Origin of the sequence: Pseudomonas sp. BF-R-24, assembly GCF_019947335.1 — a bacterium.
In the GTDB taxonomy this organism is placed as follows: Bacteria; Pseudomonadota; Gammaproteobacteria; order Pseudomonadales; family Pseudomonadaceae; genus Aquipseudomonas; species Aquipseudomonas jessenii.
In genome coordinates this window covers 1-85,096 of the sequence record NZ_JAGYGG010000025.1, presented here as the reverse complement: position 1 = coordinate 85,096, position 85,096 = coordinate 1, and the positions used below count along the sequence as shown (strand labels likewise).

At 59.7% G+C, this 85,096-nt stretch carries 68 protein-coding genes; 36 read left to right on the top strand and 32 right to left on the bottom strand.

Features of this window, described 5'->3' with window-relative positions:
* Positions 1-143: 143 nt before the first annotated feature.
* Together KGA98_RS19675 and KGA98_RS19670 are read right to left on the bottom strand one after the other, a co-directional pair.
* Entirely contained in the window at positions 144-2,555 is a 2,412-nt protein-coding gene (locus KGA98_RS19675; RefSeq protein ID WP_223503273.1) for a glucose/quinate/shikimate family membrane-bound PQQ-dependent dehydrogenase, read from the bottom strand.
* Positions 2,556-2,778: 223 nt separating this feature from the next.
* Entirely contained in the window at positions 2,779-4,161 is a 1,383-nt protein-coding gene (locus tag KGA98_RS19670; protein WP_057716254.1) for a carbohydrate porin, read from the bottom strand.
* Positions 4,162-4,518: 357 nt separating this feature from the next.
* Between KGA98_RS19670 and KGA98_RS19665 the strand changes: the two genes are divergently transcribed.
* Positions 4,519-4,749, top strand: coding sequence for a VF530 family DNA-binding protein (locus KGA98_RS19665; RefSeq protein WP_007985772.1), 231 nt, complete (start codon positions 4,519-4,521; stop codon positions 4,747-4,749).
* Positions 4,750-4,751: 2 nt separating this feature from the next.
* Entirely contained in the window at positions 4,752-5,411 is a 660-nt protein-coding gene (locus tag KGA98_RS19660; RefSeq protein ID WP_223503271.1) for a Pr6Pr family membrane protein, read from the top strand.
* Positions 5,412-5,515: 104 nt separating this feature from the next.
* Here KGA98_RS19660 and KGA98_RS19655 read toward each other — a convergent pair whose 3' ends face one another.
* A complete protein-coding gene (locus KGA98_RS19655; RefSeq protein WP_223503269.1) occupies positions 5,516-6,301 on the bottom strand; it encodes a siderophore-interacting protein in 786 nt (261 codons plus the stop codon).
* Positions 6,298-6,873 (bottom strand): PadR family transcriptional regulator, encoded by a 576-nt coding sequence (locus KGA98_RS19650; protein WP_223503267.1) that lies wholly within the window; start codon positions 6,871-6,873, stop codon positions 6,298-6,300. Before KGA98_RS19650 ends, KGA98_RS19655 begins: the two co-directional genes overlap by 4 nt.
* Before the next feature lie 501 nt (positions 6,874-7,374).
* Between KGA98_RS19650 and KGA98_RS19645 the strand changes: the two genes are divergently transcribed.
* The 6 genes from KGA98_RS19645 to KGA98_RS19620 all read left to right on the top strand — a co-directional run bounded on the left by KGA98_RS19645 (position 7,375) and on the right by KGA98_RS19620 (position 14,501).
* Positions 7,375-7,863, top strand: coding sequence for a CS1 type fimbrial major subunit (locus KGA98_RS19645; RefSeq protein ID WP_223503265.1), 489 nt, complete (start codon positions 7,375-7,377; stop codon positions 7,861-7,863).
* A gap of 108 nt (positions 7,864-7,971) precedes the next feature.
* A complete protein-coding gene (locus KGA98_RS19640) occupies positions 7,972-10,494 on the top strand; it encodes a TcfC E-set like domain-containing protein (protein WP_223503263.1) in 2,523 nt (840 codons plus the stop codon).
* Positions 10,495-10,535: 41 nt separating this feature from the next.
* The gene (locus tag KGA98_RS19635; protein WP_223503261.1) at positions 10,536-11,798 is read left to right on the top strand and encodes a hypothetical protein; all 1,263 of its coding nucleotides are present in this window, start codon (positions 10,536-10,538) and stop codon (positions 11,796-11,798) included.
* A gap of 59 nt (positions 11,799-11,857) precedes the next feature.
* Positions 11,858-12,601 (top strand): molecular chaperone, encoded by a 744-nt coding sequence (locus KGA98_RS19630; RefSeq protein ID WP_223503258.1) that lies wholly within the window; start codon positions 11,858-11,860, stop codon positions 12,599-12,601.
* A gap of 63 nt (positions 12,602-12,664) precedes the next feature.
* On the top strand, positions 12,665-13,153 hold the full coding sequence (locus KGA98_RS19625; protein ID WP_223503256.1) for a CS1 type fimbrial major subunit: 489 nt from the start codon (positions 12,665-12,667) through the stop codon (positions 13,151-13,153).
* A gap of 142 nt (positions 13,154-13,295) precedes the next feature.
* Complete coding sequence (locus tag KGA98_RS19620; protein ID WP_223503254.1) at positions 13,296-14,501, top strand: DUF2771 domain-containing protein; 1,206 nt, start codon at positions 13,296-13,298, stop codon at positions 14,499-14,501.
* Positions 14,502-14,561: 60 nt separating this feature from the next.
* On the opposite strand, the gene KGA98_RS19615 is transcribed toward KGA98_RS19620, so the two are convergent.
* Together KGA98_RS19615 and KGA98_RS19610 are read right to left on the bottom strand one after the other, a co-directional pair.
* On the bottom strand, positions 14,562-19,238 hold the full coding sequence (locus KGA98_RS19615; protein ID WP_223503252.1) for an NEL-type E3 ubiquitin ligase domain-containing protein: 4,677 nt from the start codon (positions 19,236-19,238) through the stop codon (positions 14,562-14,564).
* Between the two features lie 171 nt (positions 19,239-19,409).
* Positions 19,410-22,523: a transglycosylase domain-containing protein gene (locus KGA98_RS19610; RefSeq protein WP_223503250.1), complete on the bottom strand. Its 3,114-nt coding sequence runs from the start codon at positions 22,521-22,523 to the stop codon at positions 19,410-19,412.
* Between the two features lie 525 nt (positions 22,524-23,048).
* Here KGA98_RS19610 and KGA98_RS19605 point away from each other — a divergent pair.
* Positions 23,049-24,488: an amino acid permease gene (locus KGA98_RS19605; RefSeq protein ID WP_223503247.1), complete on the top strand. Its 1,440-nt coding sequence runs from the start codon at positions 23,049-23,051 to the stop codon at positions 24,486-24,488.
* A gap of 220 nt (positions 24,489-24,708) precedes the next feature.
* On the opposite strand, the gene KGA98_RS19600 is transcribed toward KGA98_RS19605, so the two are convergent.
* Positions 24,709-25,833: an OpgC family protein gene (locus KGA98_RS19600; RefSeq protein WP_223503245.1), complete on the bottom strand. Its 1,125-nt coding sequence runs from the start codon at positions 25,831-25,833 to the stop codon at positions 24,709-24,711.
* Between the two features lie 243 nt (positions 25,834-26,076).
* On the opposite strand from KGA98_RS19600, the gene KGA98_RS19595 reads away from it, so the two are divergent.
* From KGA98_RS19595 to KGA98_RS19585, 3 genes are read left to right on the top strand one after another with little or no spacing between them, the layout of a single operon-like run.
* Positions 26,077-26,451: a GtrA family protein gene (locus KGA98_RS19595; protein WP_057716240.1), complete on the top strand. Its 375-nt coding sequence runs from the start codon at positions 26,077-26,079 to the stop codon at positions 26,449-26,451.
* Positions 26,448-27,389, top strand: a complete 942-nt coding sequence (locus KGA98_RS19590) for a glycosyltransferase family 2 protein (protein ID WP_223503242.1) — start codon at positions 26,448-26,450, stop codon at positions 27,387-27,389. Before KGA98_RS19595 ends, KGA98_RS19590 begins: the two co-directional genes overlap by 4 nt.
* Before the next feature lies 1 nt (position 27,390).
* Positions 27,391-28,899 carry a glucosyltransferase domain-containing protein gene (locus tag KGA98_RS19585; RefSeq protein ID WP_223503240.1) on the top strand — a complete coding sequence of 503 codons (1,509 nt, stop codon included), beginning with the start codon at positions 27,391-27,393 and terminating at the stop codon, positions 28,897-28,899.
* Between the two features lie 27 nt (positions 28,900-28,926).
* Here KGA98_RS19585 and KGA98_RS19580 read toward each other — a convergent pair whose 3' ends face one another.
* Positions 28,927-30,546 carry an FMN-binding glutamate synthase family protein gene (locus KGA98_RS19580; RefSeq protein WP_223503238.1) on the bottom strand — a complete coding sequence of 540 codons (1,620 nt, stop codon included), beginning with the start codon at positions 30,544-30,546 and terminating at the stop codon, positions 28,927-28,929.
* 165 nt (positions 30,547-30,711) lie between these two features.
* A complete protein-coding gene (locus KGA98_RS19575; protein ID WP_223503236.1) occupies positions 30,712-31,512 on the bottom strand; it encodes a helix-turn-helix transcriptional regulator in 801 nt (266 codons plus the stop codon).
* 124 nt (positions 31,513-31,636) lie between these two features.
* Between KGA98_RS19575 and KGA98_RS19570 the strand changes: the two genes are divergently transcribed.
* The 5 genes from KGA98_RS19570 to KGA98_RS19550 all read left to right on the top strand — a co-directional run bounded on the left by KGA98_RS19570 (position 31,637) and on the right by KGA98_RS19550 (position 35,762).
* Positions 31,637-32,458 (top strand): carbon-nitrogen hydrolase family protein, encoded by an 822-nt coding sequence (locus KGA98_RS19570; RefSeq protein ID WP_223503234.1) that lies wholly within the window; start codon positions 31,637-31,639, stop codon positions 32,456-32,458.
* Positions 32,459-32,684: 226 nt separating this feature from the next.
* Positions 32,685-34,010: an APC family permease gene (locus KGA98_RS19565; protein ID WP_223503232.1), complete on the top strand. Its 1,326-nt coding sequence runs from the start codon at positions 32,685-32,687 to the stop codon at positions 34,008-34,010.
* A 155-nt stretch (positions 34,011-34,165) separates the two neighbouring features.
* On the top strand, positions 34,166-34,600 hold the full coding sequence (locus tag KGA98_RS19560; protein ID WP_223503230.1) for an NUDIX hydrolase: 435 nt from the start codon (positions 34,166-34,168) through the stop codon (positions 34,598-34,600).
* Positions 34,601-34,623: 23 nt separating this feature from the next.
* Positions 34,624-35,262 (top strand): LysE family translocator, encoded by a 639-nt coding sequence (locus KGA98_RS19555; RefSeq protein ID WP_057716232.1) that lies wholly within the window; start codon positions 34,624-34,626, stop codon positions 35,260-35,262.
* Positions 35,263-35,264: 2 nt separating this feature from the next.
* Positions 35,265-35,762: a GNAT family N-acetyltransferase gene (locus KGA98_RS19550; protein WP_223503228.1), complete on the top strand. Its 498-nt coding sequence runs from the start codon at positions 35,265-35,267 to the stop codon at positions 35,760-35,762.
* Positions 35,763-35,892: 130 nt separating this feature from the next.
* On the opposite strand, the gene metR is transcribed toward KGA98_RS19550, so the two are convergent.
* On the bottom strand, positions 35,893-36,810 hold the full coding sequence (gene metR, locus KGA98_RS19545) for a transcriptional regulator MetR (RefSeq protein ID WP_223458257.1): 918 nt from the start codon (positions 36,808-36,810) through the stop codon (positions 35,893-35,895).
* Between the two features lie 117 nt (positions 36,811-36,927).
* Positions 36,928-42,144 (bottom strand): dermonecrotic toxin domain-containing protein, encoded by a 5,217-nt coding sequence (locus KGA98_RS19540; RefSeq protein ID WP_223503226.1) that lies wholly within the window; start codon positions 42,142-42,144, stop codon positions 36,928-36,930.
* Positions 42,145-42,351: 207 nt separating this feature from the next.
* On the opposite strand from KGA98_RS19540, the gene KGA98_RS19535 reads away from it, so the two are divergent.
* On the top strand, positions 42,352-43,383 hold the full coding sequence (locus tag KGA98_RS19535; protein WP_223503224.1) for an alpha/beta fold hydrolase: 1,032 nt from the start codon (positions 42,352-42,354) through the stop codon (positions 43,381-43,383).
* A gap of 177 nt (positions 43,384-43,560) precedes the next feature.
* Here the strand turns inward: KGA98_RS19535 and KGA98_RS19530 are convergent, their stop codons facing one another.
* The 7 genes from KGA98_RS19530 to KGA98_RS19500 all read right to left on the bottom strand — a co-directional run bounded on the left by KGA98_RS19530 (position 43,561) and on the right by KGA98_RS19500 (position 52,109).
* Positions 43,561-44,889 carry a sigma-54-dependent transcriptional regulator gene (locus KGA98_RS19530; RefSeq protein WP_150815089.1) on the bottom strand — a complete coding sequence of 443 codons (1,329 nt, stop codon included), beginning with the start codon at positions 44,887-44,889 and terminating at the stop codon, positions 43,561-43,563.
* A complete protein-coding gene (locus tag KGA98_RS19525) occupies positions 44,886-46,787 on the bottom strand; it encodes a sensor histidine kinase (protein WP_223503222.1) in 1,902 nt (633 codons plus the stop codon). Before KGA98_RS19525 ends, KGA98_RS19530 begins: the two co-directional genes overlap by 4 nt.
* Positions 46,788-46,945: 158 nt before the next feature.
* On the bottom strand, positions 46,946-47,680 hold the full coding sequence (locus tag KGA98_RS19520) for an amino acid ABC transporter ATP-binding protein (protein ID WP_057716227.1): 735 nt from the start codon (positions 47,678-47,680) through the stop codon (positions 46,946-46,948).
* Positions 47,677-48,348 carry an amino acid ABC transporter permease gene (locus KGA98_RS19515; RefSeq protein WP_057716226.1) on the bottom strand — a complete coding sequence of 224 codons (672 nt, stop codon included), beginning with the start codon at positions 48,346-48,348 and terminating at the stop codon, positions 47,677-47,679. The genes KGA98_RS19520 and KGA98_RS19515 overlap by 4 nt, the downstream gene beginning before the upstream one ends.
* The gene (locus KGA98_RS19510; RefSeq protein WP_223503220.1) at positions 48,348-49,094 is read right to left on the bottom strand and encodes an amino acid ABC transporter permease; all 747 of its coding nucleotides are present in this window, start codon (positions 49,092-49,094) and stop codon (positions 48,348-48,350) included. The genes KGA98_RS19515 and KGA98_RS19510 overlap by 1 nt, the downstream gene beginning before the upstream one ends.
* Before the next feature lie 194 nt (positions 49,095-49,288).
* Entirely contained in the window at positions 49,289-50,203 is a 915-nt protein-coding gene (locus KGA98_RS19505; protein WP_154909574.1) for a glutamate/aspartate ABC transporter substrate-binding protein, read from the bottom strand.
* 277 nt (positions 50,204-50,480) lie between these two features.
* On the bottom strand, positions 50,481-52,109 hold the full coding sequence (locus KGA98_RS19500) for a glucan biosynthesis protein D (RefSeq protein ID WP_223503218.1): 1,629 nt from the start codon (positions 52,107-52,109) through the stop codon (positions 50,481-50,483).
* A 415-nt stretch (positions 52,110-52,524) separates the two neighbouring features.
* Here KGA98_RS19500 and KGA98_RS19495 point away from each other — a divergent pair, with 415 nt between their 5' ends.
* On the top strand, positions 52,525-52,710 hold the full coding sequence (locus KGA98_RS19495) for a hypothetical protein (RefSeq protein ID WP_090453315.1): 186 nt from the start codon (positions 52,525-52,527) through the stop codon (positions 52,708-52,710).
* 150 nt (positions 52,711-52,860) lie between these two features.
* On the opposite strand, the gene KGA98_RS19490 is transcribed toward KGA98_RS19495, so the two are convergent.
* From KGA98_RS19490 to KGA98_RS19450, 9 genes are all read right to left on the bottom strand, one after another.
* Positions 52,861-53,367 (bottom strand): Bro-N domain-containing protein, encoded by a 507-nt coding sequence (locus tag KGA98_RS19490; protein WP_223503216.1) that lies wholly within the window; start codon positions 53,365-53,367, stop codon positions 52,861-52,863.
* A gap of 406 nt (positions 53,368-53,773) precedes the next feature.
* Positions 53,774-55,258, bottom strand: coding sequence for an APC family permease (locus KGA98_RS19485; RefSeq protein WP_223503214.1), 1,485 nt, complete (start codon positions 55,256-55,258; stop codon positions 53,774-53,776).
* Positions 55,259-55,546: 288 nt separating this feature from the next.
* The gene (locus KGA98_RS19480) at positions 55,547-56,971 is read right to left on the bottom strand and encodes a gamma-aminobutyraldehyde dehydrogenase (RefSeq protein WP_223503212.1); all 1,425 of its coding nucleotides are present in this window, start codon (positions 56,969-56,971) and stop codon (positions 55,547-55,549) included.
* Positions 56,972-57,150: 179 nt separating this feature from the next.
* Positions 57,151-57,960, bottom strand: coding sequence for an ABC transporter permease (locus KGA98_RS19475; protein ID WP_223503210.1), 810 nt, complete (start codon positions 57,958-57,960; stop codon positions 57,151-57,153).
* The gene (locus KGA98_RS19470; protein WP_154909578.1) at positions 57,950-58,897 is read right to left on the bottom strand and encodes an ABC transporter permease; all 948 of its coding nucleotides are present in this window, start codon (positions 58,895-58,897) and stop codon (positions 57,950-57,952) included. The genes KGA98_RS19475 and KGA98_RS19470 overlap by 11 nt, the downstream gene beginning before the upstream one ends.
* Position 58,898: 1 nt before the next feature.
* Entirely contained in the window at positions 58,899-59,936 is a 1,038-nt protein-coding gene (locus tag KGA98_RS19465; RefSeq protein ID WP_057716219.1) for an ABC transporter ATP-binding protein, read from the bottom strand.
* Between the two features lie 256 nt (positions 59,937-60,192).
* A complete protein-coding gene (gene ydcS / locus KGA98_RS19460) occupies positions 60,193-61,344 on the bottom strand; it encodes a putative ABC transporter substrate-binding protein YdcS (protein ID WP_057716218.1) in 1,152 nt (383 codons plus the stop codon).
* Between the two features lie 83 nt (positions 61,345-61,427).
* Positions 61,428-62,885, bottom strand: a complete 1,458-nt coding sequence (locus KGA98_RS19455) for a gamma-aminobutyraldehyde dehydrogenase (RefSeq protein WP_223503208.1) — start codon at positions 62,883-62,885, stop codon at positions 61,428-61,430.
* A gap of 147 nt (positions 62,886-63,032) precedes the next feature.
* Complete coding sequence (locus KGA98_RS19450; RefSeq protein WP_223503206.1) at positions 63,033-63,947, bottom strand: LysR family transcriptional regulator; 915 nt, start codon at positions 63,945-63,947, stop codon at positions 63,033-63,035.
* A 194-nt stretch (positions 63,948-64,141) separates the two neighbouring features.
* Between KGA98_RS19450 and KGA98_RS19445 the strand changes: the two genes are divergently transcribed.
* From KGA98_RS19445 to KGA98_RS19410, 8 genes are all read left to right on the top strand, one after another.
* On the top strand, positions 64,142-64,834 hold the full coding sequence (locus KGA98_RS19445) for a tellurite resistance TerB family protein (RefSeq protein WP_223503204.1): 693 nt from the start codon (positions 64,142-64,144) through the stop codon (positions 64,832-64,834).
* Between the two features lie 286 nt (positions 64,835-65,120).
* Complete coding sequence (locus KGA98_RS19440) at positions 65,121-66,743, top strand: methyl-accepting chemotaxis protein (protein WP_150812974.1); 1,623 nt, start codon at positions 65,121-65,123, stop codon at positions 66,741-66,743.
* Complete coding sequence (locus tag KGA98_RS19435; RefSeq protein WP_223503202.1) at positions 66,743-67,279, top strand: chemotaxis protein CheW; 537 nt, start codon at positions 66,743-66,745, stop codon at positions 67,277-67,279. Before KGA98_RS19440 ends, KGA98_RS19435 begins: the two co-directional genes overlap by 1 nt.
* Complete coding sequence (locus KGA98_RS19430; protein ID WP_223503200.1) at positions 67,276-68,547, top strand: CheR family methyltransferase; 1,272 nt, start codon at positions 67,276-67,278, stop codon at positions 68,545-68,547. The genes KGA98_RS19435 and KGA98_RS19430 overlap by 4 nt, the downstream gene beginning before the upstream one ends.
* Positions 68,544-69,224, top strand: coding sequence for a chemotaxis protein CheW (locus KGA98_RS19425; protein WP_223503198.1), 681 nt, complete (start codon positions 68,544-68,546; stop codon positions 69,222-69,224). The genes KGA98_RS19430 and KGA98_RS19425 overlap by 4 nt, the downstream gene beginning before the upstream one ends.
* Positions 69,221-71,500, top strand: coding sequence for a hybrid sensor histidine kinase/response regulator (locus KGA98_RS19420; protein WP_223503196.1), 2,280 nt, complete (start codon positions 69,221-69,223; stop codon positions 71,498-71,500). The genes KGA98_RS19425 and KGA98_RS19420 overlap by 4 nt, the downstream gene beginning before the upstream one ends.
* Positions 71,497-72,507, top strand: coding sequence for a chemotaxis response regulator protein-glutamate methylesterase (locus KGA98_RS19415; RefSeq protein WP_223503194.1), 1,011 nt, complete (start codon positions 71,497-71,499; stop codon positions 72,505-72,507). Before KGA98_RS19420 ends, KGA98_RS19415 begins: the two co-directional genes overlap by 4 nt.
* A 48-nt stretch (positions 72,508-72,555) precedes the next feature.
* Positions 72,556-73,557 (top strand): PleD family two-component system response regulator, encoded by a 1,002-nt coding sequence (locus tag KGA98_RS19410; protein ID WP_218495022.1) that lies wholly within the window; start codon positions 72,556-72,558, stop codon positions 73,555-73,557.
* Positions 73,558-73,848: 291 nt separating this feature from the next.
* Here KGA98_RS19410 and KGA98_RS19405 read toward each other — a convergent pair whose 3' ends face one another.
* The 5 genes from KGA98_RS19405 to KGA98_RS19385 are packed head-to-tail and all read right to left on the bottom strand — an operon-like array spanning position 73,849 to position 77,222.
* Positions 73,849-74,013, bottom strand: coding sequence for a rubredoxin (locus tag KGA98_RS19405; RefSeq protein WP_223503192.1), 165 nt, complete (start codon positions 74,011-74,013; stop codon positions 73,849-73,851).
* Between the two features lie 19 nt (positions 74,014-74,032).
* Positions 74,033-74,389, bottom strand: a complete 357-nt coding sequence (locus KGA98_RS19400) for a hypothetical protein (protein ID WP_411736672.1) — start codon at positions 74,387-74,389, stop codon at positions 74,033-74,035.
* A 2-nt stretch (positions 74,390-74,391) separates the two neighbouring features.
* Positions 74,392-75,099, bottom strand: a complete 708-nt coding sequence (locus tag KGA98_RS19395) for a hypothetical protein (RefSeq protein WP_223503190.1) — start codon at positions 75,097-75,099, stop codon at positions 74,392-74,394.
* A gap of 21 nt (positions 75,100-75,120) precedes the next feature.
* Positions 75,121-75,855 (bottom strand): ferritin-like domain-containing protein, encoded by a 735-nt coding sequence (locus KGA98_RS19390; RefSeq protein WP_223503188.1) that lies wholly within the window; start codon positions 75,853-75,855, stop codon positions 75,121-75,123.
* A 23-nt stretch (positions 75,856-75,878) separates the two neighbouring features.
* On the bottom strand, positions 75,879-77,222 hold the full coding sequence (locus tag KGA98_RS19385; RefSeq protein WP_223503186.1) for a saccharopine dehydrogenase C-terminal domain-containing protein: 1,344 nt from the start codon (positions 77,220-77,222) through the stop codon (positions 75,879-75,881).
* 237 nt (positions 77,223-77,459) lie between these two features.
* Between KGA98_RS19385 and KGA98_RS19380 the strand changes: the two genes are divergently transcribed.
* The 9 genes from KGA98_RS19380 (at position 77,460) to KGA98_RS19340 (ending at position 84,993) form a co-directional block, all read left to right on the top strand.
* Complete coding sequence (locus KGA98_RS19380) at positions 77,460-77,741, top strand: hypothetical protein (protein WP_223503277.1); 282 nt, start codon at positions 77,460-77,462, stop codon at positions 77,739-77,741.
* Positions 77,638-77,988 (top strand): SDR family oxidoreductase, encoded by a 351-nt coding sequence (locus KGA98_RS19375; protein WP_317848961.1) that lies wholly within the window; start codon positions 77,638-77,640, stop codon positions 77,986-77,988. Before KGA98_RS19380 ends, KGA98_RS19375 begins: the two co-directional genes overlap by 104 nt.
* An 82-nt stretch (positions 77,989-78,070) precedes the next feature.
* A protein-coding gene (gene prfB / locus KGA98_RS19370; RefSeq protein WP_109790603.1) for a peptide chain release factor 2 occupies positions 78,071-79,166 on the top strand; the annotation gives its coding sequence in 2 pieces (ribosomal slippage) (positions 78,071-78,142 and positions 78,144-79,166; 1,095 coding nt in all).
* A gap of 114 nt (positions 79,167-79,280) precedes the next feature.
* Positions 79,281-80,783, top strand: coding sequence for a lysine--tRNA ligase (lysS, locus tag KGA98_RS19365; protein WP_057716207.1), 1,503 nt, complete (start codon positions 79,281-79,283; stop codon positions 80,781-80,783).
* Between the two features lie 98 nt (positions 80,784-80,881).
* The gene (locus KGA98_RS19360) at positions 80,882-81,598 is read left to right on the top strand and encodes a TetR/AcrR family transcriptional regulator (RefSeq protein ID WP_007992006.1); all 717 of its coding nucleotides are present in this window, start codon (positions 80,882-80,884) and stop codon (positions 81,596-81,598) included.
* Positions 81,599-81,740: 142 nt separating this feature from the next.
* Positions 81,741-82,295: a hypothetical protein gene (locus tag KGA98_RS19355; RefSeq protein WP_090453338.1), complete on the top strand. Its 555-nt coding sequence runs from the start codon at positions 81,741-81,743 to the stop codon at positions 82,293-82,295.
* Between the two features lie 32 nt (positions 82,296-82,327).
* A complete protein-coding gene (locus KGA98_RS19350; RefSeq protein WP_057716204.1) occupies positions 82,328-83,605 on the top strand; it encodes a flavohemoglobin expression-modulating QEGLA motif protein in 1,278 nt (425 codons plus the stop codon).
* Between the two features lie 147 nt (positions 83,606-83,752).
* Positions 83,753-84,667 (top strand): alpha/beta hydrolase, encoded by a 915-nt coding sequence (locus tag KGA98_RS19345; protein WP_223503182.1) that lies wholly within the window; start codon positions 83,753-83,755, stop codon positions 84,665-84,667.
* A complete protein-coding gene (locus KGA98_RS19340; RefSeq protein WP_102669805.1) occupies positions 84,664-84,993 on the top strand; it encodes a hypothetical protein in 330 nt (109 codons plus the stop codon). The genes KGA98_RS19345 and KGA98_RS19340 overlap by 4 nt, the downstream gene beginning before the upstream one ends.
* Positions 84,994-85,096: the final 103 nt, after the last annotated feature.

The window sequence follows — 85,096 nt, the reverse complement described above, 5'->3', positions numbered from 1 at the left end:
CGCGAAAGCGGTGTGCCAGACAACATTTGCATTGCCTGACACACCGCATTCGCGAGCAAGCCCGCTCCCACAGGGGGGGCGATGTGGCACAAAAAAGGCGACGTCCTCACGGGCGTCGCCTTTGTTTTGACTGCCGCTAAAACTTACTCGGACAGTTTGTAAGCAATCACATAGTCACCCATTTTGGTGCCCAGTGAGCCGTGACCACCGACGACCAACAGCACGTACTGCTTGCCGTCCTTGCCGGTGTAGGTCATCGGCGTAGCCTGACCGCCAGCCGGCAGGCGCGATTTCCACAGCTCATTGCCGGTGTTGACGTCATAGGCGCGCAGGTATTGATCCAGCGTGCCACTGAGGAAGCCGACGCCGCCAGCGGTGACCATCGAGCCGCCCATGCTTGGCACGCCGAGTGGCAGGCCGATAGGCAATGGCGAGCTGTCGCGGCTGGTGCCGTTCTTGCGTTTCCACACGACTTTGCTTGTGGTCAGGTCGATGCCGGCCACGTAGCCCCAGGCCGGCGCCTGGCACGGTACGCCTAACGGCGACATGAACGGGTGCATGATCACCGCGTAAGGTGCGCCCGTGTTCGGTTGCACACCCGCGGTTTCGCTCTCGCGCTTGCTGTCGGCCGCGACTTCGGCGCGAGGCACCATCTTCGAAACGAAGGCCATGTAGTTCGGGCTGGTGAAGAGCATCTGGCGAACCGGGTCGACCGAAACGCCGCCCCAGTTGAAGACGCCGACGTTACCCGGATAGATCAGGCTGCCCTGTTCCGACGGCGGGGTGTACTGGCCTTCGTAGCGCAGTTCCTTGAACTGGATGCGGCACAGCATCTGATCGAACGGGCTGGCGCCCCACATGGCTGTTTCGGTCAGTTCCGGGGCCAGCAGGTTCAGGTCCGAACGGGCCTGGGTCGCAGCAGTGTGGTCACCTTTCACCGCGCCTTGCGGCACAGGAATTTCGTGGATCGGGATGATCGGCGTGCCGTCACGACGGTCGAGGACGTACAGGCTGCCCTGTTTGGTCGGGGCGATCAGCGCAGGTTTCACGCCGTCGGCGGTTTTCATGTCCAGCAGGGTTGGCTGGCTGCCGACGTCCATGTCCCACAAATCGTGGTGAGTGAACTGGTAGTTCCAGCGCACCTTGCCGGTGGCCAGATCCAGCGCGACCAGGCCGGCGCTGAATTTCTCGGCGCCCGGGGTGCGGTCTGCGCCCCACTGGTCAGGGGTCTGGTTGCCCAGTGGCAGGTAGACCATGCCGAGTTTTTCGTCGACGCTGGCCAGCGACCACATGTTGGCCGAGTTGCGGCTGTAGTGTTCGCCCTCTGGCAGAGGTTCGGTCGCGTCGGGATTGTTGCTGTCCCAGTTCCACACCAGATGACCGTCGTGAACGTCAAAGGCACGGATCACGCCGGATGGCTCGTTGGTCGACTCGTTGTCGGTGACGTGGCCGCCCATGATCACCAGATCACGAGTGATTGCTGCTGGCGAGGTGGAGTAGTAGCCGCCGGCGGTGAACGGGCCGATGCCTTGAGTCAGGTCAACCACACCGTTTTTACCGAAACCTTCGCAGACCTTGCCGGTGTCGGCGTTGAGAGCGATCAGGCGTGCATCCGCGGTTGGCAGGTACAGACGACGCGGGCAAGCCTGGGCAACGGCTTTGCCGGCCTCGGAAATCACTGCAGAGGCAGCGCTTTCAGATTTGGCGTAGGCCGCTTCGTCGTAGTACGACACGCCACGGCAGGTCATGTGGGCGAAGCCCTTGAAGCCCACCGGGCTCTTGATCTGCGGGTCGAAACGCCACAGTTCCTTGCCGGTGTCCGGGTCCAGCGCCAGCACTTTGCTATGGGCGGTGCAGGCATAGAGCATGCCGTTGGCCTTGAGCGGGGTGTTTTCGTTGGTCAGTTCCACCGGGTCATCGGCGGTTGGCAGATCGCCGGTCTGGATACGCCAGGCTTCTTGCAGCTTGCCGACGTTGGCCGGGGTGATCTGCTTGAGCGGCGAGTAGCGGTCACCGAATTCGCTGCGGCCATAGGCCTGCCAGTCGCCTTCGGGCATCTGCGGCGCGGTGCTGGTCATGTCCGCGTTGTCGCGGCCCAGTTCGCCGAAGGTTTCGCCCGGATGGGTGAACTGGCTGGCCACGGCGGTGGCGCCGGCCAGGACCACGGCCACGCTCAAGGCGCCAGTACCCATAGGGGCAGGGCCGTTGATCAGCAATGGACGACGGAACCACGGCAGCAGCATCACCACACCGAGGGCGAACCACAGCGCCAGGCGCGGCACCAGTTGCCACCAGTCGAGACCAACTTCCCACAGTGCCCAAACGGTGCTGGCGAACAGCACCAGCGCGTACAGGCCCAGCGCCGCGCGGCGGGCGGCGATCAGCAGGACGCCGCTCAGCGCGATGCCGATACCGGCCAGCAGGTAATACAGCGAGCCGCCAAGCATGCTCAGCTTGATCCCCCCGGCCAGCATGGCCAGGCCCATCAGCAGAAGCAATATGCCGAGCAGGGTCGGCAATAGACGGCTTCGGCTCAAGGCACCATCAGTGCTCATAGTGTGATTCTCCGTGACGTTTCAAGTAGTCCCGCGCAAGTTCACTGTAGATGACGATCTTGTGCGGGCAGGGTTCATATAAAACGGGTTTGGCTGACGCAGTCCCTGTAGGAGCGAGCTTGCTCGCGAGAAGCCTGAGAACACCGCGGGGTGTCAGGCTCCAGGCGTTATCGTTCACGTCCATCGCGAGCAAGCTCGCTCCTACAGGGGGGGGTGGTGTTTTTTAGAACGACGACTGGACCTTGATCCCGCCGATCAGCGCGTCATCGACCTCGTCCACGCCACCGGGATGGCGGATGTATTGCAGGTTCGGGCGCACGGTCAGCCAGTTGGTCACGTGCACGCCGTAATAGAGTTCAGCGCTGTATTCGGTGTCCTGGGGCGGCAGGTAGGACGGATTGTCGTAGTCGAAAACGACATTGGCCTGGTTGGTCGCCTCGGCGTTCTTGCGATAGGCCGGGTTGACGTGGACGCGGGCCATGGCAAAGCCGATGTCGTCCCTGGCGCGCGCGTCGAGCAAGCCTTTGTAGACAAGGCCGGCCTGGACATAGTTGTCGATGGCGTTGGTCTTCTTGTCGTGCATCGTGCCGTTGGCGAACAGGCTCAAGCCGCGAGAGTGGTCGCTGGCGAGGCTGGTGACTTGCTGCTGAAGGCCCAGCCACACACCGTGTTTGCTCGACGCGCTGCGATAGGCTTCGCCACTCAGGGCGGCAGGCTGGCCATTGCTGTCCTTGTAGACGTCGGTGGCGTTGGCGCTGCTGTAGTAGTAACCGGCGCGGTATTCACCCGGCAGGCCGTTGAGTTTCGGCGTCCACACCAGCTCCACCGGCAGGACTGCGCCCTGGGTGCCGCTGCCGCTGAGCTTGAAACCGTTGTCGCGGTCAAGGTTCGACGGGTTCTGCTCATACGCGCCGATCTGCGCGTACAACTCAGGCGTCAGGTGATATTTGACCCGCAGCGCCCACTGGCTGACCGGCCAGTTGTACCAGATGTCGCCCGCCCAGTTGCCGACCTGGGAGCCGCAGAACGCCAGGTTCTGGAAGTCGCAGGGGAAGCTGTTGAAGTCTTCGCCTTCGCCGAAGCGGCCGACCTTGATGTCGAGCTTTTCATCGAAGAACTTCTGCTGATACCACATCTGCGTCAGGCGCCAGGTCTGGCCACGTCCCCAGACTTCCTGGGCCGAGGTGAAGCCACCGACGCGCGGATCATTGATGCGGTCGTTGCTGATGTTGTTGCCGCTGCGTTCGGTGATGGTCAGCTGAAATTCGGCATCGTCCCAACCGAGGATCTTCTGCAAGTCCAGGTGGGTGCCCAGGCCGAACTGGTCGCTGTAGCGCGCGGTGCGGTCGTGGTCGTAGCCGCCGTGAAGGTTGCTGCCCATTTCGCCGGTGTAATCCAGTTTGAAGTCATAGCCTTTTTCCGCCAGCTCCGTACGTGTGCCGTTCCAGTCGCCGAGCATCCACGGTGAGTCGCTATCGAATGCCGGAGCAGCCTGGACACAGGTGGCGAGGCCGAACGCGGTGAACCCGCCGATCAGTTTGAGGGCGTTGTGGCAAGAGACAGTCTTAAAGACAGCGCTGTCTTTCGAAAATCGCAAATCAGGCATAGGGAAGAAATTCTTGATCTTTTTCTGGGGGATGAGCGGAAGAAGTGACTGGCAGAAGCGTTTCAGCTAAAGCGTGCGCAAGGATAATGTTCTGTTACAGATAGAGAAAGGGCTTTTGCTGACATGCATCCTTTCAATTTTGGTAACAGTGTTCTCCTGTAGGAGCGAGCTCGCTCGCGATGGTCGTGAACGATAACGCGTCAAACCAGATACCCAGCGGCGTCGTTGCGTTTTTCGCGAGCAAGCTCGCTCCTACAGGATCCCAAGATCACCTACATTTGATAGATCGCTTCCACCTGAAGAAGCCCTCGGCTAAGGTGCGCGGCTTTCCCACTCCAACATCGCTGAAGGCCCGGCATGACCGAACACAACACTGATCCGCTGCATGGCGTGACGCTGGAACAGATCCTCAACGCGCTGGTTGAACACTACGAGTGGTCGGGGCTGGCCGAGCGCATCGATATCCGCTGCTTCAAGAGCGACCCGAGCATCAAGTCGAGCCTGACATTCCTGCGCAAAACCCCGTGGGCGCGGGAGAAGGTCGAGCGCCTGTATGTGAAGTTGATGCGCACCAAACGACCGCTTTGAACATGGTCAACCCGTCTGTGTTACGCCGTCGTTTTGTGGTCGTGGCTGCCATGCTCGGCTGGGCGGGGTTGAGCATCCAGATGTACCTGATTTTCCATTCGCGCTGGACGCTGGGCGCCAGCCTGATCGGCGGGCTGGTGAGTTTTTTCAGCTATTTCACCGTGCTGAGCAACACCCTGGTGGCGACCGTGCTGACCTGTGCAGTGACATCCCGCGAGTCGGCGGCGTGTCGCTGGTTCTTGCAGCCGTGGGTCAGTAGTGGCATTGCCGTGAGCATCGCCGTGGTGAGCCTCGCCTACAACCTGCTGCTGCGTCACTTGTGGCACCCCGAGGGCTGGCAATGGCTGGCCGACGAACTGTTGCACGACGTCATGCCGCTGCTGTTTCTGGTGTATTGGTGGAGTTGCGTGCCCAAGGGCAGGCTGCGGGTGGGACACATCGGGTTGTGGGTGATCTATCCGCTGGTCTACTTCGCCTATTCGCTGCTGCGCGGGCATTTGCTGGCGGTTTATCCCTACCCGTTCATTGATGTCGAGAAACTGGGTTATCCACAGGTGTTCATTAATGCCGGGGGATTGTTGGCGGGTTTTGTGGTGATTGCCTTGCTGGTGATTGGGCTGGATCGGTGGCGCGCTCCACGTGTCAAAGGTCAGGATTTGTAGTGTCTGAGGCGTCGTCATCGCGAGCAGGCTCGCTCCCACAAAGGACTGGTAAGCGCAGATCCAATGTGGGAGCGAGCTTGCTCGCGATGGGGCTCTGAAGGCGATCACTCCTCGTCACTGTCCCCCAGTTTCCAGTAACCCACCGCCTTGACGAACTGCTCGTCCAGCCCGTGCTCATCCAGCAGCACCCGACGAATCTGCCGCGACACTTTGCTCTCGGTCGCCACCCATGCGTACAGGCTGCCGGTTGGCACCTGGATCTGGCGCACGGTGCTCAACAAATGATCTTTGCCGCCTTCGCGCAGCACCCAGATCACATTGACCTCGGCAGCGCTCTCCAGCACTTGCTGCTCCTTGCCGTTTTCCACTTCGACAATCACCAACGCGCGGCGATTGGCTGCCAAGCCTTCGAGGCGTCGGGCAATGGCGGGCAGGGCGGTTTCGTCGCCGATCAGCAGATAGCTGTCGAACATGTCCGGCACGATCATCGAGCCCCGTGGCCCGCCGATGTGCAGGAACTGCCCCGGTTTGGCCTGTTCGGCCCAGGTCGAGGCAGGGCCGTCGCCGTGCAGTACGAAGTCGATGTCCAGTTCCAGGGCGTCCAGATCGTAGCGACGCGGGGTGTAGTCGCGCATCTCAGGCAGCGGACCATTGTCCTTGCCGGCGCCCAGCACCAGGGTTTCCAGCGCCGCGGCCTGTTCGGCATTTTGCGGGAACAACAGTTTGACGTGATCGTCCGTGCCGAGGCTGACAAAACCTGCCAATTCAGGGCCACCCAAGGTAATCCGGCGCATGCGCGGAGTCAGGTCGACCACCCGCAACACTTCCAGGCGACGGCGTTTGATTTCGTGCATGACACGGTGAATGGTTGAGGCGATGACTTCAGTCATTCGGCGTTCTCCTGAACGGGTTGAACGGCGGGGCCGTCGACGATGGCTTTGGCGGTGTCGTTGAGCAGGACAGCGACGCGGTGGATTTCTTCCTTGCTCCAGCGGCCGTGGTGCAGTTGCAGCGCGTGGCGCAGGTTATGCACGGCTTCGTGAATTTCGGGCGGGCGATCATGGCCGCGCAGCGAGCGTTTGCTGACATCGATGCGCACCCGCACACCTTCAAGGGCGATGGCTTGCTCTTTCAAGGACAGACGTCCGGCGTCGGTCACGCTGTAGCGTTTTTTTCCGCCTTCGGCGTCGCCCTGGATCATTTCGCTCTCTTCCAGAAAGGTCAGGGTCGGGTAGATCACACCGGGGCTGGGGCTGTAGGCGCCGTCGAACATGCCTTCAATCTGGCGGATCAGGTCGTAGCCGTGGCAAGGCTGTTCGGCGATCAGCGCCAGCAACAGCAATTTCAGGTCACCGGGGGCGAAGACCCGGGGGCCGCGACCACCGCGCTCACGTCCGGGGCGTTTCTCGAAGCCGTCGCGGCCGTCGCCGTGTTCACGGTGGGGGGAATGATGGTCTCTCATTTCTGCTTTCTCTCGTCGTATTTAGATACAACTTAAGATATATCTTAACGAGAAAGCAAGCCCCCCTGACCGGTGGCCGTCCCGAGCGTCGAGCCAATGACCCCGCCAAAACCGCAAAAATAGTGGTCATCAGTGCGGGTGAAAAACCTGAAATTAGTGTTAACTCTCTAATGTTGGGTTTTGGCCTATTAAATGCGGGGCTTGTGGTATTGGTCTTACAGAAGTAACTTCGTTAGTTTCTGCCTGTCATTGCCGTTAGTGTGCAGTTTGTAGTATTTCTCTTACAGTCAGACATTGGTTTTTAAATTATTTCAGGTTTTTTCTTTCCTGGGTGATAGCACTATGGCTACGCACTTGCAGGAACGTTCCTGCTTACTTTCCAGATAAATTGATCGATCATCTTTCGGCGTTGAAAGTTCAGCTGAGCAAATAGCTGCTCGTGACGGTTTTGCTCAACTTGAACTTTCTGCGCTTATCCTTTTAAAAGACAGGTACTGAAAGATGTTCAAGAAAATCGCGTTTGCTGCTCCTCTGGCTGTTCTGGCTCTGAGTTCTTCCGCCGTATTTGCCGCGGGTGAAGCCCGTCACTCCATCAACCTTGTCGCGCATGTACCGACCAACGGTTTCTACGTGGTACCGGTCGATCCGGATCTGGTCAACAAGGATCAGAGAATGGACTACCAGCCAAGCAAGGGCACCATGGATGAGGTCAACGGTTTCTTCGACGTACGCAACAACAACGGCTCTGTGCATGCCAGCCTTGAAAGCGTGCCGGAGTTGATCGGTGGTGCTTCCAAGATCGGCCTTGAAGTGCGCCTCAACAATGTCGTCCTCACCACCACACCGCAAATGGTCGTCGGCGAAACCGAGTCTAACGTCAACTACCGTGCCCCGCTCAATATCAAGGCACTGGGCACTACCTTTACGCCAGGTGATTACACCGGTGCGGTCACCATGATGTTTGATGCTGTTCCTCCTGTTGCTCTTTGAACTTGATCAAGAGTCATAAGCGCTTACTTGTATAAGTAACGTGACCGGCCGGCAATATTAAAAATTGCCGGTCGGGTTTCAACTTCTTTGATATTAGAGTATTCGTTCATGTTCCCGATGACGCCCATCGCGGCAGCGCTTGCGTTGTTGTTATGTAGCAGCGCATTTGCGGCGCCCGCTTCCGTTGATAATACGCCGCGAAGTTTGCTGGCCCAGGCCAAAGGCTTGCCGGCAGAGTTCGAGGAGCATTTTTTCGACGTTCCGTTGGCGGTTCGGGTCGAACTCGATCAGCAACCGTTGGGCGAGGCGATGATTGTATTGTCCCGCGATGACCGGGTGACGTTGCTCGATTTCACCGACACCAGTGAAAGCCGCTTCGGCGCCAGCGAACGCGAGACGTGGGCGGACATCCTCAAACCCGGCGTGGCGCTGGGCGCCTGCAGCGGTCAATGCCCGGAGCAGATGCTGGCGGTGCACTACAACCTGGAAAATTCATTGCTGTCGATCGTCACCGAAAATGCCGAACGCGACAGCGAAGCCAAGCGTTTCTACGATCAGCCCGAAGGCGGCAGCAGCGGCCTGATGGTGCGCAATCAACTCAATCTCAACGGCGGCCAGGATCAAGACCTGGGCGGTCGTTTCGGTCTGGAGGCCAGCGGCAGCCTGGGCAACTGGAGCCAGACCTTCAACATGCAACTGGCGCGTCTGGGTGGACCGGACGACAAGACCTATCACGCCGTGCATGAGCTCTTCACCCAGCGCGAACTGGAGGGCAGTTTTTTCCGGCTGGGCTACTTCACCCCGAACTCCGAAGGCCTGACACGTCAGCCACGCTCATTCGGCAGCAGCCCGGATACCGCCGTGGGCGTGATGTATGGCAGCTCCGACAGTCTGGCGATCGACAGCCCGAAACCCAGTGTGTACCCGGTTTACGTCACGGCCAACCGTCAGGGTTCCGTGGAAATCTATCGCGATGGCCTGCTGATCAACACGCAGTCAGTGCCAGCCGGGTTGCAGACCCTCGACACCCGTCCATTGCCGGGCGGTATTTACGAGGTGGAAGTGCGGTTGATCGAGGATGGTCAAATCACCTCGACCACGCAGGAGCTGATCTACAAGCCGAGCAACTGGCGCAACCACGATGAGCGCTGGCGCTACAACCTGTTCGCCGGGCAGGAAAGCAAACTGTTCAGCAACTGGGATCAACAAAGCAGTGGCGATGCCACGGCGGGCGCCTCGATCAACTATCTGCTGCACCCGCGGGTGATTCTCGGTCTGTCGGCACGCCAGGAGCGGGAAAAACTCCAGTACGGCAGTTCCATCGACTGGACCCTGGGCAACAGCACCAGTTTCTACGCCAACCTCTATCAGACCGAAGACCACGGCACCGGCGCTGACTTTCAGGGCCTCTACAACTATGGCAACGGCAGTCTGGTGATCAGCCATAACCGCAGCTGGCTCGACACCACCAACATCTACGAAACACTGCCCGACGGCACCCGCGTGCGCCAACGCAATGTGTTTACCGGCGAGACCAGCAACTCGTCGCTGGCGCTGAACCATCGCATCAGCCGCAAGAGTTCGATCAATGCCCGGGTTTCCCACAGTGAGGGCAACGTCGAGGGAATGGGTGTCGACCTCGGCTGGACCCAACGGACCCAGCTGTTTGGCAGCGATGCCAATTGGCGCTTGTCGCTGTTCGACCGTCCGGGCAGCTACAGCAGCGGCGATGCGCGCAATCGCGGGGTCGACCTGAGCATCAACATGGCCTTGGGCAGCCCCGGCCAGCAGATTTCCGGGAGCATCGGCAGCCGCACCGCCCGTGACGGCGCCCGTGACAACAACGCCTCGCTCGGTTACCGCAAAGACCTGCAAGACCACGTGTTGCAGAGCGTCTCGGTGACGGCATTGACCGACACTTATGGCGTCGGTTTGTCGAGCCTGGCGAACTTTCGCACCGACGCCATCAATGGCGACGGTTTCATTCAACGCTCTTCGTTCAACGACAACTTCACCGGTGGCGTGAACCTCGACAGCACGCTGGTGGTCGGCGCGCAACGCATGGCGTTGACCAGCCAGCATCAAGGGCGCGGCGCCGGGATGATTGTCGACGTCGAGTCCGACATCGACGATATCGCCTTGCGCGCAGACGACCTCAGTGGTGGCAGCGCAGCGCTGCGGCCGGGACGCAATTTCATTCCGCTGACGGCCTACAAAAACAGTTCGGTGAGCTTCGACTTCGAGGGCAATCACGTGCCAGCGGCCAGCATCGAGCCGGCGCGCACTCGCTATCACCTGAACAAGGGCGGTGTGGAGTACCGCAAGGTGCGGGTGATGAAAACCCTGACTGTACTCGGGCGTCTGCTCGACCCGCAGGGGCGGCCGCTCAAGGGGCACCACGTGATCAACCACGCCAGCCGTGGGGTCAGTGAGGTGGATGGCTTCTTCTCTATGGAAATGAACGCTGGTTCACCGACCCTGGAAGTGCGTTATGCCGACCAGTTGTTGTGCCAGTTCCGCCTCGATACCGACAAACACCGCAGTGAAAACAACGTGCTGATGATCGGTGATTTGCGCTGTTCGCCGGACACCCTGGCGGACGCCACCCACAACGCCGAAACGGCTGGCTGAGCAGCCCGCCGTTGCATCTGGTTATCGGAGGTTAGGCCTACATGAACGTCTCGCGTTCTTTCATTTCACGTACTGGCCATTGGTGGGTAGGGGCCTTGCTTGCGTGTGCAGTCGCCAGCCCGGTCGAGGCCCATGTGGCTACGATCACGGCGTTGTTCAAACCGGATTCGGCGCAGCCGCACCTCAACAAGTTCAAGAACACCACGCCACCCAGCGGCTACTGCCAAAGTCATGCACAGCAGTGCGAAGGCGAGGATTTATTCAGTTTGCAGGTGCCGATTCAACTCAACTCACGGGCGCCGATCCTGGCCAATCATGCCTCCCAGCGACAAGGGGCGATGTTGAGGGTACCAGCGCAATGGCGTGACCTGACGGTAATACACGAAGCAACCGGCGATCCTCAAAGGGTGCGGATACGCATTGCCGGCATCGGCACTCGCGTCGTGTCCGATGACGTGAAGGAGTTGGTGGGGGGGGCCGATAACTACCAGATTGCCCACAATCGGCTGTGGGGCTCGAGTTGGGTGTATGCACCATCGCCGTGCGAGTACACGGGCAGTGGTTTTTACAGTACCAATTTCTACGAGTTTTTCTGGAAAACGCCCTGGGCGGGCGCCTGTGCAAAACAGGCGAAGTACAACGTCCCGTGGTTGCGTTTCGATTACCTGGATTTCGCCTACGAACTCGAAACTCCCAATCCTTTGAAGATGTCTTCGGGGCACTACACCGGCTCGCTGAATTACAGCGTCGGCCCCATGGGTGATTTCGATTTCGGCGACCTGATGATTCCCAACGACTCGGTATTGACCCTGAACTTCAACCTCGACGTTCAGCACACCCTCAAGGTCGACATTCCTCCCGGTGGCGAGAAAGTCCGGTTGACGCCGGCCGGTGGCTGGCAAAGCTGGCTGCAGGCGGGGCGTAAACCGGTGCGGCTGTTCCGTGACCAGACCTTCAATATCTCGGCGTCGTCGCGTTTCAAGATGTATTACGAATGTCAGCGCTGGGCCACTTTCGATTGCACGATCAAGGACGCGCTTGGCAGGCGACAGGTGGAATTGCAGGTCTTTGTGAGCCTGCCCAATGGCTTGACCGACCCGTCCGGCCAGCCGGTCAGGCATCAGCGACTCAGGGCCGGACCTGAAAAAGCGCAAATTTTTCAGCCCGGTTTCTACGTGGACAGGGCGCCTGGTGTTCTGCACTTCGAGGTGCCGAAGGAAGAAGTGGAGTGGATGCTTCAGCAACCCAACGTGGCGAGCCCGTACACCGGCAGTGTCACCGTGATCTGGGATTCGGAAATCTGATGGGCCGTCTATCGATGGACCGCGCCTGTGTTGTGTTCACTGTCATGAGGTTCAAGAGTATGAAACGTCTGTGGTTGCTGTTGGGTTTGAGCGGGTTTTCTCTGGCGGTTCAGGCCGGTCCGCAGATCAACGTCGGAACGGTGTACGACTATCTGGACGGCGACAAGAGCACTTACCTCAAACGCGTGTTCAACAGCGGCGACAGCACCGCGTTCGTCAAGGTCAACATCCTGGAAATCATCTACGACGCCGATGGCACACACCGCGAGATACCCGTCGCAACGCAAGCGGATGGCAGCGGTCGGGATGGCTTGATGGCCAGCCCCGCACGGCTGATCGTGCCGGCCAATGGCATGCAGGGTACGCGTTTGCTGCACATGGGCGCCCGTGACACCGAGCGTTATTTCCGCGTGCGCTTCGTGCCGGTGGTACCGGAAAAGGAAGATGACTTCGCGGTGTCCAGCGAAGAGCGTGACACCTACAAAGAGAACCTGTCGGCGGGGGTCAACGTGATGACCGGGTTTGGCACGGTGTTTTTTGTCCGTCCCAGGAACAGCCGTTTCGACAGCGTGATCGATGACAGCGCCGGTGTTTATCGATTGCGCAATAACGGCAACACCGTGGTGGTGATCGATGAGTTTCGCAATTGCTCGCTGAAGAATGAAACCGAGTGCGAGCCGACCACCAAGCATCACGTTCTGGCGGGCAAGTCGTTCGAGTTCGAGAAGAAACCCGGTCGGGAATACCGCTTCAACCTGATCGAAGGCGCCGACAAAAAAGCGTTGCGCGTTGCCAGCCAGTAACACCGCCAAAGGCGGGTCGTCCTGGAGGACTCGCCGCTTTTTTTTACGCAACAGGTAACTGACATGATCAAGCAATCGGCCTTCGCCCTCTGTGTGGGCGTGATGGCGTGTGCCCAGGCTTTCGCGGCACGGGAAGAGCGCACGTTCGAAGTGTGGGCGGATATTCCGACCTTGGGCTTTTACGTGCTACCGGCCGAGACGAACTGGATTCATCTGGAACAGACCCTGCCGTGGAATCGCAACACGTCGAAGCTCGATGGGTTGCGCAAGAATTTCGACGTCAAGCACGACACCAGTGCGATCGAAGCGCGGCTGGACGCCGAGCCCTATCTGTTCAACGGGCGGGAGGACCAGAACATCTACTTGCGGGTCACCTTCAATGGCCAGGAGTTGAGCCACGAGGCGACGCCGCGCGAAGTGGTGTCGGCGGCGCAGGCCATGGCAGGCGGGCGCTTTGCTTTGGAAATCCAGCCGAAAGAGCCGGCCGGTGGTTATAAACCGGGCACTTACTACGGAACGGTTCAGTTGATTTTCAGTGCCGCTGCACCCTGATCTGTGTTTGGCAGGGCTCAAAAGTGTGGGAGCGAGTGGATATCGCTCCCCAGGGAACAGGGCGGCTTTTCGGAGATGGATACAGATGAGTGTTACAGGTGTTTTGTTTTCAACGAGGCTTTTGTGGTTATGGAGTCTTTTAATGGTGTGGTGGCTGATGCCCCAGGCGTTGGCGCAAGACGTATCAATCACGGCGTTGTTCAAGCCTGATTCGGCTCATCCGCATCTCAACCAATTCAAGAACACCACTCCGCCCAGTGGCTACTGTCAGCTGTTTCCGGGGCAATGTGAGGAAAACAAGACGTTCAGCCTGCAAGTCCCGATTCGATTCGAGTCCAGTCGCGCGATCCCGGCCAACCATGCATCGCCGCGCCAAGGCGCAACGATCAAGGTGCCGGCGCAATGGCGGGAGCTGTCAGTGCGTCATGAATCCGGAGCGGTGGAACAGGTAAGAATGCGGATCACCGGAGTGGGCTCCAGGTATGTGACCGAGGATGTTCGGGAGTTGACGGGGGACACCAACGATGACTACCGGTTTGCGCATAACTTGTTGTGGGGGACGAGTTGGGTGAACGCGCCGCCACCGTGTGTCTACAGCGGTGTGGGGTACTACGGCACCGACTACTACGGTTTTTTCTGGAAAACACCGGTCCAGGCCGCGTGCAATAAACAGGCGAGATTCAATATTCCGTGGTTGCGCTACGACCATCTGGATTTTTCCTATGAGCTTGTCACGCCCAATCCATTGGGCATGTTGGCAGGCCATTACACAGGCTCGCTGGCCTACACCATCGGCCCCAACGGGGACTTCGATTTCGGCGATATCATGCTGCCGAGCAGTCCGGTGTTGACCATGAATTTCAGCCTCGACGTTCAGCACACTCTCAAGGTCGACATCCCGCCTGGTGGCGAGAAAGTCCAGCTGGTACCGGCCGGGGGCTGGCAGAGCTGGTTGCAGGCGGGGCGCAGACCGGTGCGATTGTTCCGCGACCAGACCTTCAATATCTCGGCCTCATCGCGTTTCAAAATGTACATGGAGTGTGAGCGGAACAGCTCTGTCTACGACTGCCAGCTCGCTGATCGCGTCTCCAGACGGGGGGTGGAGTTGCAGGTCTACGTCACTCTGCCCAATGGCCTGACCGACATGAGCGGGCAACCCGTCAGGCACATGCGTTTGTTAGCGGGGGCGGCCAGTGCGTTGTATTTCCAGCCGGGCTTCTACGTCGACAGGGCGCCGGGTGTCCTGCACTTCGAAGTACCGCAGAGGCAGATGCAATTCATGCTGTCGCCCGGTGTTGGTCCCTTCTACCAGGGCAAGGTCACCGTGATCTGGGATTCCGAAGTCTGAGGCCTTAGGCTGAACCTGACGGCGTAAACCGCCGTCAGGCTGTCCTCATTTTCTTCGGTTTTACTGGCCGGCGTGCCTCATGGCTTGACGGGTCAAGCGCCTCGACAGTTCTTTCTCGGCGTCACCCAGGTCGACCAGCAGGCGGTCGAACATTCCATCGCTCAATGGCTCATCGGCGAAGACCACCGTGTCCGGCACCGGCAGGTCGTTCATCAGTTCCCTGAGCCGGCTGCGCAATGCGGCGCGTTGAAGCTCCGAGCTCGACTCGACCCATTCGCGCTGTGTATCGCGCAAGGTGTCCAGTTGATCCGACAGGCCCAGATAGCGACGTTTATTGGCTTCCATGTCAGTCGCATAGCGCTCGTTCAAATGGTTTTGCCAAAAATCCTGTTCGAGCATTCGATCGACCAGACCATCGCCTTCGCCCAGGGCCAGCACCGTGTCATAGGCTTGATCGATCATCGCGTCAGTGACACCGGACACCGGCCGGAACAGCATGCCCTTCGATTGCCAGGGCAGGTCGAGGCGTTGTGCCAATCCGGTCTGATAGGCCAGGTAGACCTCGACTTCGTCCGGGTTGCCGCCACGACTGGCGACATCGGCACGGGCAATGTCGTTGACCTGTTCCAGCCGCGCCGCGCCCTTGGCCAGGGTCACCAGTTTTTGCTCCAGCTGCGCCGGGTCGGTGGAATAGGCGTGGGCCTCGTAGGCAAGCACATGGATGCCCATGTGATTGAACAACTGCGCACCGGCGTCGGCGCAATCCACCGGGGCGACGGCCATGGTGAACAGCTTCTCCCGCAGAGGCGTGTCGACGTAGACGGCATCGAGCATGCGCCAGACACGTTGCACCAGTTGATTACGGGTTGGGCCGGGGGTCTGGAAATCGCGGCTCAGGCGGGTATCGAGCAATACTTTCAGGAAACCCTGTGCCTGGGGCTCATCGACCAGCTCCGACCAGAGATTGGCGCGGTCGACTCCCCAGCCGGGTACATCGTTCCAGTGTTTCGCGCTGTAGTCCGAGTTGACCACCCACTCGGCCAGACTGTTGGAGGCCACGATGGGTTCAGGGGGCAGTTGCACCGAACGACGGATTGCCTGATAGCGACCTTGGTTGGATTCCGACAGATTGCCGACATCCAGCCGGGTACGCCCCACGACCCATGCCTGCGGTGAGCCTGGGACCACCTCGGGAATCAGGTTGATTGGGTTATCCCGAAGATCCAGCAGAAAGCCGCGAGGCCTGGTTTTGCTCAACGTACCTTCGGGCCAGGTGGTAGTGACCGTGTCCCGCAGCCCGACGACCTTCAGCCGGGGCATGCCTGAGATATCGACGACCCTTCCCAGGGGATTTTCATCCAGTCGCAGAATCTCCAGGTAGTCCAGTTGCTTCAGTTGCTCGACGGCAGCGGCGTCCAGCACGATTTCATTATCAATCAAACTCAGTCGTTCGAGCCGCTGCATGGCGCCGATGTTTTCCGGCAGGCTCGTCAGTTCGCATCCTCTGGCGCTGAGTTCGCGCAGGTTGGGAAAATCTCTCAGCAAGCCGTTTGCCTTGGAGGAAAAGCGTGTGTTGTCGAGTTTCAGATGGGTGATACGGTCCAGAAATCTCCTCAGATCGGGACGTTGCGACCACCAGTTTTCCAGATTGATGGGTAACATATCGCCGGAGAGGTCGAGTCCGTAGCTTGATGGATCAGTGCGGCTGCCAAGATTGGAGTTTGTTCTTTCGAAACATTGGATAAGGCCTTCAGCAATACGGTCGCCACCACCGTTCAGGAAGCCCTTTGAGTCGGGTCCCCAGCTTGGTGGTTGTTGGTTTCGCCAACGGTTCAGGATTATCCGTAGTTCGTTCAGCTCACCCTCATGCTGCTCAATGGCTCTCATCGGCTCGCCCCGTTCAGTCAGGGCACTGGCAAACGTATCGACCTCGGCATCGCTGAAGTGCGGATAAAGGTCATGGATACGTTGGGGCAATGTCTGGCCTTCCCGGCTCAACCCACCTCCACGCACCAGCAACATCGTTTCACGCTCGGCCACCGGGCGAACGGGTGGGTCGGCGAGTACGGTCCGGCGTTCACTCGGCGGGGCCGATTTGACCATGACCCATTGGCGGAACCCGTCGCCGTCACCCGGTTTGTAGCCCAGGCTGTTTTGTCCGTTCTCCTGCGTGGCGTGCAGGACAGCTTCGAAAAAGTCATCGGCTTCATGGATCGGCTGATTCTCGCCATCACGCACCTGATATCGCCCGGCCTCGTCGCGAATCAACACCCGCACCCGCGTGGCGTCGTCGGGGCCGACGCTGTAACGCAACTCGCCATCGAATGTTCCCTGACGAATCTCCAGGCGCAGGTCGCCGAAGGTATCGGTGTTAAAGCGCAAAGTGCCCAGCACCAGGCGCTCGGTCTCGGGCGTGATTGACGCGCTCGGGTACAGACCCTGGGCCGCTCGTACCGTTTGAGTTTCGAATTGCAGCTCTCGTGCCTGGGTCCTCAGACGTAGAGGCAGGCGGTTTTCTTGGGTAATCCGCTGACGTTCCCCGGCACTGGCTCCCGCATGGATTCGTTCTGCAACGGTCGCCGGCAGCTCCGGGAACTCGCTGAACAGCGGCGCGATTTCAGCGGGTACCGCAGCGGGCGTGATGGGCGGCGAAGCCAGGCGTTGCAGGGTATCGGTCAGCAGCGGTGGCGGCGGGGCGCTTTCAACGTGCATCCGGCGCAACTCGGCTTCATCGGTGCCGCTGATCTGGCGAATCTGCTCCAGTTGTTCATCGTTGAAACCATCGGTGCTGTGGCCGAGGCGGCGCATCAGGGTCGAGCCTTCCCACTCCCGCGGGTTTTCCGTTTCGCAGACCCAGGCCCCACGGCCATTGTGGCGCAGGGTCGGTGCGTAAGCGTCGAAACGCTGCGGATGGCGGATGCGTTGTTGCCCTGTGACCGGGTCTTCCAGCACTTCGAAGTGTTGATCGTCCAGGCGCAAGATGCGCCGGCCCTGATGCTGGTGAATGCCCTGGTCATCAGGCCGGGCGTCCGCGGGCAATTCCACGTCGATGCGTTGATAGGGGCTGAGGTCAGGGTTCCACAAACGCGTCTCACCGTTGGCCAATTGCACCGGTTTCAGGCCTTCGAAAAACGGCGAAAGCTTCGCCTGTGCAACATTGCCGACGGCGCCTGCCGCCGCGAACACGCCCAACTGGACGACGCTTTCCAGCACGCCGAGGGTCTGCTCACCGGCCTCGGCCAGGCGTCCCTCGGCCAGGTCGACAAGGCCCTCGACCACGCCATCGGTCAGTTGATAGGCCGTGTACGCCATCATCAGTGTGCCCAGGCCAGGCACCATTGGGGTCGCCACCAGCAAGGCGATGTTGAGGATGTCCGAGAGCATTTTTTCCAGGTTGTCCCACCAGGCCCAGCGGGCCATGCGGTCGGCGTATTCGGTGGAGATGGCGATCTCCCGGGCATCGTTGAAAATCTTGTTGAGGGTCTGCCGGTAGCGGTAGCCCCACAGGTCATTGTTGAAGGTCGTCGCGCGGTCGGTCTTGATGCTCGACACACTGAATTGCAGGTCGGGTTTATCCACAGGCGTGTCGCGCCAGCTCGGCAAGCTGGATCCGGCGGCAACCGGTTGCCATTTCACCGTGCTCAGGCGCGCATTCAACCCGGCAAAAAAATGCCCGCGTTGCTCATGGGGCACGAACTGGCTGAAGAACTGTTGATAGCTATTGGCGGATTCGCCATCGCGCAACTGGCGCGTCAGTTCAGCCATGAGTTCGAGTAAGGAGGTGTACTGCTTGAGCGGGTGCAGCGGATCATGGGGCACATAGGCAATCACCGGGGTCGGGGCGGTGGCGCTGTTGATATCGGTGGCGATCAGGATGATGCCGCTCAGGCTTGTGTCCATCATCGCCAGGTTGTAATAGTCGACGGGTTTGCCGTTCCATTGCAGCCGCGAACGATCGTTGAGCATGCCTAGCACTACGTCGAAGGCTTCCTGGTCGATGTCGTGCTTCATCAGGGCCATTTGCGCGGCGACATTCAGTGCGCTTTTCTGGCTGAGAATGACTTTGTGGCGCAGGACATTGCTCGCCGCTTTGTCGGTCGGCTTTAACGTGTCTTGCAGGTGCTGTTGATAGCGGGCGCCGATGTCCAGTTCGCGACACACGGATTTGAACTGCTCGATGCTCAGTTTGTGCTTGAGGTGTTTGACGTTGAAATGCCCGCGTGCGTCGGGGCGGGTGATGAATTCGGAGTCCTGGGTGAATGCCTCTTCCTGGGAAAAGTTGTGCAGCGCGGCATCCAGCATCGAGATGGTGCGACTGGTGGTGCCGCCAGAAAAGTCATGCACCCACCAGCCTGTCTTCACCGGGGCATACAGGCGCAGCCAGGTTTCCTCGACATCGTCTTCGACGCCGAAGCGGTCCCTCAGCTTTTGTTGCAGCAGGGGTTTGGCAAAGGCTGAAACATCCAGCAGATCGCGCAGGGCCTGATCTACGGTGTTCTGCGAGGTCCAGCTGAGCTGGATGGCTTTTTTCAACTTGCGGTGAGCGGTTGTCGACGAGGTCCTGTGCCAGTCGGGCAGCGTCAGCCTGACAGATTTCAGCGCATCGACACGGGATGGGGAGGTGTTCAACAGCCAGGAAGGAATCGCCTTTCTGACCTGATGGAAGTGAATGCTTTTATCGAATCGGGCGATGGCGATCGGGTCTGATCCTTGAATCGCCGAGGGGGTAATGGGCATTGTTTGATCGTCCTTTGATCAGTACCGGGGACGACCAGACTAGGTAAGCATGTTGCCTAAAAAAAGCGCAAAGATTGGTTGTTAAAGGTGCCGGGTGCGACTCAATTCTCCAAAAATCAAAGAGTGAAAAATACATATGTACCGCCATCGTTCCATTTCGTTGAGTCGGGCTTAGCGGCTCGCCGCCACCTCGGTTGGCTGGCACATCGTGTGGGTGCCCGGTTGCAGGTACGGCGTGAGTATCGGTGCCATGCCCTTGAGCACCTGCACCGGCAACGCCGAGGTGAAGGTAAAGCTTTCCGCCGAGCGGCCTGGCACGAACGCCGTCAGGGTGCCGAAATGGTGATCGCCTATGTAGAACACGAAGGTCGCCGTGCGGTTGAGCGATTTGGAACTCAAGATTCGCCCACCGGACCCGATGGCCTCGATGCGGTTGTCACCGGTACCGGTCTTGCCTCCCATCGCCAGCGGGCTGCCGTCGGGCAGTTTGAAACTGCCGGCCACGCGTTTGGCGGTACCGGCGTCGACCACTTGCGACAGGGCCTCGCGCATGGCGGTGGCTACTTCGGACGGCATCACCCGTTTGCCGACGTCCGGGTCATTGATCAGTTGGGTTTCAAAGGGGGTGTTCGCGGCAAAATGCAGGCTGTCAATGCGCAGGGTCGGCATGCGCACGCCATCATTGAGGATGGTGCCGATCAATTCGGCCAGGGCTGCTGGACGGTCGCCGGAGCTGCCGATGGCGGTGGCCAGCGACGGTACCAGGTGATCGAACGGATAGCCGACTTTCTGCCAGCGCTGGTGGATGTCGAGGAACGCTTCGATCTCCAGCATGGTGCGGATGCGACTGTCGCGGGCGCCCTTGTGCCGGCTTTTGAACAGCCAGCTATAGACCTCCTGGCGCTCGAACTGGCTGGCTTTGACGATGTCGCTCCACTTGGCGTCGGGGTGATTGAGCAGGTAGCCCATCAGCCACAGGTCCAGCGGGTGGACCTTGGCGATGAAACCCTGGTCCGGCAAGTCGTAGGAGCCTGGACCGTAGGCTTCGTAGAGCCGCACAAGACGTTCGTCGGTGAGCTTTTCCGTGAGCTTGGCGCCTTTGAGGTGCGAGCGCACAAAGGCGTTGAAGCTTTCCTGGCTGGCCTGCGGCAGCAGGTAGCGGTGCACGGCGGCCATGCGGATCGGGGTCGGGCGCATGCTGTCGAGGAAGGTGTCGAGGCGGTCCTGGGTGTCCTTGTTCTTGTACTTCTTCCAGAACTTGAGCAGGAACGAAGTGCCCTCGCGGTCGGCGAATTCGGCCAGGTACTCCTGACGCCGCGGGTTGCGGTCGTCCTTGAGCAGTTCGGCACTGCTGTTCGGGCCGGAGTAGGTGGTGTAGCGCACCAGGTCACGCATCAGGCGAATGAACGGCAGGTTGATCGATTCGCGCAGAGCGTCGCGCAGGGGCGGTATCCGGCCGTTGTCTTCCTTGCGGAAGTTGTGGAACGTGTGCAGGCCGCCCCCGGTGAAAAACGCCTCGCCGGGGCCGGCGGAGTATTTGCGGTCCAGGGCGGCGCCGAGCATTTTTTGCAGATCGCGGTCCTTGTTCTCGATCAGGTAGTCGACCGCCCAGCGGCTCAGGCGGTCCTGGTCCGGCACGTCGACTTTCTTCAGTTCCGCAACGGCCATGCCGGCGTATTTGTCGTGCAGCTCGGCGATGATTTGCAGGTAGGTGGTCAGCACGCGCATTTTCGCGGTGGAGCCCAGTTCCAGTTTGCTGCCTTCGTTGATGTCGAATGGCTGGTCGGTGCTGTCGGTCTGCACCCGCACCCGCGAGCCGTCCGGGGTCAGTTCGAACAAAGTGAAGCTGTAGCGTACCTGGGTGGTGCTGGTGGTGGTCAGGAGGCGTTCGCCGATCAGGCCGATTTGCGTGGCAAACTCAGGGTCGGCCAGTTTTTTCAGGTACTCGGTGGCCTCGCTTTGCAACTGGCCTTGCAGGGTGCTGGTGGCGGAGAGGTCAAGGCGGTCGAGGTCATACAGCGGGCGATTGAGCATGCCGGCCAGACGGCTGCGCGCGACACTGATGCCCTTGTTGGTTTCAATCGGTTGAATGGTCGGCTGGGTGGCCCAGTCGCGGTAGATCACTTTGCTGGCCAGGGCGGCGGCGGCGAACTCGGCGTCGATCACATGGTTTTGTGCCAGCAGACGTATATGGCTGTCGGTGAGGTCGGCCAGTTCATCGTGACCCTTGGTCAGGTAGTGCGACGGGCGGCGCTGGGCAATCATCAACGACAGCACTTCACGTAGGGCCAGGCCTTTTTCCGCCATGGTTTTTGGATCCGTAGCGGTGCTGGACAGCGCTTCGTTGGCCTGTTTGAAGTCGGAGCCGTACCACACGCGCAACCCTTCAGCCATGCCGTGCACTTCACCGTGGCCCGGTACCGCTGACAACGGCACGCTGTTGAGGTAGTCACGAACCACGTTCTGCCGGATTTCGAGGGTTTGTGGCCCGGCCTGATAGGCGCGTACGGTGGCGGAAACCATCTGGCGAATCTTTTCCGCGCCATTGACCGTCAAGCCATCGGGGGAATGCCGGTACTTCTCCAGCTGCGTGGCCAGGGTACTGCCACCGGCGGATTGGCCGGGCACGTGCAACATCTTCGCCAACTGGGACCACGCCGCCATGCCGAACCGCGGCCAGTCCACCGCCGGGTTGGCCAGCGGTTGCCTGGGGTCGAGCAGGAAGCGGTTTTCGATGAACAGCAGGCTGTTGACCACCACCGGCGGGATCGAGGCAAAGGTTGAATAAAGCTGCTGCGGATAGTGGTACTGGTACAGCGGCGATGCGCGGCAGTCGGTGATCGACAGCCCGGCCTGGATTTTCTCGGCATAAGGCACGAACAGGCCCTTGTCGCTGTACTTCAACAACGCCGGAGAAAAGCGGGTTTGCGCCTCAACGATGAAATTGCGCTTGATCAGGCGCGGCAGGAACTCACCCAATGAGCTGTAGCCCAGGCGCCGATCGAATGGACCTTCCCCCGGATAGCGAATCGCATCGCTGGGGCCGGGTTTGAGCTCATAGTTCAGTGACGCGGCGTATTTGCTGACTTCCTGGGCCTGGAACTTCGAGGTACGCATCTCCCTCATGGCGGCCAGCCCCACGACAATCGCGATAATCAACAGCAATAGCCAGAACGCCCCCCATCCGTGTCTGGAACGACGGGGTTTTTCAGGTAACGGCGCTTTATCCTCACTTTCATTCGGAACCACGGTTTTACTCGTATCGGTTTGCCACAAAGCGCCCATAGTCGACTGATCCATTCACGCAGATTGATCGGACTTGACTCAAGCTTAGACGGTGGTTGGCGAGGGTGAAGAAAATGTGAAGGGCAAAATGATGCACGGACGCACCGACAATCAGGCTGATTGAAGCACTTGTGGCGAGGGGGCTTGCCCCCGTTCGGCTGCAAAGCAGTCGTAAATCCGGTATTTGCGGTGTGTCTGATACAACAGTGGTTGCCTGATTGAGGGGCCTGCTTCGCAGTCCAACGGGGGCAAGCCCCCTCGCCACAGTTGTGATCGCACCTGGAGAAGGGGGCGGTCTGTAATGGCTGAAGTAGAGCCTTTTCGAGGGTAAGTACGACTTTGGCAGGGGCATGACGATGCACCATTGTTGTGCAATACTCGGCGCCGTTTTTCCCACTGATCTTGCGGGTTTTTCCTACAAGACGACTCTGCCCACGAAGCAGAACCGGTTCGGGAAGCGATGCTTATCGGTCAGCGCTTCGCCACTCGGTGGTCATATCCAATAACAAGACGAGGTTGTCCCCCATGTCCGTAGGCAATCACCTGCCCCAAGGCGAGACCGCTCAGGGCGGTCCGCTCAAACGTGAACTCGGCGAGCGGCATATTCGCCTGATGGCACTCGGTGCCTGTATCGGCGTCGGCCTGTTCCTGGGCTCGGCCAAGGCCATTGAAATGGCCGGTCCGGCCATCATGCTGTCTTACATCATTGGCGGTCTGGCGATCCTGGTGATCATGCGCGCTCTCGGTGAGATGGCCGTGCACAATCCGGTCGCCGGCTCGTTCAGCCGTTACGCCCAAGACTACCTCGGCCCGCTGGCGGGCTTCCTGACCGGCTGGAACTACTGGTTCCTGTGGCTGGTGACCTGCGTCGCGGAAATCACTGCCGTGGCGGTGTACATGGGTATCTGGTTCCCCGATGTTCCACGCTGGATCTGGGCGCTCGCTGCGTTGATCAGCATGGGCTCGATCAACCTGATCGCGGTCAAGGCCTTCGGTGAGTTCGAGTTCTGGTTTGCCTTGATCAAGATCGTCACCATCATTGCGATGGTGCTCGGCGGTATCGGCATCATCGCCTTCGGTTTCGGCAACGACGGCGTGGCCCTGGGTATTTCCAACCTGTGGACCCACGGCGGCTTCATGCCCAACGGTGTACAGGGGGTGTTGATGTCGCTGCAAATGGTGATGTTCGCCTACCTGGGCGTGGAGATGATCGGCCTGACCGCCGGTGAAGCGAAGAACCCGCAGAAGACCATTCCGAACGCGATCGGCTCGGTGTTCTGGCGCATCCTGCTGTTCTACGTCGGTGCGCTGTTCGTGATCCTGTCGATCTACCCTTGGAACGAAATCGGCACCCAGGGCAGCCCGTTCGTGATGACGTTCGAGCGGCTGGGCATCAAGACCGCGGCGGGTATCATCAACTTCGTGGTGATCACCGCTGCGTTGTCGTCCTGCAACGGTGGCATCTTCAGCACCGGGCGCATGCTCTACAGCCTGGCGCAGAACGGCCAGGCTCCGGCGGGCTTTGCCAAGACCTCGAACAACGGCGTGCCGCGTCGTGCATTGCTGCTGTCGATTGGCGCGTTGCTGTTGGGCGTACTGCTGAACTATCTGGTGCCGGAAAAGGTATTTGTCTGGGTGACGGCAATTGCAACCTTCGGCGCGATCTGGACCTGGGTGATGATCCTGCTGGCCCAGCTGAAGTTCCGCAAAGGCCTGAGCGCCAGCGAAGCGGCCGGCCTGAAATATCGCATGTGGCTGTACCCGGTCAGTTCGTACCTGGCGCTGGCGTTCCTGGTGCTGGTGGTCGGCCTGATGGCGTACTTCCCGGACACCCGCGTGGCGCTGTATGTGGGGCCTGCGTTCCTGGTGCTGCTGACGGTGCTGTTCTACGTGTTCAAGCTGCAACCGACCAATGTTTCGCAAGGTGCGACGCGTTCGGCTTCTGTAGGAGCTAGCTCGCGATAGTCGATAACGATAGCGCGTGTTTCCTGGCTGAACGCGGCGCTCTTGGGTCCATCGCGAGCGAGCTCGCTCCTACAAAAAAACGCTGACCCGTTGTAGGAGCGAGCTTGCTCGCGATGGTCAATAACGATAACGCGTGTTTCCTGGCTGAACGCGGCGTTCTTGGGTCCATCGCGAGCGAGCTCCTACATAAGACGGTCCAGTGACCGGTTTTTTTTTCATATCAGGCGGACGCAGGTTGCAGTGATCGATTCAAGCGCTTGTTGAACTCAAGCCAGGTTGCCAGCAACGCCATCAACCCGGCACCCACCAACGCCGTGAAGATCTGCATGGCAAAAGCATCGTCGGTCAGCGCATTGACCATGTCCGCCAATGGCGCCAACAGCACGCCCAGACAGAAAATCTCCAGCGAGAAACGGCCCATGCGGCAACTTTGCTGCGCGAGCCAGTTTTGTGTCCATCCGCTGTCGGGAATCAGTTTCGCCGTGACGTAGGCCAATGCCAGGAAGTGCAGCAGGCGCGCGGGGGAAAGGTCGGTCTTGCTGATGGGGTACAGGATGTTTTGCAGGCTCGCCGGCACCACGGCATCGTGCAGCTCCGGCCAACGCCACAGCAAGGTCAACACACCCGCGACCATGACATACAGCGCCGCACCGACAAACAACGGCTGGCGAACCAATGGGCGGGTCTGGGGCAGGCGCGGGCGCTGGCTGTGAATCGCAGCGGCACCGCCGAGTACGAACAGCAACTGCCAGGCGACCGGGTTGAAATACCACACGCCGTCCTTGATGGCCGCCAGGTTCCAGCCAGCCAGCGGCACCATCAGGTACAGCGCCAATGACATCGAGACCACCACCCAAGCCTTGCGCACCAGCAGCGGCAGCACCAGGGGCAAGCCCGCCAACAGCACGATGTACAGCGGCAACGGGTCCATCAGGTTCGGCTTGAAGCGCAACAGCAGTTCATCGATCAGGGCCTGCTGCGGGTTGCTGATGAAGTGATGCATACCCATTTCTTCCACCAGATCCCGTGTTTCCACGTGGCTGTTGGCGAAAAACACAATGCCCATCAGCATCGCCAGCAGGAAGATATGCACCACGTAGAGCACCCACGCCCGGCGCAGGATTTTTACGCAGGCGATCAGAAAGCCTTCGCGCGCCAGGACTTTGCCGTACGCCAATACGGATGCGAAACCTGCCAGAAACACGAAGACCTCGGCTGCATCGCTGAAACCGAAGTTACGCAGGGTGATTTGCCCCAAAGGGTTGTGGGGCACGTGATCCCAAAAGATGAAGATCAGTGCCAGACCACGAAAAAAGTCGATCCGGTGATCGCGCGCTAAGGTCATGACAGCAGGCTCGTAACTGCGGGTAAAAATGGGATTGGCCGCTGGCGCAAAGGCCACGCGCCCAATCGGCGGCGCGCAGGGTGGACTGATTCGCGGGCAATTGCAAAACCGGGATATTACCGGATGTCTCGGGCATTGCCCCAAGGCTCAACCGCTGGTCTGAAAGACCGCTTGAGCTGCGATTTATGACAGTAAACAGGCTCAAATATCAATAAGTGCAACGTTCTTGAACGGGAGCCTCACATGAGACTGTTGTGGAAAGGGCTGTCCAGTTACACGGTGATCGGGGTCGCCAACACCCTGATTCACTGGCAGATCTTTTTCCTGTTGAGCGTGGCAGCCGGCCTCAGTCAGGCGATCAGCAACCTGGCCGCCTTCTGCGTGGCTGCGTCATTTTCCTTCTACATGAACGCGCAATTTACCTTCGCCGCCAGTGCCACGGTCGCGGGTTATCTGCTGTTTCTTTTGGGCATGGGGGCACTGAGCCTGGGTATCGGCCATCTGGGTGACCTCTGGCGATTGCACGGCTTGCTCACGGTGGTCCTGTTTTCGGCGTTGAGCCTGGTGTTCGGTTTTCTATATTCCAAATACGTAGTGTTTCGCGGGCGTGATCAATGAAAATCTCGCTCATTGTCCCGGTGTTCAACGAAGAGCAGTCCATCAACCTGTTTTATCAGGCGGTGCGAAGGGAGTTGAGATTAGGCGACACCGAAGTCGAGATCGTTTTCGTCAACGACGGCAGCTCCGACAACACCGCCGAACAGGCTATGGCACTTGCCCAGGCGGATGATCAGGTCATGCTGATCAATTTCTCGCGTAACTTCGGCAAGGAACCGGCACTGTTTGCCGGCCTGGAGCATGCCAGCGGCGATGCCGTGATTCCCATGGATGTCGACCTGCAGGACCCGATCAACGTCATTCCGTTGTTGATCGAGCAATGGCAAAAGGGTGCCGACGTGGTACTCGCCAAGCGCCGCAGCCGGGCCGCCGACGGCTACCTCAGGCGCCACAGCGCGTCGATTTTCTACCGTGTGCTCAATCGCATCGCCTACACCCGCATCGAGGAAAACGTCGGGGACTTCCGGCTGATGGATCGCAAGGTGGTCGAAGTGATCCGTTCCTTGCCGGAGCACCAGCTATTCATGAAAGGCGTGCTGTCGTGGGCCGGGTTCAACACCGTGGTGGTGGAGTTCGAGCGGCCGGGAAGGGTGGTGGGGAGCAGCAAGTTCAATGTCTGGAAGCTGTGGAACCTGGCCCTGGAAGGCGTGACCTCGTTCAGTACCGTGCCGCTGCGCTTGTGGACTTACGTCGGTGGCGGCATTTCGATGTTCGCGGTGCTCTATGCGGTGTACATGGTGCTGGACAAGATTTTCTTCGGCAACAGCGTTCCCGGTTATCCGTCGCTGATGACTGCGATCCTGTTTCTCGGCGGCGTGCAACTGATCGGCATCGGCATCCTCGGCGAGTACATCGGTCGCATCTATATCGAGGCCAAGCACCGGCCGCGTTATGTGATCAAGGACATCGTCGGCGGTAAAGACCGGAGTGGGCGTTAGAATGGGGCGGTTCAGCGACGTCTTCGTTCGCGATCTCAGCCGGCATCAGGTCTGGCGGTTTTTTCTGGCCGCCACCCTAGTGTATGTCCTGCCGTTGATCCTCGCCGATTATCCCTACATCGATGACAACTGGCGCTCGCTGGCGGCGGGCATGGCCTGGGCCGAACAGGGCCGACTCTTCGCCCAGCTTTTCTACAACGCGCTGACCTTCAGCCATGCCGCGCCGAACATCTTTCCCTTGCCCTTGTTGATCGCCACGCTGGCCATGGCGTCGGCGCTGACAAGCCTGACGTTCCATTACTTCCGTCAGCCCACCGTTGCTTGCTGCCTGGTGCTGTTGCCGCTCTGGTACAACCCGTTCTTCCTGCAGAACCTGTCTTATCAATACGACGGTCCCGCCACGACCCTGAGCCTGGTGGCGGTGATCTATGCGATCACCTTTCGCCACCCTTGGCGCGGCGTGCAGTGGCTGGTGCCGTCGTTCCTGATTGCCTTGGCGCTGGGGCTGTATCAAGTCAGCCTGAATGTGTTCCTGGGTCTGTGTTGCCTGGAGTTGCTCAGGGCCGCCAACGATAAAACCACCCCGGTACCATGGCGCGACCTGCTGGGCTGGAAAGCCGCTCAGGTCATCCTCGGCGGGTTGATCTACAGCGTCAGTGCTTATCCGTTCATGGGCTCCAACCGCACATTGCTGCTCGATTGGACGGCGCATCCCTCATTGCAGATCCAGATCAACATTGGCCGGGTCCTGGAAAAAGTCGTGCTGTTGTTCCATGGCGGATGGCTCTGGGTGTCCGGCGGGTTGCTGTTGCTCGCGATAGCCGGGGCGGTGCGGTTGGGATTGAACGTAGCGGCGCGCCAGGACAGCGGGCCGAAGAAGCTGTTGATCGGCCTGATGTGTTTGCTGACTTTGCCCGTCGTGACGCTGCTGGTGTCCGGTGTCGCGTTGTTTTTCCGCGACTTCAACGAAGGTGCCCGCACCTTGATGGGCTTCGCCGTGCTGCTGGTATTGCTGTTCTACCTGGGGCATCTGGCGCTGGCGTCGATCCATGAGCGGTTGCCGCTGCTGTTGATGATTCCCGTGCTGGCCATGTTGTCGTTGTCGTTCGCTTATGGCCGGGTGCTGACGGTGCAGAAAACCTTTGCGTCCACGGCACTGGCCGGTCTTGCGTACGACATCGCCAGCCATCAGTCGCTGCGCGAGGCCAGGCGGATCTACCTCTCGGTGAGTTATTCCGACTATTGGTTGGTGGCGGCGGCAGGCTCATTCAAACAGCTGCCGGTGCTGCACTACTTGCTCAATACCGACTTTTACATGCTGGCCGAAAATCTGCCGAAAGCAGGCATCACCAACGTGGTGGCGGAGCAGGAGCGGCGTAATGCGACGCGGGTCGGCTATCAGGGCTATCCGGTGTTGGTCGAAAGCCGGTTCTACCGGATTTACCTGATCGGCGATTACGGTTTTATCGTGATGAAGGAACCGGCCCCGACCAAAACGCTGCGTTGGTGACGCGCGATTCTGATCGGGGTGGCGAGGTCATGCCGCCGCTATTTCACTGGGCTCGAAACTATCGGCCCGGGCCATCTGCCACATCCGCGAGTAGAACTCGCCGTTCACTTCGCCGGTCAGCAACTCACCCGGTTTGAGGAACACGTGCAACTGCGAGAACAGCTTGATCTCGGTTGCCGACATGCGTCGCACCAGATGCTTGGCGGACAACTGCGATGGATGTTCGAGGCCGGCGGCGGCGAGCATTTCCGCCAGGGCCTTGAGGGTGTTGCGGTGGAAGTTGAACACGCGTTGGGCTTTGTCCGGTACCACCAGCGCGCGCTGGCGCAGGGTGTCCTGGGTGGCGACGCCAGTCGGGCATTTGTTGGTGTGGCAGCTCTGCGACTGGATGCAGCCGATGGCGAACATGAAGCCGCGCGCCGAGTTGGCCCAGTCGGCGCCGATGGCCAGCACGCTGGCGATGTCGAAGGCGCTGACGATCTTGCCGCTGGCGCCGAGTTTGATCTTGTCCCGCAGGTTCAGGCCCACGAGGGTGTTGTGCACGAACAGCAGGCCCTCGCGCATCGGCACGCCGATGTGGTCGGTGAACTCCACGGGCGCGGCGCCAGTGCCGCCTTCCTTGCCGTCCACCACGATGAAATCCGGGAGGATGCCGGTTTCCAGCATGGCCTTGGCGATGCCCATGAACTCCCATGGATGGCCAAGGCAGAACTTGAAGCCCACCGGTTTACCGCCGGACAACTCACGCAGTTGCGCGATGAAATGCATCATTTCGATCGGCGTGGAAAACGCGGTGTGGCGCGACGGTGACACGCAGTCCTCGCCCATCAGGATACCGCGGGTTTCGGCGATTTCTTTGGTGACCTTGTGTTTGGGCAGGATGCCGCCGTGGCCGGGCTTGGCGCCCTGGCTCATCTTGATTTCGATCATCCGCACCTGTGGCGTCCGGGCTTGCGCCGCGAAGCGTTCCGGGTCGAAGCGGCCGTCGCTGGTGCGGCAACCGAAGTAGCCGCTGCCCAGTTCCCAGGTCAGGTCGCCGCCGTTTTCCCGGTGATAGGGGCTGATGCTGCCTTCGCCGGTGTCATGGGCGAAATTGCCGAGCTTGGCACCCTGGTTCAAGGCACGGATGGCGTTGGCGCTGAGGGAGCCGAAACTCATGGCCGAGATATTGAATACCGACGCCGAATACGGCTGGGTGCATTGCGGGCCGCCGACCGTCACCCGGAAACTGCTCGGGTCGCTCAAGGGGGCGGGGCGCATGGAGTGGCCGATGAATTCGAAACCCGACTGATACACGTCAATCAGCGTGCCGAAGGGTTTGTCGGCGGTTTCATTCTTGGCCCGGGAGTAGACCAGCGAGCGCTGGGCCCGGGAGAAGGGCAGGGCGTCGCTGTCGGATTCGAGCAGGTACTGGCGGATTTCCGGGCGGATGCCTTCGACCAGGTAGCGGATATTGCCCAGGATCGGGTAATTGCGGCGCACCGCGTGTGGGCTTTGCAGCAGATCGAACAGGCCGATCAGACTGAGGACGGCGGTGACGGCGGTAATCGGCCAGAGCCAGTCATCGTCAAGAAAAGGCAGGCTGGCGAGGGTGAAGATCACACAGACGGCAAAGAAGGCGTAGCGGCTCAGGAGTGACAGGCTCATACGGTTTCCTTGGGTTCGGACTCAATGAATTTGGCAATGCACCAACCACTGTGGGAGCGGGCTTGCTCGCGAAAGCGATTTTTCATTCAGCATTTATGTTGGCTGATACAACGCTTTCGCGAGCAAGCCCGCTCCCACAGAGAAGCAGAGCGTTCCACAGGGCATTCAGGCATTTTGTGCCTGGAGAAATATCGAAAACAGCTCGGACTGGGATTTGATCCCCAGCTTGCTGTACATGTGTTTCTTGTGGACTTTCACGGTTTCGACCGAGATTTCCAGCTTGCGGGCGATTTCTTTACTGGAGCAACCGCTGAGCATCAAACGCCCGACATCCAGCTCCCGGGCCGTCAACTGCGCGCCTTTGAGTTGCTGCACCGAGGCTTCCAGTTGTACCCGCCAATCAGCTTGCGGCGGTGCGGGGGCCAAGGCTACGACTTCGTTGATTTCATAGGGTAGACGCTGGCGCAACAGGCCGAGCACCCACGGCTGGATCAACGACAGCAAGGCGATCTGCTGGCCGCTGAAGCGCTGGGTGCTGCCCAGGGACAGGCACAGCGTGCGGTCACCTTCGAGCTGGCAATTGAACTGGATTTCGTCGGCCACCACATTCAGACGAAAGTAGCGCTGGTAATACTCAGTCAGCTCAAAGTGCTCCGGGGCCACTTCCGACAGGCGATACAGCCCGGTGCGCGACTGCTCGCGGCAGGCGATGTAGAAGGGGTCGAGCAGGTACAGACCGCGCAGGTAATCCTGGAACAACTGGTCAGGGATGCCGTCTTCGCCGGGGCATTCGGCGAACACCTGGGGGCGCTGATCGGCACTGAAAAGCAGCGCCACCCAGCTGTCGAAGGGCACGTACTGGTCCAGCAGGCGTACAAGCTGGGTCCAGAAATTGGGCTTGTCCAGGGCGTCGATCAGTTGCCCCACCGAGCGGTGCCAGGCGATGTCGTCCAACGAGAGTGTCATGCATCTACCCCTATCGTGTTACCCCGGCGGCGTAATTCCCCGCCCGGTTGCTTGCTGCGCATACTGGCGCACAGACACCGACCGGGCAATCTTTCTGCCGCCCGGCGCATAACAAGGAATACCCATGAAGGTCGAACTCGCCCAATTGGCAGGCCGTGACAACGACACGGCCTACAACCTCGAACGCACCCTGGCGGCAATGGCTGCATGCGCAGCCGATACGCAGCTGATCCTGTTCCCCGAAGGCCACTTGATGGGCTTCCCTTCGGCCGAGTCCGTGGCCGAGGTGGCCGAGCCGCTGGACGGCCCGTCCGTCAGCGCAGTGATCGCCGCCGCCCGCCAGCACAATATCTCCGTGGCCATCGGCATGGCCGAAAACGACAACGGCCGCTTCTACAACACCACGCTGCTGATCACCCCCGAAGGCATCGCCCTGAAATACCGCAAGACTCACTTGTGGGCCTCGGATCGCGGTGTCTACGAGGCGGGCGATCGCTACGCCACCAGCCTGTGGAACGGCGTGCGTGTGGGCCTGCTGATTTGCTACGACATCGAATTCCCCGAGAGCGCCCGCGCCCTGGCGCAACTGGGGGCTGAACTGTTGATCGTCACCAACGGCAACATGGACCCCTACGGTCCTACCCATCGCACCGCCATCATGGCCCGCGCCCAGGAAAACCAGGCGTTTGCGCTGATGGTCAACCGGGTGGAAGAGGGCGATGGCGGTTTGTTGTTTGCCGGCGGCAGCGCATTGGTCGATCCGCTGGGCACCTTGTTGTTCGAAGCCGGACGCGAGGAAGGGCAGTTTGCGGTCGAACTGGACCTGAACCAGCTGACGGCGGCGCGCCAGGATTATCGTTATCTGGACGATCAGCGGCTGAGGTTGCCGGGGGAGGTGGTTGAGCAGGCGGGTGGGTTGCGGGAGCTGCTGATTCCTGTGCGCTGATCCGGATTCTGTGTTGACCGGGCTGTCGCCTTCGCGAGCAAGCCCGCTCCCACATTGGTCTTGTGAACGCCCGAGATCCCCTGTGGGAGCGGGCTTGCTCGCGAAGAGGCCGGCACAAACAACACACATGCTCGATCCTTGACCCAAGAACAACAACGCAACACCCGAAAATCCTGCGCCGAACTCGGCTCTGCCATAAATCCAATAAAATCCGGAGTAGTCGCTCATGGCTCGTTTGCAACGCACCCTGTCACTGGGCTCGGTGGTGCTGTTTGGCATCGCCTACATGACGCCGATCATTGTGCTCGGCACCTTTGGCATCCTCGCTCAATCCACCGCCGGCATGGTGCCGGCCGCGTACCTCGCGGCGCTGGTGGCGATGTTCTTCACAGCCATGAGCTATGGGCGCATGGCTTCGGCGTTCCCGGTGGCCGGCTCGGCCTACAGCTATGTGCGCAAGGCCATCAGCCCGAAACTCGGGTTCATCGCCGGTTGGGCGGTGCTGCTCGATTACCTGTTCCTGCCCATGGCGATCTGGCTGATCGGCGCGGCCTACCTCAACTCTGCATTCCCGGCGGTGCCGCAGTGGGTTTGGGTACTGGCGTTCATCGGCATCACCAGCGCGATCAACGTCGTCGGCCTGAAACTGGCCAACGGTATCAACGCTCTGTTGATGCTGGTGCAGTTCCTGGTGCTGATCGCCTTCGTCGCGCTGTGCGTGCATTACGTCGGCGGTGATGCAAGCACGCCGTTGTGGTCGATCAAGCCGTTCTTCAATGGCGACATGCAGATGCCGTTGATCATGAGCGGCGCGGCCATCGCCTGTTACTCGTTCCTGGGCTTCGACGCGGTCAGCACCCTGACCGAAGAAACCCGCGATCCACGCCGCACCATTCCCCGGGCGATCATGCTGATCACCCTGATCGGCGGGCTGATTTTCGTCGGCGTGTCGTACTTCGTGCAGATCGCTCATCCGTCGTTCCAGTTCGACAGCGTCGACTCGGCGGCCTATGAAATTGCCCGCAACATCGGTGGCGACCTGTTCGTGTCGATCTTTCTGATCGGCCTGATCGTCGGCCAGTTCGCCTCGGGGCTGTCAGCCCAGGCCAGCGGTTCGCGGCTGCTGTACGCCATGGGCCGCGACGGTGTGTTGCCGAAGTCGTTTTTCGGGACCTTGCACGAACGCTTCGGTACGCCGATCAACAGCATTCTGCTGTGCGCGGTGGTGGCGTTGCTGGCACTGAAACTGGACGTCACCACCTCGACCTCGTTCATCAACTTCGGCGCGTTCCTGGCCTTCAGTCTGGTGAACCTGTCGGTGATCTTCCATTACTGGATCGGTGGCGAGAAAAAGGGCCCGCGCGAATTCGTGCTGTTCCTGCTGTTTCCGTTCATCGGCCTGTCAGCGGATTTGTGGTTGATGGTCAGCCTCGATCATCTGGCGGTTTATCTGGGGTTGAGCTGGCTGGCGATTGGCGTGGTGTACCTGGCGGTGTTGACCGGTGGTTTCCGTCGGCAGCCGCCGGAGATGGATTTCCAGGAAGCCGCATAAAGGAGCCTGTAGGAGCGTGCTTGCTCGTGCTAAACCTGAGGGCGCCGATGGGCACCCGGTTTTACGCGTTTTCGTTCACGACCATCGCGAGCAAGCTCGCTCCTACAGGGCGGACATGTGATCCTTACCGTTTTTGAGTCAAGGGCCTTCTATTTATGTCGACGTTTTCCATGCCAGCCTCCGGGATTATCCACATCGCCGCCGCCCTGTTGATCGGCCCTGACGGCCGTACGTTGCTGGTGCGCAAGCGCGGCACCACGGCGTTCATGCAGCCGGGTGGCAAGATCGAGCCCCATGAATTGCCGGTCCACGCCCTGGCCCGGGAGCTGGAAGAAGAGCTGGGTCTGGACATCGACCCGGCGCAGGCCGTTTACCTCGGTCACTTTTCGGCTCCGGCCGCCAACGAGCCGGGTTTTGTCGTACATGCCGAGCTCTTTCAGCTGAACATTGATTCGGATGTCACCCCGGCGGCGGAGATCGAAGAGGTGATCTGGATCGACCCGGCCACCGATGGCGATGTCAGCCTGGCGCCATTGACACGGGACCTGATTCTGCCGTTTTATCGAGCATCGCTGACCGCGATCGCCTGATCATCACGCAAAGGACCTCGCCCATGATCCCGCTTCAAGACCTGCTGATTTTTGCTGCTGCCGCGTTGCTGATGGTAGTGACACCGGGGCCGAACATGATCTACCTGATCTCCCGTTCGATCTGCCAGGGGCGCAAGGCCGGGGTGATCTCGCTGCTTGGGGTGGTCGCCGGATTCTTCGTGCACCTGTTTGCCGCCGCCGCCGGTTTGACTGCAGTGTTCCTGGCGGTGCCGATGGCCTATGAGGTGTTGAAGTGGGCCGGTGCGCTGTACCTGTTGTGGCTGGCCTGGCAGGCGGTCAAACCCGGTGCGCGCTCGCCGTTCGAGGCACAGCAGTTGCCCCCGGATTCGTCGCGCAAGCTGATCACCATGGGCTTTCTGACCAGCGCCCTGAACCCGAAAATCGCGGTGTTCTATCTGTCGGTGTTTCCGCAGTTCATCACGCCGGAGCACGGTTCGGTGTTCACCCAGAGCATCATCCTCGGCCTGACCCAGATCAGCGTCAGTTTCTGCGTCAACCTGCTGATCGCCATGTTTGCCGCGGGCATCGCCTCGTGGTTCGTCAACAATCCGACCTGGCTGGCGATGCAGCGTTACTTCATGGGCTTTGTATTGTCGGGGCTGGCGCTGCGGCTGATGCTTGAGCAAAAACGGATGGCCTGAGGATGTGGATCGAACGACTTGATGCCAGCCATGCCCTGGACTACCGGGCGCTGATGCTCGAAGCCTACGACCTGCACCCGCAGGCCTTTACCTCGAGTGTGCGTGAGCGGGCGGCGATGCCGCTGAGTTGGTGGGAGTCGCGCCTGACCGGCAAGCTGGACATGGTGCTCGGGGCGTTCGAAGAGGGCCGGTTGGCTGGCATTGTCGGCCTCGCGTTCGAGCCTCGGGAAAAGGCCCGGCACAAGGTGACACTGTTTGGCATGTACGTGACCGCCAAGGTCCGCCAGCGTGGGCTCGGCTATCAACTGGTTCAGGCGGCATTGGCCGAGGCGCAGAACCATGCGGGTTTGCGCCTGATCCAGTTGACCATCACCGCCGGCAACGATGCCGCGTTCAACCTCTACCAGCGCTGCGGCTTCATCCAGTTTGGCCTGGAACCGATGGCGGTGCGTGTGGGCGAGGATTACTTCGACAAGATCCACATGTGGCGCGAGATCTAACCATCACATAGATCCCCTGTAGGAGCGAGCTCGCTCGCGATAAACCTGAGAGCGACACGGGGTGCCCGGTTTCCAGCGTTATCGTTGACGACCATCGCGAGCGAGCTCGCTCCTACAGGGGGTTGGTGTTCTAGCGAACTGCGCTGACCCCATCCAGCGTCGAAAACGACGTGTCCTTGGCCGTCAGCAAGAAGTCGCGCATGTACGGCGCATCCAGCATGTCGGCCCGGATCGCCGCATACAGCGTGGCGAACAAACCCTTCTCACCCAGCCGCTTGGCTTTCACATAACCCCGTGAGCTGTACTCGTGCAGTGCCCAATGGGGCATGCCGCACACGCCGCGACCGCTGGCCACCAGTTGCATCATCATCACTGTCAGTTCCGAGGTGCGGACCTGGGCCGGTTCGATGTCGGCGGGTTCGAGGAAGCGGGTGAAGATGTCCAGCCGGTCCCGTTCCACCGGGTAGGTGATCAAGGTTTCCGGGAGCAGGTCTTCGGGGACGATATAAGCCTTGCTGGCCAGGCGGTGCTGGTTGGCCACCGCGAGCATCGCTTCATAAGTGAACAGGGGGACATAGGTGATCCCGGCCAGGTCCAGCGGATCGGAGGTCACCACCAGGTCCAGGTCGCCACGGGCCAGGGCTGGCAGCGGGGCGAAGGAAAACCCCGAGGCCAGGTCCAGTTCGACTTCCGGCCAGGCGTCGCGGAACTGGTCGATGGTCGGCATCAACCACTGGAAGCAACTGTGGCACTCGATCGCCATGTGCAGACGACCGGCGGTGCCACCGGCCAGGCGACTGATGTCGCGCTCGGCGGCGCGCAGCAGCGGCAGCGTAGCGTCGGCCAGTTGCAGCAGGCGCAAACCGGCGCTGGTGAAGCGCACCGGTTTGGTCTTGCGCACGAACAGCGGCATGCCCATGCGCTCCTCCAGCTCCTTGAACTGGTGGGACAGGGCTGACTGGGTCAGGTGCAGGCGATCGGCCGCATCCACCAGGCTGTCGGCTTCGCGCAAGGCGTGCAGGGTCTTGAGGTGACGGATTTCAAGCACCGGAGGCTCCATGAGGAAAACTTGTCGATAAATCGAAAAGGTTGAGTTTGTCTCATGTTGATGCCGCTGTCGACCATAAGCACGGCGGAGCACATGGCATGCTCCGCCGTTGTTGCTTTACAGCGAGGAAAAGTGTTTGTTGCCCAGCGTTTTGCCGATGTCTCCGCGCCAGATCGCCTCGACCGTACCGCCACTGGCGGCCACGTCCTTCTGCCATTGCAGGCCCAGGTTGCGTTGTTCCGGCAGTTTCAGATGGCCTTTGACGAAGTCGCTGAACTGGGGCTTGGCCGAGGTGTAGTGGAAGTGTGCATACCACAGGGGTTGCGCCGGTTCGCTTCGCAGGTCGCGCACCTCGTACTCCTGCAGAAAATCCCGTCGTCCGTCTGCGCGTTTGCCCAGATCGCGCAGGCCGCCCTCCTTGCGGATGTCCACCACGCGTTGTTCAAGCAGATAGTCCAGATAGCCCTCGGTGGGGGTTTTGCTGTTCAGGGTCTGCTCAATACGCAACGTGCGGCCGGCACGGGTCAATTCATTCGCGCGATTGCGCAATTGCAGCGCGACCGTCTCCGTGGGCGACAGGCGTTCGATGGCCCGGGCTCGCATGTTCAGTTCCGCAGCTTCACTGATCATCATGTGTTCCAGATCGACCGGCAACATGTCCTGACGGGCGTAGCCTTCGACTTTGCTTTTGTAAACGTCTACGGTGCCGAGCCTTTTTCTGGCCTCCACCAGCAATGGCGTGATATCGGTCACAAGTTCCGTTGGCGCTGCCGCCACGGGCTCACTGAGATGATATTTGCCGCTGGAGGAACGGGGTAGCCAGGTTTCCCTGTGACCGTTGGCACCCTCGACGGTGAAGCGCTGTTGGCGGGTCGCCGTATCAGTGCTGGCGATGCCGATGAGCAACTGATTGTCTTCCGTCTCAAACAGCTGCTTTGTCGCATTTCCCGCTTTTGCACTGTTGGATGGGCGTGTCTTGATGGCATGGCGAGCTGCCGCTTCGACTTCTGCCAGATTGTCGAGAAACGCCGCGACCTGCTCCAGATCCAGATGCTGCGGATAGCCCAAGGACCAGGCCCCGAGGTTGCGACGAAATTCGGCATAGGTCGCCAGGCAATCTTCGAGCACCTTGTTGCGCAGGGTAAACGTGGCCTGTACTTCAGGCAATTGATGTTGAGTCAGCAGCGCTCGCCCGACCTTGTCGCGGGCCTGTTTCAACTGTACGTGAAAGTAGACCCAGGACTGGTCGGTGACGGCGTTGTAGTGAGTGATGATCTCCAGCTCATTTGCCGTTTTCAGATAGTAGTAGTTGGCATCGCTGAATTTTTCGTTAACCGTGGCCATATCCAGGGCCATCTTTGATTTTTGCACGCGGTTGGTGATCCGTCCGTTCCATCGATTGGCTTCTGCGACCTGAGTGTGAAGCCGGTCGAAGTCCTTGAGAAACTCGATTCGGATTTCCTTGCGTTGCGCCATCAGTTGAATGTGTGCGGCGGTATTGCTGAACGGCGTGGCCTCCGAACGGGCAATCATTTGATCGATGCGGTTGAGTTGTTCCACCAGGCGCTCCTTGACCAAAGCGATCCGCCGTACCCATCGGTCGACGATGACCCAGGCGCAGCGGCTTTGAGCATCTTCGACCAGCATGCGTCTGCGGCCGTGGCTGATCAGCATCAGTTCTTCAAGGTTCAGGTACTGGGCCTGCGCCAGCTCGATGTCGTTCACGCAAAGAATGTCGGCATTGGCTCGAAGCGGTTGGCGCTGCTCCCGGTCAAGGCTGAAGTAATGTTCCAGCACGGTGTTGGAACTGCGGGTCTGGGTCCCGAGTCGCCGGGAGTAGGCATCGGCAGTGTTGGTCAGCGTCAACTGGCGTCGCAACGCCCGGTCCGTCCACCAGCGCGGCAGCCAGCGGCGAATGGCGGCGGGCCAGAGCGGGTCGAGGCCGTCAGCCAGATGACCGAGCACCGCGCCGCCACCGGCACCGCCGCCTGCCGTCACGGTGCCGTACACCGCGTAATGGGTGTTCCAGTGGCCGCTTTCATCCAGGGCGATGGGTTGTTTGTAGGTTCGACTGCTGGTTGCACTCAAGCGCCACTGCGGTGGGTTGTCGGTCAATTCGATGCGATAGATACGACCCTGGCGGACCATGAAGTCGCCATCGGCGTGGCGATAAACGTTGCGATAAATCCCTTCGGTGCCCGGTTGCAGGCCGGCGAAGGAAATCTCGTGTTCGTACTCATAGCCCCTGAAGCGTTCGAGGCTGCGTCGGGCCTGCTGCGGGGTCGAGACCTGCAAGGCGCCCGGTTGTCTGGTCAGGGCGCGCAATTGTCGCCCGCGAGTGGCGGCGCGCGCGGCACTGGAAGTGGCGCCAACAACGGGCAGTACATCCATGGCAGCGTCGATCAACGACAGCAACACGGCTTCCACCTCGGCCAGACCATGGCCGACATCACCGCGCAGGAAGGCCGCCGCTGCCTGGTTGGCGCTGTTCCAGGCGTCGTACAGGGCAATGGCGGTACCGATGAAAGGCACGACGCCCAGCGCCATTTTCAAGTAGTTGAACATGGCCCCGGAGCGCAGCGCGACGTGCTCCAGATACAAGGCATCGTTGGAGCGCGATGTCGTCCGATGCGCCTCCAGCAAACGGCCCATGTGCACATTGAGCAGATGCGCCGCCAGGGATGTGCTGGCCGGCCAGGCGGTGCCGACGCCGATCAGGGCATCGAAGTTTTTCACCCGGGCCTGGTTGATCCGGCTGACGTGCGAGGCAAATTCCCCGGTCAGGGCGCGACCGGCCAAATAGTTGACCATCGTGCTGTTCAGGCATTGGTTGAAGAGGAACGTCCGCGCCTGTTCGAGGCTGTCGAACTGACGCACAAACACCCCATCGGGGCAGTCAGGCCGATAGAGCAGGGTCAGGCCGCTGATCTGCTCGACGATAAAAGTCACCCCGGCCAGGGTGCTCGGCCCCTCGCCTGGCGTGTCCGTGCCGCCAACGCTCAGGTGCGCGGGCAACAACACGATGCGCTTGCCGTCGACCGCAAAGGCTTCACGACTGTTGGCGTCGATGGCGATCTGCAGCACGCGCTGGCCGGCGATGTCGATGTCCTTGGCCAGCACGGCGAATTCGCCTTGCAACTGGAGCATCAGCCGCCACGGTTCGCTCAGGCATTCACGACGAAATTCATTGCTGAAGGCCGAGGCGTTCGGGGCGCCGAGGAAGGTCTCGCGAATCAGCCTTTCGTATTTTCCGGCCAGATCCAGCTCGGTGACCATGTTGCGCAAATAGTCCTGGGTGATGCCGGTTTTCAGCTTCTGCCGTTGCCCCTCGTCGGCGCCGCTGATCTCGATCTGCATCAACGACACCCGATACCACATCGACTGATCGATGTTGCCTTGCGCCAGTTCGGCGAGGGACAACAGGCTGCGCTGCTGGCTGCCAGTCAGTACATTTTTTTGCGGTGTTCCCGGCGCTGCGCCCTCGATAAGCACCTTGCGCCACGTGGTGGTGTCGGGGATGTCCAGCAACACCTCAACGTTTTGCGTCAGGGCGAAGTCTTTGCGCAGGCGGGCGTCGATAGCCTTTTTGCTGAATGACTCGCGCAGTGGCAGTTCCCGTTCAAGCAGTTGATGGGAGCGCTTCATCGCCGCGATGTAGGCGGTGAACAACGCCTTGAGCCGATCGCGTTCGGCCGCGGACAGTGCGCTGAGGGACGACGGCAAGCGTGTTGCCAGCGTGGCGCTGCGGTTTTGCTCGACGATTTGTGCGAAGGCCAGCTCCCGCGCGGTGACAGTGGGGACGGTCAGGCGGGCGAGCGTCTGTTCACGCAGTTTTTCCAGTTCCGCCGCCCGCTGGTCGGCATGGGAGGGCACGGGGTTGGCGGTCATCAGCCGCGTCGCATGCTGTTCACAACTGTGAAGCTGGGTTTGCAGGGTGTACTCGATCGGGTTGCCGGCCAACGGCAAAAGCTGCAGCGCTTGCGTGTCGTCGTTGGCCGGCTGCCTGAACATCTTCTGCTCCAGTGCCTGGCGGGAGGCGAACCGTTGCAGGCCGCCGAAATATCCGGGCCAGTAGAGCAACACGCTGTCGCTGGCGGACGGCAGCAATGCCGATGGCCGGGCAAACAGCAGCACACCGTCGAGCTCCTGGGTCTGCGTACGGAGGGTGTCGTCTTCGCTGTCAGTCGCGGTCAACACCAGTCGGGCGACCACCACATCGGCCGGTCGAGGTTTTTCGGGCGCGTCGAGCACGGCCGTCAGCCACTGATATTCATCGCTGCTGATCTGATTCAGGCTCAATTGCAGGTCGGCTTCGGCACGCAGGCCACTCAGGCGCGCCTGGTACAGGGCCTTGTAATGTGTGCCCGACGAGTGGCGCAGTTCCAGCAGTTGCGGTGCATCGTCGGCGCTTAACAGGGCACTTGCGGCCTCGCTGCTGGCCTGTTCGGCGGCGCGCAGGGCGTCGAATTGCTGTTGCAGCCGCTGCATGCGCGGGTCGTCGGTGGTGCCTGCAAAGTCCGGCCCCAGAAAGTTTTGCAGTGCCGTTTGCTGTTGCACTAAAGCGCTGTGACGCAGACTGAAGGGAACGTCGGGGCTCAGTTGCCCGAACGGGGCGATGTCGTTGCTTGTATCCGGCAGGGGCAGGTCGGTGGGCGAGGCAAAAACACGGTCGTTGCGTTGCCGCTCGGCAGGGGCTGTGGCCAGTCCCGCCAAAAGGGACTCGGCACTTTTCGTCAGCTGCGGGGTGTCCAATACGGTGTAATCGACCGTGACGTGGCTGACCTCGGGTTCAGGTTGCTGCTGGAACAACCAGCGTTCCAGACTGTTGCGATTTTCAAAGGTCATCCAGGGCGCTGGTCGAGACGGCAGATACAGCAACTGGGTGACCGGTTGGTCGGTGTTGCGGGTAATGACCAGGGCGCCCGGCAGTTCGTCAGTCAGACCGCTGTTGCCCCTGAGCGACAGGGTCTCGACGTAAACCAGGATCTCGGGGGAGGTTGTCTGCGCTGCCGGGTTGACGAGATCCAGCAGTACGCTGAGCTGTTCTGCATTCAAGATGCCCTGGGCAAATGCCAATTGGCACGACGCTTCGAAATGCTGGCGATACAAGTGAATGGCCTGTGCCTTGCGTGAAACGTCGGTACCGCGTGCGCGTGCCTGCCACCAGTTCGTGGTCAAGGGAACTTGCGGGTTCTGCGCCATGAGGGCCAGCCATTGATCGCGGCAGTCGTTCCAGCGCGCCGAGGCGCTCAGGTACAGGTTTTCATCAGTGCCTTGGGCCAATGAGGAGACGTGGCCGAAGTCGGCCAGCGGTGCGGTAGGTGATTCGTGCATGAAGAAGGACTCCGATGGGTGAAAAAATCGGGGCCATTAAAGTTCGTTCGAGAAGAGGCATGGTGGTACATAGTTATCGCGTGCCGCTGCCTGGTCTGATGACCGTCCGGCACTCTTCATCAAACTGTCACGTAACTGTGGCAGCGCGCTTGAACAAACTTCATCAGACTCGCGCTCTACTGGGGTTCTGCGTTTCGGTGTTTCTTCATGCGTGTTTTCTTATCAAGATTTGTTTTTTTGGCCGCCTTTTTATTCGGCCTGCCGTCATTGGCGGCTTCGCGTTGTGATGTCAATGTTCCGACCGAACGGGTGGATCTGGCCCAGGTAAGCCTGGCGTACCAGAGCATTGGCCGTGCGTCGGATCCGGCATTGCTGTTGGTGATGGGGCTGGGCGGGCAATTGATTCACTGGCCGGACGAGGTGGTTGTCGCCCTGTGCCAGCAGGGGTTCCGGGTGATCCGCTATGACAATCGCGATGTCGGCCTGTCGACCTGGCGGCAAACACCGGCCGACGCCAACCTGACCTTCGAAGTGCTGCGCTACAAACTCGGATTGCCGGTGTCGTCACCGTACTCGCTGACCGACATGGCCGACGATGGCCTGGGCTTGATGGACGCCTTGCACATCGATCAATTCCACGTGTTGGGCGCCAGCATGGGCGGCATGATTGCCCAGCACATGGCTGCCATGGCACCGCAACGGGTCGAGAGTCTGACCCTGATCATGACCACCTCCGGCGCCGAAGGCTTGCCGGCCCCGAGTGCGGCGCTGGTGCAGTTGTTGGCGCGGCGCGGCGCACCGAACCGCGAAGTGGCCCTGGAGCAACAGGCCGACTTGCTGGCGGCGCTGGGCAGCCCGATAGTGACCGACGATCGCCAGGCGTTGCTGCATCAGGCGGCGCAGTCCTATGACCGGGCGTTCAATCCCGAGGGCGTGAAACGCCAGATCATGGCCATTCTCGCCGAGCCGAGCCGGGTGACCCTGCTCAATCAGTTGCGGGTGCCGGCGCTGGTGGTGCATGGCACCGCCGACCCGCTGTTGCCGGTGATGCACGGGGTGCATCTGGCGGCGCATCTGCGCGGCAGTCAGTTGATCTTGATTCCGGGGCTGGCCCATCGCTTTCAGGAGGCGTTCAAGGCACCGTTGCTGGCGGCGGTGTTGCCGTACTTGCGCGAGCACCGAGAAGACACTTCACATTGGGCGCAGATCGAGCCTGTGGCCGATCACAACCTCCTCTAACCCCACCGATCTCCTGTGGGAGCGGCGGTGCGGCGATCCGACTTGCTCGCGAAAGCGGTGTGTCAGTCAACTTAAATGCCAACTGATATGCCCTCTTCGCGAGCAAGCCCGCTCCCACAGGGGAATGCATTCAGCCGTGAAAGCGTAGCCACGCCAGTTTTGGGTGGCGGGGCTCGCTTAATGGCTCAGGCCGTACTTTTTCACTTTGTCGAACAGAGTGGTCTTGGCCATGCCCAGTTCCTGGCTGGCCTGGGTCAGGTTGCCGCCGCTGCGTTGCAAGGCGTCGCTGAGCAGATTGCGCTCGAACGCTTCCACCGCTTCGGCAAAGGCCAGGCCCTGATTGCCGCCACCGGCACCGGTTTTCTTGAACGCCGGCAGGCCCAGGGCAAAGCGCTCGGCAACGTTGCGCAGTTCACGCACGTTACCCGGCCAGTCGTGGCTCATCAGGTTCGAAACGGTCTGGTTGTCCAGCTCCGGCACCGTGCGGTCGAAGCGTAGGGACGACTGCTGCAAAAAGTGTTCGAACAATTGCAGGATGTCTTCGCGGCGCTCGCGCAGCGGCGGCAGTTCCAGGGTCACCACGTTGAGGCGGTAATACAGGTCACTACGGAACTCGCCGGCCTTGCTCGACTCGACTAGGTCGGATTTGGTCGCTGCGATGACACGGCAATCCACCGCCACGCTCTGGTTCGAGCCGAGGCGTTCGAGGGTGCGCTCCTGTAGTACCCGCAGCAGTTTGATCTGCAAGGGCAGGGGCATGCTTTCCACTTCGTCGAGGAACAGCGTGCCGCCGTCGGCGTGTTCGATCTTGCCGATCCGCCGTTTGCCCGCGCCGGTAAAGGCGTTGGCTTCGTGGCCGAAAATTTCGCTTTCGAACAGGTTTTCCGGCAGGCCGCCGCAGTTCAGTGCGACGAACTGTTTGGTGTGGCGCCGACTGAAATCATGCAGGCAACGAGCGACCAGTTCTTTGCCAGTGCCGGTTTCGCCCTCGATCAGCACGTTGGCCGAGGTGTCGGCGACGTTGGCGATCAGTTCGCGCAAGTTCTGCATGGCTGGCGAACGGCCGATGATCCGTCCTTCGAGGGAGTCACGCTCGGCCAGTTGCCGACGTAACGAGGAGACTTCTCGCGCCAGGCTGCGTTGCTCCAGTGCGCGGCGGGCCACGTCCACCAGGCGCTCCGGGGAAAACGGCTTTTCCATGAAGTCGTAGGCGCCTTTCTGCATCGCGCCGACGGCCATGGAGATGTCGCCGTGACCGGTGATCAGCACCACCGGCAGGCTGCGGTCGCGCTCCTTGAGTCGTGTCAGCAGTTCCAGGCCATCGATGCCCGGCAGGCGAATGTCGCTGACGACGATGCCGGCGAAGTTGTCGCCGACCCGCTCCAGGGCTTCTTCGGCGCTGCCCACGCCAATGCAGGGAATGTCTTCCAGGGTCAGCGCCTGTTGGCAGCCGAGCAGCACATGGGGGTCGTCTTCGACGATCAATACACTAAGGTCGTTGTTCATATTGGCTCGGCGAGAGTGGGGCTTACCAACGGTAAACTGAGGACGAATGCAGTACCACCGCTGGCCGGGTGCTCGACACCCAGGTGACCGCCGGTGGCGGCGGCGAGGCTGGCGGAAAGGGTCAGGCCCAGGCCCAGGCCCTGTTCGCCGGGTTTGGTGGTGAAAAACGGTTCGAACAGGTGCTTGCGCGCTTCGGCGTCGATGCCGTGGCCGTTGTCACGGACCCGCAGGCGGTATTTGCCATCGAACGTTTCGCCTTCGAGCCACAACTCGGGTTGCGGCTGCGCTTGCATGGCGTCGAGGGCGTTGCCGATCAGGTTGACCAGAATCTGCTCCAGGCGGGTCTGGTCGATCTGCACCTGCACATCGGTGAAGTCGCGGTGTAATTGCAGCTGAGTATTTTCCACCCGGGCGCCTAGCAATTGCAGGGCCGCGTCCACCGCTTTGCCGAGGCAGGCCTGGCCTTTGTCGTCTCCGCGCCGGGCGAACGAACGCAGGCTGGCAGTGATCCGGCCCATGCGGTCGATCAGTTCGTTGATGGTCTTGAGGTTGGTGCTGGCCACGTCGAGCTGGCCGCGTTCGAGGAAGCGCACGGTATTGCCGGACAAGGTGCGCAGCGCCGCCAGCGGCTGGTTCAGTTCGTGGGCGATGCTGGTGGACATCTGGCCGATGGCCGCGAGTTTTCCGGCCTGTACCAGTTCATCCTGGGCGCGGCGCAAAGTCTCTTCGGCGAGCCGGCGTTCGCGGATCTGGCCCTTGAGCCGTTCGTTGCTGGCGCGCAGGTCGGTGGTGCGTTCGGTAATCCGACGCTCCAGCTGATTGTTGGCTTCCTGCAAGGCTTCCCGGGCTGCGAGGCGGGTGGCGATCACCTTGCGCCGCTCGTTCCAGGCGATCAAAAGGAACGCCAGGAGGGCAAACGCCACGGCCACCAGGATCCCCTGGTTGATCGCTTCGCGGCGCAGGTCCTGGAGCGGCGTGAGCAGGGTGAAATTCCACGGCGTATCGCTCAAGGGCCGGGTTTGCGCCAGATAGCTGATGTTTTCATCGTCGGACACCAGCTCGCTGTTGGCCGGGAACGTGAGTTTTTCCACGCCTTCGGACAGGGTTTCCCGGGCCAGCGGCTGCAGTTCGTTGAGCGGGAACCAGTAGTACTGCAGGCTGCGGGCGAGTTTTTCCTTGGTTTCTTCGCTCAGCGGCACCACCGATTTCAAGCGCCGTGCCGGATCGCTGGAAAGAATGATGATGCCGTTTTCGTCGCTGACGAAGGCTTCCAGGCGAGCCCGTTGCCAGCGCTCTTCCATGGCTTCCAGGCGGACCTTGACCACGGCTACGCCGATGATCTTGCCGTGTTCTTCCAGGCCATGGGCCAGGTAGTAACCGGGTTCGCCGTTGGTGCTGCCGATGCCATAGAAACGCCCCGGCTGACCGCGCACGGCGTTCTGGAAATAGGCGCGAAAGGACAGGTCTTCACCCAGGTAACTGTCGACATCGCGCCAGTTGCTGGTGGCCATGACGCGACCGGTGGTGTCCATCACGTAGATGGCCCGACTGCGGCTGCGCCGGTTCAGGCCTTCGAGGTAATCGTTGACCGTCTGTCGGTGTTCCGGGTTCGGGTCGGCCAGCAACTGCGAAACGCTGGTTTCGAGTTCCAGCAGGCTGGGCAGGTAGGTGTATTTGCTGATTTCGCTTTCGACGGCGCGCGCGTGCAGTTCCAGCTGGCGCTGGCCGTTTTCGCTGAGGCTGCGGATGCCGTAGTGCTCACTGATCCAGAAGCCGATATAGCCCAGGCCGATCATCATGGCGATGATCAGTGGCGGCAGGAACAAATGACGAACCAGACGGGGTTTCACGGCGAGTGATGGCGACGTGGCGCGATAAAGAGTGGGGTCGCATTTCATCACAGATGCCTTGGGTCAACCAGCGCTTGCCCGCCTATCTGTAGGAGCGAGCTTGCTCGCGATGGTCGTCAACGATGACGCGTTCATCCTGGATGTACGCGGTGCCTTTGAGTACATCGCGAGCAAGCTCGCTCCTACAGGGGAGGGGCGTACAGCTCTTAGTGCTGCAGAATCTTGTTGAGGAAGTGCTGCGTACGCTCCGCGCGGGCATTGATGTCACCGAAGAACTCTTCTTTCTTGCAGTCTTCGATGATCTTGCCCTGGTCCATGAAAATCACGCGGTCGGCCACTTTACGGGCGAAGCCCATTTCGTGGGTCACGCACATCATGGTCATGCCTTCGTGGGCCAGTTGCACCATCACGTCGAGCACTTCGTTGACCATTTCCGGGTCGAGCGCCGAGGTCGGTTCGTCGAACAGCATGACGATCGGGTCCATCGCCAGCGCACGGGCAATCGCCACACGCTGCTGCTGACCGCCGGACAGTTGGCCCGGGTGCTTGTGGGCGTGGGCCGAGAGACCGACGCGCTCGAGCAGTTGCAGGCCTTTCTTGGTGGCCTCTTCCTTGCTGCGGCCCAACACCTTGATCTGCGCGATGGTCAGGTTTTCGGTGATGGTCAGGTGCGGGAACAGCTCGAAATGCTGGAACACCATGCCCACGCGCGAACGCAGTTTCGGCAGGTTGGTCTTCGGGTCGGCGATGGAGGTGCCATCGACCACGATGTCGCCTTTCTGGAACGGTTCCAGGGCGTTGACGCACTTGATCAGGGTCGACTTGCCGGAACCGGATGGCCCGCACACCACGATCACTTCGCCTTTCTTGACCTCGGTGCTGCAATCAGTCAGTACCTGGAAGTCCCCATACCACTTGTTGATGCTTTTGATAGAGATCATACGGCGAACCTTTTTTGCAGACGCTTGACCAGCTGCGAGGCGGCAAAGCTGATGATGAAGTACACGAGACCCGCGAAAATCAGGAACTCATTGGAGCGGCCAATGATGTCGCCACTGGCGCGCGAAGCATTGAGGAAGTCCACCAGACCGACGGCGTAGACCAGCGAGGTGTCCTGAAACAGGATGATGCTCTGTTGCAGCAACAGCGGCGTCATCTTGCGGAACGCTTGCGGCAGGATGATCAGGCGCATCATCTGGCCGTAAGACATGCCCAGCGCCTGAGCCGCGCCCATCTGGCCCTTGGGAATCGACTGCACACCGGCGCGGACGATTTCGCAGAAGTACGCCGCTTCGAACATCATGAAGGCCACGATGCACGAGGCGAACGCGCCGATCGGCGTGTCTTCGCCGGTGATCCAGCGCAGCACGAACGGTACCGCCAGGTAGAACCAGGTGATCACCAGCAGCAAGGGGATCGAGCGGAAATAGTTAACGTACGCGCCGGCGATGTTCGACAGCACTTTGTTGTGGGACAGACGCATCAACGCCAGGATGGTGCCGAGGATGATGCCGCCGATCACGCCCATGGCCATCAGCTTGAGGGTCATGATCATGCCGTTCCACAGGCCCGGCAGGGACGGGATGATGCCCGAGAAGTCGAATTCCATCATTTACCCCCTACGGAAATCAGGCCCGGTACGGCGACTTTCTTCTCGACCACGCGCATCAGCAACATCAGGCTCATGTTCAGGGTGAAGTAGATCAGCGTTGCCAGGGTGAAGGCTTCGAACAGGTTGGCGGAGAACTCGGCGGTCTGCTTGGTCTGCGCGAGCAGCTCCATCAAACCGATCAGCGAGGCCACGGAGGTGTTCTTGAAGACGTTCAGGAATTCCGAGGTAAGCGGCGGAATGATGATCCGGTAGGCCTGGGGCAGCAGCACGTTCCAGTAGATCTGCGGCAGCTTGAAACCCATGGCGCGGGCGGCGGATTCCTGGCCTTTTGGCAGGGCCTGGATACCGGTGCGCACCTGTTCGCAAACCCGGGCGGTAGTGAACAGGCCCAGGCACACCACGACGCTGAGGAAGGCCGAGGTGGTCGGGTTCAGATCCTGCTTGTACCACTCTTGCAGGTCGGCCGGCAGCAGGTCGGGTACCAGGAAGTACCAGATGAACAGCTGAACCAGCAGCGGCACGTTACGGAAGAGTTCGACGTAGCAGGTGGCGATGCCCGATACGATGCGGTTCGGCACGGTACGCATGACGCCCAGGATCGAGCCCAGTGTCAGGGCGATGATCCAGGCCGCGATGGCGATGGCGATGGTCCAGGCCAGACCGGTCACGTACCAGTCGAAATAGGTCTCGCTGCCCACGCCGGTGGACTTGAAGAACACGCCCCAGTCCCAGTTGTAATTCATTAGGGTCTCCCCTCAGTTCAATCGATGTACAAGTGCCCGCTTGGGGGAAGCTCCGTTCCCGCCCGACCTTTACGATCAGGCACACGCTCCCGGCTCGACAGCCACCGGTTCGAGTGTTTCCAAAAAATGCCAGCAGGAAGTGACCACCTCCTGAAAGGGCCAGGGCCCCCTCAGGAGATAAGGTTAGTCAGAAATCAGGACTTCTTGTCGTCAGCCGCTTTATCAGTCGGTTTGGCGATCAGGGCCTTGAGTTCGTCGCTCATCGGGAAGTTCAGGTTCAGGCCTTTTGGCGGGATCGGTTGCATGAACCATTTTTCGTAGATCTTGTTGATCTCGCCCGATGCGTAGGTGGCCTTGATGGCGTCATCCACAGCCTTTTTGAACGGCTCGTCGCCTTTGCGCACCATGCAGCCGTAGATTTCGTAGGACTGTGGAGTGCCGGTAACGGCCCAGTCACTTGCCTTCTTGGCCTTGGCTGCTTCACCGGCCAGCAGGGCGTCGTCCATCATGAAGGCCACTGCGCGGCCGGTTTCCAGCATCTGGAACGACTCGCCGTGGTCTTTGGCGGAGATGACGTTCATGCCCATCTGCTTGTCGGCGTTCATCGCCTTGAGGATGCGCTCGGACGTGGTGCCAGCGGTGGTCACAACGTTCTTGCCGGCCAGATCAGGGAAATCCTTGTACTTGGAGTCTGCCTTGGACAGCAGGCGAGTACCGATTTCGAAGATGCCAACGGAGAAGTCAACTTGCTGCTGACGCTCGACGTTGTTGGTGGTGGAGCCGCACTCGAGGTCCACGGTGCCGTTTTGCACCAGCGGGATACGGGTTTGCGAAGTCACCAGGTTGTACTTGACCTGGAGGTTCGGCATGTCGAGGTCTTTTTTCAGCGCTTCGACGACTTTCAGCTGGATGTCGTGGGAGTAGCCGACCGGTTTGCCGGTAGCGTCGGCAATGTAGGAAAACGGAATGGAAGCGTCGCGATGGCCCAGGGTGATGGTGCCGGACTCTTTGATCTTCTTCAGGGTGCCGGTGAGTTCGGCGGCGAAAACTGGCGTGCTGATCAGAGCGGCAGCAATGGCTGCGCCCAGGATATGGGGAACGATGCGCATCAAATTTTCCTCGACTTTGTTTTTTTTATGGAGCCAGTTCACCGGCCCTTTTGTGCTGCAAAACACCTGAGCGCTACGATGAGTCGGCGCAAAGGACATTCGTCGAAGAAGTGTAGAGCATGACTCGTGCCAGACCAGTGCGAATTGATCAAAGCGTTGATTTATAAGGAAATTAAATATTTTTTGCGTTGGCATTTCACTGAGATGATCCGGTTAACCGAACCGACCCGCAGGTCGCGTTCGGAAAACCGAATGGTGGCAGGGTGCTACCCGATCATCAAATGTATTTTCGCTTGTCCGGTGCTGGCGGGAAGTACTGGTACAACCAGGTTTCACTCAGCGTGCGGTCGTTGGTGCGGATGAACAGGCGCAGCTCGACAGGCTCGACGCTGTCATTGGTCGGGTACCAGTCAAACAGGATGCGGTAGCCCTTGATGTCATCGAGCTTGAGAACGCTGAAATCCTTGACCTCGCCGTTCGAGCAAGTGACTACAGGCTCGATGCCCGCGCCTTCAGGCAAGCGGTCCAGGCCACCGCCGGTGAAGTCCACGGCAAAACGACGGGCCCAGACTGGCGGATAGTGTTCGCCCGGCGCCCAGCCCTCGGTGAAGCCGCCCATCCCGGAACGGGTCGCATTGACCCGTGCGAGCGGCGTTCCGACCGGCGGCAATGCGCTCCAGTACAGCTTGTAGCCGTAATTCAGCGAGTCGCCGGCCGCCACCGGTTTCTTCGGCGTCCAGAAGGCGACGATGTTGTCCATGGTCTCGCCGGTTGTCGGGATCTCCAGCAGATCGACCGAGCCTTCGCCCCACGCCGTGGTCGGTTCTACCCACAGGCTCGGGCGACGGCTGTACCAGTCGACGGTGTCCTGATAGCTGGCGAACTCGTGGTCGGTCTGCACCAGGCCGAAGCCCTTCGGGTCGGTATCGGCGAAGGCATTGAATTGCAGGGTGGCCGGGTTGTTCAGCGGGCGGCAGATCCACTCGCCGTTACCGCGCCACATGGCCAGGCGGTCGGAGTCGTGGATTTGCGGGTGAATGGTGTCGCACATCCGGCGCTCGTGGGTGCCGCAACTGTACATGCTGGTCATCGGCGCGATGCCCAACTGGTCGATGGCGGTGCGTGCGTTGACGTGGGCATCGACCTCCATCACCACGCGCTCGGCCTGGCAGTCGATATCGAAGCGGTAGGCACCGGTGGCGCTCGGCGAGTCGAGCAGGGCGTAGACCACGAAGCGGGTGCTGTCCTTGTTCGGTGTCTCGAACCAGAACTTGGTGAAGTCGGGAAATTCTTCGCGTTTCTTGGCGTAGGTGTCGATCGCCAGACCGCGGGCCGACAAACCGTACTGGCCGGTGGCGTCTACCGCACGGAAGTAACTGGCACCGAGGAAGGACACGACGTCGTGCTTGTCCAGTTCCGGGGCCTTGAACAACTTGAAGCCGGAGAAACCCAGGTCGCCCTTGAGCTGTGCGGTGTCGACCGTGGTGTTTTCATAGTTGAACAGCGACGGGCGGAAATGCACCTCGCGGGCCATCCGGGTTTTCGGATCGACGCTGTACATGCGCACCGGCTGCTTGAACCCCATGCCGACGTGGAAGAACTGCACGTCCAGCTGACCCTTGAGCTCTTTCCACAACGAATGATTGCCGTCGTAGCGAATCGCATTGAAGTTCTGCGGGGTCATGGTCGCCAGGGTCGGCGGCAACTGTTGTTTGGTGTCCTGGTAGCGATTGCTGGCGAGCTGTTTGGCCTGGAGCTTCAGCGCCTCGAAATCGAACGCGGTGGCCTCGCCATCAGCGGTGCCACCGCTGGCGGCCCAGGCCTTGGCGGCCAACAGGCCCGTGGCGGACAAACCGGTGTAGGCCGCGATGGCCATGGAGGCTTTGAGCAAGTTCCTGCGGTGCATAAATACAACCTGTCGTGAGCAATCCCGCGCCGTTCCTGGCACGTGCTGGATCAGAAATATCGGTTCGGACATGCCTTCGGCCAAACGCAACGGACTTATAAACAGATGCCCGACAGCTTAAACCGTTCGAATGCGGAGCAAAATTGATTGATGGCACTGCGCTGGCTCGGCAATGAAACAAGACATGTCGGGAAACAATTCCGACAGGGGTTTCTGATTTAGAGGGCATTTCTGCTTTTTTCGACTAATTACTCTAAAAACCGCTTTTCAGCGCCCGGATTATTTCTATTCTGTGCACATGACCGGTTTATGCCCTTCGGGCCGGTGCGGTTCAGTTGGCATGAGGCGCTGCTGAAAAAGGGTGAGGGCGATGCGGTTTCTGAAGATTTCTTTGACGTAGAGAAGGACATCGTCCATGTCGAAAGTACAAGGCATCACCGAAATATTGGGAATCTTTCCGTGCCTTTCCACTGGCCGGCGAAGACGTCGATTGAATTCCGAAGAGATGAAGCTGGTGGAGCGCTATCGCGAGTTGTCGGAGAGTGACCGGATAGCGATGCGGTATCTGGTGGATGCGATGAGGAGTGTTTCGAGGTTTTGAGTGGACCTGGAGCAGTAATGTAGGAGCGAGCCTGCTCGCGATGTTCGTTAACGATGACGCGTCCGTTCTGGATGTACGCGGTGTCTTTGAGTCCATCGCGAGCAGGCTCGCTCCTACAGTTTCCCTTTTTGATCGGCTCGATTTATCCCTTCAACGGCAAGTGCCAGCGATTGGGAAGGGGCGCTGCACCTGCATCAACTCAGGCATGTCTCGCCACTTGATCCAGGCGTGGTGCTGGTAATGCAGCAAGGGCACCGAAACTCCGGCCCAATTCAAGGAACTCAGGCTTGGCAGGTTCTCCACAGGCTCTGATTTCGCATCACGCAGCGAAGGTATGACTTCGTTGCTCAGCCATTGGCGCAGGTTGCGGTTTTCCGGGACGAAGTGGTGAACCAACAGGGCGTACATGCCTGATTCTCTGACCATCAGGGTTTCGACCGTTTTGCCGTCTTTGCGCAGCCAGACGGTGCGACGTTGGTCTGCGTCGAGTTTCAGGGTGAGCCGTTCATTCAGGGGTTTACCCATCAGGCGCCCAAGGTCCTGAACACAGAACCAGGCTTGGTTGTCTTGCATGAAGGCGTGGAGGAAGCGGTTGTGGCGGGTGAAGACGGTGGGATCGAAATAGGGAAGAGGCGAGCTTTGAGGATGCATTGGCATGGCGTGATTTCCGTTTTGGCCTGGAAAGTCGCCACCAACCCTTCGACAGGTTGGGTGGCGGACCGAGTGGCGTTCGAAGTCGGGACACTTCCAAGTCAAAACGGAAGCCGAAAGGCCCGCGCCACACGGCCCGCCATAATGCAGAACTGAAGGCATAAAACAGCCACAGTTCTATGGGGGCACACGAGCACCGTTTTGACTTGTTCCGGCTTCGACTCCGGGCCGCTGATTTGGCAGCGACGGAACAAAGCCTATCGGTCAGGCGCTCGCGGCGCCAAGTCTACTCTGGCGACGCTTGTTGTAGGAATCGAGGGTTTTTCAGGAAGGCTGTGCCTGTAGGAATTTCCTGTTTTTGCACTGGACAGAACTCGCCCCGAGATCGCACTTGGTCCCGGGGCGATTTTCATTAGTGACTAGCCTTCCAGGCGTCCCCCGCAGGCGCCGTACCGTGGTCATACGGCTTGGCGATCCACATGTAGAGCAGGCCCAGGCCAATTACGATGGCGGTACTTAGCACCATCGCGTAGTTGATGTACCACGCGGCATCCGGGGTGCGTGGCCAGGCCATGTTGATGATGGCACCGACACCATAGACCAGCGCGCCGATGTTCACCGCCCAGCCCCAGGCGCCGAGAGTGAATTTGCCGCTCGGTTTCCAGCCCTTCATGCGGGCGTACAGGGCCGCGAGTACGATCATCTGGAACGCCAGGTAGATGCCGATGGCCGCGAAGCTGACGATGGTGGCGACCGCGTCTTGCAGGAAGAAGCCGAGGATGATGATGAGTGCCGGCAGGACACCGGACACGAACAGCGCGGCAACTGGAACCTGAGTCGTAGGGGAAATCTTCTTCAGCAGTCGGCTGCCGATGAGCATTTCGTCACGGGCGTAGGAATACAGCAGACGACTGGCCGCCGCTTGCAGGCTGATCACGCAGGAGATGAAGGAGATCATCACCACACCCATCACCACTTTCGAACCGACCGGGCCGAAGGCGTTGTTGAGGATGGTGGTGACCGGGTCCCTGTCGGTGCCGTTGATCACCGCTTGCATGTCCGGCACGGCGAGGATCAGCGCCAGGCAGGCGAACATCGCTGCGATGCCGCCGATGTAGATGGTCATGCGCATGGCCACCGGGATTTTCTTGCTCGGGTTCGGGGTTTCTTCGGCCACATCGCCGCAAGCCTCGAAGCCGTAATACAGGAACATCCCCGCCAACGACGCTGTGAGGAAGGCCGGCAGGTACGAGCCGTCGACGCTGATGTCGAAGGTGTTGAACAACACGCTGATGGGTTGATGACGCTCGAAAATCAGCAGGTAAACGCCGACGATCACCGCGCCCACCAGTTCGCAGAGGAAGCCGAACATGGCAATGCGCGCCAGCACTTTGGTGCCACTGAGGTTGACCAGGGTGGCGAACAGCGTCAGCACCAGGGCGATGACAATGTTGGTGTTGTTGTTCGGTTCAAAGCCCATCATGGCGGCGAGGTACGGACCGGCACCCACGGCAACCGCCGCGATAGTGACGCACAGGGCGATGGAGTAGATCCAGCCGACCATCCACGCCCAGCGTTTGCCAACCAAGCGACGAGCCCACGGGTACACGCCACCGGAAATCGGGAACTGCGAAACCACTTCACCGAAGATCAGGCACACCAGTAATTGGCCGCAACCGACCAGCAAATAGGCCCAGAACATTGGTGGCCCGCCTGCTGCCAGGCACAGGCCGAACAGGGTATACACCCCGACCACCGGGGACAGGTAGGTGAAGCCCAAGGCGAAGTTTTCCCACAGGCTCATGCTGCGATTGAAATTGGAGGTGTAACCCAGTTTGCGTAGTTGCTCGGCATCGCTGTCGGCAAGGGCTACAGAGAGATCGGGTGATGCACTCATGTGTGATAGCTCCGGAAAATCGGCAGATTTCGGATGTCCGAAACCGTGACGGGGCCTTGAAGGCACCGCCCGGATCGGTGGTTATTGTTTTGTCTTCTTTGGGGTGGAGCCTGGTGGTGCGTACTGCCGGTTTCTGCCTTGAAACCGAGGTGACCCATTCGCTGTAGGAGCAGCCGGTCGACGCTCGATTGCTCGCGAAGAACCTGAGGACACCGCGGGGCGTCAGGATCCCCGCGTCAACGTTGACGTCCATCGCGAGCAAGCTCGCTCCTACAGGCGATGCTTTTCTTAGTGCTTGAACATCACATGCCGCACAACGGTGTAGTCCTCCAGCCCATACATGGACATGTCCTTGCCATAGCCGGACAGTTTCTGACCGCCGTGGGGCATTTCGCTAACCAGCATGAAGTGCGTATTCACCCAGGTGCAGCCGTACTGCAAACGCGCTGACAGGCGATGGGCGCGGCCGACGTCGGTGGTCCACACGGAGGAGGCCAGGCCGTAGTCCGAATCGTTGGCCCAGCCCAGCACTTGGGCTTCATCGGTGAATTTGGTTACCGACACCACTGGCCCGAACACTTCGCGGCGCACGATTTCGTCGTCCTGTTGTGCGTCGGCCAACACGGTCGGTTCGAAGAAGAAACCATCGCCCTCAACCGCCTTGCCGCCAGTGATCAAGCGGATGTGCGGCTGGGCGATGGCGCGCTCGACGAAGCCGGCAACGCGGTCGCGGTGTTGCGCGGTGATCAGCGGGCCGAGTTCGGTCGACGGATCATCCTGCAAGCCGTACTTGATGCTGCTGACGGCGGCGCCGAGCTTCTCCACGAACTTGTCGTAAATGCCTTCCTGGGCATAGATGCGGCAGGCGGCGGTGCAGTCCTGGCCTGCGTTGTAGAAACCGAAGGTGCGGATGCCTTCGACGGCGGCATCGATGTCGGCGTCGTCGAAGATGATCACCGGGGCTTTGCCGCCCAGTTCCATGTGCATGCGTTTGACGGTGTCGGCGGTGCTGGAAATGATGTTCGAGCCGGTGGCAATCGAACCGGTCAGCGACACCATGCGCACTTTCGGGTGAGTGACCAATGGGCTGCCGACGGTAGGACCACGGCCGAACACCAGGTTGAGTACGCCGGCCGGGAAGATATCCAACGCCAGTTCAGCCAGGCGCAGGGCTGTCAGCGGAGTCTGTTCCGACGGTTTGAGCACCACGGTATTACCGGCGGCGAGGGCCGGGGCGATTTTCCAGGCGACCATCATCAATGGGTAGTTCCACGGCGCAATGGAGGCGATCACGCCCACCGGATCTCGGCGGATCATCGAGGTGTGACCCGGCAAGTACTCGCCACCGGTTGAACCACTCATGCAGCGGCTGGCGCCGGCGAAGAAACGGAACACGTCGGCAATTGCCGGGATCTCGTCGTTCAGCGCAGCGCTGTAAGGCTTGCCGCAGTTGTCCGATTCCAGTTTGGCCAGTTCTTCGCCGTGGGCTTCGATGGCATCGGCGAGTTTGAGCAGCAGCAGCGAGCGGTCTTTCGGCGGGGTATGCGACCAGCTGTCGAACGCAGCGTCGGCGGCGCGCACGGCGGCATCGACCTGGGCTTCGCTGGCTTCGTTGATTTCCACCAGCACACTACCCAGCGCCGGGTTGAACACTGGTTGGGCGGGGCCTTCGCCGCTTTGCAGTTGGCCGTTGATCAGGAGTTTGGTTTGCATGGCTTTGTCCTCTTCGGAACTGTTGTTTTTTCTCTGTGGAAACCGGCTCTAATTGTGGGAGCGGGCTTGCTCGCGAAAGCGGTGTGTCAGGCACCATCACTGTTGAATGTGATGGCCTCTTCGCGAGCAAGCCCGCTCCCACATTGAATTCGGCTCCTACCGGGAGTAATCGTTGTCAGTTACTTACCACCACTGCCCGCCACGCTCTCACCACCACGGGTCAGGTAATAGGCGCCGAGGATCGGCAGCATGGTCACCAACATCACCAGCATCGCCACGACGTTGGTCACCGGCACGTCCCGTGGGCGGCTGAGCTGGTTGAGCAGCCACAGCGGCAGGGTGCGTTCATGGCCGGCGGTGAAGGTGGTGACGATGATTTCGTCAAACGACAGGGCAAACGCCAGCATGCCGCCGGCCAGCAATGCCGAGCCGAGGTTCGGCAGGATGATGTAACGGAAGGTCTGCCAGCCGTCGGCGCCGAGGTCCATCGAGGCCTCGATCAAGCTGTGTGAGGTGCGGCGCAAGCGGGCGATGACGTTGTTGTAGACGATCACCACACAGAAGGTCGCGTGGCCGACGATGATGGTGAACATCCCCGGCTCGATTCCCAGTGTCTTGAAGGTCGCCAGCAATGCGATCCCGGTGATGATCCCCGGCAGGGCAATCGGCAGGATCAGCATCAGCGAGATGCCTTGTTTGCCGAAGAAGTCCCGGCGGTACAACGCGGCCGAAGCCAATGTGCCAAGGACCATGGCGATCAGGGTGGCAATCGAGGCGATCTGCAACGACAGCTTGATGGCCTCGAGCACATCCGGTCGCGAGAACGCGACGCCGATCCACTTCCAGGTGAAGCCCTTTGGCGGAAAGCTGAACGCCGCGTCTTCGGTATTGAAGGCGTACAGGAAGATGACCAGGATCGGGAAGTGCAGGAACACCAACCCGCCCCAGGCGGCGAGGCGCAGGCCCAGGGAAGCTTTGTCAGAGTGCATCGAAGGCCCCCAGTCGTTTGACAATGGACAGGTAAATGGCGATCAGCACGATAGGCACCAGGGTGAAGGCAGCGGCCATCGGCATGTTGCCGATCGCCCCTTGCTGGGCGTACACCATGCTGCCGACGAAGTAGCCGGGCGGGCCGACCAGTTGCGGCACGATGAAGTCGCCCAGGGTCAGCGAGAAGGTGAAGATGGAACCGGCGGCAATGCCCGGGATCGACAGCGGCAGAATCACTTGCATGAAGGTCTGGCGCGGTTTGGCGCCGAGGTCGGCGGAGGCTTGCAGCAGCGAAGGCGGCAGGCGTTCCAGCGAGGCCTGGATCGGCAGGATCATGAACGGCAGCCAGATGTAGACGAACACCATGAAACGCCCCAGGTGCGAGGTCGACAAGGTGCTGCCGCCAACTCCCGGAATGCCCAGTACGAACTGCAGGACCGGCTCCAGCCCCAGGTGCTGCACGAACCACTGCGCCACGCCGCCCTTGGCCAGCAGCAGTGTCCAGGCATAGGCCTTGACGATGTAACTGGCCCACATCGGCATCATCACCGCGATGTAGAAGAACGCCTTGGTCTTGCCGGTGGTGTAGCGCGCCATGTAGTAGGCAATCGGGAACGCGACGATGGCGCTGGCAATCGATACGGCAATCGCCATGCCCAGGGTGCGCAGGATGATGTCGAAGTTCGACGGCTGGAACAGCGCGGTAAAGTTCGCCAGGGTCAGGTCAGGGGTGACCGCCATGGTGAAGTCATCGAAGGTGTAGAAACCTTGCCACAGCAGGACCAGCAATGAACCCAGGTAGATCGCGCCGAACCACAGCAACGGCGGCACCAGCAGCATCGACAGGTACAGGTTCGGCCGGCGATACAGCAGGTTGGAAAACCTGCGCAACGGCGAGCCGCCTGACGAGGTTTGAGAAATAGCCAAGGTGCTCATCTCACACCCCGCCTGCAACGGTATCGTGCAACGGAATCATTGCCTCGCGCGCCCAGCGTGCGCTGATGCGCTGCCCGGTCTGGTGCTGTGCACTGGTGTCCAGCCACTGGTTGTTGGCCTTGCTGATGTTCAGGGTCTGGCCGTTTTCCAGTTTCAGCTCATAGCGAGTCGCACTGCCCTGGTACTGGATGTCATGCAGCAAACCGCTGACTTCAATCTCGTGGCTGGCCAGCGGACCTTCGGCGAATCGCACGTGTTCCGGGCGAATCGAAAACGGCTGTGGATTGCCACTGAGCTGCCAGGCCAGGTCACCGCGAATCACGTTGGAGGTGCCAACGAATTCCGCCACGAAGGTGGTGGCCGGTTTCATGTACAGGTTGCGCGGGCTATCGACTTGTTCGATGCGCCCCTTGTTGAACACCGCCACGCGGTCGGACATCGACAGCGCTTCGGTCTGGTCGTGGGTGACAAAAATGAAGGTGATGCCGAGCTGGCGTTGCAGCTTCTTCAGCTCGCCCTGCATTTGCTCGCGCAACTTCAGGTCGAGGGCGCCGAGGGGTTCGTCGAGCAGCAGCACCCGTGGACGGTTGACCAGGGCGCGGGCCAGGGCCACACGCTGGCGCTGACCGCCGGAAAGTTGCACCGGCTTGCGCTCGCCGTAGCCACCGAGGGCGACCATGTCGAGGGCTTCTTCGGCGCGCTTGAGACGTTCGGCCTTGCCGACGCCTTTGACTTTCAAGCCGTAGGCGACGTTGTCGCGAACGTTCATGTGCGGGAACAACGCGTAATCCTGGAACACGGTGTTCACGTCGCGCTGGTACGGCGGCAGGCCGGCGGCCTCCTCGCCATGAATACGGATGGAGCCCGCGCTCGGTTGTTCAAAACCGGCAATCAGGCGCAAACAGGTGGTCTTGCCCGAGCCGGACGGCCCCAGCATGGAGAAAAACTCGCCGTCCTGGATGTCGATGGAAACCCGGTCTACGGCTTTCACTTCGCCGAATTGACGGGAAACGTTGGTGAACTGGACTGCAAGCGTCATGGTGCGATGCTCCAAAAAGGCGAAGGCCGTCGCAGCGGCCCTGCCTGGACTTCTGAAAAAACTGAATCGTGTTCGCGCATGTGTGGCTGGAATACTGACTGTGGCGAGGGGGCTTGCCCCCGTTGGGCTGCGCAGCAGCCCTGAAAACGGTGGACGCGGTCTGCCAGACCGCAGTGACGGACTAGGGGAGGGCTTCGCCCTCCAACGGGGGCAAGCCCCCTCGCCACAAAAGCGTTTTTGCCACAGAAACGGTGTGTTACCTGCCGCCCATGATCGCGATGTAGTCCTGGGTCCAGCGGCTGTATGGCACGAACTTGCCGCCTTCAGCCTGCGGGGTTTTCCAGAAGGCGATCTTGTCGAAATTGTCGAAACCGTTGGTCTTGCAGCCTTCGGCGCCGAGCAATTCACTGCCCTTGCACGCTGCCGGCACCGCTGGCAACGAGCCGAACCAGGCCGCTACGTCACCCTGGACTTTCGGTTGCAGCGACCAGTCCATCCACTTGTAGGCACAATTGGGGTGCTTGGCTTCGGCATGCAGCATGGTGGTGTCGGCCCACCCGGTGGCGCCTTCTTTCGGGATGGTCGAGGCGATTGGCTGCTTCTCGTTCATCAGGCCGTTGACCTGATACGGCCAGGCACCGGAGGCGACCACGCCTTCGTTCTTGAAGTCGCTCATTTGCACGGTGGTGTCGTGCCAGTAGCGGTGGATCAACGGCTGCTGGGCGCGCAGCAGATCGAGCACGGCCTTGTACTGGGCTTCGGTCAGTTCGTACGGGCTCTGGATGCCCAGTTCCGGCTTGGCGGACTTCAGGTACAGCGCCGCGTCGGCGATGTAGATCGGGCCGTCATAGGCCTGCACGCGACCCTTGTTCGGCTTGCCGTCCGGCAGGTTTTCCGCGTTGAACAACACGCCCCAGCTGGTGGGCGCGGTCTTGAACACGTTGGTGTTGTACATCAGCACGTTCGGGCCCCATTGGTACGGGGTGCCGTAGGTCTGCTTGTTGACCACGTACCAGGGTGCATCCTTGAGGCGCGGGTCGAGGTTTTTCCAGTTCGGGATCAACGCGGTGTTGATCGGCTGCACACGCTTGCCAACGATCAGGCGCAGGGAGGCGTCGCCGGACGCCGTGACCAGATCGTAACCGCCCTTGGCCATCAGGCTGACCATTTCATCGGAGGTGGCGGCGGTCTTGACGTTGACCTTGCAGCCGGTTTCCTTCTCGAAACCGGTCACCCAGTCGTAGGCCTTGTCGCTCTCGCCACGTTCGATGTAGCCGGGCCAGGCCACAATATCCAGTTGGCCTTCGCCCGCCCCGACAGCTTTGAGCGGCTCGGCGGCCTGGACACTGGCGCTGGCCAGCAGCGCGGTGGTGATTGCACTGAGCAGTGCGGTCTTGTGCACGAACATTGGAATTCCCTCTTCTTTAAATTATGGTCGGGGCAGTTGTGAACGTGGTGAAGCATGCCGTTGGCGGCTTGTTATTAGCTTAGTCAGAGATGCTCGCCATGGCGGGCCATGATGTGCCGCACCACGCTGTAGTCCTGAAGCGAATCGCTGGACAGGTCCTTGCCGTAGCCCGAGCGCTTCAAGCCGCCGTGGGGCATTTCGCTGACCAGCATGAAGTGGCTGTTGATCCAGGTGCAGCCGTACTGCAAGCGCGCCGCGACCTGCATGGCCTTGTCGAGGTTCTGGGTCCAGACCGACGAGGCCAGGCCGTATTCCGAGTCGTTGGCCCAGTCCACCGCTTGTTCCAGCTCATCGAAGCGGGTCACGGTGACCACCGGCCCGAACACTTCGCGCTGGACGATCTCGTCACTTTGCTTGCAACCGGCGAGCAGGGTCGGCTGGTAATAGAAGCCGGCGCCGGAGTGCACCGCGGCACCGGTCACCCGTTCGATGTGCGGCTGGCCCAAGGCGCGTTCGACGAAACTGGCTACGCGGTCGCGTTGGCGGGTACTGATCAGCGGGCCGATTTCGTTGTCGGCATCGCGCTTGCCGGCGAAACGCAGGCTGCTGACGGCCGCACCGAGCTCGGCCACCAGACGGTCATGAATCCCGGCCTGGGCATAAATGCGGCAAGCGGCGGTGCAATCCTGGCCGGCGTTGTAGTAGCCGTAGGTGCGTACGCCTTCGACCACGGCCTGAATGTCGGCATCGTTGCAGACGATCACCGGGGCCTTGCCACCGAGTTCGAGGTGGGTGCGTTTGAGTGTCTTCGACGCGGCCTGGAGAATCTTTTGGCCGGTGACGATATCGCCGGTCAGCGACACCATGCGCACTTTAGGGTGGCTCACCAGGTGGCTGCCGACGCCTTCGCCGCCACCGCAAATAATGTTGATTACACCGCGCGGCAGGATCTCGGCCAGCGCTGGCGCCAGGGCCAGGATCGACAGCGGCGTGTGTTCCGACGGCTTGAACACCAGGGTGTTGCCAGCGGCGAGGGCCGGGGCGATTTTCCACGCGGCCATCATGATCGGGTAGTTCCACGGCGCAATCGACGCCACGACCCCGATAGGATCGCGCCGGACCATGCTGGTGTAGCCCGGCAGGTATTCGCCGCTGAGCTGGCCGGTCTGGCAACGCACGGCACCGGCGAAGAAGCGGAACACGTCGACCGTGGCATTGAGGTCATCCTGACGGGCCAGGTGCAACGGCTTGCCGCAATTCAGGGCTTCGAGACGGGCGAGATGGTCGGCGTTTTTTTCGATGGCGTTGGCGATGTCCAACAGCAGGTTTGAGCGCTGTTGTGGCGTGGTCCGCGACCAACCGGCAAAGGCGCGGTGGGCGGCGAGGATGGCTGCTTCGACTTGTTCGGTGCCGGCTTCGGCGATCTGCGTCAGGATTTCGCCGGTGGCAGGATTGATGATGGGTTCGGCACAGCCTTGCCCTGCGACTAATTCACCATCGATCAACAAGGCGGTGAACAACGGGGTCTGCGCGCCAGCCATTTTTCGGGTTCTCGTTTTTTGTGTGGCTTGTTGTGTAGACATGGCAGCGCTCCCTGTGACTGGGCCCCGGCCGTCTTTATTAGATGCAACAAGACTAGTTCGCGGACCCGAGGACAACAAATACTAAATACTGAAGGTAGCGTTCGATTAAATAGATGGCTTGCGCCCGCCGTGGGGTTGTTCACGCGCGACCGTGAGGAACGGGTCCACCAGCGCCGGCCGCGCGGTGCCGCGACGCCAGGCCAGGCCGACATCCAGGGTCTGGCTGAGGTCGGCGATCGGCCGCGCTTCGATGATGTCGCCCTCCAGTGACCACGGGCGATAGGTCATGTCGGGCTGGATCGATACGCCCAGGCCAGCGGCTACAAGGCTTCGCACCGCTTCGGTCGAGGCCGTGCGCAGGGTGATGCGCGGTTGCAAGGAGGCGGCGGACCACATACGTTGGGCATTGCGGTCCATTTCATCGACGTTCAGTTGAATCAATGGCTCGCGGGCCACGTCGGCGAGGTTGATGCTGTCGTGTTCCAGCAGCGGGTGCTGGGCCGGCAGCCATAGCCGGTGCGGCGAGCGGGTCAACACTTCGGTCTGCAATGCGTGGCGGTCTTCGAGGTTGGACAGGATCAGCACGCCGACATCGATCTCGCCGCTGACCAGCAAATGCTCGATGTACGGGCGCTCATCCTCCATAACTCGGATTTCCACGTTGGGGTAGGCGCGCTGGAAACGGGTGAGCAAATCCGCCAGGTAATAACCGGCCACCAGGCTGGTCACGCCGACGATCAGTTGCCCGGCGACCTGGTCGGTGCTCTGTTGCAGGCTGCGCTTGGCGTTATCCACCGTGGCCAGGATCAAGTGCGCCTGACGCAGGAATTGATGCCCCTGGTGGGTCAGGGTCATGCCCTTGGCATGGCGGTTGAACAGGCTGACGCCGATTTCCTCCTCCAGTTGCTGGATTGCCAGGGTCAGGGTCGACTGGGAAATGAACGCGGTTTGCGCGGCAGCCGAGATCGAGCCGGTCTCGGCCACGGCGATGAAATGACGGATCTGACGCAAAGTCATCATGGGAAAGCACCCGGTGGGCTGTTTTTATCGATTGGCGAGAGTGTATATCGTTTTTTTTGATAGGCCGGGGCAAGCGGCAATGGGTGCATTGAGGGAGTGCAACATCTGGAAGCACTCTCGCCCACGGGGCGTGGGCACTTTCGTTTTAGGCTGGTGGTCTTGGTTTCAGGTTAAACGTCTTGTGGAGGCGGTAAATGAATACCCGTGGATTGCTCGATCAACTACTCAAGTCCGGCCAGGACCTGTTGCAGAACAAGGCCGGCAGCCCGCAGCAAAAGGGTGCGAGCGGTGGCAGCGGAGGCCTCGGCAGCTTGCTCTCCGGTGCGAGTGGCGGGGCATTGGCGGCAGGCGCCATGGGCTTGCTGCTCGGCAGCAAAAAGGCCCGTAAAGTCGGGGGCAAGGTCGCGGTCTACGGCGGTCTCGCCGCGTTGGGCGTGCTGGCCTATAAAGCCTACGGTAACTGGCAGGCGCAGCAGGGCGGTGCGGCCGGTGCGCAACCGCAAACCCTGGACCGCGTACCGGACGCACAAGTCGAGCTGCACAGTCAGGCGATTCTCAAGGCGCTGGTGGCCGCGGCCAAGGCTGACGGTCATGTCGATGAGCGTGAGCGTGCCTTGATCGAAGGCGAATTCACCCGGCTCGACAGCGATCAGGAGCTGCAACACTGGCTGCACGCCGAGCTCAACAAGCCACTGGACCCGAGCGATGTCGCCCGCGCCGCCCGCTCCCCGGAAATCGCCGCCGAGATGTACATCGCCAGCGTGATGATGGTGGACGAGGAAAACTTCATGGAGAAGGCCTATCTCGATGAGCTGGCGCGGCAGCTCAAGCTGGAGCCGGGGTTGAAGGCCGAGCTGGAAAAGCAGGTTCGCCAGGCTTCCCTGTAATCCGTCAGACTGTATTCGCGAGCAGGCTCGCTCCCACATCAGGTCTTCAGTGATCACAGATTCTGCATACACCAGAGACTCAATGTAGGAGCGAGCCTGCTCGCGATGGCGTTTTCAGCCGCCCCACATCCCCAATGACCATTCTACGGTCCCTTTCTGCCCAATCACCCTGGCACCCATCCCGCCTTTTTTTGACGGGATGAGAAGTAGCGCGCAACCGTCTTATAAATGAAACACCGCCCTCGGCTATACTCCCCGCATTTCGAATCGGCTGCGAGGAATGACTGTGAAGAACTGGACGTTACGCCAACGCATTTTGGCGAGCTTTGCGGTAATTATCGCCATCATGTTGCTGATGGTGGTTGTCTCATATTCGCGGCTGTTGAAGATCGAAAAAAGCGAGGCCAGCGTGCGTGAGGACGCTCTGCCAGGGTTGTATTACAGCTCGATGGTTCGTGGCGCGTGGTCCGACAGTTATGTACGCATTCAGGCCATGCTCGGCCTGGAGGAAGGGCAGAGCTTCACTGCCGAGGATGCCGCGAGCTTCAAGGGCTACGCCGAGCGGTTGAAAGAGCAGATGGAGCTCTACCGTGGAACGATTGCCGACGAAGAAGACAGAGTCGAGTTCGCCGCGTTCGAAAAGCTTCATGAGGACTACCACCGGATTCTGGCCGCGGTGATCGAGTTGTATAAACGCAACCAGAACGCCGAGGCCGTCAACATGTTCAAGGGTGAACTGACCCCGACCTGGACAGCGGGTCGAATGAAGGTCAATGAAATCCTGCGTCACAACAAGTCTGTGGCGGACACAGACATCGCGGCCATTGACGATGCAGTGCTCACAGCCAAAGTCATCATGGGTATTTCCCTGGTGATCGCGGTGCTGGCGGCCGCTCTCTGTGGTCTGTTGCTGATGCGCGCCATCATGGCGCCGATGAACCGCATCGTGAGAATCCTCGAAATCATGCGCACCGGCGACCTCAGCAGCCGCCTGAACCTGGAGCGCAAGGACGAATTCGGCGCGGTAGAGACCGGGTTCAACGACATGATGACCGAGCTCACTTCTCTGGTGTCCCAGGCCCAACGCTCGTCGGTGCAGGTGACCACGTCGGTGACCGAGATCGCCGCGACGTCCAAGCAGCAACAAGCCACCGCCACCGAAACCGCCGCCACCACCACGGAAATCGGCGCGACCTCCCGTGAGATCGCCGCCACTTCCCGGGATCTGGTGCGCACCATGACCGAGGTCTCCACCGCCGCCGATCAGGCTTCCGTGGCGGCCGGTTCCGGTCAGCAAGGCCTGGCACGCATGGAAGAAACCATGCACTCGGTGATGGGCGCGGCCGATCTGGTCAACGCCAAGCTGGCGATCCTCAACGAGAAGGCCGGCAACATCAATCAGGTGGTGGTGACCATCGTCAAGGTCGCCGACCAGACCAACCTGTTGTCGCTCAACGCCGCCATCGAGGCCGAGAAGGCCGGGGAATACGGGCGCGGCTTTGCCGTGGTTGCCACCGAAGTGCGGCGCCTGGCGGACCAGACGGCCGTGGCCACCTACGACATCGAGCAAATGGTGCGCGAGATCCAGTCGGCGGTGTCGGCCGGGGTCATGGGCATGGACAAGTTTTCCGAAGAGGTGCGTCGCGGGATGTCCGAGGTGCAGCAGGTCGGCGAGCAGTTGTCGCAGATCATCCATCAGGTCCAGGCGCTGGCGCCGCGGGTGCTGATGGTCAACGAAGGCATGCAGGCCCAGGCTACCGGTGCCGAGCAGATCAACCATGCGCTGGTGCAGTTGGGTGATGCCAGCAGCCAGACGGTCGAGTCTCTGCGCCAGGCCAGTTTCGCCATCGATGAACTGAGCCAGGTGGCCGTCGGGCTGCGCAGCGGCGTTTCGCGATTCAAAGTCTGATGAGCGAAATCACGGCCAAACGCTCTGCCGTGAAGCAGGCGCTGCATGCCTTGTTTCTGGTGTTTCGCGTCGGCAACGAGCGCTATGCCTTGAAGGCTATCGAAGTGGCTGAAGTGCTGCCGTGCCTGCCGTTGAAGCCCATTCCCCATGTCCCCGCCTGGGTCGCCGGGGTGTTCGCCTATCGGGGCACCGTGGTGCCGGTGATCGACTTGAGCGCACTGACCTTTGGCATGCCTGCACAGGCCCGTACCAGCACGCGACTGGTGCTGGTCAACTATCGCCCGGATGAAACCGCCGAGACACAACTGCTCGGGCTGATTCTGGAACAGGCGACTGACACCTTGCGCTGCGATCCGGCGGATTTTCAGCCCTATGGCCTGGACAATCGCCAGACGCCTTACCTCGGGCCGGTGCGCAAGGACGAGGGGGGGGTGCTGCAATGGGTGCGGGTCGGCGATCTGCTGGACGATCAGGTGCGCGCATTGTTGTTTCCCTCGCCGCCAATGGATCCGGCACTGCTGCAGGAGCGGCCATGAACAGCGATCAGCGTTTTTTCGACTTTCTCAAGGAAACCATCGGACTCGACGTGACCTCGGTAGGGCCTGCGATCATCGAGCGAGCGGTGCGCCAGCGCAGCATCGTTTCGCAAGCAGTGTCGGCCGATGAGTATTGGCACACCTTGCAGGGCTCGCGGGACGAGCAGCAGGCCTTGATCGAGGCGGTGATCGTTCCGGAAACCTGGTTCTTCCGCTATCCGGAGTCCTTCGTCACCCTGGCGAAACTGGCGAGCAAGCGTCTGGCCGAAATCAACAACCTGCGCGCACTGCGAATTCTCAGCCTGCCATGCTCCACGGGCGAAGAACCGTACTCGATCGCCATGGCGTTGCTCGATGCCGGGCTCAAACCGCACCAGTTCAAGGTCGACGGCCTGGACGTCAGCCCGTTGTCAGTGGAAAAAGCCCGTCGGGCGTTGTACGGCAAGAATTCCTTTCGGGGTGACGACATTGCGTTTCGCGACCGTCATTTCATCGCCGAAGGCGAGAGCTATCGCCTCGATCAGCGGGTGCTCGAGCAAGTGCGCCTGCAGGTAGGCAATCTGCTGGATCCGGCCTTGCTGGCCGGTGAACCGCCATTCGATTTCGTGTTTTGTCGCAACCTGCTGATCTACTTCGACCAGCCGACCCAGAAGCTAGTCTTCGAAGTGCTCAAGTGCCTGACCCACGTTGACGGCGTGCTGTTTATCGGCCCGGCCGAAGGCGGTCTGCTGGGGCGTTTGGGGATGCGCTCGATTGGTATCGCGCAGTCCTTCGCGTTCAGTCGGCAGGGAACTGCGGACCCTGATCCCTTGCCGACGTTCGTTCCTGCGCCATTGCCGGTGCCGCAACCGTTGCGCAATCCACCGCCTGCGCCAGTGCGCAGCCGTCCGTTTGCCCGGGTTGCGCCGCTGCGGCCTGCGCCTGCAACCTCCGGCTCCGACACTGTCGCGCTGCTGGCCAATATCGCCGTGCTGGCCGATGAAGGCAAAAGCGCCGAGGCGCGAGCGGCGTGTGAAAGCTACTTGCGCAGCCATGAGCCGGTGGCTCAGGTCTTTTACTGGTTGGGACTGCTCAGCGATGTGGCCGGCAATACCCTTGAAGCACAGGGTTTTTACCGCAAGGCGTTGTACCTGGAACCGCAACATCCTGAAGCGTTGATGCACCTGGCCGGCTTGCTGCAGGCCCAGGGCGACGCGATGGGAGCCAGACGATTGCAGGAGCGTGCCGCCCGCAGCGCACGTTCCGTCGACAGTGAGCGTAAACGATGATCGCCTCCGATACCTTTAGCGTCACCCGGGATGCCCAGGCCATCGACGATTGCTGGAACCGCATTGGTATCCACGGTGACAAGTCCTGTCCGCTGCTCAGCGACCATATTCATTGCCGCAATTGTGCGGTGTATTCGGCGGCTGCCACACGCTTGCTCGATCGTTATGCATTGCAGCAGGAAGATCGCGGGACTGTGTCTGTCGCGGTCGAGAGCGAGGTGAAAACCCGCTCGCTGTTGATGTTCCGTCTGGGTGAAGAGTGGTTGGGGCTTGCGACCCGTAGCCTGGTAGAGGTGGCGCGGTTGCAAGCGATTCACTCGTTGCCGCATCAACGTTCCCGGGCCTTGCTCGGCGTGGCGAATGTACGCGGAGCGCTGGTTGCCTGCCTGTCGCTGGTGGAACTGCTCGGGCTCGACGGCGTCAGCAGCGTGGCCACCGGTGCACGGGTCATGCCACGCATGCTGATCATCGCCGCCGACGGCGGGCCGGTGGTGGTGCCGGTGGACGAAGTCGACGGGATTCACGCCATCGACGAGCACATCCTCGATACCGCATCGCGCTCAGGTGCTCAGGCCAGCGCCAAATACACCCGTGGCGTGTTGCAATTCAAAGGTCGCAGCCTGCGTTGGCTGGATGAAGAGCAGCTGTTGTGCGCCGTGACCCGGAGCCTCACATGACCCCCGAGCAAATGCGCGACGCTTCGTTGCTTGAGCTGTTCAGCCTGGAGGCCGAAGCCCAGACCCTAGTCTTGAGCGCCGGCCTGCTGGCGCTTGAGCGCGACCCGACCCTGGCCGATCAACTTGAATCGTGCATGCGTGCCGCGCACTCGCTCAAGGGTGCGGCGCGGATCGTCGGTGTCGATGCCGGGGTCAGCGTTGCCCATGTGATGGAAGATTGCCTGGTCAGCGCCCAGGAAGGCCGCCTGTTGTTGCGCCCCGAGCATATCGATGCGTTGCTGCAAGGCACCGATCTGCTGATGCGCATTGCCACACCGAGCAACAACCCGGAAGTCACGGACATCGAGGCCTATGTGGCGTTGATGGCGCGGTTGCTGGACCCGGCGGCCCCGCTGGTTGCGCCTGCCGCACCGGTGATGGCCGAACTTCAGCTCGAAGCACCCGCGCCGAAGGTCGAGTCGTCGGCGCCTGTCGTCGAACCGCCATCGGCGCCAGCTCCACGCAAGACCAAACGCACCACTGAAAACGGCGAACGTGTGCTGCGTGTCACCGCCGAGCGCCTGAACAGCCTGCTCGATCTGTCGAGCAAATCCCTGGTGGAAACCCTGCGGCTCAAACCGCACCTGGCGACCATGCAGCGACTCAAGCGCATGCAGAGCAACAGTCTGCGCGCACTGGAGAATCTCAATGTGCATCTCAAGGATCACGCCTTGAGCCTGGAGGCCCAGGAAGCCCTTGAGGATGCGCGGCGCTTGCTCGCGCAATCCCAGCAACTGCTCATGGAAAAGAACGCCGAACTCGACGAGTTCGCCTGGCATGCCAGCCAACGGGCGCAGGTGTTGTACGACACGGCGCTGGCCTGTCGCATGCGGCCCTTTGCCGATGTGCTGACCGGGCAAGTGCGGATGGTCCGGGATCTGGGGCGCGATCTGGGCAAACAGGTGCGCCTGGAAATTGAAGGCGAAAAGACCCAGGTCGATCGCGACGTACTGGAAAAGCTCGAAGCGCCGCTGACTCACCTATTGCGCAACGCGGTCGACCACGGCATCGAAACCCCGGAGCAGCGCCTGCTGGCCGGCAAGCCGGCGGAAGGTTTGATTCGCCTGCGCGCGTCCCATCAGGCCGGTCTGCTGGTGCTTGAACTGAGCGACGACGGTAACGGCGTGGACCTGGAAAAGCTCCGTCGCAGCATCGTCGAACGAAATTTATCCCTCGCGGAAACCGCCGCGCAGTTGAGCGAAGAGGAATTGCTGACGTTCCTGTTCCTGCCCGGTTTCAGTCTGCGCGACAAGGTCACCGAGGTGTCCGGTCGCGGCGTCGGCCTGGATGCGGTGCAGCACATGGTCCGGCAGCTGCGCGGCGCGGTGGTGTTGGAGCAGACGGCGGGCGAGGGCAGTCGTTTCCACCTTGAGGTGCCGCTGACCCTGTCGGTGGTGCGCAGCCTGGTGGTGGAAGTCGGCGACGAAGCCTATGCCTTCCCGCTGGCGCACATTGAGCGCATGTGCGACCTGGAGCCGGCGGATATCGTGCAGGTCGAAGGCCGCCAGCATTTCTGGCACGAAGGCCGGCATGTCGGCCTGGTGGCGGCCAGTCAGTTGCTGCAACGTCCGGCCAGCCAGAACAGCGGGCAAACCCTGAAAGTCGTGGTGATTCGCGAGCGCGATGCGATCTACGGCGTGGCGGTGGAACGGTTTATCGGTGAGCGGACGTTGGTGGTGCTACCGCTGGACGAGCGTCTGGGCAAGGTGCAGGACATCTCCGCCGGGGCCCTGCTCGACGACGGTTCGGTGGTGCTGATCGTGGATGTCGAAGACATGCTGCGTTCGGTGGAAAAACTGCTCAACACCGGGCGTCTGGAGCGCATTGCCCGTCACAGCAATCAGGTGGTCGAGGCGGCCCGCAAACGAATTCTGGTGGTGGATGATTCCCTGACCGTGCGAGAGTTGCAGCGCAAGCTGTTGCTCAATCGCGGCTATGACGTGGCGGTTGCGGTGGACGGCATGGATGGCTGGAACGCGCTTCGTTCGGAGGATTTCGATCTGCTGATCACCGACATTGATATGCCGCGCATGGACGGCATCGAACTGGTCACGCTGCTGCGTCGGGACAATCGCCTGCAATCGCTGCCGGTGATGGTGGTGTCCTACAAGGATCGTGAAGAGGACCGGCGCCGTGGACTGGATGCCGGGGCCGACTATTATCTAGCCAAGGCCAGTTTTCATGACGACGCCTTGCTCGATGCAGTGGTCGAGCTCATCGGAGGAGCGCGGGCATGAGGATCGCAATCGTCAATGACATGCCCATGGCGGTGGAGGCCCTGCGCCGCGCCCTGGCATTCGAGCCGGCCCACGAGGTGGTCTGGGTCGCCGGCAATGGTGCCGAGGCGGTGCGCCAGTGCGCGCTGGACACGCCGGACCTGATTCTGATGGACCTGATCATGCCGGTGATGGATGGCGTCGAGGCCACGCGGCGGATCATGGCCGAGACCCCGTGTGCCATCGTCATCGTCACCGTGGATCGCCAGCAGAACGTGCACCGGGTGTTCGAGGCCATGGGTCACGGTGCGCTGGACGTGGTCGACACCCCGGCCCTCGGTGCCGGCAATGCCCAGGAAGCGGCGGCGCCGTTGTTGCGCAAGATCTTGAATATCGTCTGGCTGATCGGCGACAAGGGTAACCGCCCGCGCCCGGCACCGGCACCCTTGCGCTGTTCGGGCTCACGCCAGGGCCTGATCGCCATTGGCTCATCCGCCGGTGGGCCGGCAGCGCTGGAAGTCTTGCTCAAGGGGCTGCCGCGTGATTTCTCTCCGGCCATTGTGCTGGTGCAACACGTTGACCAGGTGTTTGCCGCCGGCATGGCTGAATGGCTCGGCACTGCCAGCGGCCTTGATGTGCGCCTGGCCCAGGAGGGCGAGCCGCCGCAAAGCGGCGCGGTATTGCTGGCCGGCACCAATCACCATATTCGCTTGTTGAAAAACGGCACGCTGGCGTATACCGCCGAACCGGTCAACGAGATCTACCGGCCCTCCATCGATGTGTTCTTCGAGAGCGTGGCCAGTTACTGGAGCGGTGACGCCGTGGGGGTTTTGCTCACCGGCATGGGGCGTGATGGCGCCCAAGGGCTTAAACTCATGCGCCAACAGGGCTACCTGACCATCGCACAAGACCAAAACAGCAGTGCGGTGTACGGCATGCCGAAGGCGGCCGCCGCCATCGACGCTGCCGTGGAGATTCGCCCGCTGGACAAGATAGCGCCACGATTGCTGGAGATTTTCGCCAAATGAGCACCTTTTTCCTCATTCCTGGCTCAGGTAGTACTCAGGTGACCGCACATGACTGAATTACAACTCGACGACTTCAAGACCGACGAAAACGCCGCCATGGTGTTGCTGGTGGACGATCAGGCCATGATCGGCGAAGCCGTGCGTCGCGGCCTGTCGAACGAAGAGAACATTGATTTCCACTTCTGCTCCGACCCGCACCAGGCCATCGCCCACGCGGTGCGCATCAAGCCGACAGTGATCCTGCAGGATCTGGTCATGCCCGGTCTTGACGGTCTTAGCCTGGTGCGCGAATACCGCAATCACCCGGCGACCAAGGACATTCCGATCATCGTTCTGTCGACCAAGGAAGACCCGCTGATCAAGAGCGCGGCCTTTGCGGCCGGGGCCAACGATTATCTGGTCAAGCTGCCGGACAATATCGAACTGGTCGCGCGCATCCGCTACCACTCGCGCTCCTACATGACCCTGCTGCAACGGGATGCGGCGTACCGCGCGTTGCGGGTCAGCCAGCAGCAACTGCTCGACACCAACCTGGTGCTGCAACGCCTGATGAACTCCGATGGCCTGACAGGGTTGTCGAACCGTCGGCACTTCGATGAATACCTGGAACTGGAGTGGCGCCGTTCGCTGCGTGAGCAGAGCCAGTTGTCATTGCTGATGATCGATGTCGACTACTTCAAGGCCTACAACGACAGCTTCGGCCACCTGGAAGGCGATGAAGCCCTGCGCAAGGTCGCCGCGGCGATCAAGGACGCCAGTGCCCGGCCTTCGGACCTCCCGGCCCGCTACGGCGGCGAAGAGTTCGCCCTGGTGCTGCCCAACACCTCCCAGGGCGGTGCACGGTTGGTGGCCGAGAAGCTGCGCCAGACCGTGGCAGCCCTGAAGATCCCGCATAACTCGCCGGCCGAAGGTTCGAGCCTGACCATCAGCATCGGCCTGTCGACTATTACCCCGAAAGCGGGCAGCAACTGCCGCGACCTGATCCTGGCGGCGGACAAGGGGCTGTATTCGGCGAAGAACAATGGGCGTAATCAGGTGGGGGTCGGCTGACGGTACAACGCTCCGTAGCGCTTTAGCAGCTGCGGAGCCCGCGAGGCTGCGTCCGAAGACGAAGTCCTCGCAAACCCTGTACATGGAGTTTGACTAAAGAGGCTTGTTGCATAGTTTAGGAGAGTTTTTGTACGGATAGTCGCTCCATACAGCAATTGGCTGTTATTTAAGAATGCTGGCAGATTTGCTTTCGACGGTCTGAAAACAATCATGTCAACTTTTAGTAAAGGCTTAGGGGGGGGGCAGCGTCGCGTTCAATAAGAATGAAAGCGAACGCCGCAATAAGTGTTCTTACTCAAAATCTTCTTTAGGCATCTGACAATCTGGGCATAACCAATCTTCGGGCAGATCGTCCCAAAGCGTGCCTGGTGGTATTCCATTTTCAGGATCGCCCAGGGCGGGGTCATATTCATAGCCGCAAATAGTGCAACTCATTATTTTTTCTTTGCTTAACATGATTCTTCCTGAGGACAGATTAAAGTGTGACAGTGGCGACCAAACCAGTTGCTCCTAAGATGAAACCAATTAGAGCGCCTCTTTTCGGTAATTCCTTTAGCATTGCGTATATCACAATTGGTTCAAGAATCAGGAGGAGTGTCAAGGATGCAACAGTAACTACCCATATATTTCCAGTTGCTTGATATCCTAGCCAGTACGCGAAAATTAGACTTATACCGGCAATGCTGATAAGTATTACAGGTTTTACAAATATTAAAGGAGTTTCCAATGATCGCTCAGGAAGTTTGGAGGCGTATACTTCGCTGTAAATTGTTAGTATTTCACCGAAAACCATTAGTATTAAGGATGCAGCCATGTAGTAGTGATTTTTCATTTTTAACCTTTGGCTAGTATTGATAAAATGTCTTCTACTGCAGGGGCTCCGAGTTCGCTTGAGTTGAGCAAAAAGTGAGGGCCGTCGTGATCAAAAAGAAATGTGTTTTGATAGGGTGTGCCTTCGAGCTTGGCAATTCTTTGAAGTATGTCTTCGGCTTTGTGTAAATTTGAAAGGTGGTTGTGCTTCAGTATTTTTATTGCATTCCCGAAGTGTATGGCTTCGTCCGCAATCAGGTTTTTAATCCATGTGTTGAAGTTTTGGTGTCCGAACTCGTTGTAGAATGTGTCTTTTTTATATGTTTTGACTGATGTGTATTCATCGTAAGCAAATAGAAGTAGTAGGTTGAATTCGCTTGTAAATATTTCTTGTAGTTGGTCAAAATTTCCGGTTCTTATTTTTAGTTGGTCTATCAGCTCTTCCTCGGTTGAACCAAATAAAAGGCGGATGAGTTCAAAAAAACCGTCGGAATGATTTTTTTCATCTGCAAACCATAAGTCGAGATACTGAACGAAGTGCGGCGAAAATTTTGCTCTCCGCAGGTGTAAATGATGATAAAGATTGATAGCGTCATACTCTGAAAATAAATCTGCCATAAAGAATTTTTTGTACTTTATGTCGATTCCAGGGTTTGTCCATTCGCTGCCGGATATTTCATTGAAAAGTGCTCTTGAACTCCAGTGTCTTTTTGTAAGGAAGGGTGGGGTCATTTTTTTCTCCTGTAGTTCGGGTTATGCTTTTATTTTTTTTATGATGGTAGGGATTATAAGGTCTTTTATTTCTTGTTTTTTAATGGGGAAGTCTGGTGTGTTGTGGTCCAGAACAAATGTTCCAGAGTAGTTTGGTTTCTCGAAATCTATAGCGAAGATCTCTTCCAGGATTGAAGTGGTTTCATTAATCCTCTCGGGGAATAGTTTTTTGGCTTTATCGATAAAGGAAAAGAAGTGATTGATTTCATCTTTTTTTGTTTTTCTGATCCAGTTCGAGAGTTGTGGGGATTTGAATTTATCGTATTTTGCTATGCTGCGGTGATAGACGTGTGTGGTAATAATTTCGTCGTAGGCCAGCATGATGAGGAGTTTGAATGTGTCATCAGTTATTGGATTGATTACACTGAAGTCAGGGCTTCTAACTTCGGCCTCCAGAGTAACTTGATCAAGGGGGATGCCTGTGAATGATGAGTAGATCAGAGCAAAACCATAGGCATGGTCAATTTCGTCCCTAAGCCAAGGATTTAGCACTCCCACTAGTGACGGAAAGTATGTCGAGTATTTGGTCTTTAAATGCCAATAAAGTCGCCGTGCATCGTACTCAGTAATTACTGAGTCGAATAATATCTCCTTCCATTCAGTGCGCTCGATATTGCTTAGTTTTGTATCAGGGAATCGGAAGTTAGCCAGCACCACGGCAGCATCCGGGGTCGAACGGGCGGGGATTCTGGGTTCTGTTATTTTTGTTGTGTTCATGGTGTTTGACTTCCATTGTTTTATCAGTTTTTTGGATGCGCCCTAAAATTATGAAATTGTAGAGTGTCGCTGCAGCTTGGGCGCCAATCAGTTTCTTGGATAATTATTGGCTGCCAGTACGGTTCTACGAAGTCATAGATGTATTCCCAGTCTAGACTTTCGGATTCTAGAATCCCGGATTCTGAATTTTGCTCGGCCCACTTCATTCCAGCAACGATGCTTGATGTGACTTGTAGGCTCGTTGCACTGTTATGTTTTGCCATTTTTCTTGCCTTTCCTATTGAAAGATTAGAGCCGAGCCAAAGTGATTTGTGTTTTTTGCTGATCAGGAAAATGCCGAGTTCGTCGATGCCGGAAACTATATCGTCTTTCATTACTTCCTTTGATTCGATTTGATCTTCACTCCCGCTGCAAAGTAAATGCATTGAATCTACTGCTTGGTCGCAAGGATGATATGCGTAGTATACGGTTGGTCGATATTTTGGTGTTGATGGGGTATCTGAAGTTAAGTATTCGGCGATTGATAGCGATTCATTGTGTGTTAATAGATATGCGTTAAATTCTAAGTAATTGGGAGACCAGCTTTTTACGATGACATTTCGGCCTTGTTCAATCAGTTCGAGTGAGTATCCGTTGTTCTTGGCGTTCAGTGGAACGTCTACTTCGTGAGATCCCCAGCCCAGTTCCGCTGGTTGCAAGCACTCTGTAATCAGTCCGTCCACAGACCAAGTGCAGATAAAGCTTTTTGGTGCGCGCTTTTTGGACGAGATTTGTGTGTCTCGCTCTGATATTTGTATGACCTGTAATTCTAGGCGTTCTGATAGTTTGGCCCACTCAGATTGTGTTGTTGGTTGATCATGTATTCCATTTTTGAGTGCCATTTCAAGCATTGCTTTTTTTAGCAATATAGATATAAAGCCAGGGTTTGCTCCGTGCCCAACAATTGCTGTTGTTGTGCTGGTCTGGGTTTGCGCATATTGTTTCAGACTTTCCCTTAGAGAGTGATTGCTTTTTAAGTTGTTGTTATTTTGATTTGCGTATTCCCAAGGCTCTATGCATGTGTCTAAATACAGTGTGTTGAACCGCTGGGCTAGATTTATCAGAGCTAAGCTGGAAACAGATACCGCCAGATTTAAGAGGAAGCTGTTGTCGCTTAATAATGGTGACAAAACACTGTGGAAGTTGTTTTGGGTTATCAGCTTTTTGTTTAATGTTGCGGAATACTCACTCGCGATATTTTTTCGAGTTGCGTCGATTTCTTTGTCGAAAATGATGATTTCTGAGTTGTAATTTTCTGAAAGTAGCGGTAGCAAAGCTTGGGCGATACTTCCAAAGCCTACAATTATTATTCTGTCGATTTTTTTCATGGTAGTCCTTTAATTAGTAAGTTGAATTGACTTGTCCATGTTTTGCGGTGGTGCTGTAGCTTGCTTAGGTTTCTGAGGATTAAGGTTTTCGATGATGGTGTTAGTAAGTTGTTGTCGATTTTTTTGTGTTGCATAGTTATAGGGAAAGCAGATGCATTGCGCAATTGCCAATTAAGTAGGATTGGTCCGTTATTTTTGAGGTTGTTTTCCTACAGATCGGTCGAGGTCTTAATCTTGTTGTTGATTAGTACTCTGAGAGATGTTTACGGCATCATCCTCAAGGGCGAGTTGCTTATAGCCATGGCAGTTGCGCGAGCCACACAGCCGCGCGGCGGCGGTGCTATCGTTCAAACCGTCTGGTTGTGGGCCCAGCAGGCGATCAGAGCCACACCGTCGGCGGACTACTCGGTCGTGAATGCCAGTGTGCATGTGCAGCGCCGCAACCAGGTCCTTGAACTGGCCTCACCATGCATCTGCATCAACTCCGTGGCCCCGGCCATGGTTGAATCTCCAGTCTAAGGCACCTTCCTGGGAGTCGAGCCGGTCAAGGACGTTGCCGACCGTTAACCCCTTCCATCAACTGCGGCGTAGCGGTCAGCCCGCTGATGTAGCCCAGGCCATTCCGTTTCTGGTATCGATTCAGCCTTCGGCGATCACCGGCACTGTGCTGCCAGTCGACAGCGGCATCACTGAAAGACGTGAGCAGGGTGATTGCAGCGTTCATGGCTGGTGCGAGGCAGGAATAACTGAAACCATTCGCCGGTAAACCCGCCATGCGGGCTGCCGGGACCGCGTGATTACGGTATACTCGCCGGCTTTCAAAAGTTCGCCAACGAGTGCTGCCCGTCATGGAAATCAACCCGATCCTGAACACCATCAAGGACCTGTCCGAGCGCTCCGAAACTATTCGGGGGTATCTTTGACTACGATCAAAAGCATGAGCGTCTGACCGAAGTCAATCGCGAGCTTGAAGATCCGAGTGTCTGGAACAAACCTGAATACGCCCAGGAGCTGGGCCGCGAGCGCGCTGCGCTGGCGCAGATCGTCGATACCCTGGACGAGCTGAACACCGGTCTGGCCGATTGCCGCGACCTGCTGGACATGGCCGTCGAAGAGAACGACGAAGGCGCAGTGGGCGATGTCGTCGCCGAGCTGGCCCGTCTCGAGGAAAGTCTGGCCAAGCTGGAATTCCGGCGCATGTTCAGCCACGAAATGGACCCGAACAACGCCTACCTGGACATCCAGGCCGGTTCCGGCGGCACCGAAGCCCAGGACTGGGCCAACATTCTGCTGCGCATGTACCTGCGCTGGGCCGACAAGCGCGGCTTCGACGCGACCATCATGGAACTGTCCGCCGGTGAAGTCGCCGGGATCAAGGGCGCGACCGTGCACATCAAGGGCGAATACGCGTTTGGCTGGTTGCGGACCGAAATCGGCGTGCACCGTCTGGTGCGCAAGAGCCCGTTCGACTCCGGCAACCGTCGCCACACCTCGTTCTCCGCGGTGTTCGTCTCGCCAGAGATCGATGACAAGGTGGAAATCGAAATTAACCCGGCAGACTTGCGGATCGACACCTATCGCTCCTCCGGTGCCGGTGGTCAGCACGTAAACACCACCGACTCGGCCGTACGTATCACCCACGTACCGACCAACACCGTGGTCAGCTGCCAGAACGAACGTTCCCAGCACGCCAACAAGGACACCGCCATGAAAATGCTGCGGGCCAAGTTGTACGAGCAGGAAATGCAGAAGCGCAACGCGGCGTCCCAGGCGCTGGAAGACACCAAGTCCGATATCGGCTGGGGTCATCAGATCCGTTCGTACGTGCTCGATGCCTCGCGCATCAAGGATCTGCGCACCAACATCGAGCGCAGCGACTGCGACAAGGTGCTCGACGGCGACATCGACGAATACCTGGAAGCGAGCCTGAAGTCCGGGCTGTAAGCAATGCAATACAGGATCGGCTGACCCGGCGCGATCCTTGTAGGAGCCAGCTTGCTGGCGATCCCCAGGCCGCAGGCCTGGGGGCAACGAACCTGTGATGGAATATTTAAAGACATGAGCGACCTAGAACTCGACCCGCAAGCCCTGCAACAGGAAGAAAACTCCCTGATCGCCCTGCGCAAGGAAAAGCTTGCTGCCGAGCGCGCCAAGGGCAATGCCTTCCCGAACGACTTCCGCCGCGAAAACTACTGCGAACAACTGCAGAAACAGTACGCGGACAAGACCAAGGAAGAGCTGGCAGAGGCTGCGATCCCGGTCAAGGTTGCCGGTCGTATCATGCTCAACCGTGGCTCGTTCATGGTGATCCAGGACATGACCGGTCGTATCCAGGTCTACGTCAACCGCAAAACCCTGTCCGAAGAAACCCTGGCCGCGGTGAAAACCTGGGACATGGGCGACATCATTGCCGCCGAAGGCACCCTGGCCCGTTCCGGCAAGGGCGACCTGTACGTCGAAATGACCAGCGTGCGCCTGCTGACCAAGTCCCTGCGCCCGCTGCCGGACAAGCACCACGGCCTGACCGACACCGAACAGCGCTACCGCCAGCGTTACGTCGACCTGATCGTCAACGAAGACGTGCGCCAGACGTTCCGCGTGCGTTCGCAAGTCATCGCCCACATCCGCAGCTTCCTGATGAAGCGTGACTTCCTGGAAGTGGAAACGCCGATGCTGCAGACCATTCCTGGCGGCGCGGCAGCCAAGCCGTTCGAAACCCACCACAATGCGCTGGACATGGGCATGTTCCTGCGTATCGCGCCGGAGCTGTACCTCAAGCGTCTGGTTGTTGGCGGGTTCGAGAAAGTGTTCGAGATCAACCGCAACTTCCGTAACGAAGGCGTTTCGACTCGTCACAACCCTGAATTCACCATGTTGGAGTTCTACCAGGCCTACGCCGACTACGAAGACAACATGGACCTGACCGAAGAACTGTTCCGCGAACTGGCGCAGCTGGTTCTGGGCAGCACCGACGTGCCGTACGGCGACAAGGTGTTCCACTTCGGCGAGCCGTTCGTGCGTCTGTCGGTGTTCGACTCGATCCTCAAGTACAACCCTGAGCTGACCGCCGATGATCTGAACGACATCGACAAGGCTCGCGCCATCGCCAAGAAGGCCGGCGCCAAGGTGCTGGGCTTCGAAGGCCTGGGCAAGCTGCAGGTGATGATTTTCGAAGAGCTGGTCGAGCACAAGCTGGAGCAGCCGCATTTCATTACCCAGTACCCGTTCGAAGTGTCGCCGCTGGCCCGTCGTAACGACGACAACCCGAACGTCACCGACCGTTTCGAACTGTTCATCGGTGGTCGTGAAATCGCCAACGCCTACTCCGAGTTGAACGACGCGGAAGACCAGGCCGAGCGCTTCATGGCCCAGGTGGCCGACAAGGACGCAGGCGACGACGAAGCCATGCACTACGACGCCGACTTCGTTCGTGCGCTGGAGTACGGCATGCCGCCAACGGCGGGTGAAGGCATCGGTATCGACCGTCTGGTGATGCTGCTGACCAACTCCCCGTCGATCCGCGACGTGATCCTGTTCCCGCACATGCGGCCGCAAGCGTAAGTGTTTCAAATAAAAAGCCGCCTTTGAGGCGGCTTTTTATTGCCTGTCTGGTACAAACGTATCAACTTGTTACTTTCATCTGAGAGGAAATACCTGTCGTGATTCGTGCAATAGCTCAAGAAGGTGCAGCGGGTATCGCCACTGCGGTCGCTGAAAGCGTTCAGTACCAGGGCCGCAAGGCCAGCCGACAGGGCAGTGAGCAGCGTCGACAGGACATTCTCGACGCCGCCATGCGCATTGTCGTGCGTGACGGCGTGCGTGCCGTCCGACACCGCGCGGTGGCCGCCGAGGCGCAAGTGCCGTTGTCGGCGACCACTTACTATTTCAAGGATATCGATGACCTGCTCACCGATACCTTCGCCCAATATGTGGAACGCAGTGCGGCGTACATGGGCAAGCTGTGGGTGAACAACGAGGGCCTGCTGCGCGACATGATCGCCAGTGGCGATGGCAGCCCGCAGGCACGCTCGAAACTGGCGGACGACATTGCACGGCTGATGACCGATTACGTTCACCGGCAATTGGTCAATCGTCGCGAACATTTGATGGCCGAGCAGGCGTTCCGTCAGGAGGCGTTGCTCAACCCGCGCCTGGCCGAACTGGTGCGCTCGCATCAGCAAATCCTGTTGCAGGGCTCTTGCCAGCTGTTCCAGGTATTGGGCTCGCGCGAGCCGCATCAGGATGCCAAGGTGTTGACGGCGATTATCGGCCGGATGGAATATCAGGGCCTGCTCAACGTAGATGAGCCTGCCGCCGAAGAGGAAATGCTCGGCATCCTGACGCGCTACATGCACCTGGTGCTGGCGTCGGTGTAGCTCGGTTGGTGCATGACCTGTGGGAGCGGGCTTGCTCGCGAAAGCGGTGTGTCAGTCAAAGTTGATGTCGACTGATGTACCGCCTTCGCGAGCAAGCCCGCTCCCACAGCGTGAAGCCGTGTGATCTTCAAGGGAGTATTGAATGAAAGCCTGGCGTGTCGTTGTGATCGCCTTGTCGTTCCTGCTGCTCAGTGGCTGTCTGGTGACCTTCAAGGAACCGCTGCCCACGAGCGAGCCCGCGCCCAAAGGGTTGCTCGGCAAGTGGACCAGCACCAGCGCCTGGGGCGAGCCCGTCAATCTGGAGTTGACCCGCATCGCCGACAATCGCTACCAGGCCGTCAGCTACTTCAAGGCCAAACCCAAGGAGCGTGAAGCCTACCCCTTCACCGTGTCGCGCCATGGCAACCGTTGGTACTTGTCGGCGAAGGTGCCGGCGCAGTTCGGCGGGTATTTCATCATCGGCGGCTTCGAGCTGACCGACCAGCGTGAACTGGTGCTGTACAACCTCGACCCCGAACAGATCAACCAGGCGCTGAAGCAAAACGCCCTGAGCGGAGAAGCGTTTCAGACTGACGACGGCGCAGGCGTGCTGATCAACAGCTCCATGGATCAAGTCGCCGCCTACCTCGACGACCCGGCCAATTCCGATGTGTTCGTCGAAGCCGTACGCTACCAGCGTCAGGCCAAAGCCAAATAAGCAGCACAATCAGGTTTCTACAGGAGTTTCGGGTGGACGATTACCAACAGTCGATACGCATTTTGTCCGATCGCATCGTGCTCGCGCAGACGCCGATCCGCGTCCTCGATGCGGTCAAGTGGGACGACAACATTCGTAAGGGCTTCCTCAAGGCCAAAGGCAAGGAAATGCCGGCGGTGGACCGCGACTACTACCTCAACCGGCCGCTGGCGTTCGATTCCAGCAAAGTGAAGCTGGAGTTCCAGAACATCGAGCGCGACATCACCCGCCAGCTCGGCCAGTTCAACCCGGTCGGCCAGATCATGCGTCGCATGTGCAAGGAATACCGCATGGTGGTGCGCATGCTCGAAGCGCGCGGCACCGAAGATTTCGGCCTGATCTCGCAGGAATTGTACGGTGCCGCGTCCGACGCGTTCCACGCCGGCGACCCGACGCTGTCCGACCTGGGCATGATGTTGTCCGAATACCTGAACAACATCGACGGCCGTGGCGATCTCAAGGATGAGCCGAAGACGCTGACGGCCAAGGATGCGGTCGACCTGTTGCAGCATCGCTTGAACAAGGTATTTGGCGAAGCCGAGGAAACCATCCGGGTGTTCGAGTCCGACGGGATCGTCGCCGATGCGGCGGCTGGCGCCGACTACATCAAGATCCGCTCCGATGCGATGTTCAATCAGCGCGATGTGCGCGCCCTGGAAGTCCACGAAGGGCTGGTGCATGTCGGCACCACCCTCAACGGCCTGAACCAGCCGATCTGCACCTTCCTCTCCAAGGGGCCGCCCTCGTCGACGGTGACCCAGGAAGGCCTGGCGATCCTGATGGAAATCATCACCTTCGCCTCGTACCCCAGTCGCCTGCGCAAACTGACCAACCGCACGCGGGCCATCCATATGGTGGAGGAGGGTGCCGACTTCCTGCAGGTGTTCGAGTTCTTCCGCGAGCAAGGCTTCGAAATGCCCGAGAGCTACAGCAACGCCAGTCGCGTTTTCCGCGGCTCGGTGCCGACAGGTCTGCCATTTACCAAAGACTTGTCCTACCTCAAGGGCTTCATCATGATTTACAACTACATTCAACTGGCCGTGCGTAAAGGCAAGCTGGAGCAGATACCGCTGTTGTTCTGCGGCAAGACCACCCTGGAAGACATGCGTACCTTGCGCCAGTTGGTGGATGAAGGTCTGGTGGTTCCGCCCAAGTACCTGCCGGAACAGTTCCGCGACATGAACGCGCTGTCGGCGTGGATGTGCTTCTCCAACTTCCTCAACCACCTGAGCCTGGACCGGATCGAGGCGGATTACTCCAACATCCTTTAAGGATCACGCGGACTCAATGTGGGAGCGGGCTTGCTCGCGAAAGCGGTGTATCAGATAGCAGAGATGGTGAATGTCAGTCCGCATTCGCGAGCAAGCCCGCTCCCACATGGGGTCGCATTCCAACCACACTTTACGAGGTTTCACCGGATGAAACTCCTCGGCATCCTCTGCCTTCTCCTGGTCCTGAACGGTTGCAGCTCGCTGCTGTTCTACCCCGAACCCGGCCAGTTGTTCACGCCGGAAAAGGCCGGGCTCGAATACCGCACCGTCACCTTGAACACCGCCGATGGCCTCAAGCTGAACGCGTGGTGGCTGCCGGTGAAGCAGGGTGTCGAGGTCAAAGGCACGGTACTGCACCTGCACGGTAACGGCGGCAATCTGCCAATGCATCTGGGCGGGAGTTGGTGGTTGCCGGAACAGGGCTATCAAGTGCTGCTGGTGGACTATCGCGGTTATGGCTTGTCCGAAGGCAAGCCCAGCCTGCCGGCGATCTATCAGGACATCGATGCGGCGTTCAAATGGCTCGACCAGGCCCCCGAGGTCAAGGGCAAGCCGCTGATCCTGCTTGGCCAAAGCCTTGGCGGTTCGATGGCTGTCCACTACCTCGTTCAACACCCCGAGCGGCAGAAACAACTCAAGGCTGTTGTCCTCGACGGCGTGCCCGCCAGTTATCGCAGTGTCGGCCGGTATGCGCTGAGTAATTCATGGGTGTTCTGGACGTTCCAGGTGCCGCTGTCGTGGCTGGTGCCGGACGGCGACAGCGCGATCAACTCCATGACGCAACTCAAGGACGTACCGAAACTGATCTACCACAGCATCGACGATCCGATCGTGCCTCTTTCCAACGGCATCCGACTGTATCAAGCTGCGCCGCCGCCGCGGGTGCTGCAACTGACCCGTGGCGGTCATGTGCAGACGTTCGCCGACCCGGTCTGGCGCAAGGTCATGCTGCGTTATCTCGATGACCCGCAACATTTCAACGGCCTGCGCCGCCTGGGTGAAATCCCCAACTACCCGGCGCCCCCGAATTCAGAAGATGAACCACCAGAGAGTCCGCAATGAGTGAAGAACGCAACGCCATCCCGCTGATCATCACTGGTATCTGCAGCATCCTCGGCACCGTCGGTGCCCTGTGGTGGTACGGCTACCTGCACTTCGCCAAGCCCGAGGATGCGTTGCTGCTCAGCGACTTCACCATGCTCAAGACCGTGCCGGGCGAGGACTACAAGGTTTCCCTGGCGCCGGCGGCCCAAGTGGCCCAGTGCATCGATGGCGTGCTGGTGCTGTTCGACACCGAACAGAAAGGCCTGACCGGCGTGCTGGTCGACAGCAAGAAAAAAGCCGTGCGCTGCATGGGGCAGGAGACGCCGCAGAAGCTGGAGCCGTAAACCGGTTCTAACTAACAACACAGATCCAATGTGGGAGCGGGCTTGCTCGCGAAGGCGGTTTAACTTTCAACAATAATGTTGACTGATACACCGCCTTCGCGAG

Coding starts and splice junctions, on each gene's coding strand:
- KGA98_RS19615 (WP_223503252.1), bottom strand. CDS start 19,238: ATGCCCATTACCCCCTCGGCGATTCAAGGATCAGACCCGATCGCCATC.
- KGA98_RS19455 (WP_223503208.1), bottom strand. CDS start 62,885: ATGGCTGGCGCGCAGACCCCGTTGTTCACCGCCTTGTTGATCGATGGT.
- KGA98_RS19655 (WP_223503269.1), bottom strand. CDS start 6,301: ATGACTGAAGTCATCGCCTCAACCATTCACCGTGTCATGCACGAAATC.
- KGA98_RS19500 (WP_223503218.1), bottom strand. CDS start 52,109: ATGCACCGCAGGAACTTGCTCAAAGCCTCCATGGCCATCGCGGCCTAC.
- KGA98_RS19410 (WP_218495022.1), top strand. CDS start 72,556: ATGACTGAATTACAACTCGACGACTTCAAGACCGACGAAAACGCCGCC.
- KGA98_RS19620 (WP_223503254.1), top strand. CDS start 13,296: ATGGTGTGGTGGCTGATGCCCCAGGCGTTGGCGCAAGACGTATCAATC.
- KGA98_RS19625 (WP_223503256.1), top strand. CDS start 12,665: ATGATCAAGCAATCGGCCTTCGCCCTCTGTGTGGGCGTGATGGCGTGT.
- KGA98_RS19665 (WP_007985772.1), top strand. CDS start 4,519: ATGACCGAACACAACACTGATCCGCTGCATGGCGTGACGCTGGAACAG.
- KGA98_RS19535 (WP_223503224.1), top strand. CDS start 42,352: ATGCGTGTTTTCTTATCAAGATTTGTTTTTTTGGCCGCCTTTTTATTC.
- KGA98_RS19555 (WP_057716232.1), top strand. CDS start 34,624: ATGATCCCGCTTCAAGACCTGCTGATTTTTGCTGCTGCCGCGTTGCTG.
- KGA98_RS19660 (WP_223503271.1), top strand. CDS start 4,752: ATGGTCAACCCGTCTGTGTTACGCCGTCGTTTTGTGGTCGTGGCTGCC.
- KGA98_RS19580 (WP_223503238.1), bottom strand. CDS start 30,546: ATGAGCCTGTCACTCCTGAGCCGCTACGCCTTCTTTGCCGTCTGTGTG.
- KGA98_RS19435 (WP_223503202.1), top strand. CDS start 66,743: ATGAGCGAAATCACGGCCAAACGCTCTGCCGTGAAGCAGGCGCTGCAT.
- KGA98_RS19670 (WP_057716254.1), bottom strand. CDS start 4,161: ATGCCTGATTTGCGATTTTCGAAAGACAGCGCTGTCTTTAAGACTGTC.
- KGA98_RS19495 (WP_090453315.1), top strand. CDS start 52,525: ATGTCGAAAGTACAAGGCATCACCGAAATATTGGGAATCTTTCCGTGC.
- KGA98_RS19650 (WP_223503267.1), bottom strand. CDS start 6,873: ATGAGAGACCATCATTCCCCCCACCGTGAACACGGCGACGGCCGCGAC.
- KGA98_RS19550 (WP_223503228.1), top strand. CDS start 35,265: ATGTGGATCGAACGACTTGATGCCAGCCATGCCCTGGACTACCGGGCG.
- KGA98_RS19475 (WP_223503210.1), bottom strand. CDS start 57,960: ATGCACTCTGACAAAGCTTCCCTGGGCCTGCGCCTCGCCGCCTGGGGC.
- KGA98_RS19635 (WP_223503261.1), top strand. CDS start 10,536: ATGAACGTCTCGCGTTCTTTCATTTCACGTACTGGCCATTGGTGGGTA.
- KGA98_RS19485 (WP_223503214.1), bottom strand. CDS start 55,258: ATGAGTGCATCACCCGATCTCTCTGTAGCCCTTGCCGACAGCGATGCC.
- KGA98_RS19505 (WP_154909574.1), bottom strand. CDS start 50,203: ATGCGCATCGTTCCCCATATCCTGGGCGCAGCCATTGCTGCCGCTCTG.
- KGA98_RS19595 (WP_057716240.1), top strand. CDS start 26,077: ATGAGACTGTTGTGGAAAGGGCTGTCCAGTTACACGGTGATCGGGGTC.
- KGA98_RS19345 (WP_223503182.1), top strand. CDS start 83,753: ATGAAACTCCTCGGCATCCTCTGCCTTCTCCTGGTCCTGAACGGTTGC.
- KGA98_RS19385 (WP_223503186.1), bottom strand. CDS start 77,222: ATGAAAAAAATCGACAGAATAATAATTGTAGGCTTTGGAAGTATCGCC.
- KGA98_RS19530 (WP_150815089.1), bottom strand. CDS start 44,889: ATGAACAACGACCTTAGTGTATTGATCGTCGAAGACGACCCCCATGTG.
- lysS (WP_057716207.1), top strand. CDS start 79,281: ATGAGCGACCTAGAACTCGACCCGCAAGCCCTGCAACAGGAAGAAAAC.
- KGA98_RS19420 (WP_223503196.1), top strand. CDS start 69,221: ATGACCCCCGAGCAAATGCGCGACGCTTCGTTGCTTGAGCTGTTCAGC.
- KGA98_RS19540 (WP_223503226.1), bottom strand. CDS start 42,144: ATGCACGAATCACCTACCGCACCGCTGGCCGACTTCGGCCACGTCTCC.
- KGA98_RS19575 (WP_223503236.1), bottom strand. CDS start 31,512: ATGACACTCTCGTTGGACGACATCGCCTGGCACCGCTCGGTGGGGCAA.
- KGA98_RS19605 (WP_223503247.1), top strand. CDS start 23,049: ATGTCCGTAGGCAATCACCTGCCCCAAGGCGAGACCGCTCAGGGCGGT.
- KGA98_RS19375 (WP_317848961.1), top strand. CDS start 77,638: ATGCCAGTGTGCATGTGCAGCGCCGCAACCAGGTCCTTGAACTGGCCT.
- KGA98_RS19520 (WP_057716227.1), bottom strand. CDS start 47,680: ATGATCTCTATCAAAAGCATCAACAAGTGGTATGGGGACTTCCAGGTA.
- KGA98_RS19395 (WP_223503190.1), bottom strand. CDS start 75,099: ATGACCCCACCCTTCCTTACAAAAAGACACTGGAGTTCAAGAGCACTT.
- KGA98_RS19430 (WP_223503200.1), top strand. CDS start 67,276: ATGAACAGCGATCAGCGTTTTTTCGACTTTCTCAAGGAAACCATCGGA.
- KGA98_RS19645 (WP_223503265.1), top strand. CDS start 7,375: ATGTTCAAGAAAATCGCGTTTGCTGCTCCTCTGGCTGTTCTGGCTCTG.
- KGA98_RS19640 (WP_223503263.1), top strand. CDS start 7,972: ATGTTCCCGATGACGCCCATCGCGGCAGCGCTTGCGTTGTTGTTATGT.
- KGA98_RS19585 (WP_223503240.1), top strand. CDS start 27,391: ATGGGGCGGTTCAGCGACGTCTTCGTTCGCGATCTCAGCCGGCATCAG.
- KGA98_RS19590 (WP_223503242.1), top strand. CDS start 26,448: ATGAAAATCTCGCTCATTGTCCCGGTGTTCAACGAAGAGCAGTCCATC.
- KGA98_RS19415 (WP_223503194.1), top strand. CDS start 71,497: ATGAGGATCGCAATCGTCAATGACATGCCCATGGCGGTGGAGGCCCTG.
- KGA98_RS19565 (WP_223503232.1), top strand. CDS start 32,685: ATGGCTCGTTTGCAACGCACCCTGTCACTGGGCTCGGTGGTGCTGTTT.
- KGA98_RS19515 (WP_057716226.1), bottom strand. CDS start 48,348: ATGGAATTCGACTTCTCGGGCATCATCCCGTCCCTGCCGGGCCTGTGG.
- KGA98_RS19355 (WP_090453338.1), top strand. CDS start 81,741: ATGAAAGCCTGGCGTGTCGTTGTGATCGCCTTGTCGTTCCTGCTGCTC.
- KGA98_RS19470 (WP_154909578.1), bottom strand. CDS start 58,897: ATGAGCACCTTGGCTATTTCTCAAACCTCGTCAGGCGGCTCGCCGTTG.
- KGA98_RS19630 (WP_223503258.1), top strand. CDS start 11,858: ATGAAACGTCTGTGGTTGCTGTTGGGTTTGAGCGGGTTTTCTCTGGCG.
- KGA98_RS19450 (WP_223503206.1), bottom strand. CDS start 63,947: ATGATGACTTTGCGTCAGATCCGTCATTTCATCGCCGTGGCCGAGACC.
- KGA98_RS19600 (WP_223503245.1), bottom strand. CDS start 25,833: ATGACCTTAGCGCGCGATCACCGGATCGACTTTTTTCGTGGTCTGGCA.
- KGA98_RS19480 (WP_223503212.1), bottom strand. CDS start 56,971: ATGCAAACCAAACTCCTGATCAACGGCCAACTGCAAAGCGGCGAAGGC.
- KGA98_RS19570 (WP_223503234.1), top strand. CDS start 31,637: ATGAAGGTCGAACTCGCCCAATTGGCAGGCCGTGACAACGACACGGCC.
- KGA98_RS19400 (WP_411736672.1), bottom strand. CDS start 74,389: ATGAAAAATCACTACTACATGGCTGCATCCTTAATACTAATGGTTTTC.
- KGA98_RS19445 (WP_223503204.1), top strand. CDS start 64,142: ATGAATACCCGTGGATTGCTCGATCAACTACTCAAGTCCGGCCAGGAC.
- KGA98_RS19525 (WP_223503222.1), bottom strand. CDS start 46,787: ATGAAATGCGACCCCACTCTTTATCGCGCCACGTCGCCATCACTCGCC.
- KGA98_RS19465 (WP_057716219.1), bottom strand. CDS start 59,936: ATGACGCTTGCAGTCCAGTTCACCAACGTTTCCCGTCAATTCGGCGAA.
- KGA98_RS19390 (WP_223503188.1), bottom strand. CDS start 75,855: ATGAACACAACAAAAATAACAGAACCCAGAATCCCCGCCCGTTCGACC.
- KGA98_RS19425 (WP_223503198.1), top strand. CDS start 68,544: ATGATCGCCTCCGATACCTTTAGCGTCACCCGGGATGCCCAGGCCATC.
- KGA98_RS19510 (WP_223503220.1), bottom strand. CDS start 49,094: ATGAATTACAACTGGGACTGGGGCGTGTTCTTCAAGTCCACCGGCGTG.
- ydcS (WP_057716218.1), bottom strand. CDS start 61,344: ATGTTCGTGCACAAGACCGCACTGCTCAGTGCAATCACCACCGCGCTG.
- KGA98_RS19560 (WP_223503230.1), top strand. CDS start 34,166: ATGTCGACGTTTTCCATGCCAGCCTCCGGGATTATCCACATCGCCGCC.
- KGA98_RS19405 (WP_223503192.1), bottom strand. CDS start 74,013: ATGTTAAGCAAAGAAAAAATAATGAGTTGCACTATTTGCGGCTATGAA.
- KGA98_RS19675 (WP_223503273.1), bottom strand. CDS start 2,555: ATGAGCACTGATGGTGCCTTGAGCCGAAGCCGTCTATTGCCGACCCTG.
- KGA98_RS19490 (WP_223503216.1), bottom strand. CDS start 53,367: ATGCCAATGCATCCTCAAAGCTCGCCTCTTCCCTATTTCGATCCCACC.
- KGA98_RS19340 (WP_102669805.1), top strand. CDS start 84,664: ATGAGTGAAGAACGCAACGCCATCCCGCTGATCATCACTGGTATCTGC.
- KGA98_RS19610 (WP_223503250.1), bottom strand. CDS start 22,523: ATGGGCGCTTTGTGGCAAACCGATACGAGTAAAACCGTGGTTCCGAAT.